This window comes from [Mycobacterium] fortunisiensis (genome assembly GCF_019050325.1).
Classification (GTDB): Bacteria; Actinomycetota; Actinomycetes; order Mycobacteriales; family Mycobacteriaceae; genus Mycobacterium; species Mycobacterium fortunisiensis.
The window spans coordinates 56,425-171,196 of sequence record NZ_VOMB01000023.1 but is presented as its reverse complement, the minus strand read 5'-3'; the positions used below and the strand labels follow the sequence as shown (position 1 = coordinate 171,196).

108 protein-coding genes and 1 pseudogene (2 of these 109 running past the window's edge) are annotated in these 114,772 nt (G+C 67.7%); 60 read left to right on the top strand and 49 right to left on the bottom strand.

Features of this window, described 5'->3' with window-relative positions:
• Positions 1–578, bottom strand: partial view of an alpha/beta fold hydrolase gene (locus FR943_RS21090; RefSeq protein WP_372448202.1) — the 5' portion only. It extends 295 nt beyond the left edge of the window; 578 of the gene's 873 nt are visible here — the first part of the coding sequence; its start codon is at positions 576–578; the stop codon falls past the left edge of the window.
• A 90-nt stretch (positions 579–668) separates the two neighbouring features.
• Between FR943_RS21090 and FR943_RS21085 the strand changes: the two genes are divergently transcribed.
• The 5 genes from FR943_RS21085 to FR943_RS21065 all read left to right on the top strand — a co-directional run bounded on the left by FR943_RS21085 (position 669) and on the right by FR943_RS21065 (position 4,986).
• Entirely contained in the window at positions 669–1,289 is a 621-nt protein-coding gene (locus FR943_RS21085; RefSeq protein WP_308170620.1) for a TetR/AcrR family transcriptional regulator, read from the top strand.
• Positions 1,290–1,370: 81 nt separating this feature from the next.
• On the top strand, positions 1,371–2,045 hold the full coding sequence (locus FR943_RS21080) for an Rv1363c family protein (RefSeq protein WP_217160211.1): 675 nt from the start codon (positions 1,371–1,373) through the stop codon (positions 2,043–2,045).
• On the top strand, positions 2,042–2,815 hold the full coding sequence (locus tag FR943_RS21075; RefSeq protein ID WP_217160210.1) for a hypothetical protein: 774 nt from the start codon (positions 2,042–2,044) through the stop codon (positions 2,813–2,815). The genes FR943_RS21080 and FR943_RS21075 overlap by 4 nt, the downstream gene beginning before the upstream one ends.
• Positions 2,812–3,723: an alpha/beta fold hydrolase gene (locus tag FR943_RS21070; protein ID WP_217160209.1), complete on the top strand. Its 912-nt coding sequence runs from the start codon at positions 2,812–2,814 to the stop codon at positions 3,721–3,723. Before FR943_RS21075 ends, FR943_RS21070 begins: the two co-directional genes overlap by 4 nt.
• A 3-nt stretch (positions 3,724–3,726) precedes the next feature.
• On the top strand, positions 3,727–4,986 hold the full coding sequence (locus tag FR943_RS21065; protein WP_217160208.1) for a WS/DGAT domain-containing protein: 1,260 nt from the start codon (positions 3,727–3,729) through the stop codon (positions 4,984–4,986).
• On the opposite strand, the gene FR943_RS21060 is transcribed toward FR943_RS21065, so the two are convergent.
• A complete protein-coding gene (locus FR943_RS21060; RefSeq protein ID WP_217160207.1) occupies positions 4,983–5,585 on the bottom strand; it encodes a TetR/AcrR family transcriptional regulator in 603 nt (200 codons plus the stop codon). The two genes, FR943_RS21065 and FR943_RS21060, sit on opposite strands and share 4 nt — an antisense overlap.
• A gap of 24 nt (positions 5,586–5,609) precedes the next feature.
• On the opposite strand from FR943_RS21060, the gene FR943_RS21055 reads away from it, so the two are divergent.
• The 3 genes from FR943_RS21055 to FR943_RS21045 all read left to right on the top strand — a co-directional run bounded on the left by FR943_RS21055 (position 5,610) and on the right by FR943_RS21045 (position 8,750).
• A complete protein-coding gene (locus FR943_RS21055) occupies positions 5,610–6,374 on the top strand; it encodes an SDR family NAD(P)-dependent oxidoreductase (protein ID WP_217160206.1) in 765 nt (254 codons plus the stop codon).
• A 22-nt stretch (positions 6,375–6,396) separates the two neighbouring features.
• Positions 6,397–6,912: a DoxX family protein gene (locus tag FR943_RS21050; RefSeq protein WP_308170619.1), complete on the top strand. Its 516-nt coding sequence runs from the start codon at positions 6,397–6,399 to the stop codon at positions 6,910–6,912.
• Positions 6,913–7,016: 104 nt separating this feature from the next.
• Positions 7,017–8,750, top strand: coding sequence for a DUF3556 domain-containing protein (locus FR943_RS21045; RefSeq protein ID WP_217160204.1), 1,734 nt, complete (start codon positions 7,017–7,019; stop codon positions 8,748–8,750).
• Here the strand turns inward: FR943_RS21045 and FR943_RS21040 are convergent.
• Positions 8,712–9,476 (bottom strand): DUF8817 family protein, encoded by a 765-nt coding sequence (locus FR943_RS21040; protein ID WP_217160203.1) that lies wholly within the window; start codon positions 9,474–9,476, stop codon positions 8,712–8,714. The genes FR943_RS21045 and FR943_RS21040 overlap by 39 nt on opposite strands.
• Positions 9,477–9,586: 110 nt before the next feature.
• Positions 9,587–10,378 (bottom strand): FadR/GntR family transcriptional regulator, encoded by a 792-nt coding sequence (locus FR943_RS21035; RefSeq protein ID WP_217160202.1) that lies wholly within the window; start codon positions 10,376–10,378, stop codon positions 9,587–9,589.
• 204 nt (positions 10,379–10,582) lie between these two features.
• Here FR943_RS21035 and FR943_RS21030 point away from each other — a divergent pair, with 204 nt between their 5' ends.
• The 3 genes from FR943_RS21030 to FR943_RS21020 are packed head-to-tail and all read left to right on the top strand — an operon-like array spanning position 10,583 to position 13,686.
• On the top strand, positions 10,583–11,743 hold the full coding sequence (locus tag FR943_RS21030; RefSeq protein ID WP_217160201.1) for a thiolase family protein: 1,161 nt from the start codon (positions 10,583–10,585) through the stop codon (positions 11,741–11,743).
• Entirely contained in the window at positions 11,740–12,540 is an 801-nt protein-coding gene (locus FR943_RS21025; RefSeq protein WP_217160200.1) for an enoyl-CoA hydratase-related protein, read from the top strand. Before FR943_RS21030 ends, FR943_RS21025 begins: the two co-directional genes overlap by 4 nt.
• Before the next feature lie 3 nt (positions 12,541–12,543).
• Positions 12,544–13,686, top strand: a complete 1,143-nt coding sequence (locus FR943_RS21020) for an acyl-CoA dehydrogenase family protein (protein WP_217160199.1) — start codon at positions 12,544–12,546, stop codon at positions 13,684–13,686.
• A 93-nt stretch (positions 13,687–13,779) separates the two neighbouring features.
• Here FR943_RS21020 and FR943_RS21015 read toward each other — a convergent pair whose 3' ends face one another.
• A complete protein-coding gene (locus FR943_RS21015) occupies positions 13,780–14,490 on the bottom strand; it encodes a fasciclin domain-containing protein (protein ID WP_217160198.1) in 711 nt (236 codons plus the stop codon).
• A gap of 279 nt (positions 14,491–14,769) precedes the next feature.
• On the opposite strand from FR943_RS21015, the gene FR943_RS21010 reads away from it, so the two are divergent.
• On the top strand, positions 14,770–15,291 hold the full coding sequence (locus FR943_RS21010; RefSeq protein WP_217160197.1) for a gamma carbonic anhydrase family protein: 522 nt from the start codon (positions 14,770–14,772) through the stop codon (positions 15,289–15,291).
• Between the two features lie 3 nt (positions 15,292–15,294).
• Here FR943_RS21010 and tet(V) read toward each other — a convergent pair whose 3' ends face one another.
• The gene (gene tet(V), locus FR943_RS21005; protein ID WP_217160425.1) at positions 15,295–16,560 is read right to left on the bottom strand and encodes a tetracycline efflux MFS transporter Tet(V); all 1,266 of its coding nucleotides are present in this window, start codon (positions 16,558–16,560) and stop codon (positions 15,295–15,297) included.
• Positions 16,561–16,666: 106 nt separating this feature from the next.
• Entirely contained in the window at positions 16,667–17,482 is an 816-nt protein-coding gene (locus tag FR943_RS21000) for an enoyl-CoA hydratase (protein WP_217160196.1), read from the bottom strand.
• A 134-nt stretch (positions 17,483–17,616) separates the two neighbouring features.
• On the opposite strand from FR943_RS21000, the gene FR943_RS20995 reads away from it, so the two are divergent.
• The 3 genes from FR943_RS20995 (at position 17,617) to FR943_RS20985 (ending at position 20,653) form a co-directional block, all read left to right on the top strand.
• Positions 17,617–18,708 (top strand): CaiB/BaiF CoA transferase family protein, encoded by a 1,092-nt coding sequence (locus tag FR943_RS20995; RefSeq protein ID WP_217160195.1) that lies wholly within the window; start codon positions 17,617–17,619, stop codon positions 18,706–18,708.
• A gap of 59 nt (positions 18,709–18,767) precedes the next feature.
• A complete protein-coding gene (locus FR943_RS20990) occupies positions 18,768–19,529 on the top strand; it encodes a 3-hydroxyacyl-CoA dehydrogenase (RefSeq protein WP_217160194.1) in 762 nt (253 codons plus the stop codon).
• Positions 19,530–19,639: 110 nt separating this feature from the next.
• The gene (locus tag FR943_RS20985; protein ID WP_217160193.1) at positions 19,640–20,653 is read left to right on the top strand and encodes an NAD(P)H-dependent flavin oxidoreductase; all 1,014 of its coding nucleotides are present in this window, start codon (positions 19,640–19,642) and stop codon (positions 20,651–20,653) included.
• A 68-nt stretch (positions 20,654–20,721) separates the two neighbouring features.
• On the opposite strand, the gene FR943_RS26700 is transcribed toward FR943_RS20985, so the two are convergent.
• Complete coding sequence (locus FR943_RS26700; protein WP_275957481.1) at positions 20,722–20,853, bottom strand: hypothetical protein; 132 nt, start codon at positions 20,851–20,853, stop codon at positions 20,722–20,724.
• Positions 20,854–21,204: 351 nt separating this feature from the next.
• Here FR943_RS26700 and FR943_RS20980 point away from each other — a divergent pair, with 351 nt between their 5' ends.
• Genes FR943_RS20980 through FR943_RS20970 form a run of 3 tightly spaced genes read left to right on the top strand, consistent with a single transcriptional unit; the run spans position 21,205 to position 24,864 of the window.
• Entirely contained in the window at positions 21,205–23,520 is a 2,316-nt protein-coding gene (locus FR943_RS20980) for an MMPL family transporter (RefSeq protein ID WP_217160192.1), read from the top strand.
• A gap of 1 nt (position 23,521) precedes the next feature.
• Positions 23,522–24,232 (top strand): TetR/AcrR family transcriptional regulator, encoded by a 711-nt coding sequence (locus FR943_RS20975; RefSeq protein WP_217160191.1) that lies wholly within the window; start codon positions 23,522–23,524, stop codon positions 24,230–24,232.
• Positions 24,229–24,864 (top strand): class I SAM-dependent methyltransferase, encoded by a 636-nt coding sequence (locus FR943_RS20970; RefSeq protein ID WP_217160190.1) that lies wholly within the window; start codon positions 24,229–24,231, stop codon positions 24,862–24,864. The genes FR943_RS20975 and FR943_RS20970 overlap by 4 nt, the downstream gene beginning before the upstream one ends.
• Here the strand turns inward: FR943_RS20970 and FR943_RS20965 are convergent.
• Positions 24,861–25,574 (bottom strand): NAD-dependent deacylase, encoded by a 714-nt coding sequence (locus FR943_RS20965; RefSeq protein ID WP_217160189.1) that lies wholly within the window; start codon positions 25,572–25,574, stop codon positions 24,861–24,863. The two genes, FR943_RS20970 and FR943_RS20965, sit on opposite strands and share 4 nt — an antisense overlap.
• 36 nt (positions 25,575–25,610) lie before the next feature.
• Between FR943_RS20965 and FR943_RS20960 the strand changes: the two genes are divergently transcribed.
• Positions 25,611–25,976 carry an Rv1152 family transcriptional regulator gene (locus FR943_RS20960; protein ID WP_217160424.1) on the top strand — a complete coding sequence of 122 codons (366 nt, stop codon included), beginning with the start codon at positions 25,611–25,613 and terminating at the stop codon, positions 25,974–25,976.
• On the opposite strand, the gene FR943_RS20955 is transcribed toward FR943_RS20960, so the two are convergent.
• On the bottom strand, positions 25,952–27,202 hold the full coding sequence (locus FR943_RS20955; RefSeq protein WP_217160188.1) for an Rv1453 family transcriptional regulator: 1,251 nt from the start codon (positions 27,200–27,202) through the stop codon (positions 25,952–25,954). The genes FR943_RS20960 and FR943_RS20955 overlap by 25 nt on opposite strands.
• 100 nt (positions 27,203–27,302) lie before the next feature.
• Between FR943_RS20955 and FR943_RS20950 the strand changes: the two genes are divergently transcribed.
• Positions 27,303–28,877 carry a flavin-containing monooxygenase gene (locus FR943_RS20950; protein WP_217160187.1) on the top strand — a complete coding sequence of 525 codons (1,575 nt, stop codon included), beginning with the start codon at positions 27,303–27,305 and terminating at the stop codon, positions 28,875–28,877.
• On the opposite strand, the gene FR943_RS20945 is transcribed toward FR943_RS20950, so the two are convergent.
• Genes FR943_RS20945 through FR943_RS20930 form a run of 4 tightly spaced genes read right to left on the bottom strand, consistent with a single transcriptional unit; the run spans position 28,798 to position 31,997 of the window.
• On the bottom strand, positions 28,798–29,625 hold the full coding sequence (locus tag FR943_RS20945; protein WP_217160186.1) for a class I SAM-dependent methyltransferase: 828 nt from the start codon (positions 29,623–29,625) through the stop codon (positions 28,798–28,800). The two genes, FR943_RS20950 and FR943_RS20945, sit on opposite strands and share 80 nt — an antisense overlap.
• 34 nt (positions 29,626–29,659) lie before the next feature.
• Complete coding sequence (locus FR943_RS20940) at positions 29,660–30,175, bottom strand: DUF1697 domain-containing protein (protein WP_217160185.1); 516 nt, start codon at positions 30,173–30,175, stop codon at positions 29,660–29,662.
• Positions 30,172–31,146 carry an alpha/beta hydrolase family protein gene (locus FR943_RS20935; protein ID WP_217160184.1) on the bottom strand — a complete coding sequence of 325 codons (975 nt, stop codon included), beginning with the start codon at positions 31,144–31,146 and terminating at the stop codon, positions 30,172–30,174. Before FR943_RS20935 ends, FR943_RS20940 begins: the two co-directional genes overlap by 4 nt.
• 20 nt (positions 31,147–31,166) lie before the next feature.
• Complete coding sequence (locus FR943_RS20930; protein ID WP_217160183.1) at positions 31,167–31,997, bottom strand: class I SAM-dependent methyltransferase; 831 nt, start codon at positions 31,995–31,997, stop codon at positions 31,167–31,169.
• A gap of 31 nt (positions 31,998–32,028) precedes the next feature.
• Between FR943_RS20930 and FR943_RS20925 the strand changes: the two genes are divergently transcribed.
• Positions 32,029–32,472, top strand: coding sequence for a PPOX class F420-dependent oxidoreductase (locus FR943_RS20925; protein ID WP_217160182.1), 444 nt, complete (start codon positions 32,029–32,031; stop codon positions 32,470–32,472).
• A gap of 41 nt (positions 32,473–32,513) precedes the next feature.
• A complete protein-coding gene (locus tag FR943_RS20920) occupies positions 32,514–32,684 on the top strand; it encodes a DUF5302 domain-containing protein (protein ID WP_217160181.1) in 171 nt (56 codons plus the stop codon).
• A 28-nt stretch (positions 32,685–32,712) separates the two neighbouring features.
• Here the strand turns inward: FR943_RS20920 and FR943_RS20915 are convergent, their stop codons facing one another.
• The 5 genes from FR943_RS20915 to FR943_RS20895 all read right to left on the bottom strand — a co-directional run bounded on the left by FR943_RS20915 (position 32,713) and on the right by FR943_RS20895 (position 37,771).
• A complete protein-coding gene (locus FR943_RS20915) occupies positions 32,713–34,038 on the bottom strand; it encodes an acyltransferase family protein (RefSeq protein ID WP_217160180.1) in 1,326 nt (441 codons plus the stop codon).
• Between the two features lie 35 nt (positions 34,039–34,073).
• Positions 34,074–35,237, bottom strand: a complete 1,164-nt coding sequence (locus tag FR943_RS20910) for an MFS transporter (protein ID WP_217160423.1) — start codon at positions 35,235–35,237, stop codon at positions 34,074–34,076.
• 119 nt (positions 35,238–35,356) lie between these two features.
• Complete coding sequence (locus FR943_RS20905) at positions 35,357–36,988, bottom strand: monocarboxylic acid transporter (RefSeq protein ID WP_217160179.1); 1,632 nt, start codon at positions 36,986–36,988, stop codon at positions 35,357–35,359.
• Positions 36,985–37,362 (bottom strand): DUF485 domain-containing protein, encoded by a 378-nt coding sequence (locus FR943_RS20900; protein WP_217160178.1) that lies wholly within the window; start codon positions 37,360–37,362, stop codon positions 36,985–36,987. The genes FR943_RS20905 and FR943_RS20900 overlap by 4 nt, the downstream gene beginning before the upstream one ends.
• A 112-nt stretch (positions 37,363–37,474) precedes the next feature.
• Complete coding sequence (locus FR943_RS20895; RefSeq protein ID WP_217160177.1) at positions 37,475–37,771, bottom strand: DUF732 domain-containing protein; 297 nt, start codon at positions 37,769–37,771, stop codon at positions 37,475–37,477.
• Between the two features lie 106 nt (positions 37,772–37,877).
• Here FR943_RS20895 and FR943_RS20890 point away from each other — a divergent pair, with 106 nt between their 5' ends.
• On the top strand, positions 37,878–38,456 hold the full coding sequence (locus tag FR943_RS20890; protein WP_217160176.1) for an HhH-GPD-type base excision DNA repair protein: 579 nt from the start codon (positions 37,878–37,880) through the stop codon (positions 38,454–38,456).
• A gap of 12 nt (positions 38,457–38,468) precedes the next feature.
• Here the strand turns inward: FR943_RS20890 and FR943_RS20885 are convergent, their stop codons facing one another.
• Entirely contained in the window at positions 38,469–39,122 is a 654-nt protein-coding gene (locus tag FR943_RS20885) for a nitroreductase family protein (protein ID WP_217160175.1), read from the bottom strand.
• Positions 39,123–39,167: 45 nt separating this feature from the next.
• Here FR943_RS20885 and FR943_RS20880 point away from each other — a divergent pair, with 45 nt between their 5' ends.
• The gene (locus FR943_RS20880; protein ID WP_003882209.1) at positions 39,168–39,317 is read left to right on the top strand and encodes a DUF1059 domain-containing protein; all 150 of its coding nucleotides are present in this window, start codon (positions 39,168–39,170) and stop codon (positions 39,315–39,317) included.
• 110 nt (positions 39,318–39,427) lie between these two features.
• On the opposite strand, the gene FR943_RS20875 is transcribed toward FR943_RS20880, so the two are convergent.
• The gene (locus tag FR943_RS20875) at positions 39,428–40,516 is read right to left on the bottom strand and encodes an Rv1157c family protein (protein WP_217160174.1); all 1,089 of its coding nucleotides are present in this window, start codon (positions 40,514–40,516) and stop codon (positions 39,428–39,430) included.
• A 41-nt stretch (positions 40,517–40,557) separates the two neighbouring features.
• Positions 40,558–41,235 (bottom strand): hypothetical protein, encoded by a 678-nt coding sequence (locus tag FR943_RS20870; RefSeq protein ID WP_217160173.1) that lies wholly within the window; start codon positions 41,233–41,235, stop codon positions 40,558–40,560.
• 586 nt (positions 41,236–41,821) lie between these two features.
• Here FR943_RS20870 and FR943_RS20865 point away from each other — a divergent pair.
• Positions 41,822–42,964 carry a mannosyltransferase gene (locus tag FR943_RS20865; RefSeq protein ID WP_246585166.1) on the top strand — a complete coding sequence of 381 codons (1,143 nt, stop codon included), beginning with the start codon at positions 41,822–41,824 and terminating at the stop codon, positions 42,962–42,964.
• Here FR943_RS20865 and FR943_RS20860 read toward each other — a convergent pair.
• The gene (locus tag FR943_RS20860) at positions 42,933–43,226 is read right to left on the bottom strand and encodes a 4a-hydroxytetrahydrobiopterin dehydratase (RefSeq protein ID WP_217160172.1); all 294 of its coding nucleotides are present in this window, start codon (positions 43,224–43,226) and stop codon (positions 42,933–42,935) included. The two genes, FR943_RS20865 and FR943_RS20860, sit on opposite strands and share 32 nt — an antisense overlap.
• 25 nt (positions 43,227–43,251) lie before the next feature.
• Between FR943_RS20860 and FR943_RS20855 the strand changes: the two genes are divergently transcribed.
• The 9 genes from FR943_RS20855 (at position 43,252) to FR943_RS20815 (ending at position 56,817) form a co-directional block, all read left to right on the top strand.
• The gene (locus FR943_RS20855; RefSeq protein ID WP_217160171.1) at positions 43,252–43,650 is read left to right on the top strand and encodes a (deoxy)nucleoside triphosphate pyrophosphohydrolase; all 399 of its coding nucleotides are present in this window, start codon (positions 43,252–43,254) and stop codon (positions 43,648–43,650) included.
• A gap of 187 nt (positions 43,651–43,837) precedes the next feature.
• On the top strand, positions 43,838–45,055 hold the full coding sequence (locus FR943_RS20850) for a nitrate/nitrite transporter (RefSeq protein WP_217160170.1): 1,218 nt from the start codon (positions 43,838–43,840) through the stop codon (positions 45,053–45,055).
• On the top strand, positions 45,052–48,738 hold the full coding sequence (locus FR943_RS20845) for a nitrate reductase subunit alpha (RefSeq protein ID WP_217160169.1): 3,687 nt from the start codon (positions 45,052–45,054) through the stop codon (positions 48,736–48,738). Before FR943_RS20850 ends, FR943_RS20845 begins: the two co-directional genes overlap by 4 nt.
• Positions 48,735–50,378, top strand: a complete 1,644-nt coding sequence (gene narH, locus FR943_RS20840) for a nitrate reductase subunit beta (RefSeq protein WP_217160168.1) — start codon at positions 48,735–48,737, stop codon at positions 50,376–50,378. The genes FR943_RS20845 and narH overlap by 4 nt, the downstream gene beginning before the upstream one ends.
• A 79-nt stretch (positions 50,379–50,457) precedes the next feature.
• Positions 50,458–51,039 carry a nitrate reductase molybdenum cofactor assembly chaperone gene (gene narJ / locus FR943_RS20835; protein WP_217160421.1) on the top strand — a complete coding sequence of 194 codons (582 nt, stop codon included), beginning with the start codon at positions 50,458–50,460 and terminating at the stop codon, positions 51,037–51,039.
• A complete protein-coding gene (narI, locus tag FR943_RS20830) occupies positions 51,039–51,767 on the top strand; it encodes a respiratory nitrate reductase subunit gamma (protein ID WP_217160167.1) in 729 nt (242 codons plus the stop codon). The genes narJ and narI overlap by 1 nt, the downstream gene beginning before the upstream one ends.
• Before the next feature lie 66 nt (positions 51,768–51,833).
• Positions 51,834–53,210 (top strand): WS/DGAT/MGAT family O-acyltransferase, encoded by a 1,377-nt coding sequence (locus FR943_RS20825; protein WP_217160166.1) that lies wholly within the window; start codon positions 51,834–51,836, stop codon positions 53,208–53,210.
• A gap of 5 nt (positions 53,211–53,215) precedes the next feature.
• On the top strand, positions 53,216–53,656 hold the full coding sequence (locus FR943_RS20820; RefSeq protein WP_217160420.1) for a pyridoxamine 5'-phosphate oxidase family protein: 441 nt from the start codon (positions 53,216–53,218) through the stop codon (positions 53,654–53,656).
• A gap of 275 nt (positions 53,657–53,931) precedes the next feature.
• Positions 53,932–56,817 carry a PQQ-dependent sugar dehydrogenase gene (locus FR943_RS20815; protein WP_275957474.1) on the top strand — a complete coding sequence of 962 codons (2,886 nt, stop codon included), beginning with the start codon at positions 53,932–53,934 and terminating at the stop codon, positions 56,815–56,817.
• A 6-nt stretch (positions 56,818–56,823) separates the two neighbouring features.
• On the opposite strand, the gene FR943_RS20810 is transcribed toward FR943_RS20815, so the two are convergent.
• Together FR943_RS20810 and FR943_RS20805 are read right to left on the bottom strand one after the other, a co-directional pair.
• Positions 56,824–57,090, bottom strand: coding sequence for a hypothetical protein (locus tag FR943_RS20810; protein ID WP_217160164.1), 267 nt, complete (start codon positions 57,088–57,090; stop codon positions 56,824–56,826).
• A gap of 62 nt (positions 57,091–57,152) precedes the next feature.
• Positions 57,153–57,320, bottom strand: coding sequence for a hypothetical protein (locus FR943_RS20805; protein WP_217160163.1), 168 nt, complete (start codon positions 57,318–57,320; stop codon positions 57,153–57,155).
• Between the two features lie 56 nt (positions 57,321–57,376).
• On the opposite strand from FR943_RS20805, the gene typA reads away from it, so the two are divergent.
• A complete protein-coding gene (gene typA, locus FR943_RS20800; RefSeq protein ID WP_217160162.1) occupies positions 57,377–59,278 on the top strand; it encodes a translational GTPase TypA in 1,902 nt (633 codons plus the stop codon).
• Positions 59,279–59,296: 18 nt separating this feature from the next.
• On the opposite strand, the gene FR943_RS20795 is transcribed toward typA, so the two are convergent.
• A complete protein-coding gene (locus FR943_RS20795) occupies positions 59,297–60,499 on the bottom strand; it encodes a hypothetical protein (protein WP_217160161.1) in 1,203 nt (400 codons plus the stop codon).
• A 572-nt stretch (positions 60,500–61,071) separates the two neighbouring features.
• Positions 61,072–62,322, bottom strand: a complete 1,251-nt coding sequence (locus tag FR943_RS20790; protein ID WP_217160160.1) for a hypothetical protein — start codon at positions 62,320–62,322, stop codon at positions 61,072–61,074.
• A 297-nt stretch (positions 62,323–62,619) separates the two neighbouring features.
• On the opposite strand from FR943_RS20790, the gene FR943_RS20785 reads away from it, so the two are divergent.
• Complete coding sequence (locus tag FR943_RS20785) at positions 62,620–64,488, top strand: ABC transporter family substrate-binding protein (protein ID WP_217160159.1); 1,869 nt, start codon at positions 62,620–62,622, stop codon at positions 64,486–64,488.
• 45 nt (positions 64,489–64,533) lie between these two features.
• On the opposite strand, the gene FR943_RS20780 is transcribed toward FR943_RS20785, so the two are convergent.
• Both FR943_RS20780 and FR943_RS20775 read right to left on the bottom strand, forming a co-directional pair.
• Positions 64,534–65,781 carry a hypothetical protein gene (locus tag FR943_RS20780; RefSeq protein ID WP_217160158.1) on the bottom strand — a complete coding sequence of 416 codons (1,248 nt, stop codon included), beginning with the start codon at positions 65,779–65,781 and terminating at the stop codon, positions 64,534–64,536.
• Positions 65,782–66,358: 577 nt separating this feature from the next.
• Positions 66,359–67,744, bottom strand: a complete 1,386-nt coding sequence (locus FR943_RS20775; RefSeq protein ID WP_217160157.1) for a hypothetical protein — start codon at positions 67,742–67,744, stop codon at positions 66,359–66,361.
• A gap of 607 nt (positions 67,745–68,351) precedes the next feature.
• On the opposite strand from FR943_RS20775, the gene mshB reads away from it, so the two are divergent.
• Together mshB and FR943_RS20765 are read left to right on the top strand one after the other, a co-directional pair.
• Complete coding sequence (mshB, locus tag FR943_RS20770; RefSeq protein ID WP_217160156.1) at positions 68,352–69,224, top strand: N-acetyl-1-D-myo-inositol-2-amino-2-deoxy-alpha-D-glucopyranoside deacetylase; 873 nt, start codon at positions 68,352–68,354, stop codon at positions 69,222–69,224.
• A gap of 112 nt (positions 69,225–69,336) precedes the next feature.
• Positions 69,337–69,771, top strand: coding sequence for a hypothetical protein (locus FR943_RS20765; protein WP_372448201.1), 435 nt, complete (start codon positions 69,337–69,339; stop codon positions 69,769–69,771).
• A 1-nt stretch (position 69,772) separates the two neighbouring features.
• On the opposite strand, the gene FR943_RS20760 is transcribed toward FR943_RS20765, so the two are convergent.
• Positions 69,773–71,242: a hypothetical protein gene (locus tag FR943_RS20760; RefSeq protein WP_217160154.1), complete on the bottom strand. Its 1,470-nt coding sequence runs from the start codon at positions 71,240–71,242 to the stop codon at positions 69,773–69,775.
• Between the two features lie 212 nt (positions 71,243–71,454).
• On the opposite strand from FR943_RS20760, the gene FR943_RS20755 reads away from it, so the two are divergent.
• Both FR943_RS20755 and FR943_RS20750 read left to right on the top strand, forming a co-directional pair.
• A complete protein-coding gene (locus tag FR943_RS20755; RefSeq protein WP_217160153.1) occupies positions 71,455–74,046 on the top strand; it encodes a bifunctional FO biosynthesis protein CofGH in 2,592 nt (863 codons plus the stop codon).
• A 203-nt stretch (positions 74,047–74,249) separates the two neighbouring features.
• The gene (locus FR943_RS20750; protein ID WP_217160152.1) at positions 74,250–74,798 is read left to right on the top strand and encodes a YceI family protein; all 549 of its coding nucleotides are present in this window, start codon (positions 74,250–74,252) and stop codon (positions 74,796–74,798) included.
• Positions 74,799–74,920: 122 nt separating this feature from the next.
• Here the strand turns inward: FR943_RS20750 and ctaD are convergent, their stop codons facing one another.
• Complete coding sequence (gene ctaD, locus FR943_RS20745; protein ID WP_217160151.1) at positions 74,921–76,624, bottom strand: aa3-type cytochrome oxidase subunit I; 1,704 nt, start codon at positions 76,622–76,624, stop codon at positions 74,921–74,923.
• Positions 76,625–76,711: 87 nt separating this feature from the next.
• On the opposite strand from ctaD, the gene fdxA (FR943_RS20740) reads away from it, so the two are divergent.
• Positions 76,712–77,056, top strand: coding sequence for a ferredoxin (fdxA, locus tag FR943_RS20740; RefSeq protein WP_217160150.1), 345 nt, complete (start codon positions 76,712–76,714; stop codon positions 77,054–77,056).
• Positions 77,053–77,715, top strand: a complete 663-nt coding sequence (locus tag FR943_RS20735; RefSeq protein WP_217160149.1) for a helix-turn-helix transcriptional regulator — start codon at positions 77,053–77,055, stop codon at positions 77,713–77,715. The genes fdxA (FR943_RS20740) and FR943_RS20735 overlap by 4 nt, the downstream gene beginning before the upstream one ends.
• Here the strand turns inward: FR943_RS20735 and FR943_RS20730 are convergent.
• The 4 genes from FR943_RS20730 to FR943_RS20715 form a co-directional block, all read right to left on the bottom strand.
• A complete protein-coding gene (locus tag FR943_RS20730; RefSeq protein ID WP_217160148.1) occupies positions 77,712–78,515 on the bottom strand; it encodes a slipin family protein in 804 nt (267 codons plus the stop codon). The two genes, FR943_RS20735 and FR943_RS20730, sit on opposite strands and share 4 nt — an antisense overlap.
• Complete coding sequence (locus tag FR943_RS20725) at positions 78,512–79,135, bottom strand: hypothetical protein (protein ID WP_217160147.1); 624 nt, start codon at positions 79,133–79,135, stop codon at positions 78,512–78,514. The genes FR943_RS20730 and FR943_RS20725 overlap by 4 nt, the downstream gene beginning before the upstream one ends.
• Positions 79,132–81,468 (bottom strand): nitric-oxide reductase large subunit, encoded by a 2,337-nt coding sequence (locus FR943_RS20720; RefSeq protein WP_217160146.1) that lies wholly within the window; start codon positions 81,466–81,468, stop codon positions 79,132–79,134. Before FR943_RS20720 ends, FR943_RS20725 begins: the two co-directional genes overlap by 4 nt.
• Before the next feature lie 135 nt (positions 81,469–81,603).
• Positions 81,604–83,619, bottom strand: a complete 2,016-nt coding sequence (locus FR943_RS20715; protein WP_217160145.1) for an NADPH-dependent 2,4-dienoyl-CoA reductase — start codon at positions 83,617–83,619, stop codon at positions 81,604–81,606.
• A gap of 276 nt (positions 83,620–83,895) precedes the next feature.
• On the opposite strand from FR943_RS20715, the gene fdxA (FR943_RS20710) reads away from it, so the two are divergent.
• Entirely contained in the window at positions 83,896–84,219 is a 324-nt protein-coding gene (gene fdxA, locus FR943_RS20710; protein WP_217160144.1) for a ferredoxin, read from the top strand.
• A 32-nt stretch (positions 84,220–84,251) separates the two neighbouring features.
• The gene (gene dapC / locus FR943_RS20705; RefSeq protein ID WP_217160143.1) at positions 84,252–85,355 is read left to right on the top strand and encodes a succinyldiaminopimelate transaminase; all 1,104 of its coding nucleotides are present in this window, start codon (positions 84,252–84,254) and stop codon (positions 85,353–85,355) included.
• On the opposite strand, the gene FR943_RS20700 is transcribed toward dapC, so the two are convergent.
• The 4 genes from FR943_RS20700 to FR943_RS20685 form a co-directional block, all read right to left on the bottom strand.
• Positions 85,352–85,975, bottom strand: coding sequence for a response regulator (locus FR943_RS20700; protein ID WP_217160142.1), 624 nt, complete (start codon positions 85,973–85,975; stop codon positions 85,352–85,354). The genes dapC and FR943_RS20700 overlap by 4 nt on opposite strands.
• The gene (locus FR943_RS20695; protein WP_246585165.1) at positions 85,972–87,192 is read right to left on the bottom strand and encodes a sensor histidine kinase; all 1,221 of its coding nucleotides are present in this window, start codon (positions 87,190–87,192) and stop codon (positions 85,972–85,974) included. Before FR943_RS20695 ends, FR943_RS20700 begins: the two co-directional genes overlap by 4 nt.
• A gap of 9 nt (positions 87,193–87,201) precedes the next feature.
• Positions 87,202–88,689, bottom strand: a complete 1,488-nt coding sequence (locus tag FR943_RS20690; protein ID WP_217160141.1) for a carotenoid oxygenase family protein — start codon at positions 88,687–88,689, stop codon at positions 87,202–87,204.
• A gap of 87 nt (positions 88,690–88,776) precedes the next feature.
• Positions 88,777–90,384 (bottom strand): PucR family transcriptional regulator, encoded by a 1,608-nt coding sequence (locus FR943_RS20685; RefSeq protein ID WP_217160140.1) that lies wholly within the window; start codon positions 90,382–90,384, stop codon positions 88,777–88,779.
• A gap of 84 nt (positions 90,385–90,468) precedes the next feature.
• Here FR943_RS20685 and pruA point away from each other — a divergent pair, with 84 nt between their 5' ends.
• Both pruA and FR943_RS20675 read left to right on the top strand, forming a co-directional pair.
• Positions 90,469–92,097, top strand: coding sequence for an L-glutamate gamma-semialdehyde dehydrogenase (pruA, locus tag FR943_RS20680; RefSeq protein ID WP_217160139.1), 1,629 nt, complete (start codon positions 90,469–90,471; stop codon positions 92,095–92,097).
• A gap of 2 nt (positions 92,098–92,099) precedes the next feature.
• On the top strand, positions 92,100–93,059 hold the full coding sequence (locus tag FR943_RS20675; protein ID WP_217160138.1) for a proline dehydrogenase family protein: 960 nt from the start codon (positions 92,100–92,102) through the stop codon (positions 93,057–93,059).
• Between the two features lie 3 nt (positions 93,060–93,062).
• Here FR943_RS20675 and FR943_RS26515 read toward each other — a convergent pair whose 3' ends face one another.
• Positions 93,063–93,608 carry an NUDIX domain-containing protein gene (locus FR943_RS26515; RefSeq protein WP_246585183.1) on the bottom strand — a complete coding sequence of 182 codons (546 nt, stop codon included), beginning with the start codon at positions 93,606–93,608 and terminating at the stop codon, positions 93,063–93,065.
• Positions 93,600–94,079: pseudogene (locus FR943_RS26510) on the bottom strand (DUF309 domain-containing protein); the annotation flags it as partial. The pseudogene FR943_RS26510 and the gene FR943_RS26515, both read right to left, overlap by 9 nt.
• A gap of 70 nt (positions 94,080–94,149) precedes the next feature.
• Between FR943_RS26510 and FR943_RS20665 the strand changes: the two are divergent.
• Together FR943_RS20665 and FR943_RS20660 are read left to right on the top strand one after the other, a co-directional pair.
• Positions 94,150–95,559 carry an acyl-CoA synthetase gene (locus FR943_RS20665; protein ID WP_217160136.1) on the top strand — a complete coding sequence of 470 codons (1,410 nt, stop codon included), beginning with the start codon at positions 94,150–94,152 and terminating at the stop codon, positions 95,557–95,559.
• Positions 95,560–95,764: 205 nt separating this feature from the next.
• Positions 95,765–96,022 (top strand): hypothetical protein, encoded by a 258-nt coding sequence (locus FR943_RS20660; protein WP_217160135.1) that lies wholly within the window; start codon positions 95,765–95,767, stop codon positions 96,020–96,022.
• A 69-nt stretch (positions 96,023–96,091) separates the two neighbouring features.
• Here the strand turns inward: FR943_RS20660 and dapD are convergent, their stop codons facing one another.
• On the bottom strand, positions 96,092–97,036 hold the full coding sequence (gene dapD, locus FR943_RS20655) for a 2,3,4,5-tetrahydropyridine-2,6-dicarboxylate N-succinyltransferase (RefSeq protein ID WP_308170618.1): 945 nt from the start codon (positions 97,034–97,036) through the stop codon (positions 96,092–96,094).
• 70 nt (positions 97,037–97,106) lie between these two features.
• Between dapD and dapE the strand changes: the two genes are divergently transcribed.
• The 3 genes from dapE (at position 97,107) to FR943_RS20640 (ending at position 100,318) form a co-directional block, all read left to right on the top strand.
• Positions 97,107–98,171 (top strand): succinyl-diaminopimelate desuccinylase, encoded by a 1,065-nt coding sequence (gene dapE, locus FR943_RS20650; RefSeq protein WP_217160133.1) that lies wholly within the window; start codon positions 97,107–97,109, stop codon positions 98,169–98,171.
• Positions 98,168–98,539: an Hsp15 family ribosome-associated heat shock protein gene (locus FR943_RS20645; RefSeq protein WP_217160132.1), complete on the top strand. Its 372-nt coding sequence runs from the start codon at positions 98,168–98,170 to the stop codon at positions 98,537–98,539. The genes dapE and FR943_RS20645 overlap by 4 nt, the downstream gene beginning before the upstream one ends.
• Before the next feature lie 159 nt (positions 98,540–98,698).
• Positions 98,699–100,318 carry an ABC-F family ATP-binding cassette domain-containing protein gene (locus FR943_RS20640; protein ID WP_217160131.1) on the top strand — a complete coding sequence of 540 codons (1,620 nt, stop codon included), beginning with the start codon at positions 98,699–98,701 and terminating at the stop codon, positions 100,316–100,318.
• On the opposite strand, the gene FR943_RS20635 is transcribed toward FR943_RS20640, so the two are convergent.
• The 4 genes from FR943_RS20635 to FR943_RS20620 all read right to left on the bottom strand — a co-directional run bounded on the left by FR943_RS20635 (position 100,302) and on the right by FR943_RS20620 (position 104,499).
• Positions 100,302–101,165, bottom strand: coding sequence for a type VII secretion target (locus FR943_RS20635; RefSeq protein WP_217160130.1), 864 nt, complete (start codon positions 101,163–101,165; stop codon positions 100,302–100,304). The genes FR943_RS20640 and FR943_RS20635 overlap by 17 nt on opposite strands.
• A 72-nt stretch (positions 101,166–101,237) precedes the next feature.
• Positions 101,238–103,322, bottom strand: a complete 2,085-nt coding sequence (locus FR943_RS20630; RefSeq protein ID WP_217160129.1) for an ATP-binding protein — start codon at positions 103,320–103,322, stop codon at positions 101,238–101,240.
• Between the two features lie 69 nt (positions 103,323–103,391).
• Positions 103,392–103,775, bottom strand: a complete 384-nt coding sequence (locus tag FR943_RS20625; RefSeq protein WP_217160128.1) for an STAS domain-containing protein — start codon at positions 103,773–103,775, stop codon at positions 103,392–103,394.
• A gap of 40 nt (positions 103,776–103,815) precedes the next feature.
• Entirely contained in the window at positions 103,816–104,499 is a 684-nt protein-coding gene (locus FR943_RS20620) for a TetR/AcrR family transcriptional regulator (RefSeq protein ID WP_217160418.1), read from the bottom strand.
• A gap of 118 nt (positions 104,500–104,617) precedes the next feature.
• On the opposite strand from FR943_RS20620, the gene log reads away from it, so the two are divergent.
• The 7 genes from log (at position 104,618) to FR943_RS20585 (ending at position 110,465) form a co-directional block, all read left to right on the top strand.
• Positions 104,618–105,175 (top strand): cytokinin riboside 5'-monophosphate phosphoribohydrolase, encoded by a 558-nt coding sequence (gene log / locus FR943_RS20615; protein ID WP_217160127.1) that lies wholly within the window; start codon positions 104,618–104,620, stop codon positions 105,173–105,175.
• Positions 105,176–105,274: 99 nt separating this feature from the next.
• Complete coding sequence (gene fadD6 / locus FR943_RS20610; protein WP_217160126.1) at positions 105,275–107,053, top strand: long-chain-acyl-CoA synthetase FadD6; 1,779 nt, start codon at positions 105,275–105,277, stop codon at positions 107,051–107,053.
• A gap of 123 nt (positions 107,054–107,176) precedes the next feature.
• Positions 107,177–108,073: a dihydropteroate synthase gene (gene folP / locus FR943_RS20605; protein ID WP_217160125.1), complete on the top strand. Its 897-nt coding sequence runs from the start codon at positions 107,177–107,179 to the stop codon at positions 108,071–108,073.
• A 35-nt stretch (positions 108,074–108,108) separates the two neighbouring features.
• A complete protein-coding gene (locus FR943_RS20600; protein ID WP_217160417.1) occupies positions 108,109–109,020 on the top strand; it encodes a glucosyl-3-phosphoglycerate synthase in 912 nt (303 codons plus the stop codon).
• Between the two features lie 116 nt (positions 109,021–109,136).
• Positions 109,137–109,514, top strand: coding sequence for a DivIVA domain-containing protein (locus FR943_RS20595; RefSeq protein ID WP_217160124.1), 378 nt, complete (start codon positions 109,137–109,139; stop codon positions 109,512–109,514).
• Complete coding sequence (locus tag FR943_RS20590; protein ID WP_372448199.1) at positions 109,511–110,134, top strand: DNA-3-methyladenine glycosylase I; 624 nt, start codon at positions 109,511–109,513, stop codon at positions 110,132–110,134. Before FR943_RS20595 ends, FR943_RS20590 begins: the two co-directional genes overlap by 4 nt.
• 163 nt (positions 110,135–110,297) lie before the next feature.
• On the top strand, positions 110,298–110,465 hold the full coding sequence (locus tag FR943_RS20585; RefSeq protein ID WP_003885506.1) for a DUF3117 domain-containing protein: 168 nt from the start codon (positions 110,298–110,300) through the stop codon (positions 110,463–110,465).
• An 18-nt stretch (positions 110,466–110,483) separates the two neighbouring features.
• Here the strand turns inward: FR943_RS20585 and glgA are convergent, their stop codons facing one another.
• A complete protein-coding gene (glgA, locus tag FR943_RS20580; RefSeq protein ID WP_217160123.1) occupies positions 110,484–111,647 on the bottom strand; it encodes a glycogen synthase in 1,164 nt (387 codons plus the stop codon).
• 88 nt (positions 111,648–111,735) lie between these two features.
• On the opposite strand from glgA, the gene glgC reads away from it, so the two are divergent.
• Positions 111,736–112,950 carry a glucose-1-phosphate adenylyltransferase gene (gene glgC / locus FR943_RS20575; RefSeq protein ID WP_217160122.1) on the top strand — a complete coding sequence of 405 codons (1,215 nt, stop codon included), beginning with the start codon at positions 111,736–111,738 and terminating at the stop codon, positions 112,948–112,950.
• A 14-nt stretch (positions 112,951–112,964) separates the two neighbouring features.
• Here glgC and FR943_RS20570 read toward each other — a convergent pair whose 3' ends face one another.
• Positions 112,965–113,609: a DUF4126 domain-containing protein gene (locus FR943_RS20570; RefSeq protein WP_217160121.1), complete on the bottom strand. Its 645-nt coding sequence runs from the start codon at positions 113,607–113,609 to the stop codon at positions 112,965–112,967.
• 46 nt (positions 113,610–113,655) lie between these two features.
• Positions 113,656–114,510 carry a lysophospholipid acyltransferase family protein gene (locus tag FR943_RS20565; RefSeq protein ID WP_217160120.1) on the bottom strand — a complete coding sequence of 285 codons (855 nt, stop codon included), beginning with the start codon at positions 114,508–114,510 and terminating at the stop codon, positions 113,656–113,658.
• A 47-nt stretch (positions 114,511–114,557) separates the two neighbouring features.
• On the opposite strand from FR943_RS20565, the gene FR943_RS20560 reads away from it, so the two are divergent.
• On the top strand, positions 114,558–114,772 hold the start of the coding sequence (locus tag FR943_RS20560; protein ID WP_217160119.1) for a TetR/AcrR family transcriptional regulator. 355 nt of this gene lie beyond the right edge of the window; 215 of the gene's 570 nt are visible here — the first part of the coding sequence; its start codon is at positions 114,558–114,560; its stop codon lies off the right edge, out of view.

Here is a 114,772-nt window from a genome sequence, read left to right as displayed (position 1 = left end):
AAGTTCTTCTTGAGTCCTTCGGGGCTGCGCGGTTTGGTGCGGTAGGGCAGGTAGGCGGCGACTGCCTCGGCCGCCTCATCCAGGGAATCGAAGCCGTTGACATTGGAGAACATGAAATCGCGGATTCGGGCGCTGCCGGTCTTCTCGAACCGCGGCACGACGTCGACCAGGATCAGTTTGGTGACCAGTTCCGGGCCGGCCTCGTGGGCGGCCAGGATGCCGGTGAGCCCACCCATGCTGGCGCCGATCAGTACCACCGGGCGGCCGATCTGATAGAGCACGTGCTGCACGTCCGAGCACAGCACTTCCACGGAGTAGTTCGCGCTGGGCGAGCGATCGCTGTCGCCGTGGCCGCGGGCGTCGAGCGCGATCACGTGCAGTCCGCGGTCGGCCAGGATCTGCCCGGTGTTCTTCCAGGAAAACCGGTTCTGGCCCCCGCCGTGCAGCAGCAGGACGGTGGGCCGATCGGCAGCCGAGGTGGCGTCGCGGTTCCATTCGTCACCGACCAGGTTGAGGTCGTCGACTCCGCGGAACGTGACGGTGCGCGATTCGCTGTGCTCGATCTTCCCGGTGCTCACGGACATTCCTCTCGGCAGGCCCCGAGAGGTCACGTTACCCAGCGGGGTTTTCGCCGCATCTGCGACCCGCGGTTCCTAGAATCGTCAACCGTGGAGCTTGGGCCAGGCAGCAAACCAGCGCAGGAGATACTCGACGATCGCGACGTGATCATCGAGGCCGCGTTCGGCTGTCTGTCGGAACCGCACACCGGGGCGGTTCCGGTGGCTGCGGTGCTGGCCAGGGCCGGTCTGTCGACCCGCGCGTTCTATCGGCATTTCGAGTCCAAGGACGCGCTGTTCCTGGCGATGATGCGTGGTGAGGGCGACTCGCTGGCGCGTCGGCTCGACCGGATCGCCGAGGAATACGACGGACCGCCCGCCGATCAGCTGCAGGTCTGGCTGGGCCAGATTTTCGGGCTGCTGGCCGACGAGCGCCTGCTGATGCACATGACAGTGCTCGATTCCGACGAGGTGCGCGCGGCCAGGGGCTATCGCGCGGCGCGCGAGCAGTGGCACGACGAGCGGGAGCGGTCGCTGGCGTCGATCCTGCGTCGGGGCCGGGAGGACGGGTCGTTTCCGCTGGCCGAACCCGAGAAGGACGCCGTCGCGATCGGCGCGGTGGTCAGCCATGTGATGTCCCGGTTGTGTTCGGACGGTGACAGCATCGTCGCGCAGGCTGACGTGGTCGACTTCGCCCTGCGGGCGGTCGGCGCGCACACCCGGTGCCGCTGATGACGGTGTGACCGGTGCCACGTACGTTGGATCGCACGCGTGCCATCGCACGCGACAGGCAGTGCCACGAGGAGCAGATGTATGGCAGACGACAGCGCCGACGCCGAGCCGGTCGAGCCGACCGGGACCGACGACGTAGCTGCTGAAGAAACCGGTACGGAGGCCGCCGATGAGGCTCGGGACGGCGACAGCGAAGAGACCGGGGACGAACAAGCCGACGACAGCGACGACGCCGCCGAACCCGCCGGCGACGCGGAGCCGACGCAGCGGCGTTTCCGGCGGTTGGCGTCGGCCGGTTTTCTCGGCACAGTGCTCGTCGTCGCGCTCGCGGCGTTGGTCGGCTGGTTGGGCTACGGGATCTATCAGGTCCACCAGGAACAGCAACGCCGCGCGATGTTCGTGGACACCGCGCGGCAGGGCGCGACAGACCTGACCACTATCGACTGGGAGCACGCCGAAGCCGATGTCCAACGGGTGCTCGACATTTCGACCGGCGGGTTCTACGACGACTTCGAGAAGCGCTCGAAGTCGTTCCTCGAGGTGGTCAAGCAGATCAAGTCGAAGTCGACCGGCACGGTGACCGCATCGGGCCTGGAGTCCTACACCGGTGACGAGGCGAACGTCCTCGTCTCGGTGACCGTCCGGTCCACCAATGCGGGCGTGCCCGAACAGGAACCACAGGTGTGGCGAATGGAGTTGACGGTGCAGGACGTTGCCGGCAAGGCGAAGGTCTCCGACGTGAGGTTCATCCAGTGAGCGGCCGTCACAAGATGCCACCGGCAGGGCGCCGCAGGAACGAGGCAGCGGCCACCCCGGAGGCTGCACCGGAAGACGTTGTGGCCGATTCGGATTCGTCGGTTTCCGACGTTCCGGACGAGGCCGTCGCCGGCGCCGCCGGGAGCGACGAGGCCGTCAGCGAAGAAACCGCTGCCGACGCTGTCGAGCCCGAGAGCGCGGTTCCGGCGGACGAATCCGCCGAGGAAGCGTCCGCCGAGGAAGCGTCCGTCGAGGAAGAGGACGCGGCCGGCGCGGAGCCGAAACGTCGGCGCGCGCGGATCAGTTGGCCCGTCGTGTTGTCGCTCGCCGCGTTGGTGCTGGCGGTGGCGGCGGGGGTGTTGCAGTGGCAGATCGTGGCGCACCGGGATAGCGACGTGGCGCGCGCCGAAGCCGTTCAGGCGGCCAAGGAGATCACCGCCGAAATGCTGTCGTATGAACCGGAAACCGTCGACCAGCAGCTCACTGCGGTTCGTGACCGGTTGACCGGGGAATTCCTCGGCACGTACACCGCAATGGTCAACGACATCATCCCGGCGGCTCAGGCCCAGCAGATCGGCGCCGTCGCCGACGTGCTCGGCACCGGCGTGGTGAGTGCAGAACCCGACCGCGTCGAGGTGGTGTTGTACGTCAACCAAGCGGTGTCGACCGCAGGTCAGATGCCGCAGAAGACCTTGTCGATTGCGCAGGCCACCATGGTCAAAGACGGTGACCGCTGGTTGATGTCCGAGTATGCGCCGGTGCAGCCGTGACCGAGCCACGTTGGATCGATGTCAGCGCACCCGCGGTGCAACTGCGGGCGCTTGTGTGGGGGCCCGACGACGGCCCGGTCGCGTTGTGTCTGCACGGCTTTCCCGATACCGCCTACGGCTGGCGAAAGGTGGCCCCGGCGCTGGCCGCGGCGGGATGGAAAGTGGTGGCGCCGTTCCTTCGGGGTTATGTGCCGTCCTCGCTCCCGTCCGACGGCAGTTACCACATCGGGGCACTGATGGACGACGCGCTGCGGGTGCTGGACGCGGCGGGGCCGACCGGGGCCGACGTGCTCATCGGCCACGATTGGGGCGCGATCGCGGCCTCGGGCCTGGCGGCCATGCCGGACAGTCCGTTCGCCAAGGCGGTGATCATGTCGGTGCCGCCGACGGCGTCGTTCCGGCCGTTCGGTCGGGTGCCCGAGCCGGGACGGCTGGCCGCCCAGTTGCCGCGGCAACTGCTGCGCAGTTGGTACATGATGTTCTTCCAATTGCCCTGGTTGCCTGAGCGTTCCGCGTCCTGGGTGGTCCCGCGGCTGTGGCGGCTATGGTCGCCGGGGTACGACGCGGCCGAGGACGTCCGCCACGTCGATGCCGCGATCGGTGCGCCCGACCGATGGCGCGCCGCGATCGGCTACTACCGCACCATGTTCCGTTTCGGTACCCCGCCGGCGCCGTACGCCGAGCTGCACAAGCACTGGATGTCGGCACCCGTGCTGCCCACGCTTTACCTGCACGGCACCGACGATGGCTGTGCCGCACCGGATTACGCGCGGTGGGTACGGGAGATCCTGCCGCCGGGCAGTGCGGTGGACATCGTCGAAGGCGCCGGCCACTTTCTGCAGCTGGACCGACCGGATGTGGTCGGCAAGCACATCGTGGACTTCGTCGGCAGCGCTGACGGGAGCTGATCGGTGCGCCGGATGGCCGCAATCGATGCCCAGACCTGGTGGCTGTCGGCCAAGGTCCCCAATGATCAGTTCCTGCTGTACGGATTCGCCGGTGTCCCGGAGGATCTGGGTGCCGCGCTGGCCGAGGTCCAGGACCGGGCCCGGCGCTGTCCGGACTTGCTGCTGCGGGCCGGCGACGACTGCCGGTTGACGTATCCGGCGTGGGAGCCGCGGGCGGTGGGCGAGGATCAGTTCGTCGTCCACGGCGACGAATTCTTCTGGAACGAGTGCCTCGACGTCGTCGCCGGGTTGGCCGATCGTCAGCTCGACGCCACCGTCGCGGCGTGGCGCGTCCATGTCTTCCCGCACGTCCGTGCGTTGCCCGGAGCCGACACCGGCGCGGTCGCGGTGCTGCAGATCTCGCACGCCCTGGCGGACGGGACCCGGGCCTCGGCCCTGGCCGCCTGGCTGTTCGGCCGGCCGGCCCCGGTTGCCCCGGTGGCCCAGCCGCGCCTGCTCGCCGCCCGGTTGCCCGGACGCGCGGTGGTGGCCGCCCGCACCCAGCGGGAGTTGGTGGGCGACACCGAATCCGGTGCGGTGCCGCCGCCGGCACCGTCGCGTCCGGTGCTGCACAGCAATGCCGCGCCGGCCGGACGGCGGTGGGTGCGCACCCTCGTTCGGCACCGCAGTCAGATTCCCGGGCCGACCGTCACCGTCGGCGTACTGGCCGCGATCTCGTCGGGATTGGGGGAGCAGCTTCGCGAGTCCGGCGAGTCCGGCGAGGACATCCGTGCGCTCGGCGCTGAGGTGCCGATGGCCAAAATGGGGATTCGCCTCGCGCACAACCACTTCGGCAACGTCGGCATCGGTCTGTATCCCGAGCTCGGTACAGCGGACCGGATCGCGCGTATCTCCGCGGACTTCGCCGACCGTCGCCGGCGCGCAGCGCATCCGGCCATGGCCGCGGCCGACCAGGCGTTCGCCGCCACGCCGGCTCCGCTGTTGCGCTGGGGCGTGGCGCAATTCGACCCGACGGTGCGTGCGCCGATGGTAACCGGCAACACCGTGGTGTCCAGCGTCAACCGCGGTGATGCCGACCTGTCGTTCGGCGGCCTGCCGGTGGTGGTGACGGCCGGCTACCCCTCGCTGTCGTTGATGATGGGCCTGACCCACGGGGTGCACGGCATCGGAGACACCGTGGCAATCAGCGTGCACGCCGCGCAGTCGGCCGTCGCGGACATCGACAGCTACCTCGCCCGGTTGGACGAGGCGCTGGGCGACTAACCCCGTCGCAGCATCGCGATGCCGACGTCCAGCGCGGATTCCAGGTAGCCGAGATCGCCGGAGGCGAGCATCACACTGACGCCACCCTGGATGCCGGCCAGCAGTGCGGACGCCACGCGGTCGGCGTCCAGATCGGCGGCGATTTTTCCCTGCGACTGCATGTGCCGGATACCCGCGGCGATCTCGTCATGCCATTGCCGAAGTAGGGCTTTCGTGACGGCCTGGGCTCCGGCGGTGGTCCGGCCGATCTCGGACATCAGCAGGCTCAGTGGGCAGCTCTGGCCTTGGCGGCGGTACCGCTCGACCACGGTGTCGCGCCAGCGTTGCCAGGCCGCCCACGAGGTCAGCTCACCGAGGTAGGGCTGTTGATCTTCCAGCACCATCTGGGCTTCGCGCTCGGCCACCGCCAGCAGCAGCTGATCCTTGCCGTCGGGGAAGTAGTGGAACAGCTGGCTTTTGGAGGTCTGGGTGTGGGCGCGGATGTCATCCAGCGTGGTCGCGGCGACGCCGTTGGCGCGAATCGTCTCCGCGGCACCCTCGATGATGCGGCGCCGGGTGGCCGCTCCCTTGGCCGTCAACTTCTGGACTTGCAGGTCCATTTTTACCGTCCTATACCTGGACTCATGAGTCCAAACACTACGCGGCTGCGCGGCCGCACCGCACTTGTCACAGGATCCACCGGCGGCCTCGGTGTCGCCATCGCCAAAGCCCTGGCAGACCAGGGCGCCTTTGTCGTCGTCAGTGGCCGCGACAAGGAACGCGGTGACGCCGTCGTCGCCGAGATCCGCGCTGCCGGCGGCCAGGCCGGATTCGTCGCCGCCGACCTCGGCGCCGGTGCTGACGAGGTGTTGCGTCTCGCGCAACAGGCCGCCGAGTCCGCCGGGGGACCGATCGACATCCTGGTCAACAACGCCGGGGTGTGGGGGCTGCCCGAACCCACGAGCGAGGTCTCCGAGCAGGCGCTGCTGGAGTCCTACCGCACCAACGTCGTCGCGCCGTTCCTGTTGACCGGTGCCCTGGTGCCGGCGATGGTCGAACGTGGCCGCGGCGCCATCGTCAACGTCGGGTCCATCACCGGGCTCATCGGGGGAGACCGATCGGCGCTGTACTCGTCGACCAAGGCCGCCGTGCATTCGCTCACCAAGTCCTGGGCGGTCGAATACGGCCCGCGCGGGGTGCGGGTCAACGCGGTGGCGCCCGGACCGATCGCCACCGAGCGCGCCGCCGAGGCCGCCGACCATCTGGCCCCGGTGCTGGCCCGCATCCCGTCCCGGCGGATGAGCACGCCCGATGAAGTGGCCGCGGCGGTGGTTTTTCTGGCCGGTGACGACGCTGCCAACATCCACGGCACGATCCTCAGTGTGGATGGGGGCTGGGCGGCGGCGTAACAGATGCCCTAGATTCTGTTACGTGGCTCCTGACTTTGCGATCCTTGTCCTGCGCGTGGTGCTCGGTCTGACCATGGCCGCCCACGGCTACAACAAGTTCTTCGGTGGCGGACGTATCCCCGGCACCGCGGGATGGTTCGACAGCATCGGCATGAAGCCGGGCATGTTCCATGCCCGGGTGGCGGCCAGCACCGAGATCGCCGCCGGTCTCGGCCTGGCACTGGGCCTGCTCACCCCGGTACCCGCCGCCGGTTTCGTGGCGCTGATGCTGGTCGCGGCCTGGACCGTGCACCGGGCCAACGGTTTCTTCATCGTCAAGGAAGGTTGGGAGTACAACCTGATCCTGGCGGTGGCCGCGATCGCAATCGCCGGTACCGGGGCGGGCCGCTACAGCCTCGATCACCTGCTGTTCTCCGACACCGGCATCTACCACCTGCTGAACGGCTGGTGCGGGCTGGCGATCGCGGTGGTGCTCGGCCTGGTCGGCGGCATCGGCCAACTGGCGATCTTCTACCGCCCGCCGGCCAAGACGTCCTAGTTCTCCGCCGAGCAGACACTCAGGTACCCCAAATCGCGCGACTCCGGGTACCTAAGTGTCTGTTCGCGTGAGGGCGGAATAGAACACGTTCTAATGTGACCGGCATGGGTTTTCTCAAACAGGAATCGCCCCAGGTCGACTTCGAACAATGGAGCAAGGGCACCCGCGCCGAGAAGATCCGGCCGATGGCGCGGCACTGGGCCGAGGTCGGTTTCGGCACGCCGGTGGCACTGCACCTGTTCTACGTGGTCAAGATCCTGCTCTACATCCTCGGCGCCTGGCTGATCGCGCTCACCACGGCCGGAGTGGACGGTTTCACCAACGTGACCTCCTGGTACGCCGAGCCGATCGTCTACCAGAAGGTCGTGTTCTACACGATGCTGTTCGAGGTCATCGGCCTGGGCTGCGGCTTCGGCCCGCTCAACAACCGGTTCTTCCCGCCGATGGGGTCGATCCTGTACTGGTTGCGGCCCAAGACGATTCGCCTGCCCCCGTGGCCGAACCGGGTGCCGCTGACCAAGGGCGATGATCGCACCCTCGTCGACGTCGCGCTGTACGCGGCGCTGCTGGTGATGCTGGTGGTGGCGTTGGCCTCGCAGGGCACCGGCCCCATCCCGGAGCTCGGCAGCCAGATCGGCGTGCTGCCGGCGTGGCAGACGGCCGCGATCGTCGGCCTGCTCGCGCTGGCCGGCCTGCGCGACAAGGTGATCTTCCTGGCCGCCCGCGGCGAGGTGTACGGCGCGCTGGCGGTCTGCTTCCTGTTCAGCGGCGCCGACATCGTCATCGCCGCCAAGCTGATCTGTCTGACGATCTGGATCGGTGCGGCGACCTCCAAGCTCACCAAGCACTTCCCCTTCGTCATCTCGACGATGATGAGCAACAACCCGGTGTTCCGGCCGCGCTGGATCAAGCGGAAGTTCTTCGAGAACTTCCCGGATGATCTCCGCCCCGGCCGCCCGTCCCGCTTCGTGGCGCACTTCTCCACGGCCATCGAGGGTTTGGTGCCACTGGTGCTGTTCTTCTCCCACGGCGGCTGGCCGACCGCGATCGCGGCGTTCGTCATGCTGGTGTTCCACTTCGGCATCCTGAGCTCCATCCCGATGGGCGTGCCCCTGGAATGGAATGTCTTCATGATGTTCAGCGTGCTGGCCCTTTTCGTCGGGCACGCCGGGACCGGTCTCGGCGACCTGGGCAGCCCGTGGCCGATCGTGTTGTTCGCGGTGTCGGCCGGCACCGTGGTGTTGGGAAACCTGTTCCCCCGCAAGATCTCCTTCCTGCCTGGCATGCGGTACTACGCCGGCAACTGGGACACCTCGCTGTGGTGCGTCAAGCCGTCGGCGGCGGAGAAGATCGAGAAGGACATCGTCGCGATCGCCAGCATGCCGGCCGCGCAGATGGAGCGGTACTACGGCAGCCCGGAGACCGCCCAGATGTACCTGTACATGGGATATGCATTCCGCGGCTTCAACTCTCATGGCCGCGCGCTGTTCAGCCTGGCGCACCGGGCCATGGCCGGGCAGAACGAGGACGACTACGTGCTGACCGACGGCGAGCGCATCGTCTCCACGGCGATCGGCTGGAACTTCGGCGACGGACACATGAGCAACGAACAGCTCGTCGCGGCGCTGCAGAAGCGGTGCCATTTCGAGCCGGGGGAGGTGCGCATCGTCATGCTCGACGCGCAGCCGATCCAGCATCAGACCCAGCAGTACCGGCTCGTCGACGCGGCCACCGGAGAGTTCGAGCGGGGCTACGTCAAGGTTTCCGACATGGTGACCCGACAGCCCTGGGACGACGAACTACCGGTCCATGTCCAGCGAGATGACGTCACCGCCTGACCCGGTCGCGGTATGGGGCGATGAGTCCGGCAGCCCGGCTTCGAGCTCGCTGGCCCGGCGAAGCGTGTCCGCCAGTTCCGGCCCGCCGGCCCCTACCGCCCGGGCGCGGGCCAGGAGTTTGCCGGCCAGCATCGGCTCGCCTTGGCGGACCGCCACGTCTGCCCGCAGTACCAGCAGCTTCACCAGCTGGATCGGCGTCGGCTCTTCGTCGGTCCGGACCAGCGCCCGGTCCAGGACCTTCACGGCCAAACCCAGGTCCTGTTTGGCATCGGCGTACAGCGAGCCCACGTGGATCGCCCGGTCGAACGGGCCTTTCGGCAACGGCCGGTGCCGCTGATCCTCGCTGATCGGTTGGGCGATCTGGATCGTGTTCCCACCGGGGTCGACCATCAGGAACTGTCGCACCCCATAACTCATGTCCGCCAACGCACCGATCCGCGGGATCCCCTGCACCGGCACCGAGCCGAACGCCTCCTGCAGCCCCCCGGTGAAGAGCACGTAGAGCCCGTCGACGTCATCGGTGTCGACCAGGCAGCCATGCATGGAGGTCCTCGGATCGAATGCCTTGTCCCCGTAGAAGTTCAGCTCGATGCCACCGCGCTTCACGCTCAGAAACTGGTACGGCGATGTCTGCTGGAACGTGATCTCGAAGCCGAGTGCGGTATAGAAATCCGCCACCGGCCGGATCGCCGGAGCCATCAGCCTCGGCGTCGTTTTCTCGGTCATGCGTTTCGAAGGTAGGGAAGGTCGTCGTGGCACGCACATGAATGTGAGAACCACGACTTCCCCTGGTCATTGGCCGGGTGGTGCTATCTGTGGGTCCGCCGCACGGCGGCTCAGCGCATGACGTCGCGCACTTTTACGCTCTCGATGTCCTGCAGCATCAGGATCCGCGCGGTGTCGAGGTGCTTGCGCCAGTGCGACTCGGCGGCGTCGCCGTCGCCGGAGCGGATGAGCTGAATCAGCTTGCGGTAGGACCGCATCAGCTTGTCGTAGTCGGTCTTGGAAACCGGCCGGCGCTCCTTGAACAGGAAGGCGTGGTGGCGCACGGTGATCTCGTGCAGCATGCCGGCGATGATTCCGAGGGTGGCATTGCCCGAAAGCTCCACCACCCGGCGGTGGAAGTCACCGGTGGTCGCGGCCAGTTGGTCTGACTGATGGTCGGTCGGGATGTGCTCGTCGAGCATCCGTTCCAGTTCGGCGAACGCCGCCTCGTCACCCTTTTCGGCGAGCAGGCGGGCGGCCATCGGCTCGATCGCTGCCCGCCCCACCAGCAGGTCGGCGATGTCGGCACCGGAAAGTTCGAGCAGCAGGCCGGCCGGGCGGGCGACGATCTCGGGGCCGGGCACCCGGACCCGGGCGCCGGTACGCGAGCCGCGCCGCACCTCGACCAGCCGTTCGGATTCCAGCACCCGCACGGCCTCGCGCAGCGTCGGCCGGCTGACCCCGAAATGCTCCATGAGCTCGGCTTCGTTGGGCAGGAAGTCGCCCTCTTTGAGCTGGCCGTCGACGACCATACGGCGTAGGGTGCCCGCGACGAGCTCGGCGGTCTTCGGGGAACGGACCGGTGCCTGCGGTGCGATCGCGTCGGGGCCGATCATCGGCGCCAGTGGTGTGGTTCGAGCCACCAGACACTCCCCTGTAGGACAAAGTCAACGCCGACCGGATGGCCAGCTATACAACTCAGTAAACCATCTGTTCACCGTCGGAACCGAAACCTCGGCCTCTACCAACCAGTAGGTTGACCTAGTAAACCTACTGGTCTATTTTCACCTCGAGCGACCCGTTGAGCTCCATTGGGGTCGTCGCCACAACCCTTCAAAGGAGAAGTCATGGCTGAAGCCGTCATCGTCGAGGCTGTCCGCTCACCCGTCGGGAAGCGCAACGGCGCCCTCTCGGGTGTGCACCCGTCGGAGCTGTCGGCTCAGGTGCTCAATGGGCTGGTGCAGCGCGCCGGGATCGACCCCGCCCTCGTCGACGACGTCATCTGGGGCTGCGTCATGCAGGCCGGCGAGCAGGCCCTCGACATCGCCCGCACCGCGGTGCTGACCGCCGGTTGGCCCGAGACCGTGCCCGGCGTCACCGTCGACCGCCAGTGCGGTTCCAGCCAGCAGTCCCTGCACTTCGCCGTCGCCGGTGTGATCGCCGGGCACTACGACGTCGTCGTCGCCGGCGGTGTCGAATCGATGTCGCGCACCCCGATGGGCTCCTCGCTGGCCAACGGTGGCCACCCCTACCCGGAGGCCTTCCAGGCCCGCTATGACCACAAGACCCCGAACCAGGGCGTCGGCGCCGAGATGATCGCCTCGCAGTGGGGACTGTCCCGCACCCAGCTCGACGAATTCTCCCTGCGGTCGCATGAAAAGGCCGCCGCCGCACAGGATGCCGGCGCCTTCAAGGATCAGATCGTGGGGATCAAGGTCACGGACGAGCACGGCAACGAAAGCGCAGTCCTGGAAGACGGTGGCATCCGTCGTGGCGGCACGGTCGAGTCCATGGCTGCCATCAAGCCGGCCTTCAAGGAGGACGGTGTGATCCACGCCGGCAACTCCAGCCAGATCTCCGACGGCTCGGCCGCGCTGCTCGTCATGTCTGCCGACAAGGCAAAAGACCTGGGGCTCAAGCCACTTGCCAAGGTGCACACCGCGGTGCTCGCCGGCGCCGACCCGGTCATCATGCTGACCGCGCCGATCCCGGCCACCCAGAAGGCGCTGGCCAAGTCCGGCCTGAGCGTCGACCAGATCGGGGTGTTCGAGGTCAACGAGGCGTTCGCCCCGGTTCCGATGGCCTGGCTCAAGGACATCGGCGCCGACGAGAACAAGCTCAACCCCAACGGCGGCGCCATCGCGCTGGGCCACCCGCTCGGCGGATCGGGTGCGCGCATCCTCACCACCCTGCTGTACCACATGCGCGACAACAACATTCAGTACGGCCTGCAGACCATGTGCGAGGGTGGCGGCCAGGCCAACGCAACCATCCTGGAGCTCCTGTGACCGACGCCGACACCCAGCCCGGCGCGATCGTCGAACAGCGCGGCAACGTCCTGCTGATCACGATCAACCGGCCCGAGGCCCGCAACGCGATCAACGCCTCGGTCAGCATCGCCGTCGGCGACGCGCTTGCGCAGGCCCAGAACGATCCCGAGATCCGGGCCGTGGTGCTCACCGGCTCGGGTGACAAGTCGTTCTGTGCCGGTGCCGACCTCAAGGCGATCTCCCGGGGCGAGAACCTCTTTCACCTCGAGCATCCGGAATACGGATTCGCCGGCTATGTCAGCCATTTCATCGACAAGCCGACCATCGCCGCGGTCAACGGCACCGCCCTCGGCGGTGGCACCGAACTGGCGCTGGCCAGCGATCTCATCGTCGCCGAGGAGAGCGCGAAATTCGGTCTGCCCGAGGTGAAGCGCGGCCTGATCGCTGGCGCCGGTGGCGTTTTCCGCATCGCCGAACAGCTGCCCCGCAAGGTGGCCAACGAGCTGCTGTTCACCGGTGAACCGATGACCTCCGCCGATGCGCTGCGCTGGGGCCTGATCAATGAGGTCGTACCCGACGGCACCGTGGTGGACGCCGCCCTCAAACTGGCCGAACGGATCACCGGCAACGCGCCACTGGCCGTGCAGGCCAGCAAGCGGGTGGCCTATGGCGTCGAGGACGGTGTGGTCGTCGGCGACAAAGACGGTTGGAAGCGCACCAACCGCGAGTTCAGCACCCTGCTGCAGACCGAGGATGCCAAGGAAGGGCCGCTGGCCTTCGCCCAGAAGCGTCAACCTGTTTGGAAGGCAAAGTAAGCCATGAAGCGACAGATCTACACCGCAGAACACGAAGCGTTCCGCGAGACCGTCAAGGAATACATCGAGCGCGAGCTCGTCCCGAACGCCGAGAAGTGGGAGAGCGAACGGATCGTCGACCGGTCGGCGTACACGGCGGCCGGCAAGTACGGCGTCATCGGGTTCAACATGCCCGAGGAGTTCGGCGGCGGCGGCTCGGACGACTTCCGGTTCAACGCGATCATCGACGAGGAGATCGCCAGGGCCGGCGTGCACGGCCCAGCGCTGAGCCTGCACAACGATGTTGTCGGCCCGTACTTCAAGGACCTCACCAACGACGAGCAGAAGCAGCGTTGGCTGCCCGGCATCGCCAGCGGTGAGACGATCATCGCGGTCGCGATGACCGAACCCGGCGCGGGCAGCGACCTCGCCGGCATCCGCACCTCGGCGGTGCGCGACGGTGACGACTGGATCATCAACGGCTCCAAGACCTTCATCTCCTCGGGCATCAACTGCGACCTGTGCGTCGTGGTGGCCCGCACCGACCCCGAGGCCGGTCACAAAGGCTTCACGCTGTTCGTGGTGGAGCGCGGCATGGAGGGCTTCACCCGTGGCCGCAAGCTCGACAAGATGGGCCTGCACTCACAGGACACCTCCGAGCTGAACTTCGAGAACGTGCGGGTGCCGAACGCCAACCTGCTCGGCAAGGAAGGTCGCGGGTTCTACCACCTGATGACCAACCTGCCCTCGGAGCGGCTGTCGATCGCGATCTCGGCGATCTACGGTGCCCGGGCGGTGTTCCAGGAGACCCTGCAGTACGCCAAGGACCGCAAGGCCTTCGGCCAGTCGATCGGCAGCTTCCAGCACAACCGGTTCCTGCTCGCCGAGATGGAGACCGAGCTGGATGTCACCGAGAACTATCTCGACCGGTGCCTGCAGGGCGTGGTCGACGGTGAGCTGACCGCGGTCGAGGCGGCCAAGGCCAAGTGGTGGGCCACCGAGGTGGCCAAGAAGGTCGTCGACAACTGTGTGCAGCTGCACGGCGGCTACGGCTACATGATGGAGTACCGGGTGGCCCGGGCCTACGTGGACGGCCGGATCCAGACGATCTTCGGTGGCACCACCGAGATCATGAAGGAGATCATCGGCCGGGACCTCGGCGTCTAGCCGGCTCGCCTCCCGCCGAGCAGACGTAAAACTGCCCATTTTCACGCGAAAATGGGCAGTTTTACGTCTGCTCGGCGGAGGAAAGCGGGGAAATCAGCCGATCGGCGCGTCGGCGGCCGGGAGCTCGGGCTCCGGCGCCGTGGTGGTGGTCGTGGTGCTGGTGGCCGTGATCGTCGCCTCCAGCGCCTCCGGCGGTGAGTTGGGATCCAACACCGTGTCGATCAGGTAGATGCGCGCGTTCTGCGACTGGATCGGGCCGCAGACCAGCTTGGCGGTGTCGTTGACCTTGATGTCGCCGCCCTTGCCGGTCACCTTGACCTCGGCGCCCTGCTGGGTGGGCCGCTGGCCTTTCACGTCGTCGGGGCCGAGCAGGCCGAGAAACGCGTGGTAGTAGTCAAAGCTGGTCAGCGCGGCCGGATCGGCCTTGAGGGCGTCGAGCTGCCCGGGCTCCATGGCCTCGAAGGCCGCGTTGGTCGGCGCGAAGATCACGTACGGCCCGTTGTCGAGCACCGGCACGATGTTGACGTCCGGGTTCAGCCCGCCGGACAGCGCGGCGTTGAACGTGCTGATGTCCGGGATGCTGGCCAGCACTTTGCCGGTGGGCAGATCGGCGAGGCTCTTCCAGTTCGGCATGGCCTTCTTGAAGTTGTCGCAGCCCGAGCCCTGCGGGTCCGGGATCTCCACGACCGGGGCAGTGGTCGTCGTCGGCGCCGGATCGGCGTAGGCGACGCCCGCCAGCGGCAGCGACGCCGTGATCGCGGCAACTGCCGCAGCGACGCCCAGTGTCTTGGTGCGAGTCTTCATCGGTGGGTGTTCCTCCCGCTCATGCCTAGCCTGTAATCGTCGGCTGCCGGTGACGTGTTACGCGGTTCTCCGCGCGACGATGGCCGGCGACCGCGCACATTGCAGCCTCAGCGATTCCGCCGCGCCGCCTCGGATGGTAGGCGTTACGCAGCGGTTACGGCAAAGCCGGAATGCCCGCTTTGACCGTGCTCAGGCGTCTGAACTGGGGTTTTGTCGTGTGGTGGCCAATGCTCCGGCCTGCTACATCCGCCCACCTGAGCGATGCCTACGATGGCCAGCATGCCTGAGCCGTTGATCGTCTCCGTCGCCGGACACACTCCGAAGATCGACCCGGACGCCTGGGTGGCCCCCAACGCCAGTGTGATCGGCCAGGTTTCGCTGGCCGCCGGCGCCAGCGTCTGGTACGGCGCCACGCTGCGTGCCGAATTCGAGCCGATCGAAGTCGGTGCGGGCAGCAATATTCAGGACGGCGTGACCGTGCACGTCGATCCCGGGTTCCCGTGCCGGCTCGCCGGCGGCGTGACGGTCGGGCACAACGTGGTGTTGCACGGCTGCACGGTGGAAGCGAACAGCCTGGTCGGAATGGGTGCGGTGGTGCTCAACGGCGCCGTGATCGGCGCCGGGTCCCTGGTGGCCGCCGGTGCGGTGGTGCCCCAGGGCATGGTGGTGCCGCCGGGGTCCCTGGTGGCGGGGGTGCCGGCCAAGGTGCGCCGGGAACTCAGTGATGACGAGCTCGGCCACAACGAGACCAACGCCGCGGCCTACACGCATCTCGCCGCGCTGCACAAAGACGCGGAGTAGTCCCTAGCGCAGCGGATGGGCGAGCTCGTCGCGCGGCATCCGCGCGGCGGCGACGGCGACCAGGGCCAGCAGGCCCGGCACCAGGCCGGCCACCAGGAAGATGGACTCCATCGAGATCACCTTGGACAACGGGCCGACGATCGCGAACGACACCGGCATGAACGCCAGTGACACGAAGAAGTCCAGGCTCGACACCCGGCCCAGCATCTCCGTCGGCACCCGCCGCTGCAGCAGCGTTCCCCAGATCACCATGCCGGCGCCGTCGGTGACGCCGATGGCGAAGGTGGCCAACGCCATCAACGGGAATGACGACGTGATGCCGACGATCACCATCGGCAGCGACCCCAGCCCCCACATCAACATCATTGTGCTCAGATAGCGTCTCGGCATCCGGCGTGAGGACACCGCCAATGCCCCCAGCGCACTGCCGAATCCGAAGAACGCCAGGATGAATCCGTAGCTGCGGGCTCCGTCGTCGAACCGGTCGGTGGCGATGAACGGCAGCAGCACCTCGATGGGGCCCACCACGACGAGCACGAACATGCTGGCGAACAGCAATGTCCACAGCAGCCACGGGGTACGCACCATGAACGCGAAACCGTCACGCAGATCCCGTAATACGTGTGAGGATTCGCCAACCGCCTGTGCCGCAGCCGAATCGGTGGCCGGCCGGGTGCTCGCCAGCAGGGCCAGGCCCAACCCGAACAGCACGGCCACCGCCACCGCGCCCAGTGCGGGGAAGGTCACGGCGATCACCATGCCCGCCACCGCTGGGCCGACCGAGCGCTGGAACACCGGGCGCACCACGCCCTCGACTCCGTTGGCCGCCAACAGGTGTTCGGGCGGCAGGATGCGGGGCAGCAGGGCGCTGTATGCCGGGAAGAAAAATGCCGCGGCGATGCCGAGAATGCCTGCGGCAACCGCCATATGCCAGACGGCGAGCATGTCGAGCAGGCCCAACGTCGCCACTGCCGAGACCGTCACCAGGTTGACTGTTTCGACCGCGATGATGATGGTGCGCTGGTTGATCCGGTCGGCGGCGATACCGCCGACGAGAACGAAGGCCACCAGGCCGACGCCGAGGCAGGTGGCCACCAAGGACAGCGCGGCCGGATCGTTGTCGATCGCGATGACCTGCAACGCCATCACCACCGACCACATGCCCTCGGCGAAGATCGATAATGTCACCGCGGCGATCAGCAGCCGGTATTCGCGGATGCGGAAGGGGGCGAGCACACGCCAGCCACCGGCCGCCGGGGCCGGAGAGATGTCGTTCTGGGTGCTCACAACATTCGATGGTGCCGAGCCGACAGGGTCCGCGTCCAACGATTTTCGAGCGCTCGCGGGGGGGTGGGTGACCCGGTCCCCACAGTGCCTAGGAGTCGGTGAACTCCGGGCGCCGGTTCTGCTGGAAGGCCTTGGCGCCCTCGTGGAAGTCGGCGGACACCAGCAGTTGCAGCTGGCCCTCGCGTTCGCGGGCGAACGCACCCTCGAGCTCGGTGAGGGTGGCGGCATTGACGGCCTGCTTGGTCTTGCGCAGCGCCACGGCCGGCCCGGAGCGCAACTTGGCCACCGCCTTGTCGACCGCGGCGTCGAATTCATCGGCCGGGTACAGGCCGCTGACCAGGCCCCAGTCGTAGGCCTCGGCGGCGGTGAGCCGCTCGGCCAGCAGGGCCAGCCGCATCGCCCGGATGCGCCCGATGTTCGCGGCCACCAGGGCTGACGCGCCGCCGTCGGGCATCAGCCCGATCTTGGTGAACGCCAGCATGAAGAAGGCCGCCTCCGAGGCCAGCACCACATCGCAGGCCAGCGCCAGGGACACCCCGACGCCGGCGGCGGGCCCGTGTACCGCGGCGACGACCGGCTTCGGCAGGGTCACGATGGCCGCCACAGCGCGGTTGGCTGCGTCGAGCACGCTCTCGGGGGTGCCGGCCTTGGCGTCCTGGTCTTCCTCGCTGAGGCCGGCGCCCGAGCTGAACCCGCGTCCGGCGCCGCCCAGTCGCACCACCCGTACGTTGGGGTCGGTGGCGGCCAGTTCGATGGCCTCGGAGACGGCGACGAGCATGCGCTGGGTCAGGGAGTTGAGGCTGTCGGGCCGGTTCAGCGTCACCGACAGCACGCCGTCCTCGAGCGATACGGTCACATCGTCGGTGTCGGGGTAGGCGTCGGGTTGTTCGCGGGTCGCGGTCATCTGTGCACCTTAGGTTTGGCGGGCCCGTCACCCGCTTCGGGCGAAGCCGGCTATGGCCATGCCGGTCGAGAAGGTTATACAAGTAAGCTATGTCACCGGTCAACCAAGGCCTAACACGCGAAGGGCGGAAGAGCATGGCAGGACCACTGCAAGGTTTGCGCGTTGTGGAGCTGGCCGGGATCGGCCCGGGACCGCACGCGGCGATGATCCTCGGCGACCTGGGCGCGGACGTGGTGCGCATCGAACGGCCAGGTAAGAGCGGGGGAGTGCCCGCCGGTGACCGGGACTCCATGCTGCGCAACCGCCGCTCGGTGGCCGCCGACCTCAAGAGCGACGAGGGTCGCGGCCTGGTGCTCGACCTGATCGCCAAGGCCGACGTGCTGATCGAGGGCTACCGGCCCGGGGTCACCGAGCGCCTGGGCCTGGGCCCCGACGACTGCGCGAAGGTCAACGACCGGCTGATCTACGCCCGGATGACGGGCTGGGGTCAGGACGGTCCGCGGGCCCTGCAGGCCGGCCACGACATCAACTACATCTCGCTCAACGGGCTGCTGCACGCGGTGGGCCGCAAGGGCGAACGTCCCGTCCCGCCGCTGAACCTGGCCGGCGATTTCGGTGGCGGCTCGATGTTCCTGCTCGTCGGCATTCTCTCGGCCCTGTTCGAGCGGCAGACCTCGGGCAGGGGCCAGGTGATCGACGCGGCCATGGTCGACGGCTCCTCGGTGCTGATGCAGATGATGTGGGGCTTCCGGGCCAACGGCCTGTGGTCCGACGAGCGCGGCACCAACATGCTCGACACCGGCGCGCCCTACTACGACACCTACGAGACCGCCGACGGCAAGTACATGGCGATCGGGGCGATCGAGCCGCAGTTCTACGCCGAACTCCTCAAGGGCCTGGGCCTGTCCGATGCGGATCTGCCGGGGCAGAACGACATGGCCCGCTGGCCCGAGCTGCGCGACGCCTTCACCAAGGCTTTCGCCGCGCACGACCGCGATCACTGGGCCAAGGTGTTCGCCGGTACGGATGCGTGTGCGACGCCGGTGCTGTCGTTCGCCGAGGTGCTCACCGAACCGCACATCGCCGAGCGCAACACGTTCTTCGACGACGAAGGCAACCTGCAGCCGATGCCGGCGCCGCGCTTCTCCCGCAGCACCACGTCGGTGCCCGCCCCGCCGCGCGAACGCGGTGCGGACACCGAAGCCGTTCTGCGCGACTGGGTTTAGTTCATTTCGTTCAACCGTCCATGGGTCGGCACGGTGCCGGCCGGAAAGGAATGCGGTACATGGAGATCAAAGACGCGGTAGCCGTCGTCACCGGCGGCGCATCCGGTCTGGGCCTGGCCACCACCAAGCGGCTGCTGGACGCCGGGGCGCAGGTTGTCGTCATCGACCTCAAGGGTGAAGAGGTGGTGGCCGAACTCGGAGATCGGGCCAAGTTCGTGGCCACCGACGTCACCGACGAGGCCGGTGTCTCGAAGGCGCTGGATGTCGCGGAATCGCTTGGACCGGTGCGGATCAACGTCAACTGCGCCGGTATCGGCAACGCCATCAAGACGCTGTCCAAGAACGGTGCGTTCCCGCTGGACGGCTTCCGGAAGGTGGTCGAGGTCAACCTGATCGGCACGTTCAACGTGATCCGGCTGGCCGCCGAGCGGATCGCCAAGACCGAGCCGATCGGCCCCAACGGCGAAGAGCGCGGCGTCATCGTCAACACCGCCTCGGTGGCGGCGTTCGACGGGCAGATCGGCCAGGCCGCCTACTCGGCGTCCAAGGGCGGTGTGGTCGGCATGACCCTGCCGATCGCGCGCGATCTGTCGCGGGAGTTGATCCGGGTGTGCACCATCGCGCCGGGGCTGTTCAAGACGCCGCTGCTGGGTTCGTTGCCCGAGGAGGCGCAGAAGTCGCTGGGCCAGCAGGTGCCGCACCCGGCCCGCCTCGGTGATCCCGACGAGTACGGCGCCCTGGCCGTGCACATCATCGAAAACCCGATGCTCAACGGCGAGGTGATCCGTCTTGACGGCGCCATCCGCATGGCGCCGCGATGAGCGCTTGCGCGAAGAGCAGACAAGCACCGATGAGCGCTTGCGCGAAGAGCAGACAAGCACCGATGAGCGCTTGCGCGAAGAGCAGACAAGCACAGTAGAGAGGTCCATATATGGCATTGAAGACGAAGTTCACCGAGACGTTCGGGATCGAACATCCCATCGTGCAGGGTGGCATGCAGTGGGTCGGTCGCGCCGAACTCGTTGCGGCCGTGGCGAATGCGGGTGCGTTGGGTTTCATCACCGCGCTCACCCAGCCGACGCCGGCGGATCTGGCGAATGAGATCGCCCGTGCCCGCGACCTGACGGACAAGCCGTTCGGGGTGAACCTGACGATCCTGCCGACGATCAACCCGCCGCCATACGACGAGTACCGCCAGGTGATCGTCGACTCCGGGGTGAAGATCGTGGAGACCGCGGGCTCCAACCCGGCGCCGCATCTGCCGATGTTCCACGACAACGGCATCAAGGTGCTGCACAAGTGCACCTCGGTGCGCCATGCGGTCAAGGCGCAGAGCCTGGGTGTGGACGGCATCAGCATCGACGGGTTCGAGTGCGCCGGTCACCCCGGTGAGGACGACATCCCGGGTTTGGTGTTGATCCCGGCGGCCTCGGAGAAGATCGAGATCCCGATGATCGCCTCGGGTGGTTTCGCCGATGCGCGTGGCCTGGTGGCCGCGTTGGCGCTGGGTGCCGACGGCATCAACATGGGCTCGCGGTTCATGTGCACCGTGGAATCGTCGATCCATCAGAAGGTCAAGGAAGCCATCGTGGCGGGCACTGAGCTCGACACCGAGCTGATCTTCCGTCCGCTGCGCAACACCGCCCGGGTGGCGAGCAACGCGGTCTCGCGTGAGGTGGTGCAGATTCTCAACGACGGCGGCCAGTTCGAGGACGTCAAGGATCTGGTGGCCGGCAAACGCGGCGTGAAGGTCTATGAAATCGGTGACCTTGATGCGGGGATCTGGTCGGTCGGTACCTCGATGGGCCTGATCAATGACATCCCCACTTGCGGCGAACTCGTCTCGCGGATGGTGGCCGAAGCCGAGCAGCTGATCGGCGGGCGCCTGGCGAACATGATCGGCGCGGGTGAGGCCGAGTCGGAGAAAGAAACAGTCCTCGCCTGAGCGAGGACTGGGGCCCGAAGCGGGCAAATATCTAGACGGGAAACGCGCGCCGCGAGGCGCGCGTTTTCTCATACTGCGGTGGGCAGTTCCTGGTAGTCGTCGAACTGCTCGGAGGTGTCACCCTCGACCAGGACATCGCCGTGGTAGAGAGCCTCGAAGTCAACTTTGATGACATCGGCACTGGTGTCGTCGATCCACATGCCACTGAGCGTATGGGTCACCATTAAGGAATCTTTGAGTCACGGTTCGGAAAATGGTGGCAATCCTACTTTTGGGTAGGTTTCTGGCGAGTAGGCGAGCGCGGTCGGGGCGGGCGGTCGCCGGTTTCCACCGCAGGGCTGCGCGTTCGCGCTGATCACCGCCCAGGCGTGGAAATCGGCGAGGCGGTCGCGGCCGAGTCCGATAAGACGCTGCCGGGACCAGCCGGCCGACAACGGTGAACGATGCGGGGCGCTGACCCGTCTTTATGGGGGGAGGCGGTGGGGGAGCCGTTGACGCACCAACTTACCGTTGTTAACTTAACGGCGATACTCATCCGGAAGGACACTCACGTGCTGCAGAGAATCGCCCGTCTGGCCATCGCCGCACCCCGGCGGGTCCTCGCCGTCGCCGCGCTGGTGATGGTCGCCGCGGGAATCTTCGGAGTCCCGGTGGCCAAGAGCCTGTCGGCCGGCGGATTCCAAGACCCCACCTCGGAATCGGCGCAGGCCACCGCCCTGCTGGCGGACAAGTTCTCCCGCGGCGACATGCAGCTGGTCATCAGTGTCACCGACGAGGCCGACGGCACCGGCAGTGCCGCGGCCAGGGCTGCGGGCACCGACATCGCCTCCCAGCTGAAGGCTTCGCCGTATGTCACCGAGGTCAGCTCGGCCTGGACCGTGCCCGCACCCGCGGCGACCGCCCTGATCAGCCGCGACGGCAAGACCGGGCTCATCCTGGCCGGCATCACCGGCGGCGAGAGCGGTGCGCAGAAGCACGCCAAGGAACTCGCCGGGCAGCTGGTCCACGACCGCGACGGGGTGACCGTGCGGGCCGGCGGCGAGGCGATGATCTATGTCCAGGTCAACGGGCAGAGCGAAAAAGACCTGCTGATGATGGAGTCCATCGCGATCCCGCTGAGTTTCGTGGTGCTGGTGTGGGTGTTCGGTGGACTGCTCGCGGCGGCATTGCCGCTCGCAGTGGGCGGCTTCGCGATCCTGGGATCGCTGGCCGTGCTGCGCGGGTTCACGATGGTCACCGACGTGTCGATCTTCGCGCTCAACCTCACCGTCGCGATGGGGCTGGCCCTGGCGATCGACTACACCCTGTTGATCGTCAGTCGCTACCGCGACGAACTCGCCGACGGCGCCGACCCCGACCGGGCCCTGATGCGCACCATGGCCACCGCCGGGCGCACCGTGTTGTTCTCGGCGATGACGGTGGCGCTGTCGATGGTGGCGATGGTGCTGTTCCCGATGTACTTCCTCAAGTCGTTCGCCTACGCCGGTATCGCGGTGGTGGCCCTGGCGGCGCTCGCGGCCATCGTGGTGGCCCCGGCCGCCATCGCGCTGCTGGGGGACCGGCTGGATTCCTATGACGTGCGGCGGTTCATCCGCCGGATCCTGGGCCGGCCCGAGCCCGTGCCCACGCCCGTCGAGCAGAGCTTCTGGTACCGGATGACCAAACGTGTCATGCGTCGTTCGATTCCGATCGGGCTCGCGATCGTGGCCCTGCTGCTGATGCTGGGCGCCCCCTTCCTCGGTATCAAGTGGGGCTTCCCGGACGACCGGGTGCTGCCGTCGTCGGCCTCGGCCCGCCAACTCGGGGACGAACTGCGTACCGATTTCGCCGTCGACTCCTCGACCGCGGTCACCGTCGTGCTCCCGGATGTGGCCGGACTGCGTCCCGCGGAGATCAACCGCTACGCGGCAGATCTGTCGCGCGCCGACAGCGAGGTCTCGGTGTCCGCGCCCGGGGGCACCTTCGTCGACGGGAACCGGGTGGGCCCGCCGACCTTGGGCACCGGGATCGCCGACGGCAGCGCGTATCTGACCGTCGGCAGCCACGTGCCGCTGTTCAGCGACGCCTCGGAGGCCCAACTCGACGCACTGCACGCGGTGGCCGCACCGGCCGAAGTGCAGTTCACTGGCGTCGCCCAGGTCAACCGGGACAGCTCACACGCGATCACCGCCCGACTGCCGATGGTGCTGGGCATCATCGCGGCCATCACGTTCGTGCTGCTGTTCCTGCTCACCGGCAGCGTGGTACTCCCGTTGAAAGCGTTGGTGCTCAACGTGTTGTCGCTGTCGGCGGCGTTCGGCGCGCTGGTGTGGATCTTCCAGGACGGCCACCTCGGCGCGCTGGGCACCACATCGACGGGCACGCTGGTGGCCAATCTGCCGGTGTTGTTGTTCTGCATCGCCTTCGGTCTGTCGATGGACTACGAGGTGTTCCTGGTGTCGCGGATCCGCGAGTACTGGTTGCAGTCCGGTGCCGACACCGAGATGTCGCCGCGGGAACGCTCCGGCCATCTTGCTCCTCGCGTCCGCAATGACGAGAGCGTGGCCCTCGGCCTGGCCCGCACCGGCCGCGTGGTGACCGCCGCCGCACTGCTGATGTCGATCTCGTTCGCCGCGCTGATCGCCGCGCAGGTGGCATTCATGCGGATGTTCGGCCTCGGGCTGACCGTGGCGGTGCTGGTCGACGCCACCCTGGTGCGCATGCTGCTGGTGCCGTCGTTCATGCATCTGATGGGGCAGTGGAACTGGTGGGCCCCGGCGCCGCTGGCCCGGCTGCACGAGCGGTTCGGGATCAGCGAATCAGCCGAGTTGCCCGCGCCGCCGGCCGGCCCGCAACGGGAGGTGGCATCGATGACGGACGCCCAGTAACGTGGCGATCCAACCACGCAAGCGGCGCCGGGCCCCGCGCGGGTCCGGTGAGCTGCTGCGTGACCAGATCCTGGATGCCACAACGGAATTGCTGCTGGAAACCGGACATGCCAAGGCGGTGTCGATCCGGTCGGTGGCCCAGCGGGTCGGGGTCACGCCGCCGTCGATCTATCTGCACTTCGCCGACAAGGACGCACTGCTGGACGCGGTGTGTTCGCGGTACTTCGAGAAGCTCGACGAGGAGATGCAGCGAGCCGGCCGGCAGCACGGCGCCCAGACCATCGAGGTGCTGCGCGCCCAGGGCCACGCCTACGTGAACTTCGCCAGGCGCACGCCCGAGTTGTACCGGCTGGCGACCATGGGTGAGGGCAGGCCCGGCAGCGACGTCGACACCACGCTCAACAGCTCGGCGTTCCAGCACATGCGCGCGGCCGTGGAGACCCTGATCGCCGAGGGGGTCTACCCGGCCGGAGACGCCACGATGATGGCGTTGGAGCTGTGGACCGCCGCGCACGGGGTGGCCGCCATCTTGATCTCCAAACCGTATCTGCCGTGGGGCGACGTCGAGAAGTTCACCGACCGTGTGCTGCGGGCGGTGTGCACCGGACAGATCGTCGCGGGAATCATCGGAACCGATCTGGAACCGCTGGAGGCCATCGCCCGGCTCAAAGGTCTCGCCGGCGAGAATGTGAGTGGAGGGCAGGACCAGTGACCGACAGAATCGTGGACAACCCGTTCTTCGCCCGAATCTGGAAGACCCTGTCGACCTCGGAACCGCCCGCGCTGCGCCGGTTGCGGGCCGAGAACCTCGCCGGGCTCAGTGGGCGGGTCCTGGAGATCGGTGCCGGCACCGGGACGAACTTCGCGTTCTACCCGTCGACGGTGACCCAGGTGACCGCCGTCGAACCGGAGCGTCACCTTGTCGAAGTGGCCCGCAGCGCCGCCACCCAGGCCCCGGTGCCGGTGACGGTCAGCAGCGACACCGCCGAGACGTTCAGCAGCGCCGACCCTTTCGACGCGGTGGTCTGCTCGCTGGTGCTGTGTTCCATCGAGGAGCCCGATACGGTTCTGCGCCAGCTGTTTTCGCTGTTGCGCCCGGGCGGGGAGCTGAGGTACCTGGAGCATGTCGCCGGAAACGGTTGGCGGGCCCGGATGCAACGCGTGGCCGATGCCACCGTCTGGCCGCGGTTGTTCGGCAACTGCCACACCCACCGGCACACCGAGCAGGCCATCGTCGACAGTGGATTCCAGGTTGCCGAGAACCGGCGTGAACTGGCCATGCCGGCCTGGGTGCCGCTGCCGGTGACGGAGTTCGCGATCGGGCGTGCGCTGCGGCCCGCTTAGCCGAGCAGCGCGGGCAACCGCTGCAGCAGGCCGGGCAGGGAACTGCCCGCGGTTTCGCGAAGCGACACCGTCGCGCTGTCGGACAGCGGGGTGCGTTCGGGATTGACCTCGATGACGACGGTGCCCGCGGCCAGCGCGGCCTCGGGGAGGCCGGCGGCGGGATACACGATCGAACTGGTGCCCACCACGATCACCACGTCCGCGGCCGCGACGGCCTGCACCGACCGTTGCCACGCGTCGTCGGGCAGCGATTCGCCGAACCAGACCACGCTCGGCCGGATCAGCCCGCCGCACGGGCACACCGGGGGTTCGATGGTCTCCACCGGTTCGGGCATCGCCGGCAGGTCCCCTTCGAACCTGGAACCGCAAGCATCGCAACGGAACTCGAACAGGTTGCCGTGCAGGTGGTAGACATTGGTGCTGCCGGCGCGCTCGTGCAGGTCATCGACGTTCTGGGTGATGACGTGCACGTCGGCGAAATCCTGCCAGGCCGCCACGGCCTGATGCCCGGCATTGGGTTCCACCCGGGCCATCATGTAATGCCGCCACAGATACCAGGCCCACACCTTCTCGGGGTGCCGATGCCAGCCGTCGACACTGGAGATCTCGTAGGGGTCCACCTTCGCCCACAGGCCGGTCTCGACGTCACGGAACGTGGGGACACCGCTTTCCGCCGAGATCCCGGCGCCGGACAGGACAGTCACTTGCACCTCACCAACCTAGTCGGTTTGGGTGATACTGAGCACGTGGCCGAGTTGGCGGATTGGGTGCTGGTTGATTCGAGCGCGGAGAAGCCGTTGTTCGACCAGCTCAGGATTCAGATCATCGATGGCATCCGGCAGGGGCGGTTGTCGCCGGGCACCCGGCTGCCCACGGTGCGGGAGCTCGCCGGAAAGGTCGGGCTGGCGGTGAACACCGTCGCCAGGGCCTACCGCGAGCTGGAATCGGCCGGAGTGCTGGAGACCCGGGGCCGCTACGGCACGTTCGTGGCGCGGGCAGATCCGGCCGATGCCGCGATGGCCGCGGCCGCGCATGCGTTCGCCGAGGCCGCCCGCGCGCTGGGCATCGGCAAGGCCGACGCGCTGCGCTATCTGGACGCCGCGTTCGACTGATCCGGCGCTGCGGGCCGGGTGCCGTGCCAGCGCAACACGTCCAGTGCGACGGCCACCGCCACACTGTTGTCGGCGAGCGGGCGCGGTAGGAGCTCGTCGGCGCGGGCCAGCCGGCGCAGCAGCGTGTTGCGATGCAGGTACAGCCGGGCCGCAGCGCGTGAGGCGTTGCACTGCTCGTTGACGAATACCCTTACCGTTTCCAGCAATTCGTCGTCGGCGAACTCTAGTGCGCCGAGTTGGCGGCTGACGAACTCGGCGGCGCGATCGGGTTCGGCGGTGATCAACGCGACCAGCTCGATGTCGGCGAACCTTCCGATCTGCTGTGCCGAGTGCAGCCGGGCCATCATCTGCTGGGTGGTGATGGCGTCGAAATGACTGCGCCGGAAACCATCGAGTCCGTCGGCGGCCGGCCCGACGGCGATCCGCACCCCGCGCCATTCCCGGGCGGGGGCGGCCAGGGCAGCGAGGGCGTCGGCAGCTCCCGCGGCCCACACCCAGCGCGTCCCGCTGCCGGCCACCACACTCAGCGGACGCGGGTCGTGGCAGGCCCGGCCGAACGCCTCGGCGGCCCGGTCCAGCCCGGACAGGTCGGCGTCGGGCTCCTCGCTCCAGATCACCGCCGCGGTGTGCAGCCCGGTGAGGGCGTAGCCCAACCGCGCTTCGGCGCGCTGCCGGGGAATCGGGGCACCGTCGAGCAGCAGCGCAACGGTCTCGCGCCGCTCGGCATGGGTGCCGCGGGTGAGCTCGTCGCGCTCCAGGTCGATCTGGGCGGCGATCCCGGCCAGGGTGGCGTCGACGAAAGCACTGATGGACCGCGAGCACACGTCCAGCAACTCGTGCAGCTCGGCCGGGTCTGAGCTCACTTCGAAGGCGATCTCCAACAGCCGCCGCCAGGCCACGCCCTCGCCCACCCGGTAGGCGTCGAGCGCGAAGGCGTCGATGCCGCGGCGCACCAACTCCCGCGCGATGGTCAACGGCTCCGGCCCGGTGTTCGGCGGGACCGGCGCGCCGGGATCGCGGATGTTGGCCGCGCCCCAGAAGAACAGGTTGGCCCGGTTGCTGCGGCTGACCGCGGCCGCGAGTTCGGGATCGGCGGCGATCGACGGGCTCGCGGCCAGCACCGCGTGATCGAGTTCGTCCAGCCATTCCGGCCGGGCATTGACCACCACCTGCGCGCACCGCCGGATCAGGTCTTTCACCCGCGGCGACGGAGCTGTCCCGGTCATCGGTCCACCGTAACGGCATGGTGCATAGTGCACCAGTTTCCAGAAAAATTGGTGTGTTTTGACCTTGGGCTCGATGGCCGGGCCGGGCGACCATCGTGGCATGAGTGATACCGAACACGTCGACGTCCTGATCGTCGGGGCCGGCATCTCCGGCATCGGCGCCGCGTACTACCTGCAGCGCGAACACCCCGGCCGCAGCTACGCGATCCTGGAGGCGCGCGGGGCCACCGGTGGCACCTGGGACCTGTTTCGCTATCCGGGGATCCGATCGGATTCCGACCTGCACACCTTCGGCTACGAGTTCAAGCCGTGGCGCGACGACCATGCCATCGCAACGGCCGACAAGATCCTGGCCTACCTGCGGGAGACCGTCGCCGAGAACCGCATCGACCGCCACATCCGGTTTCACCACAAAGTGCTGGGCGCGGCGTGGGACTCGGCCGCGGGGCGCTGGACCGTGGACATCGAGCGGACCGGTGCCGCGGGAACGGACCCTGAGCTGATCCAGATTTCGGCGAGTTGGCTGTTCTGTGGGGGCGGCTACTACCGCTACGACCAGGGCTACACCCCGCACTTCGACGGCGCCGACAAGTTCACCGGCCGCATTGTGCACCCCCAGCAGTGGCCCGAAGACCTGGACTACGCCGGTAAGCGAGTGGTCGTGATCGGCAGCGGGGCCACCGCCGTCACGCTGGTCCCGGCGATGGCGCCCACCGCCGCCCACGTCACCATGCTGCAACGCTCACCGACCTACGTGATGCCGGTGCCGGCCAAGGATTCCTTCGCCAACACCGCCAGGCGACTGCTCGGCGACGAGCGTGGCTACGCGCTGGCCCGCCGCAAGAACATCCTCAAACAACGCGGTGTCTACACGTTCTGCCAGAAATATCCGAAGGCCGCCCGGGCCCTGATCCGGTGGGTCAACGCCCGCAAGCTGCCCGCCGGGTACCCGGTGGACGAGCATTTCAGCCCGCGCTACAACCCGTGGGACCAGCGGCTGTGCGCGGTGCCCGACGGCGATCTTTTCGCCGTACTCGGCGACGGCAGTGCCTCGGTGGTCACCGACCGCATCGCGACGTTCACCGAGACCGGCATTCGGCTGGTCTCCGGAGCCCAGCTCGACGCCGACATCATCGTCACCGCAACCGGATTGAACATCCAGTTGTTCGGCGGCATGACGCTCACCGTGGACGGGGAACCGGTGAACCTGTCCGAGACGGTGGCCTACAAGGGGATGATGCTGTCCGGAGTGCCCAACTTCGTCTTCGCCTTCGGCTACACCAACTCGTCGTGGACACTCAAGGTCGGGCTGCTGTGCGAGCACTTCTGCCGGATGTTGAGCCACCTCGAGGCCCACGGCTACGACACGGTGCGGCCGGTCGCCGAACCCGGGCTGGAAACCCTTCCGCTGCTGGACTTCTCCGCCGGATATGTGCAGCGCTCTGCGGACGACCTGCCGCGCCAGGGCATGAGCGGGCCGTGGGCGATGTCGATGAACTACACCTACGACGCGGCGATGCTGCGCGGCGGCCCCGTCGTGGATCCCAACCTGAGGTTCGGCAACGCCGTCGGCGACACCGTCGACAAGGCCGTCGTCAGCCGAACTCCAGCAGTGCCATCACCGGACGGACCGGATCAAAGATCGGCAGGTGCTGCGCCCGTAGCAGGGCGTTGAGCACCACGCCGCGGGCCGGCGGCATCGGCAGATCGCGCACCGTACGCACCCCGGGGACGGTGTGCGCCAGATCGGCCAGCTGCCCGGGGGACAAAGTGAACGGCATCGGCGGCACCCGGTAGCGCGTCGAGGTCGGCATGCCGCGGCGGGTCAGGAAGGCGAAGAACGACGGCGGCAGGTCGAACATCAGCTGCCCGCCCGGGAAACGCTGCGCACAGGCGCGGATCAGGGACATCGCCTCGTCGGGCTGCAGGTACATCAGGAGGCCCTCGGCGGTGATGAAGACACCGTCCTCGGTCTGCACCTGATCCATCCAGCTGAAGTCCAGCGCCGACTGGGCGCACCGGGTGACCCGGTCCGGCTTCGGCAGCAGCTTGTTGCGGATCTCGATCATCGGCTCCAGATCAACTGTCAGCCAACGGAACTCATGGCCCACGCCGGCGGCGTCAAGCCGGTAGAAGCTGGTCTGCAAACCCTCGGCCAGCGCCACCACCGTGGCCTTCGGATGATCGCGCAGGTAGTTGGCGGTCATCCGGTCGAACAACAGGGCGCGCAGGGCCATGTCCTGGCGGCGGGTGTAGCCGAACTTGCCGAAATCGAAATCGATCGAGTCGACCAACTGCACCGCCATGGGATCGTCGATCAAACCGTCGGGGCGGCGCGCCTCGTGCGCACGGACCTGCAGGGTCAGCAGTGCGGTCTCGGAAACCCCGGTGAGAGCGACCTTGGTACGCGGTGTGGAGGACACCCGCACGAATGTACCGGGGTCGGCTGTGCCGGGATCAGCGCAGCACCTTCTCCAGCGTCCGCAGGTTCCTGGTGGTCATCGAGGATTTGTAGCGCTTCTTGCCCATGGTCTTGCCGATCGCACTGCTCAGCGTCGCGGCGCGGGGCACCTGCCAATAGAGCACGCCGTCGCCGCGTGCCACCAGGTCCGCGGGCCCCGGCGCCAGCGCGGCCAGTTCGTCGAGCACGTCGGCATCACCGACGAACGTGACGTAGGAGTGGTGGTCGGCGACCTCACGCTCGAACGGGTATCCGGCGGAGATCTTGTGCAGGGTGGGCAGGTCATAGACCAGCACCCAGGCTTCGTAGCCGAAGGTGTCCCGCAGGGCCCGCTCGGCTGTGGTGCGGACCTTTGCCGCATCGGAAGTGCTGTCCAGCAACACATTTCCACTTGCCAGGATGGTCCGGACGGCGGTGAACCCGGCTGCCTCCAGCGCTTTGGTCACCTCGGCCATCTTGAGATTGACGCCCCCGACGTTGACGCCACGCAAGAATGCGATGTAGCGGGTCACCGCTCCAGCCTAGTGATCAGTTCCGGCAGCTGGTCCATATCGGCGTTCGCGGTGACGGTGATGAGGCGCAGCACGCGGCGGAAGGCGGGGGAGCGCGTCGACACCATCGAGCCGTGGCCCTCGCCGGGCAGCAATTCGAGGCCGGCCCGGCCGCCGCGTTTCCTGAGCGCTGCCACATAGCGCTTCGAATTATCCGGTGCCACAACGGTATCGAGTGTTCCGTGCACCGCGATCACCGGCACCCTGGGGTCGAGGTTCTGGATCGGGTCCACCGAGGCGTACCGGCCCGGCACCTCTGCGGGACGGCCGCCGAGCACCGCGGCGATGTGCTTGTCACCGTGGTTGGCGGCGTAGACCATGTCGAGCGGCCCGGCCAGTGAGATGACCCGGGTCGGCCGGAACCGGGGCCGGGATCCGACTTCGTCGCCTCGCAGGTCGTGGCGGGTGCTGGCCCAGACCGCCAGTTGCGCCCCCGCACTGTGGCCCACGACAAGGGCATCGTCAACGGCCAGCTGTGGATACCGCAGACTCAGTTGGGCGACGTAGTCCATGGCGTGCGCCACGTCGTCGAAGGTGGTCGGCCACCCACCACCTGACCCGACCCTGCGGTATTCGACGTTGTAGACGGCCATGCCGTGGCCGGCGAGTTCGCGGGCCAATCCGTCGAACACGCCGGCGCCCATCGTGCTGTTCCACCCGCCACCGTGGATCAGCACCACCAGCGGGAGCGCGTTGAACGCGTGAGCTCCGGACGGCAGGTACAAATCGGCCCAGTTCTGGTCGGGATCCCGGCGGTCTGCGCTGCCTTCGGACAGGTAGTGGAACCTGGTGACACTCACACTGGACAGCGCGAGCACCTCGGGCACCACCGCGATTTCGGCAGGTCGCGACTCCGGCGTGCAGGCGGGGGCGAGCACGCCGATCAGGATCGTCGCGAGCACCGTCAGCAGGCGCCGGTTCAACAGTGCCATCTCGGTTCCGCCGGCGCCCGTCAGAAATCGAGCACGGTGACCGACGGCCGGTTGCGGTGCAGGGCGCCGATGCGGTCGAGCCAGGGCTGCGCGGCCAGCTTGAACAGGCCGCGCCCCGGTGGCATCGGCACATCCCGGGCCGAGCGCACCCCGGCGATGGCGCCGGGTCCGGTACCCGCCATGGCCAGCCCGTCGTCGGCGGTCATGGCGAACGGCATCGGCGGCGCGGTGTAGCGATCGGACAGCCGCCAGCCCTTGAGGGTGCGTCGGCTCACCCACGGCGGGATCGAGTCGAACATCATCCGGGCGCCGGGAAACCGTGCCGCACAGTCGGCGATCAGGCTGCGCACGTCCTCGGGGTCCAGGTACATCAACAACCCCTCGGCGGTGATGAACGCACCGTCGCGTGCGTCGACCCGATCCATCCAACTGCGGTCCAGTGCGGATTGGGCGAGCGGCACGATCCGGTCATCGGCCGGCAGCAGCTTCTCCCGGATCGCCACCACCGGCGGCAGATCGACTGAATACCAGGTCAATTCATCGGCCACCCCGGCCGACTCCAGGCGCCAGAAACTGGTCTGCAGCCCTTCGGCCAGGGCCACCACGGCGGCCTTGGGATGCGTGCTCAGATAGTCGCGGGTCTCAAGGTCGAAGGCGACCGCACGCAGCGCATGCGATTGATTGGGCCCGCCGAACTTGGCGTAGTCGAAATCGATCGCGTCGAGAAGGGCCACCGCCCAGGGGTCGCGGATCACGCCATCGGACCGCTTGGCCTCGGTGCCGCGATTGTTCAGCGTCCACAGCGTGGTGGTCGAGACGCCTTCGAGGCTGTTGCCGTCAATCACACTCATCGAACCGATAGTAAAGACGTACGCTCGTCACATGGGGCGTCAGGTTTTCGACGATAAGCTTTTGGCCTTGATCGGCGGCAACTCGCTGGGGGTGCTCGCCACGATCAAACAGGACGGCCGTCCGCAGCTGTCGAACGTGTCGTACCACTTCGACCCGCGCGCGGTGCAGATCCAGGTCTCGATCACCGAGCCGCGCGCCAAAACCCGCAACCTGCGACGCGATCCGCGGGCGTCGATACACGTCAGCTCCGACGACGGCTGGGCCTATGCGGTCGCCGAGGGGGATGCCATCCTGACCCCGCCGGCGGCCGCACCGGACGACGACACGGTCGAGGGGCTTATTGCCTTGTACCGCAACATCGCCGGGGAACACCCGGACTGGGACGATTACCGGCGCGCCATGGTCGACGACCGCCGGGTGTTGCTCACGTTGCCGATCACGCATGTGTACGGCATGCCGCCGGGCCGACGCTAAAGCGCATGACGACGGCGTCGTCGGCGGCTACGCTGCGGCGTATGGCTGACGACACACCGGAAGACGACAACAAGCGCAAATTCCGGGAGGCCCTGGAGCGCAAGAAGACGCAGTCGTCGGGAGGCGCCGCCCACAAGGACGGCGGCCGCAACCAACCACGAGCCCACGGCCCGGTGGAGAACCGGCGCGAGTTCCGGCGCAAGAGCGGGTAGTCCCTGGCCACTTGTCTATCTGTCTTGACTATTTGTCGGCCAGCGCGCGGGCCGCGACCAGCGCCACCACCATGACCGTCACGCAGTACACGCCCTGATCCTTCAGGCCCCAGGCCACCGAGGCCAGCGTCGCCGCCCCGGCGGTGCAGAGCAGCGCGCCCACCGTCGCGCTGCGGGCCCCGGTGCCGGACACCGCGCCGCCGTCCCACAGCGGCAGCGGGTTGTTCTCCAGCGGCCGCAGCGCCACGAACGCCGCCGCGACCAGGCCGGCCATCAGCACCAGCTGCAGGATCGACAGGGAGATGAAGCCGGGTGTGGACGGGTCGATGCGGTCCAGGCCCAGGTAGTCGAACACCAGGTGCAGGCCCAGCAGCAGCGGCATGTGCCACAGGTACAGCGTCATCGCACCGGAGTTGCCGATCGCGGTCAGCCACCACACCCGCGGCCGCCGAGCCCACCGGTTGATGGCGGGGGCGGCGGCAATCGCGAACGCGCACATCATGATTGCGTGCCCGGCCAGCAGCAGTGACGGCGGCGTCATGTTCTTGAGCTGCTGGGTCTCGATGCCGACCAGGCTCAGCTCGTAGGGGCCGAAGTAGAGCAGGGCCAGGTTGACACCCAGCATGCCGATCCCGATCTTGAGTGCGGCGCCGCTGGACAGCAGGTGGCGGCGGTAGGCCACACCGAACACTCCGGGGATCAACCACACCACGGTGTTGAGGTAGCCCAGCGTGGCGTAACCCTCGACGTTGATCCGGATGGCGTCGACCGCCGCGATGACCGCATAGGTGCCGATGACCGCGCCGGCCAGCTGCGCCGTCGTCGTGATGCGGGCCAGCAGCGGCACCGCCGCCAGCACCAGCACATAGGCGCCCAGGAACCACAGCAGCTGGATCGAGATCCCGGCGACCGGCTCGTAGACGTGCTCGGGCAGCACGAACCGCAGCACCGCCAGCGCCGCGGTCCAGAAGGCCAGGTAGTAGAACACCGGCCGGTACAGCCGGGTGCAGCGCTTCAGCAGCCACCCGCCCCACGATGAGCCGGGCCGCCAAGACTGCACCGAAGCGGCCACGCCGGCGAAGAAGAACAACGGCATGATCTGGAACACCCAGGTCAGCGCCTGGAACACGACGGACGCGGTGAGCAGGTTGCTCCAGATGAACACGTCGTCACGGATCGTGCTGGTCGCCATGATCGTGTGGCCGAACACCACACCGACCAGGGACACGATCCGGATGACGTCGATGGCGCGGTCCCGGTCGGGCGGGGTCTGCGCCTCGACCTCGGCGGGCGAGGGGAACAGCCTGGCTTTCGCGGGGGCCTTCTTGGCAGCTGTGTCAGCAGCAACGGTCATGGCTAGAACGCTATGGCCCCGCGGTTGCGTAGTCCCTAGGTAGAAGCACTCAACTTCTCCCGGCTCTCCTGCACCAGGATGGCCACCAGGCAGACCGCGGCCAGCGCCGCGACACCGATCGCGAAGGCCACGCCCGCCGTGCGCAGCCCCCACAGCCGCGCGGCCAGGCCCTCACCGATCACCGGTAGCGAGATGGCGACGTAGGCGACGACGAAATAGCTGGAACTGACTTCGGCGCGGCGCTGAGCCGGGGCCCGCTCGGCGACCGCGGCCAGCCCTCGACTGAAACTCATGCCCTGGCCGATGCCCGACACCACGGCCGCCGCGATCAGCGCGCCGAGCGACGAAAAATACAGCGCCGCAGTCAGAATCGTCATGCCTACGATGAGGATGGCGCAGCCGATCGCGACGGCACGCCCAGGTGGGATTCGGTTCGCTGCGACCTGAGTCAGTGCCGAGGCCGCGAAGATCGAGCAGGCGATCGCGCCGGCCACCGCATGATTGTCGATACCGATGACCGTGGACAGAAACGACGGGGCGACCGCGGTGTACATCCCCGTGACCGCGAACCCGGCGAACGCCGCCAGCGCTGCGATGACGAACACCGATCGGACCTCCGGTGGGACCGCAAGCCGCTGCAAGCCGATCCGGCCGGTGCGCGCCGAGGTCTCCGGAACGGCGAGCACCGCGATACCCGCCACCAGGGCCAGCACGATGTGGACCAGGAACGGCAGCTGCAGTGGGTGCGGTGCGTACTGCACCAGCAGCCCGGCCAGGAGCGGGCCCGCGCCCAGACCGCCGATGTTGGCCACCGTCGCCACCGCCGCGGCCCTGGTTTTCCAGGCCGACGGCGCCGCCTCGATGACGGCCGCGGTCGCGGTCCCGGTGAAGATGCCGGCCGACAGGCCCGAGAGCACCCGTCCGACCAGCAGCACCGGCACCGAATCGGCGAACAGGAACACCAGCGCGCTGGCCACGGCGAACGCCACGCCGGCCAGCAGCATGGGCCGCCGGCCGACGGCGTCCGACCAGCGGCCGAGGCCCAGCAGCGCGGCGAGCACGCCGCCGGCGTAGGTCGCGTAGATGACGGTGGTGGTCAGGACGGCGAAGTGCATGTGCTCGGCATAGAGCGCGTACATCGGGGTGGGCAGGGTGGTGCCGACCATGATCGCGGCGAAGGCATAGGCGAGCAGAGCCATCGAGTAGCGGCGCACGCTGAATGGTAGCCGCGTCGCTCAGTTATTCCGCCGAAATGGCATTCCGGCAGGTCACTACTCGCATTTTCACTGCCGGAATGCCATTTCGGCGGGTTGTGGTCCTAGTGCGCGACCGCTTTCTCGGCACCCACCCCGGTCAGCGAGCGCACCTCCATCTCGGCATTGAGCTGCGGGTGCCCGGTGTCGGTGGAGGTGAGCGTGCCGACGATACCGAGCGCGAACGCCAGCGGAATCGACACGATGCCCGGGTTGGCCAGCGGGAAGAAGTCGAAATCGGCGCCGGGGATCATCGCCGTTTTGGAACCGGACACCGCGGGGGAGAACACGATCAGCACGATGGTCGAGATCAGCCCGCCGTACATGCTCCACAGTGCGCCGCGGGTGTTGAACCGCTTCCAGTACAGCGAGTACACGATCGTCGGCAGGTTGGCCGCGGCCGCCACCGCGAACGCCAGCGCCACCAGGAACGCCACGTTCTGGCCATTGGCCAGCACGCCCAAGCCGATCGCGAACACCCCGAGCACCACCGCAGTGATCCGGGAAACCCGCACCTGCTCGTCCTCGGTGACGTGATGGCCCTTCATCACGCTGGCATAGATGTCGTGGGCGAACGACGCCGACGCTGTGATGGTCAGCCCGGCCACCACCGCCAGGATCGTCGCGAACGCCACCGCCGAGATGACCCCGAGCAGGATCACCCCGCCGAGTTCGAAGGCCAGCAGCGGGGCCGCGGAGTTCACCCCGCCGGCCGCGCCGAGGATGCGGTCCGGGCCGACCAGGGCGGCCGCCCCGTAGCCCAGCACCAGGGTGAACAGGTAGAAGGCGCCGATCAGCGCGATCGCCCAGACCACCGACCGCCGAGCCTCTTTCGCGGTCGGCACGGTGTAGAACCGCATCAGCACGTGCGGCAGGCCCGCGGTGCCGAGCACCAGTGCCAGCGCCAGCGAGATGAAGTTGATCTGCGAGGTCAGTGATCCGCCGTACTGTGCGCCCGGTGCCAGCACGTCACGGCTCGCGACACCCGTGGTGGTGGAGCCCGAGATCGCCGATTGCGCCGCGCCGAGGATCTCGGACAAATTCAGTCCGAATTTGCCCAGCACCATTACCGTCATCAGTCCGGCACCGGCGATCAGCAGTACGGCTTTGATGATCTGCACCCAGGTGGTGCCCTTCATACCGCCGACCAGAACGTAGACGATCATCAGGATGCCCACGACGCCGATCACGATCGACTGCCCGGCGCGGCTGTTGACGTCGAGCAACAGGGCGACCAGCCCACCGGCGCCGGCCATCTGGGCCAGCAGGTAGAACAGCGAGACCGTCAGCGTCGAGATCGCCGCGGCCAGCCGCACCGGGCGCTGCCTGAGCCGGAAGCTCAGCACATCGGCCATGGTGAATTTGCCGGTGTTGCGCAACAATTCGGCCACCAGCAGCAGTGCCACCAGCCAGGCCACCAGGAAGCCGATCGAGTAGAGGAAGCCGTCGTAGCCGTAGACCGCGATGGCCCCGGCGATGCCGAGGAAGCTGGCTGCCGACAGGTAATCGCCGGAGATGGCGATCCCGTTCTGCGGGCCGGAGAACCCGCGCCCGCCGGTGAAGAACTCATCGGCGGTGGCGTTGCGCTTGCTGGCCCTGATCACCACGACCATCGTGACGACGACGAAGAGGCTGAAGATGCCGATGTTGGCGACGGGGTTGCCGACGGTGTCGGCGGCCAGGGTCGTGATCGTCATCCGGCGCTGCCCTCCGGCGTTGCGCGCGCCGGCCCGGCGTCCTCCAACTCGTCGCGGATGGCGGCGGCGCGCGGGTCGAGTTCCCGGTTGGCGAAGCGCACGTACAGACCGGTGATCACGAACGTGGAGACGAACTGGCCCAGCCCGATCAGCAGGCCCACGTTGACATTGCCGAACACTGGGATCGCCATGAAATCGTGGGCAAATGCGCCCAGGGCGACGTAGAGCCCGTACCACACCAGAAAGAACGCGGTCATGGGAAAGACGAAGCGGCGCAAGCGGGTACGCAGTTCCTGAAACTCAGGGGAGGCCTGCGCGGCGAGGAACTGCTCCCCGGTAGGGGCAACCCGTTCGGGAAGGTCGGTGTCGGTCACCCGAGGACTCCTGACAGTTGGCTGTGAAGGACCTGGCGACTGAACCTATGTGAGATCTGGGCCGGATGGATGCGATATCGGCACAGCTGCGCCGAAAATCGCCGATGTTCGCCTATTGCACCGGGCAGGCGTACTTTCTGGCCACCTCGTACACCCGATCTTGGGATCCAGGGCCGATGACCCCTTGCGCCGCCAGTTCCAGGCCGATGTAACCGGGTATGCCGCCGACGCATGCCTGATGCGCGACGCGCCACGCGGTGTCGGGATTCAGGTGGAATCCGTTGCGGTCCAGGCCCTGCATGTACTCGTCGAACGCCGGCGTGCCCTGATCGGGTATCGCATTGGCGGTGCCGGCCAAGGCGATAGCGGTGATCACCGCGGCAACGACAGGTAGAACCACACGTCTCATGTCCTTCTCCTAAGGCCATATCCACTGGTGATGACGTATACGTTTGCACACGGCACCGACACGGGCGTCAAAAACCTACCGACAGGTGTAGTCCTACACTGGCGACGTGGGAAAACTGCAGCTGGTCCAAGATCCGGAGGCCGACGCCCTGCTGGAGGCCAACCCCTTCGCGCTGTTGGTGGGCATGATGCTCGATCAACAGATTCCCATGGAGGTCGCCTTCGCCGGGCCCAAGAAGATCGCCGACCGGCTCGGTGACGTCGATGCCCAGCAGATCGCCGACCACAACCCCGACGAATTCGTGGAACTGTGTTCGCAAACCCCTGCCATCCACCGGTTTCCGGGATCGATGGCCAAGCGGGTGCAGGACCTGGCCCGTGCCATCGTCGACGACTACGACGGCGATGTGACGTCACTGTGGACCGGCGGCGATCCCGACGGCAAAGAGGTGCTGCGCCGGCTCAAGCGGCTGCCCGGATTCGGTGACCAGAAGGCCCGGATCTTCCTGGCGCTGTTGGGCAAGCAGTACGGCGTGACCCCGGCGGGCTGGCGCGAGGCTGCGGGCGATTACGGCACCGCAGGCAGTTTCATGTCGGTGGCCGACGTGGTGGATGCCGGGTCGCTGCAGAAGGTGCGCACGTACAAGAAGGCCATGAAGGCCAAGGCGAAAGCCGCCAAGGCCTGAACCGTCGGCAGGTCAGAACGCCGGCCCGTCGAACCGCTCACGGCTGGCGATCTCGGCCACCGATTTGCGCCTGAGTTTTTTGAGTTGACGTACCGGCTTGCCCAGCGGCAGCACCGCCGCCACTGCGTACTGCTCGGGGATCGCCAGAAGTGTCTTGACCGCGGGCTCTTCGGCCACGGTCATGGTGGTGAGCACGCCGCCATAGCCCTCGTTGCGCGCGGCCAGCAAGATGTTCCACACGAACGGGTACACCGACGCGCCGGCGATCACACCGACGCGGTCCAGATCCTGGTCGAATGCCGCGACGACACCGAGGTCGACACACACCACGAGCACCACCGCGGCGTCGAGCAGCTGCGTGGCTCGCGGAACCTGCACGGCAGCAACGTCTTCGGCTGAGACACCCATCGGGTGCACCGGGTTCCACGGGTTCTCGCCGGCGCGCTGCTGGGCGATATAGCGGCGGGCGCCGGTGACGCTCAGATCCGCGAGTGACTCCCGGGTGGCCCGGTCGCGGATCACGATCACCCGGGTGCCCTGGCGATTGCCGCCACTGGGCGCGAACCGGGCGTTGTCGAGTATCCGTTCCAGCACGTCATCGGGCAGCGGGTCCTCGGTGAACTGGCGGGCGGCACTGGTGGTGCGCATGACGTCGTACAAGTCCATGACCAGATCCTTTTGTCGGCAGACGACCTATGCAATGGTGAATATATGGCGAAGACACACTTGAATTGCCCATGCGGCGAAGCGATCAGCGGTACCGACGAAGACGACCTGGTCGAGAAGGCCCAGGCGCATCTGGCCCAACAGCACCCCGGACGTGAGTACGACCGGGAGATGATTTTGTTCATGGCCTACTAGGTCCCGGCCGGACAGGCCCCACACGCACTGCACAGCCCCAAACAAAATTCCCGGTCGCCGGCCATGAGGCCGGCGACCGGGAATTTCATTTCCCCATTCATATGGTGTGGTCAGGGCACCACCGTGGATCCGATGGTGGGCATGAACTGGCACTGCTTCTCGGTCGTGGTGACCTGGCCGAAGATCGTCGTCATGATGCTGCCCGATCCGGTGTCGGCGATCGCGGTCAGCGTGGTCGGACCTTCGGGGTTGATGTCCGAGCGCGGCTGCAGTGTCACGCTGCCGGACTTGCCGGTGGTCAGGTTCACCCAGGTGGCGTTGAGCGGAAGCTTTTGTTCGGCCGCCGGGCCCGGGGTCCCGATCGCGGTGAACACATAGGCGGTCTGGCCGGGGCCGGGGCCGGGCAGCGGGATCGTGGCCGGGCCGGCCACCGAGATCGCTGTCGCCAGAACGTTTCCGCCGTCCTTGAGGCAGCCGTTGCTGATCGACGGGTACATGAAGTCCTGCGTCGTCGGCGCGTCAGGGCCGAAACCCGGTGCCCCTGCCGCGGCTTCCGGTGCCGGGGCGGGAGCCGGTGCGGGAGCAGCCTCAGGGGCCGGCGCGGGTGCCGGCGCTGCCTCGGGGGCCGGGACGGTGACGGCCGCCGGAACGGCGGTGGGAGCCGGCGGGGCGGCTTCCGGTGCGGGCGCGGGCGCCTCAGGGGCAGGCGCGGGTGCGGCCGCTGGTGCTGCCTCGGGTGCGGCAGCCGGAGCGGGTGCTGCCTCGGGCGCAGGTGCCGGTGCCTCGGGGACCGGAGCCGGTGCCGCCGCGGGGGCCGGCCCGGCCGCATGGGCCGGGTCGACACCCGTCGGCAGGTGCGCGTCACGGCCCGCACCCAGCGCCGGAACGTGCTCAGGTGCGGCAACAGGCTGTGACACGAAGTGGTTGACCGCCGTCGCGACGTTGCGGGAGTCCGCCGATTCCGACTTGTTGGCAGCGAACGCCTGGGCGGCCGCCATCAACAGCTGTACGGCGCCCCCCGGGTCGGCCGCGGCCTGTTGGATGATCGGGCTCAGGCCTTCCACCGCTGACAAGCCCGGCGCCTGCGTGCTGTCGATCGGCAACGGCGCCGGGTCGGCATTGGCTACCCCGGAGCCGAAGAACAGCGCAACTGACGAGCCGACGGCGACGGCGCTCGCGAACAACTTTCTCGGTGACATGGCTTTCCCAATCGTTTCTGGCGGTCAGACCGGTTCGGGGATCAGGGCAGGCCGGCGGTCAGCAGGGGAGCCAGGGCCGCGACCTCGGGGTTGAGCGCTGCCGGAGCCGCCGCGGCGGGGGCGGCAACTGCCGGAGCGGCCGCTGCCGGAGCCGCTGTCGCGGGCAACCCGGCCGGCAGAACCGTCTGAGCCGCGACCGGGGCCAGCGAGGCGAGATCACCGGGGATGTTCACCTGCTGGGGCAGCGGGAACGGCATGCCGGGCACCTGCGGGATCGTCACCTCGGCCGAGGGGATCAGCGACGCCGGGCCGGTGGCCGGAGCGGTCGCAGCCGGGGGCGTCGCCGCCGGGATGGACGGGGTGGCGGCCGGTGCGGTGGGCAAGCCCGGCATCAGTGATCCGAGCGGAGCGTTGGCCGCTGCCGGTGTCACGGCGGTGGGCGACTGCGGCAGCGTCACCGACGCGGTGGCCGACGGAACCGGCGCGGGTGCCGCGGCGGGGGTACCGCTCAACGCCGAGCTCACACCCTGCAGCAGCTGCGGCGCGGCGGCCGGCACGCCGGCGAGTTGGTTGACGATCGGCAGGCCCGGCGCACCGGGGACTGCCGGCGCCGGGGCGACGGGCTCGGCATGCGCTGCGGCGCTCAGCGCCAACGCGACCGGGACTGCGCCGGCGGCCGCGATCATGCTGGTGGAAAGTGCTTTCCAGGTGAAGATCATGGTTCTCCCAATCGGTTGCTTGGAACGTCTGAGCCCGAAACTATCGAGTTACTGGTGTGACTCAAGGGACACGTGTGGCGGTTATTCAACCGTTACTGCACCGGTCGAATTCGTTATCGCGCAGTGGCTGGGGCGTGATGCGATGGCCGCGTTTCGCGTCGGGCCACTCCAGCGTCACGCGTCCGGCTCACGCGTCAGGGGCCGCTGTTGCCACGCCCGACTGGCACTCCCGGCACTCCCTGCACTCCCCACTGTCACGCCAGCGCGACGCCCGACCCCGAGCGTCACGCTGGCGTGACAGACCGTGGGCCGCCGATTGTGCCGTGCTGCGCTGGCGTGACGCTCGACGGCGAGTGCTGCGCTGGCGTGACAGACCGGCACGCCGGACAGACCGTGGGCCGCCGATTGTGCCCTGCTGCGCTGGCATGACGCTCGACGGCGAGAGCTGCGCTGGCGTGACAGACCGGCACGCCTGGACAAACGCCGGGCGACGGTCGGCCGCGGGCGGGTCGCTAAAGTCGTGACCGTTAACACCGAACCGGCACCCCACGTCTCAGCAACCGCGCGGCTCTACCGTCTGGCGCCGATGTTGCTGGTCCTCAGCATTGCGGCGCGCCTGGCCTGGACCTATCTGGTGCCCAACGGCGCGAACTTCGTCGACCTGCACGTCTATGTCGGCGGCGCCGCCACGCTGGACGGTCCCGGCGCGCTGTATGACTACGTCTACGCCGACCAGACGCCGGATTTCCCACTGCCTTTCACGTATCCACCGTTTGCCGCGGTTGTGTTCTATCCGCTGCACCTGCTGCCCTTCGGGCTGGTGGCGTTTTGCTGGCAGCTCGGGATCATCGCCGCGCTCTACGGCGTGGTGCGTATCAGTCAGCGATTGCTGGGTCAGCAAGCCAACCGGCGGGCCGCGATGCTGTGGACCGCCGTCGGCATCTGGACCGAACCGTTGCGCAGCACCTTCGATTACGGCCAGGTGAACGTGGTCCTGGCGTTGGCGGTGCTCTATGCCGTCTACTGCAATCGGTGGTGGTTGTCGGGGTTATTGGTCGGGTTGGCCGCCGGCATCAAACTCACCCCGGCGGTGTCGGGGCTCTACTTCGTCGGTGCGCGCCGATGGGCCACCGCGGTGTTCTCGGCGGTGGTGTTCTTCGGGACGGTCGCGGTGTCGGCGCTGGTGATCGGCGATCAGGCCCGCCGGTACTTCACCGAGCTGCTCGGTGACGCCGACCGGATCGGGCCGATCGGCACGTCGTTCAACCAATCCTGGCGCGGCGGGATCTCCCGAATCCTGGGCCATGACGCCGGATACGGCCCGGCCGTGCTGCTCGGTATCGCCGTCACCGCGGTGCTGGCCGTGCTGGCTTGGCGGGCTGTCGGCGGCGCGGAAGACCGGCTGGGTGCGATCGTGATCGTGAGCCTGTTCGGGTTGCTGCTTTCACCGATTTCGTGGACGCACCACTGGGTCTGGCTGATTCCCTTGATGATCTGGTTGCTGCACGGCCCGCTGGCCGACCGGCTGGGGGCGCGGGTTCTGGGCTGGGGCTGGCTGGCGCTGACGTTGATCGGGGTGCCGTGGCTGCTCAGTTTCGCCCAGCCGACGATCTGGGTGATCGAGCGCCCGTGGTACCTGGCCTGGGCCGGTTTGGTCTACATCGTGGCGACGTTGGCCACGCTGGCCTGGATCGCCACTACTCGGGCTGGTCGGACAGAATCCGGTTGATCTCCTTGGCCATCTGGATGTCCTTGTCGGTGATTCCGCCGGCCGAGTGCGTCACCAAGACGAATGTGACGGTACGCCAACGGATGTCGATGTCGGGGTGATGGTCCTTCTGTTCGGCGAACTCGGCGACGCGGCGCACCGCCTCGATGCCGTCGAGGAACGTCGGGAATTTGGTGGATCTGCGCAGGGCGCCCGCCGCGCGTTCCCAGCCCGGCAGATCGGGCAGTGCGGCGTCGACCTGATCGTTCGATAACACGGCCATACCCGACCGTATACCGTCGGGCGCGATGGATGAGCAGATCGTTGTGGCCGGTGCGCTGTTTTCCGCAGACCGGCTGTTGGTCGCCCAACGGCAGCGGCCGCCCGAGCTGGCCGGGTTGTGGGAGCTGCCCGGGGGCAAGGTGGCGACGGGCGAGAGCGAGGCCGGCGCACTGGCCCGCGAGTTGCGTGAGGAACTGGGCATCGAGGTGAGTGTCGGGGCGCGGTTGGGTGTGGACGTGGCGTTGAGCTCCGGTATGACGCTGCGCGCCTACCGGGCGACGCTGACCGGGGGCAGTCCGCACCCGCACGATCACCGGGCGTTGCGATGGGTCACCGTCGACGAACTCGACGGCCTGCCATGGGTACCCGCCGACCGGGCCTGGCTCCCGGACTTGGCCGAGGCACTTTCCTGCGAGCGGACGTGAAAGTACCTGAAACGACGCTGTTTCAGATACTTCCGGGTCTGCTCGCGAAAAGCTGAGCGTGGGCAACGGGATTGACCTCGGCCCATTTTCGACATATCGATGTTGCGGATTACGGTTGTATGAAACTACCTGCAACGTTTCGACCGAAACTGACGCAACTGCCCGGACATGGTGATTTGCTGTTGGGGTGAGCACGTCTAGCGCGCCACTACAGGGCCAGAGCGTGAATCTCGTGCTGGCCACCTGGGTCTCGGCCATCAATTTCTGGGCCTGGAACATGATCGGCCCACTGTCCACCACCTACGCCGGCGACATGAACCTGAGCAGCACGCAGGCCTCGATGCTCGTCGCCACCCCGATCCTGGTCGGATCCATCGGCCGGGTGGCGGTCGGCTCGCTGACCGACCGATTCGGCGGCCGCGCGATGTTCCTGGCGGTGACGCTGGCCTCGATCCTGCCGGTGCTGGCCGTCGGTGCCGCAGGCGAGGCCAGGTCGTACCCGATGCTGTTGGTCTGCGGCTTCTTCCTGGGCATCGCCGGCACGATCTTCGCCGTCGGCATTCCCTTCGCGAACAACTGGTACGCCCCGGCCCGGCGCGGCTATGCGACCGGTGTGTTCGGCATGGGCATGGTGGGCACCGCGCTGTCGGCGTTCTTCACCCCGCGGCTCGTGCACGCGTTCGGCTTGTTCACCACCCACGTCATCATCGCGGTGGCGCTTGCCCTGACGGCAGTGCTGTGCCTGGTGTCGATGCGCAATTCACCGGCGTTCCAGCCGAATACCGATCCGGTGCTGCCCAAGCTCCGCTCGGCGCTCAAACTGCCCGTCACGTGGGAGATGTCGTTCCTGTACGCCGTCGTGTTCGGCGGCTTCGTCGCGTTCAGCAACTACCTGCCCACCTATATCAAGACGATCTACGGGTTCTCCGCGGTCGACGCGGGCGCCCGCACCGCGGGATTCGCGCTGGCCGCGGTGCTGGCTCGCCCGGTGGGCGGGGCGCTGTCGGACCGGATCGCTCCCAAATATGTGGTGCTGACCTCGTTCGCCGGTACCGCGGTGCTGGCCTTCATCGCGGTGTTCCAGCCGCCGCCGGATGTGTGGTCGGCGACGACGTTCATCGCCCTGGCGGTGTTCCTGGGCATCGGCACCGGCGGCGTGTTCGCCTGGGTGGCGCGTCGTGCACCGGCCAAGGAAGTGGGCTCGGTGACCGGGATCGTCGCTGCAGCAGGCGGTTTGGGCGGTTACTTCCCGCCGCTGGTGATGGGTGCGACGTACGATTCGGTCGACAACGACTACACCGTCGGGCTCTTGCTGCTCGTGGTGACGGCTCTGGTGGCCCTCGGCTACACCGCGCTGCGACTGCACGCCCATGAACCTCAGCAGGCCAAGGAGGCGCGTTTATGACAAAGCCCCACATCGGTGGAACGATCGAAGAACTGCTCGAACGCAGTGGGAGGTTCTTCACCGCCGGTGAGTTCTCGGGTGACCTGCGTACGGTCACCCGTCAAGGGGGGCGTCAGGGCGACATCTTCTACCGCGATCGGTGGAGCCACGACAAGGTGGTGCGCTCCACCCACGGGGTCAACTGCACCGGATCGTGCTCCTGGAAGATCTATGTCAAGGACGGGATCATCACCTGGGAGACCCAGGAGACCGACTACCCGTCGGTGGGTCCCGACCGGCCCGAGTACGAGCCGCGCGGGTGCCCACGTGGTGCCGCGTTCTCCTGGTACACCTATTCGCCGACGCGGGTGCGGTATCCGTATGCGCGCGGCGTGCTGGTCGAGATGTACCGGGAAGCCAAGGCGCGCCTGAAGGATCCGGTGCTGGCCTGGGCTGACATTCAGGGTGATCCGGTGCGCCGCAAGCGTTACCACCAGGCCCGCGGCAAGGGTGGTCTGGTGCGGGTGAGCTGGGCCGAGGCCACCGAGATGATCGCCGCCGCGCACGTGCACACGATCAAGACCTATGGGCCGGACCGGGTCGCCGGGTTCTCGCCGATTCCGGCGATGTCGATGGTGTCGTTCGCGGCCGGCTCCCGCTTCATCGAGCTCATCGGTGGCGTGATGACGTCGTTCTACGACTGGTACGCCGATCTCCCGGTCGCCTCCCCACAGGTTTTCGGCGACCAAACCGACGTTCCCGAGTCGGGGGACTGGTGGGACGCCTCGTATCTGATGATGTGGGGATCCAACGTCCCGGTCACCCGCACCCCCGACGCCCACTGGATGGCCGAGGTCCGCTACCGCGGCACCAAGGTGGTGACCGTCAGCCCGGATTACGCCGACAACACCAAGTTCGCCGATGAGTGGATGCCGTGCGCGGCAGGGACCGACGGCGCGTTGGCGATGGCCATGGGGCACGTCATTCTCGACGAATGCTTTGTGCAGAAACGCGTTCCGTACTTTGTGGACTATGTGCGCCGCTTCACCGATCTGCCGTTCCTGGTCAAGCTGGAAGAACGGGATGGCGCACTGGTGCCCGGGAAGAACCTCACCGCAGCCGATCTCGGCGGGGCAGTGGCCGAGCAGGAGAACGCCGCGTTCAAACCGGTGCTTCTCGACGGTGCCAGTGACAGTGTCGCGGTGCCGCAGGGCTCCCTCGGATTCCGGTTCGGCAACGACGGTCTGGGTAAGTGGAACCTCGACCTGGAAGATCTCTCGCCCGCGCTGACGGTGTGGGGCGACGCGTTCGAGACCGCCGAGATCACCCTGCCGCGCTTCGACACCGTCGACGGCAGCGGCGCGACGCTGCAGCGGGGGGTGCCGGTGCGGCGGGTCGGAGAACACCTGGTGTGCACGGTGTTCGATCTGATGCTGGCCCAGTACGGGGTGCACCGGCCCGGCCTGCCGGGGGACTGGCCCACCGGTTACGACGACGCCACCCAGCCCTACACACCGGCCTGGCAGGAGCAGATCACCGGGGTGTCGGCAGGGCAGGCGATCCGGGTGGCACGTGAATTCGCCCGCAACGCCGAGGAATCCGGCGGCCGGTCGATGATCATCATGGGTGCGGGCATCTGCCAGTGGTTCCACGGCGACGCCACCTATCGGGCGGTGCTCTCGCTGCTGCTGCTCACCGGCTCGATGGGCCGCAACGGCGGCGGCTGGGCGCATTACGTGGGGCAGGAGAAGTGCCGGCCGGTCACCGGGTGGGCCGCCATGGCGATGGGCACCGACTGGTCGCGCCCGCCGCGGCAGATGGCCGGGACGTCGTACTGGTATGTGCACACCGACCAGTGGCGCTACGACGGGTACCGCGCCGACGCCCTGTCGAGTCCGGTGGGGCGGGGGCGGTTCCGCGACAAGCACACCATGGACGTGCTGAGTTCGGCGGTGGCCATGGGGTGGACCCCGTTCTACCCGCAGTTCGACCGGTCCAGTCTGGATGTGGTCGACGAAGCCAAGGCGGCCGGTCAGGAGGTTCCCGAGTACGTCGCGGCCCAATTGGCCGGTGGCGGACTCAAACTCGCCGTCACCGATCCGGACAATCCGGCCAACTGGCCGCGGGTGCTCAACGTGTGGCGGGCCAACCTGTTGGGTTCGTCCAGCAAGGGCAACGAGTACTTCCTGCGGCATCTGCTGGGCACGACGTCGAACGTGCAGGGCGAACCGACCGGTGAAGAGCTGCGACCCAACGACGTGGCCTGGACCAAGGATGTGCCCGAGGGCAAGCTCGACCTGTTGATGTCGATCGACTTCCGGATGACCTCGACGACACTGCTCTCCGATGTGGTGCTGCCCGCGGCGACCTGGTACGAGAAGGCCGACCTGTCCAGCACGGACATGCACCCCTACATACACGCCTTCAGCCCGGCAGTGGACCCGCCGTGGGAAACCCGTTCGGATTTCGAGGCTTTCGGTGCGATCGCGCGGACCTTCAGTGCGTTGGCGAAGCGGCACCTGGGCACCCGCACCGATGTGGTGATGGGTACGTTGCAGCATGACACCCCCGGGGCGATGGCATATCCCGGTGGCACCGAACATGACTGGCGGACCACGGGCGAGACGCCGGTACCGGGCCGGACCATGGGGCCGCTGCAGGTGGTCGAGCGCGATTACACCGCAATTGCCCAAAAGTGGTCGGCGCTGGGCCCGCTGGTCGAGAAGCTGGGGCTGACCACCAAGGGCGTCACCACGTTTCCCGAGCGCGAGGTCGGTGAACTCGCCGCCAAGTTCGGTGTGATGGATTCCGGTGCCGGGCAAGGCCGCCCGGCGATCACCACCGCCGAACGGATGGCCGACGTCATCCTGGCGCTGTCGGGTACCTCCAACGGCCGGCTGGCGGTCGAGGGGTTCCGCGAGCTGGAGCGGCGCACCGGCCGAAAGCTGATCCACCTGGCCGAGGGCAACGAGGAACGCCGGATCACCTACGCCGACACCCAGGCCAGACCGGTGCCGGTGATCACCAGCCCGGAGTGGTCGGGCAGCGAGACCGGCGGCCGGCGCTATGCCCCGTTCACGGTGAACATCGAGGAGCTCAAACCGTTCCACACGCTCACCGGCCGGATGCACTTCTATGTCGACCACGACTGGCTGGAGGAGCTCGGCGAACAGCTGCCGATCTACCGGCCGCCGCTGGACATGGCCCGGTTGTTCGGCGAATCCCGGTTGGGGCGTGACGGTATCGGCCTGACCGTGCGCTACCTCACCCCGCACTCCAAGTGGTCGATCCACTCGGAGTACCAGGACAACCTGTTCATGTTGTCGCTCTCGCGTGGCGGTCCGACGATGTGGATGAGCCCGGCCGACGCGGCGAAGATCGACGTGGCGGACAACGATTGGATCGAGGCAGTGAACCGCAACGGTGTGCTGGTGTGCCGGGCGGTGGTGAGTCACCGGATGCCGGAAGGAGTGGTCTACGTCTACCACGCGCAGGAGCGAACCATCGATGTGCCGCTGAGCGAGACCACCGGGACGCGCGGTGGTATCCACAATTCGCTGACCCGGCTGCTGGTCAAGCCGAGCCACCTGGCCGGCGGGTACGCCCAGCACTCGTTCGCCTGGAACTATCTGGGCCCCACCGGAAATCAGCGTGACGAGGTGACGGTGGTCCGGCGCCGGTCGCAGGAGGTGAAGTACCAATGAAAGTCATGGCCCAGATGGCGATGGTGATGAACCTCGACAAGTGCATCGGGTGCCAGACCTGTTCGGTGACCTGCAAACAGGCCTGGACGAACCGGGCCGGCACCGAATATGTGTGGTTCAACAACGTCGAAACCCGGCCGGGGCAAGGCTATCCGCGCACCTACCAGGACCAGGAGAAGTGGCGCGGGGGCTGGAAGCTGGACCGCCGCGGCCGGTTACGGTTGCGCGACGGCGGCCGGCTGGCCAAGTTGGCCAAGATCTTCGCGAACCCGAAGCTGCCGTCCATCGACGATTACTACGAACCGTGGACGTACGACTACGAGAACCTGACCTCGGCGCCCCTGGGCGAACACATCCCCACCGCACCGCCGCGCAGCCTGATCACCGGCAAGCCGATGAAGGTGTCGTGGTCGGCGAACTGGGACGACGATCTGGCCGGCTCCCCGGAGATCGTTCCGGGCGACCCGGTACTCAAACAGGTTTCCGAACAGATCAAGCTCGAACTCGAGCAGACCTTCATGTTCTACCTGCCCCGGATCTGCGAGCACTGCCTGAACCCGGCATGCGTGGCGTCCTGCCCGTCGGGCGCGATGTACAAGCGCTCCGAGGACGGCATCGTGCTGGTCGACCAGGACCGCTGCCGCGGCTGGCGGATGTGTGTGTCCGGATGCCCGTACAAGAAGGTCTATTTCAACCACAAGACGGGCAAGGCCGAGAAGTGCACAATGTGCTATCCGCGCATCGAGGTCGGGTTGCCGACGGTGTGCTCGGAGACCTGCGTGGGCCGGTTGCGTTATCTCGGACTGGTGCTCTACGACGTCGACCGGGTGCTGGAGGCCGCGTCGGTACCGGATGACAAGGATCTCTACGAGGCGCAACGGCAGATCCTGCTGGATCCGACCGACCCGGAAGTGATCGCCGGGGCCCGGGCCGAGGGGATCTCCGACGAGTGGATCGAGGCCGCGCAGCGCTCGCCGATCTACAAGCTGATCCACACCTACGGCGTTGCGCTGCCGCTGCATCCGGAGTTCCGGACCGTGCCGATGGTGTGGTACATCCCGCCGCTGTCGCCGGTGGTCGACGCGGTCAGCCGCGACGGTCACGACGGTGAGGATGTCGGCAACCTGTTCGGCGCGCTGGAGGCACTACGCATCCCGATCGAGTACCTGGCCGGCTTGTTCACCGCGGGTGACACCACCGTGGTCGAGGGCGTGTTGCGCCGTCTGGCGGCGATGCGCGCCTACATGCGCGACATCAATCTCGGGCGTGAGACCCAGCCGCACATCCCGGCCGCGGTCGGGATGACCGAAGAACAGATCTACGAGATGTACCGGCTGCTGGCCTTGGCGAAATATGAGGACCGCTACGTCATCCCGACGGCCTACAGCTCCGAGGCCATCCCCGGGGCGGAGGAGCCCGGGTGCTCGCTGTCGTTCGAGGGCGGTCCGGGGATGTACGAATCAGGCCCGTTCGGTGAGGCCAGCGGCGGGCCGGTGCCGGTGGCGGTGGAGACGTTCCACGCGCTGCAGCACCGGCAGACCACCGGCGCGATGGCCGCCAACGCCGAACGCCCGTCGCGGGTGAATCTGCTCAATTGGGACGGCCGGGGCGTGCCGTCGGGGATGTTCCCCTCGGACTGATGGAGGACCAGTGCTGAAGCGTCGGACGAGAACAGACCGCGGACTACAGGATCGTCTGGTGTGGCAGGCGGCGTCGCTGATGCTGGGCTACCCGGACGAGGGTCACGCCGAGCGGCTGGAGAATGCGGCCCGCCTGCTGGATCACGTCACCGGTGAGCCGCGCCGCCTGCTCGGGGAAACCGTTGTGGGGCTGAGTATCCGGTCCGGAATGGAGCTGGCCAGAGAGTACGTCGACACCTTCGATCTGCAGAAGCGGTCCACGATGCTGTTGACGTACTGGACATCGGGGGACACCCGCAACCGAGGCGCAGACATGGTGGAGTTCGCCCAGGCCTTCCGTGCCGCGGGCGTGCAGGTGCCGAAAGGTGAGGCACCCGACCACCTTCCGGTGGTGCTGGAGTTCGCGGCCACGGTGGATCCGGAGGTCGGGCGCCGGCTGCTGGCCAAGTACCGGGTGCCGATCGATGTGATCGCCCGGTCGCTGGCCGAGGCAGACTCGCCGTATGCGCCTGCGCTGGCCGCGGTGTGTGCCACCCTGCCCGTCCTGGCCCCGGCCGACGACGTGGTGCGGCTGATGCGGTCCGGCCCGCCCGCGGAAACCGTGGGACTGCAGCCGTTCCAGTTGACCGTGCCGCCGCGTCGAGTTCAGGGCGGCGTCTGATGTCGGGCTGGGTGATCTTCTGGGATGTGGTGCCGTACGTCACGCTGGCGGCGGTGGTGGTGGGCACCTGGTGGCGCTACCGCTACGACAAGTTCGGCTGGACCACCCGCTCGTCGCAGCTGTACGAGTCGCGGCTACTGCGCATCGCCAGCCCGATGTTCCACTTCGGCATCCTGGTGGTGTTCATCGGGCACGTCATCGGGCTGCTGATCCCCGAGTCCTGGATGGACCTGGTGATGAGCGAACACGTGTACCACCTGCAGGCGGTGATCCTGGGCGGCCTCGCCGGCGTCGCCGCGCTGACCGGCATCGTGCTGCTGATCTACCGGCGCCGCACGACCGGACCGGTGTTCATGGCGACCACGGTCAACGACAAGGTGATGTACGCCGTGTTGCTGGCCGCGATGGTGGCCGGGTTCGCCTGTACGGCGATGGGTGTCACTCCCGAGGGCGCCGAGCACGACTACCGCGAAACCGTGTCGCCGTGGTTCCGCTCGATCTGGATCCTGCAGCCCCGCGGTGATCTCATGGTGCAGGCGCCGCTGTACTTCCACATCCACGTGATGATCGCGCTCGTGCTGTTCTGCCTGTGGCCGTTCACCCGGCTGGTGCACGTGTTCAGCGCTCCGATCGGCTATCTGTTCCGGCCGTATGTCGTGTACCGCAGCCGCGACGTCGCCGGCCGGGGCGAACTGGTCGGCTCGCAGCCGCACCGGCGTGGTTGGTGATCCGTCGGTGCGATTGGTGACTTTCGGCTCTGCCGGGGCAGCCCGTCGGTCCGGCACAGTGGATTCATGGAACAGCTGACCGTCCTGGACGCGGCGTTCGTGGAAGCCGAGGACTCCGATCCGCATGCCAGCCTGGCCATCGGTGCGGTTGCCGTGCTGGCCGGCCCGATGCCCGACGCCGAGGCCGTCGTCGCCGCGCTGACCGAACGCGTGATGTCGGTGCCGAGGCTGCGTCAGCTGCTGCACACCCAGCCGCTGGACCTGGCTGCCCCGCACTGGGTCGATGACTCCAATTTCGATGTAGCCCACCATATTCGGTTTACGGCGTTACCCCGGCCCGGCGATGAGGCGGCGTTGAACCGGTTGGTTGCCGAGGTGATGGAACGCCGGCTGGACCGGGATCGGCCGCTGTGGGAGTGCTGGATCGTCGACGGCCTGCAGCACAACCGATGGGCCCTGCTGATGAAGGTGCACCACTGCGTGGCCGACGGGGTGGCCGCCACCAGGCTGCTCGGCCAGCTCTGCGACGATCCCGTCGTCGGGGACGATCCGGCCGGTCCCGCGGCCCGGCCGGGGTCGAACCCCGTCGAGTGGATCAGCGGCGCGTGGCGCACCACCCGGGCCCTGCCCGGTGCGGCGGTGCAGGCCGTGCGCGGCGCGTTCGACATCGCCGAGGGGCTGCTGCGGCCCGCGGCCGTGTCGTCGTTGAGCGGGCCGATCTCAAGCATGCGTCGCTACGCGGCGGTCGAAGTGCCGCTGGACGAGATCGAGAAGGTGCGCAGCCGGTTCGGCGTCACGGTCAACGATGTCGCGCTCGCCGCGATCACCGACAGCTTCCGGACCATGCTCATCCGGCGCGGGGAGCGGCCGCGGCGAACCTCGTTGCGCACCCTGGTCCCGGTGTCGGTGCGGCCGACCGGCGCCCGCGACGCCCTCGACAACCGGGTCTCGGTGATGCTGCCGTACCTGCCGGTGGAGAAAGAAGACCCGGTGGCCCAGCTGCGCAGCGTGCACGAGCGGATGGACCGGGCCAAGGGCAGCGGTCAGAGCCAGGCCGGAAACCTCGTGGTGGCCGCGGCGAAGGCGATTCCGTTTCCGTTGACGGCGTGGACGGTGCGGGCGCTGACCCGGTTGCCGCAACGCGGGGTGGTCACGTTGGCGACCAGTGTCGCCGGTCCGCGCGCTACCCTGCGGTTGATGGGACGCGACGTGGTGCGCTTGCTGCCGATTCCACCGTTGGCCCTGCATCTGCGCACCGGGATTGCGATCATGAGCTACACCGACCGGTTGGTGTTCGGCGTCATCGGCGACTACGACGCCACGCCCGATGTCGACGAACTCGCCACCGGCATCGAGCGGGCAGTCGAGCGGCTGACCGCGATCAGTACCGGCCACTGGCGCTCCACCCCGGTGGGGACCCTGCTGCTCGTCGAAGGAGGTTGATCATGGTGTCCAAGGGATCCGAGCTCGACGTGCTCACCCGCAGGCAGTGCTTGGATCTGCTGGACCGGGTGCGTGTCGGCCGCCTCGTCTTCACCGAGGACGCCCTGCCCGCGGTGCAGCCGGTCAACTTCCGGATGTGGCATGACGACGTGGTGATCCGGGTCGCCGGGGGACCCAAGCTGACCGCCGCGACCGACCATCAGGTGGTGGCCTTCCAGGCCGACGAACTCGACGCCGATCTGCACACCGGCTGGAGCGTGACCATCGTCGGGCATGCCGAGCCGTTGACCGATGTGGACGAACAGGTCGAGGTCGCCGGGACGTTCGTGCAGCCGTGGGTCGACGGCCGGCGCGACCATTTCGTCCGCATCCGGACCGAGAAGGTCACCGGGCGCCGGTTCCGCGACCGCGGCGTACCGCACTATCAGGCCGACAGCGAGGACTGAGACCGGGCACCACCCGTGGCCTTGCTGAGGAGAACCTGAGTAAATCCTGACGTTTTCCTGCGTGGAATTGACGCAACCGCAATACTGATGGCGCGCCGGGCGGCGCTGCGATCACGATGTGCGTTCAGGGGTGGGCCATGGCGTCAGGGAAGCGTGCACAGACCGAGCTGTCGCCGGCCGGTCCACCTGAGTGCAGATCCGCGACACTCAGTCCCCGCACCAAACACGTTGCCCGGGTTGGTGCTTTGGCCGTCGCCCTCGGGTTCGGTGCCGCCATGGCGTCGACTCCCGGGCTGGCGCTGGCCGAGGAGACCAACTCGGCGGCGACGTCGGAGTCTGCGTCGACGGCCACCGGCGGCGGCGCATCGGCGTCGTCGGGAGCGAAGACGCGACCCGGCGCGGCGTCGGCCAAATCCCCGAAGTCCGCCAAGGTGAACTCTGCCGACGCGGCCACCCGGCCCGGTAGGGCCAGGCTGGTCCCGAAGTCCAAGGAATCTGCTGTCACCCTCCCCAAGGGCGTGATCATCCGAAGTTCCGGCGGGGCGCGCACGAAGGATGCCGAGGAAGGCGCCCCGGACGAGGTCGCCGTCGAGGAGGACGTCGCCCTCGGCGAGGTCGAAACACCCGAATTGCCGGCCGAACTCGAGCCGACCCCCGAGGCTGTCGAGGTCGTCGAGGCTGTCGAGGTCGTGCCACCGCCGGAAAGCCCGATCGCCGAGCTCGTCGCCGGCGACGCCGCGTCGACGAACCCGCTGCGCCGTACCAGCGGCCGCCCCAGCTCGTGGTCCAAGAGCAAACTCGAGGCCCGCTCCAAGCCCGCCGATGTCGCCGAGGTCGCGGATGCCGGCGAGGCCGCGGCGCCGCTGGGCGCGGTGCGATCGGGTGCCGAGGAGCTCGGCCCGGTGCAGGCACAGGTGCAGGAACAGGCGGCGATCACGATCCCGCCCTTGCCCCTGCCGGGGCCGGACTCGCCCGAGCCGGTCAAGAAGGTGTGGAACTGCTTCTGCAACGTCTTCAGCACCGTGGCCCCCATCGCCCAGAAGATCGGCGGCCTGATCAACGAATACGTCATGCCCCTGCTGGCGGGTCCCGCCCCGGGGGAGACGCCGGATTCACCAGGGCTGTGGGCGGTGCTCGGCTGGGTGCGCCGGCAGGCAGAGCAGATCTTCTCCGCGCCACCGATTTCCGATTTCAGCGAGGCCGTCACGGCCTGGGGTGCCCTGACGCTGCAGCAGATAACCCAATCGTGCGGGGAGCCCACGGCGGGGCTGCCGCCGGAACTCGAACGCACCGTCATCGTGTCGGGACTCTCGGAGCCGGTGGATTTCCGGTTCCTGCCCGACGATCCGGCGAACACCGAAGACGGTGGCATCCTGATCGCCGAAAAGGGCGGGGCGATCAAGCTTTACAAGGAAGGGCAAGGCACCACCACGCTCGTGGTACTTCCGACGGAGACCGACTTCGAGAGTGGAATCGGCGGCATCGAGGTCGACCCGAACTTCGCCGAGAACCACTACCTCTACGTGTCCTACACCAACGGTGACGATGTCGACGTGCTGTCGCGTTTCACGCTCTCCGGTGACTCCACCACCATCCTGGCCTCCGAGCAGGTACTGATGGCCTCGGACCAGACGGCCGGACCGATCCACCACGGCGGCGAGATCTACTACGAGGACAACCCCGGGGACGCCCCGGATTACATCTACTGGGCCAAGGGCGACAACTCGGTCGGCACCAATGCCCAGGACCTGACCAACATCCACGGCAAGATCCTGCGGATCCACCCCGACGGAACGATCCCGACCGACAACCCGTTCTACAGCACACCGGGCGCCCGCCAAGAGATCTGGGCATACGGCCTGCGCAACCCGTTCCGGTTCGACGTGGCGCCCAACGGCCAGCTTCTCGTGGCCGATGTCGGCGACACCGCCTGGGAAGAACTCAACGTCGTGACCAAGGGCGCCAACTACGGTTGGCCCGGCGCCGAAGGGGTCTGTGTCGGTTGCGGTTACGTCAACCCGATCTACTCCTACGACCACGACACCCCGGCCGGGACCGCCTCGATCACCTCGGTCCTGGTCTACACCGGCGACACCCTCGGCGAGGAGTACCAGGGCAAGGTGTTCATCGCCGATTACACCCTCGGCTGGATCAAGGTGCTGACACTCGACCAGAACTACGCCAGTTACGTCAGCGAGCAGCCGTTCGACGGCCAGGCCGGCACCCCGGTACGGCTCGTGCAAGGGCCGGACGGCAACATCTACCAGCTGAACATCTACCCCGGCGAGCTGTCGATGATCGCTCCGTCCGGCGGCAACCGGGCGCCGACAGCCGTAGTGACGGCCACACCGTCCAACGGGTATTCGCCGCTGGAAGTGAACTTCTCGTCGGAGGGTTCCGGCGATCCCGACCCGGACACCACCCTGACGTACCACTGGGATTTCGGTGACGGCACGACCTCGACACAGGCCAACCCCACCAAGACCTACGACACCAACGGCACCTACACCGTGACGTTGACCGTGAGCGACGGCGAGAAGACGGGCCAGGACACCCAGTCGGTCACCGTCGGCAGCACCGCCCCGCACGACCTGACGATCACCACACCGCTGGGCGCACCGCTGGACAACACGAAATACAATGCCGGCGACACCATTTCGTTCACCGGATCGGCGTTGGACCAGGACGAAACCCTGCCGGACAGTGCCTACAACTGGACCGTGGTGTTCCATCACGCCGACCACATCCATCCGGTCACCAGCAACGTCGTCGGCAAGACGGGCAGCATCACCGTTCCGACCGACCCGCACAACTCGGCCGACACCTGGTACGAGATCAGGCTGACCGTCACCGACAGCAGCGGCCTGTCGACGACATCGTCGGCCAATGTCTACCCCAACACCGTCACACAGACGTTCACCGCGAGCGACCCCGAGGCGATCTTCACCATCGACGGCAAGCCGTACACCGGCTCCTACACCGAAACGTCCGTGGTGGGCGTCGAGCGTGTGCTCGGAGTCTCCTCACCGCAGTTCGTCGAGGACGGTCAGCTGGTGTTCGTCAGCTGGTCCGACGGTGGGGCCCCGACCCACACGATCGTCACACCCGACACCGACACCACCTACACGGTGGCCTTCGACAAGGTGCCGTCGGTGCTGTGAGGACCTTCAGTACCGCAACCGATCGTCGACCACTCGCACCGCGTGGTCCGGATGCTGCGTCGCATACAGCGGATGCAGCAGCATCGGGTGGCGGCAGTGCGCGCAGGAAGCCTGCGGGCGGTTCGCCGAGGCGAAGGTGAGGTGGTGGCATTCACTGCACCGGACCATGTAGCAGGCACCGATCCAGTTGGCCATCCCCACGTAGATCGCCACCGTGGTCCCTGCGGCGAGCACCATGATCAAGGCGACTGTGAGCGCTTCGTAAACCGTCATATTGGCACCTCCAAGCACGCCCATCACAACGTGACGGATACCTGAAACGGTACTCGCGATCGCTAGGCTTTCCGCGCCCGTTTGAACACCTTGGCCAGTTCCTTGCCGCGCAATCCGTTGAGTTCGGCCTTGCGGACCTTGTGCAAAACCAGCGGGCAGCGCTTGCACCGCGGCTTGCTGCGACAGCACTTCTTCTTGGGCTTCAGGCCGGCGATCTTTGCAGGCTTCAACGTGACGGGGCTCTCTCGTTTTCGTGATCGACCGACGTGCCTGCGAGAATAGCCGGGTGGATTCACGCCCGAGCTTTCGCAACGTCGCCATCGTCGCCCACGTCGACCACGGCAAGACGACCCTAGTCGATGCGATGCTGCGACAGTCCGGTGCCTTGACGCACCGCGGCGACGACGCGGTCGAACGCCTGATGGACTCCGGTGACCTGGAGAAGGAAAAAGGCATCACCATCCTGGCAAAAAACACCGCGGTGCACCGGCATCACCCGGACGGCACCATGACGGTGATCAACGTCATCGACACTCCCGGGCACGCCGATTTCGGTGGTGAGGTGGAGCGTGGCCTGTCCATGGTCGACGGCGTGGTGCTGCTGGTCGACGCCTCCGAAGGCCCGCTGCCGCAGACCCGGTTCGTGCTGCGCAAGGCGCTGGCCGCGCACCTTCCGGTGATCCTGGTGGTCAACAAGACCGACCGGCCCGACGCGCGGATCGCCGAGGTGGTCGAGGAAAGCCACGACCTGCTGCTCGACGTCGCCTCCGACCTCGACGACGAGGCCCAGGCCGCCGCCGAGAAGGCGCTGGACCTGCCGACGCTGTACGCATCGGGTCGGGCCGGCATCGCCTCCACCACCCAGCCCGCCAATGGCGAGAACCCCGACGGCGAGAACCTCGACCCGCTGTTCGACGTGTTGATGGAGCACATCCCGCCGCCCACGGGTGATCCGGAGGCGCCGCTGCAGGCGCTCGTCACCAACCTCGACGCCTCGGCCTTCCTGGGCCGCCTCGCGCTGATCCGCATCTACAACGGCCGGCTGCGCAAGGGCCAGCAGGTCGCCTGGATGCGTGAGGTCGACGGCGCGCCGGTGATCACCAACGCCAAGATCACCGAGCTGCTGGCCACCGAGGGTGTGGACCGCAACCCGACCGAGGAGGCCGTCGCCGGCGATATCGTCGCCGTCGCGGGCATCCCCGAGATCATGATCGGTGACACCCTCGCCGACCCCGACCACGCACACGCGCTGCCGCGCATCACCGTCGACGAGCCCGCCATCTCGGTCACCATCGGCACCAACACCTCGCCGCTGGCCGGCAAGGTGTCCGGGCACAAGCTGACCGCCCGCATGGTGAAGAACCGCCTCGACGCCGAACTCGTCGGCAACGTGTCGGTGCGGATCGTCGACATCGGCCGGCCCGACGCCTGGGAGGTCCAGGGCCGTGGTGAGCTGGCGCTGGCCGTGCTGGTCGAGCAGATGCGGCGGGAAGGTTTCGAGCTGACCGTCGGCAAGCCGCAGGTGGTCACCAAGAACATCGACGGCAAGCTGCACGAGCCGTTCGAGGCGCTGACCATCGACTGCCCCGAAGAGTTCGTCGGCGCCATCACCCAGCTGATGGCCGCGCGCAAGGGCCGCATGGAGGAGATGACCAACCACGCCGCCGGGTGGGTGCGGATGGACTTCATCGTGCCCAGCCGCGGGCTGATCGGCTTCCGCACCGACTTCCTCACCCTGACCCGCGGCACCGGTATCGCCAACGCGGTGTTCGACGGCTACCGGCCCTGGGCCGGGGAGATCCGGGCCCGCCACACCGGCTCGCTGGTGAGTGACCGGTCCGGCTCGATCACCCCGTTCGCGATGATCCAGCTGGCCGACCGCGGGCAGTTCTTCGTCGAGCCGGGCGAGGACACCTACGAGGGCCAGGTCGTCGGGATCAACCCGCGCGCCGAGGATCTCGACATCAACATCACCCGCGAGAAGAAGCTGACGAACATGCGGTCGTCCACCGCCGACGTCATGGAAACCCTGGCGCGGCCGCTGGACCTCGGCCTGGAGCAGGCCATGGAGTTCTGCGCGGAGGACGAGTGCGTGGAGGTGACCCCCGAGGTGGTCCGGGTGCGCAAGGTGGAGCTGACCGCCAGCCTGCGGGCCCGGGCGAAGGCTCGGGCCAAGGCCCGCGGCTAGCTTTCAGCGCCCTGGCCGTTACCGCCCGTGCCGCGCGCGGTGGCTGCGGGTCTTGTCGGGTCCGCTCTTCTTGACGCCGTCGGCGCTCTTCGCGGTGGCTCGGATCTTGGTGCTGACTTGTGTGGTGGCCTTGGGCTTTTCGGCCTTGGCGAGGTCTCCGGTCTCACCGGGGGTGGCCACCAGGCTCTTGGTGACGACGTTGGACTTCACCTGCTTCCCGGCATCGGCGTCGTCGTCGGCATTAGCGACAGCGTCGGGGTCGGTCGCTTCCTGAGCCACCGCACCCGCATCGTCCGCGGTGTCCGTGGAAGCTGTTGTGGTGTCCGGTGTTTCGGCAGGTGCGACGTTCAGCGTCACGGTCCTGGCCGACGGGGCCGAGGAGGTCACCGTCGCGGTGACGGCTTCCGGATCCGGTGTCGTCGTTGGGGTGAGTGCGGTGGCGATCGCCTCGCGGGCCATGCGCAACGTGGAGAACAGGCCGAGGCTGGGACCGAAGACGCCGCCCGTGCTCCCGTCGCCGTTGAGGAAGGTATCGGTGATGACGGCGGGCGCGGTGACGAGAGCGTTGACGAAACGGGCCGTGTCGCCGGCCTGTAGGGAATCGAAAAGTTCTTGGCCGACGTGTCCGGCGGCGGTCACCGTCGTGTAGCCGACGTTGATGATCCCGAGGGCCGGGGTCAGCAGCACCAAGGGGTCGTTCAGCAGGGTGAGCATGTTCTGCATGGGCTGCTTGATGACGTTGATCGCCGGGAGGATCAGCGGGAACGCCGAGAGCACCGGGGTGAGCAGCGCGGACCAGGCGGTGGCGACCGCACCGTCGATGTTGCCTTCGGCCAGTTGGGCGAGCGCCGCCTGCAGTTGCGCCGGAGTTCCGTCGGGGTTGCCCGGGTTGAACTGGTTGACCAATGACGTCGCCGCCTCGCCCAGCCCGTTGGCGAGGCCCTGCGCGGTGTTGAGCTGGTTGGTGATGATCGCCCGCAGGATGGGCGCGGGGTCGGCGAGTTCGTCGCCGATGAGCGTCCCGACGTTGTTCAAGGTGTTGGTGACGATCTGGAGATAGGCATCGATGGGGTTGACGCTCGCGGTCAGCTCCGTGACATAGGAGTGGACGGCGGGCACGGTCACATCCGGCATCGGTGGGGCGACGGGATTCATGGCGATGGCACCGGCCCCGATGAGCGCGACACTTCCGGTGAAATATGGACGGGCTGCGATTTTCATGGCATCTCCTTCAGTGTCAACCGAAATCCCCCGGCGGGTCAGAAGCTACCTGAGGGTAAGTTAATAATTCCGGTAATTCGGAGAAGCTGAATTCATTACTGGCCCGCCCGCTAAGCAGGCGGTTATCGGTGGAAACTAGCTGGTAGGGCAATTTTCTGACGTTTTTGCCGGCCCGGGATGGATGGGCTCGGAGTGTTGGCTGGTTTCGGTTGCATTGAATGGTCAGGTCTTGCCAGAAATGGACGCTCGGGTGTTCGAGTTCGCTGATGCTGAGCCCTTCGACGGGAAACGAAGGTCAATATCGACATACGTACCAGCCTTTACAATTGCTGGCTTAATGCCCAATGTGCTGACGACGCACAGATGATTGTCCGACGGGGGGTCATGGCGGCCCGGCGTCCACGGACTCCGGGACCGCGCCGGCGTGGCGTCCCGATCTTTGCGTCACGGGTCGATGGGCAATGAAATGTCAGGGTCCGCCACCTTCTTCCGTGTCGCCAGTTCGCCTCTGGTAGGTGGTTTCGGCCGCCGCTCCTGAGCATTGCCTGAGAGCGGCGGCCTGACCACACGGTTCAGTCGCTGGAGTGTGCTGACGCCCTCTTGTCGTGCCGGCCGCGGGTACCGGGCTTGTGGGTCCCGTTGGATGCTTTCTCGGCGTCCGCCCCGGGGGTGCCGGTCGCCGAGGAGCCCGTGCTGAGCGACGACGGCACCGGCGTTTGGCCGGCGGGCTCGGTGGACAGGCCGGTCTTGCCGGGCACCGCTTTCGCGCTGTTTCGGACCAGTGGGGCTGTCCGCGGTCCTGCATCCGATTCGGAGTTCGTGGTGGTCTCCGGTTCGGCCGGCAGGGCTGCCTCGTCGGCGGTGGTGTCAGATGATGTCCCCGCCGGTGTCGTCTCGGCAGACGCGGTGTCCGTTGCGGCGTCATCGGCATCGCCGGCGACCTCGCCCGTCGCCGCGGCCGTTGTGGGCCGGGCCGCCGCGGCCTCTGAGGTTTCTCGGGGCGGCGCTCCGAGCGCTTCGGCGATCGTCTCGCGGGCCTGCACGAAGCTCGTGAGCAGCCCGTTGATCAAGCCAACGGTTTCGCCTCCATCTGCGATGTCACCGACGAGAAGGGCGGTCGCAATGTGGGCGGGTGCCGAGACGATCGCGTCGGCTGCTGCCAGCGGATCGCCGGCGGCTGCCGCCTCGATGACGTCCTGGACGGCCGTCGCCGTGGTCCGCATCGTGTTGCTGATCGTTTCAAACGCGTTGAGGCCCAAGTCGAGAGCCATCATCGGGAGTGCGGTGACGACATTGGCGATGTTCTGGGCGATCATGCCGGGGATCGTCAGCGACTGCATGAATGGGCTGACAACCTGCAGTGCGGTGTGTTCGACGAAGGTCCACAGCGTCTGGATCGCGGCCTCGGCATCGCCGGTGCCCATCTGCGCGGCTGCATTTATCAGGACGCCGGGCAGTTCTCCCAGGGCCAGCACGCCGTTGCCTGCCCCATACGCAACGCCCACTGCAAGGTAGTTCAGATATTCGAACTGGTTGGCCAGTAACTGACTCAGAATCGGTGCCGGGTTTTCGACCACGGGTACCAGGGCGGCGGAGAGGAATGCGCCCGTCAGGACGATCAATTGCTGATAGGCCTCGGCGGCGGTTTGGCTGTCGTCGAGAGGTTGCAGTGCCCCGGGAAGTTCGGCGGCGGCGAGGTGCACCGACGAGAACTCGACCGAGTGTGTGCCGGTGTCTGGTATGGAGATCGGGCCCACGGCGATGATGCCGGCGCCCGCGATCGCGAGGCCGGCGGTGACGTAGGGCCGTAGTGCTTGTCGCAACGGAGTCTCCCTTTGAGTGAGGTGTGGTGTCGGTCACTCCGGCCGACGGCGCAGAGGTTATCTGAGAACACCCTGAGATGTATGCAAAGAACGACAATATTCGCTACGACGTCGCCTAGTGGAGTAGGGGAGCTAGTCATAGCAGCAGGTCAGTTAGGTTATATGAGGAGCTCGCGAAGTATTTGCGACTTGAAATATTTGGATCTATTATGTCACCGTTGATACTCGTCGACACGCCTTCCGTGCAGTGCAGGTGCGCGGCGGCAGCGCGGGAGGCCGGTCGATACCCTGAGTAGCGTGCCGACACCCCTCCGCCGCGCCCACCTGACGATCGGGGCGCTCATCTCGGTGCCGGCGCTCTTGTTCAGTGGCTGTACGGTCAGCCCGCCGCCGGCGCCGCAGAGCACCGAAACGACGGAAACCACACCGCCGCCGCCGATGAAGGCGACCCAGATCATCATGGCGATCGATTCGATCGGTCCGGGGTTCAACCCGCATCTGCTGTCGGACCAGTCGCCGGTGAACGCGGCCATCGCCGCCCTGGTACTGCCGAGTTCGTTCCGGCCGGTGCCCGATCCGAAATCGGCGACCGGCTCGCGCTGGGAGCTGGACCCCACTCTGCTCGAATCGGCCGAGGTAACCAGCCAGAACCCGTTCACGGTCACCTACAAGATCCGCCCGGAGGCGCAGTGGACTGACAACGCACCCATCGCCGCCGACGACTACTGGTATCTGTGGCGCCAAATGGTCAGTCAGCCAGGCGTTGTCGATCCGGCCGGCTATGACCTGATCACCGGTGTGCAGTCGGTGGAAGGGGGCAAGCAGGCTGTCGTCACCTTCTCGCAGCCCTACCCGGCCTGGCGGGAGCTGTTCAACGACATCGTGCCGGCCCACATCGTCAAGGACATTCCCGGGGGTTTCGCGGCCGGGCTGGCCCGGGCGATGCCGGTGACCGGCGGCCAATTCCGGGTGGAAAGCATTGACCCGCAACGTGATGAGATCCTGCTGGCCCGCAACGACCGGTACTGGAGCCAGCCGGCAAAGCCCGATCAGGTGTTGTTCAGACGGGGCGGGGCGCCGGCCGCGCTCGCCGACTCCATCCGCAACGGCGACACCCAGGTGGCCCAGGTGCACGGGGGCGCGGCAACGTTCGCGCAACTGAGCGCGATCCCCGATGTCCGCACCGCCCGCATCGTCACGCCGCGGGTGATGCAATTGACCCTGCGCGGTCAGCGGCCGCACTTGGCCGAAGCCCAAGTGCGCAAGGCGATCCTGGGCTTGATCGATGTCGACCTGCTGGCCTCGGTGGGCGCCGGCGACGACAACACGGTGACGCTGGCACAGGCTCAGGTGCGCTCCCCGTCCGATCCCGGCTACGTGCCGACCGCACCGCCGGCGATGTCACGGGAGGCCGCCCTGGATCTGTTGCGCGCCTCGGGCTATGAGGTCGAGGCTGCCCAGGTGTCACCGGCCCCAGGCGGTGCGCCCGCACCCGACAACGGCCGCCCACGCATCACCAAGGACGGCGTGACGTTGTCGTTGGTGTTGGGCGTGGCCTCCAACGACCCCACCTCGGTGGCGGTGGCCAACACCGCGGCCGATCAACTGCGCAACGTCGGCATCGACGCCTCGGTGCTGGCGCTGGATCCCGTTGTGCTGTACGGCGATGCGCTGACCAACAACCGCGTCGACGCCGTCGTCGGCTGGCACCAGGCCGGGGGAGACCTGGCCACCAGCCTCGCGTCCCGTTACGGTTGCCGGGCGCTGGAGGCGACGGCGGTCTCCACGACGGTTCCGGGCGTGACACCGTCGTCGTCACCGAAGCCCAGCACCACGATCGCCCCGGCGCCGGCCACCACGCCCACGTCTACACAGCCGGCCCCCGCGCCGGATTCCGACGCCTTGGTGCAGGCGCCGAGCAACATCACCGGCATCTGCGACCGCGGTATCCAGCCGAAAATCGATGCGGCGCTGGATGGTTCGGCGAACATCGCCGAGGTGATCCAGGCTGTGGAACCGCGACTGTGGAACATGTCGACCGTGCTGCCGATCCTGCAGGACACCACCATCGTGGCGGCCGGGCCGAGCGTGCAGAACGTGAGCCTGACGGGCGCCGTGCCGGTCGGCATCGTCGGCGACGCGGGCGGGTGGACGAAAACCCGGTAGCACCACGCAGTGGGCCCCCTCAGACGAGGAGGCCCACCGGGCGGATCAGGATGCGTGACGTGAACTTGCGCGCGAGGACGACGACTTGTCCGGGTGCGCAGCCCGGTGCGAACGGGTGCTCGTGCCGCTGAGCCCGTGAGCGGCCTTCGTCAGACCGTCGCTGACTCCGGCGACCGATCCCTGGATGCCGTCGCGGAGTTGGGCGACGGCGCCGGCCCGCTTCGAACCGGACAGGTTCCCGATCTTTCCGGGCTCGGCCTTGAGGCTCTTCTTGACCACGGGAGTGCCGACGCCCGGCGACGATTCGCCGACTGTGGAATCAGCTGTCGCAGAGGTGGTTTCGTCGGGAGCCGGTGCCGCCTCAGCTGCGGGAGCGGCCGGCGCAGCCTTGGCTGAAGCCGGCGTCGGCGCTTGCGGGCTGACATCCAGCGTCACCATGGCGGCCGTTGCCTTCGGCGCCGCCTCGACCACCGCATTGGTCGACGCAGCCGCCGGCGGAGTGATGTCCTTGGTGATGGTCTCGCGGGTCTGGCGAATCAGATCCACCAGACCGCTGCCCGCCCCGAAGATCCCGCTGGTGTTCTCCGGGCCGTTGAGCACGGAGTTGGCGAGCACCGCGGGCGCGGCGACCATCTCGTTCAGGACAGCGAGGGCGTCGCCCGCCTTCACCGCGTCGACGATGTTCTGCCCGATGTTGCCGGCGGCGGTGAGGGAGCCGTAGACGATGCCGAGCACGCCGACCGCCGGGAGCAGGACGATGCTCGGGTCCTTGAGCACGGCGTCGAGGTTGCCCACCGGCTGTTCGATCGCGTTGGTGATTGCCGTCACCACCGGGAAGAGGCCCAGCGCCGTGATGAGAAAGCTGCCCCAGGCGGTGGACACTGCCTTGTTGACGTCGCCTTGCAGGAGTTGGTCGAACGCCTGCTGGAGTCGCGCGGTGAGGCCCGTCGAGTTCGACGGGTCGAGTGCGTGGCCGATGCTTTGGGCAGCTTCTGTCAGCGCGGTTCCGACGCCGACGGCGCTGTCAACCTGATTGGTCACGATCTGGCGCAGGATGGGAGCCGGATCGGCAATCTCGTCGCCGATCCGCTCGGTCACGTTGGTGAAGGTGTTGGTGATCAAGCCCAGGTACGCCTCGACCGGATCCGTTGCTGCGGAGAGGTTCACCTGGGCCGAGGAGATCGCCGGCACGGCAATGTCCGGCATCGGCGGTGCCACCGGACTCATGGCGATCGCGCCGGCTCCGAGGAACGCGACGCCGGTGGTGAAACAGGGATGGGCTGCGAGCTGCATTGCTTCTCCTCAAGATGAATCCGATTCCCCGACGAGGCTGAAGCTACCTGAGAGTAACTTTACAAATTGACGTTTTTGAAAAGCTGTTTGTGAGCCCGAATTCGCGGCTAACGAGGCCATGAGCAAGGTGAACTAGCTGGCAGCAGTGTTATCAACAGCCGGACGGGGTCCTTTTCCGCTGGGGTCGCCGCTGGGCAGGTATGTCACTGCACTTCAATGCAAGATGTTAGCCATTTCCACGGCGTCGCCGCAGAAGTCGAGTCGCAACATCGATGTCCGACCTCCCTGATGGATTTGCGCCCGAACACCCGGGACGGCCCCGTCGACGCCTCCTCGATGAACTCGCCGCGACGTGCCGAACGTGTCCACGACAGCGCGCCGGGCCATCGGTTCTGGTGTTTGCTCGTTGTTTGCCAAGGCAATCAGATGTCGGGCACCGCCACTTTGGCGGCCGGAGGCGTCCGGCGGCGCCGTGGCCGCCATGCCTGAACACAGGCTGAGAACGGCCGAAGAGCCCCCTCCGCGCGCTGGGGGGAGGACGCGTGCGGAGGGGGCCGGTCGGGAACGGCGCAGCGGGCTACTTGCTGTGGGAGCCCTTGCCGGAATGCTTCGACGAGCGTGTCTTCTTTCCGGCGCCGGCGGCCTTCTTCGGACCGCTGGTCGCCTTCTTGACCGCAGACTTCACGTGCTCGCCGGCGGCCTTCAACGGGTTGGTGCGCTTGACGTGCACTTTGGGGGAGGCCTTGGCGGGGGCGCTGGACGACTCCGTGGCCGACGTCCCGGTCACCGGGCCTGCGGCGGTCTCCGAATCCGTTGCAGCGTTGGCAGCGGCATCGGTGGTGGTCGATTCCGGCGCCTCCGACTTGAGCGTGTCGGTTGCCTCGGTGCCGGTGTCACCAGCTGCCGTGCCGGCTTCCGTGCCGTCCGCCTCAGTGTCAGAACCGTTGTCGGCGTTGCTGACTGGTACCGAGATGGTCTTCGCGGCCGGCTTGACCATCGAGTCGATCGCCGGTGCAGCGGCAGCGGTCGCCGTGATGGCCGCCGGGGCCGCAGCGCTCAACGACGGGGTGGGCGTGACGGGCTTGGGCGTCAGCTCCTTGAGTGCTGAGACATACACGTCGGCGAGGCTGTTGGCCATGCCGATCGTCTGATCCACCTGGGCGATGGTGGTGGCGACGAAGTCGGCGGTGCTGTGTTGCATCGCGTTCAGCACATTGATCGGATCACCCGACGCCGCCGCGGCCGACACCTGCTGAACGCCGGTGATGAACTGCTGAACCAGCGGCTGCGGATCGGGGAGATGAACGCCGATCCCGAGCGTCGAGGTGGCGATGGCCACGCCAACGCCGATGAGGGCGTTACCCGTCGCATCGAGCAGTGGCTGCGGGATGTTGAGCACTGCGCCGACCGCGTTGATCTCGGATGTCGTCGCCAACAGGATGTTGATCAGGGGCTGCAGCGTCGACTGCATGACGGTGTCGATGCCGCCGTTGATGTCTCCGGCGTCGATCTGTGCCTGGGCGGCCTCGAGCGCGATCGGCAGTGCCTGACCGAGGGCGTTGAATGCGTCGTTGAATGCGGTTCCGGTGGCCGTCGTGGTCTCCCCGAGCGCGGTGAGGTTGGGCCCGATCCGGTCGATCGCGGCCTGCGCATCGGCGATGGCCTGCAGGCTGACGTTGATCGGATCGGCAGCGAAGACCTGGCCGCCGGCGACGGCGTTGGCGATCAGTTGCCGCAGGATCGGGGCAGGATTGGTGGTCTGCCGCTCGATGATGTTGCTGATCAACGTCTGGGTCGCGGTGGCCACCGGCTCGAACACGACCAGTGGGTTGTCGATCGCGGCGGTCAGGGCAACAGGCATGTGTACCTGGGGCATGGACGGCGCCATGGGGCTGACTGCGATGGCGCTGGCACCGACGAGTGCCACCCCTGCGGCCAAGAACGGCCGAGCAGCGACTTGCATTGGATCTCCTTACGGGAGCGTAACTAGGGCGGCGCAGAAGTTACCCGAAAGTAAGTTCGGTTGTCTGCAAATTTTTGGAACTTTCTTCCGACCTACCGGGACGGTCGTACTGGTCCGCAAAGGCCTCTGGTCACGTCTCAATATTGCTGGTAGAGCGGTTTTATGGCGCCCATATCACATGATTGCGAAACTGCAAGTAGCGATATGATGGGGTCATCGAAGTGGCAGGCAGCAAATATTTGGCAGGAACCGTCAGATGGTTGCTGGCGAAAGCGCCGAGCATAACCAGAGTTAGGTTACCCAGCGGTAATGCGGTGTCGAGGGCGCTCTGCGAGTTAGCGCACGCCACATTTACAAACTGGTGTGATGTGTATAACTAGTTCACAGAATTAGGGCGTATGCCACTTTGGGGTACCACTGGTCCCGGTATTCGCCGGTGTCGTTGCGTTAGCAACCAACTGGCAGGTTCGGTCACTTCCAAAAACTACGGATTTCGTTGCGTGTTTGCTCGTCGACTTGAGCCCCGATCGTCGTCGGGTTTCGCTGCGGCCGGCCGGCATGCGTGTCTGTCTGCGCGGCCACCGGCGCAGAGCTATCGTCACTGACGATGCCCAACGAAGCCCCTCGCCTCCTCTTCGTCCACGCCCACCCAGACGACGAAACCCTCACCACCGGCGGCACTATCGCGCATTACGCCGCGCGCGGCGCCGACGTGCACGTGGTGACGTGCACCCTCGGGGAAGAGGGTGAGGTGATCGGTGACCGGTACGCCCAACTGGTCGCCGACCAGGCCGACCAGCTCGGCGGATACCGGATCAGTGAGCTGACCAAAGCTCTGAGCGCCTTGGGTATCGGTGCGCCACGGTTCCTCGGCGGGCCCGGGCACTGGCGTGACTCGGGCATGGAGGGCACGCCGGGTCGCGGGCACCGCCGTTTCGTCGATGCCGACATGGCCGAAGCAGTCGGAGAACTGGTGGCGATCATCAACGAGCTGCGACCACACGTCGTCGTCACCTATGACCCCGACGGTGGCTACGGCCACCCCGACCACAAACAGGCCCACACGGTGACCACCGCCGCCGTCAGCGCCGCCGCCACCGACGGCTGGGCCGTTCCGAAGTTCTATTGGACCGTAATGGGCAGCACCGCGATGCGGGCCGGGCTCAGCAGCCTGCAGACCCTGATCGATCTGCCCGAGGAGTGGATCCGCATCGACGTCGGGGACGGTGAATTCGGCTACCCCGACGACCGGATCGACGCCGTCGTGGACGCCACGGCGCAGCTGCCGGCCAAGGTCGCCGCCATGCGCGCACATGCCACTCAGGTCAGCGTTGCGGCCAACGGAAGCGCGTTCGCGCTGTCGAACAACCTCGCCCTGCCGGTGGTCGGTGAGGAGCACTACGTACTCGCGGCAGGTAATGCCGGGGAACGCGACGAGCGTGGCTGGGAAACCGACCTGCTGGCCGGGCTCGACCTGTAATCAACAGAACCGGACGCGGTAAGCTCCGCAACAGAGTCGTCGAAGGGACATTCATGGACCCCGATCTGGATCCGAACCTGCAGCACTGGCAGGACCGTGGAGACAACTACCAGTGGGTGGTGGGCTCGCTGGTGGGGTTGCTCGACAGCATTCCCACCTGAGCCCCGACACCACGACGCCGCCCGAACCCGTGCTGGGGCGAATCGTCCTGGCACTGCTTGCGGTTGACGGCGTCATTTCAGCTGTCGTCGGCGCGTTACTGCTGCCGTCCTATGTCGGCTCGATCCCGTTCCCGGTCAGCGCGCTGGCCGCCGGTGCCGTCAACACCGCCCTCGTCTGGGCGGCCATGTTCTGGACGGATTCCATCCGGTGGGCGGCGCTGCCGCTGTGGACCTGGCTGGCCACCGTGGTGTTGATGACGTTCGGCGGACCGGGCTCGGACATCATCTTCGCCGGGCGTGGACTGCTGGCCTACGGGTCGCTGATCTTCATCGCCGTCGGTGCATTACCGCCGGTGGCGCTGCTGCGGTTGCAGCAGCGCCGCTGACTCACTTCTTGTCGTTCTTCTGCTGCCGCTTGTGGCCGGACTTCCGGTTGTCCGTGGCGTGCTTCGACGACGTCGACTTCTGCTTGGCGGCCTTCGGCGTTCCGGATCTGACGCCTGTCCGGGTCGCGTTGGGCGAGTCGTCGTCCTTCGCGTTGCCGATCGCGTCCTTGAACCGGGACTGCTGCCGCGACCGGCCATTCGTCGCAGGGTCGTCCGCCGACGAATCGGACTTGGCGAGGCCGCTCGAGGTCTGCGCGTCCGTCGCGGTGACGGCGGCCCGCTCGTCCTGCAGCGTGTCCTTCGGCTTTTGCGCCGGTGCCTGGAGCGATGCCCGCACCGACGCCGGGACGTCGGCCACCTCTTGGGTCTTCTCGGTTGTCGTGGTGAGCCCGGGGGTGAAGTAGTCGACCTGATCGTCGATGTAGTTGCCGACTGCGTTGAGCGCGTGGGTGCCGCGGTCGGTGACGCTGTCGGCGATGTATCGGGCCTCGGTACCGGCGGCCTGGAAAAGCCCTTGGCCGTCCCTCAGCACATCGTTGAGATAGTTGTCCGGAACCCTGAGCAGATCGGTGGTCAGGCCGACGCCCTGTTCGGTGAGCGCGCTGAGCAATGTGTAGTTGATGTCGAGCTGTCGGCTGAGGAAGTGCAGATGCAGCGCGTCGAGCACATCGTCGGCGCCGTTCACCACAAAGCCGGTCGCGTTCTGAACCACGCCGTACGCGCCGTCGACGGTGTTGACAGCGAGGTCGGTCAAGAAGTCCGACGGCGGCAGTACGACATCGCCGATGACGTCACGCAACGTGGGCGCGGCCAGGGAAGCGGCGAGTGTCTGCGTCGTCGCGAGGCCAGGCAGCGGCGGGAGCGGGGGAATGAGCCAGCCGAAGAAGTAATTCAGCTCGGCGACACCGAAGTCGATCGCGGTGCCGATCGATGAGCCGATCGCGTCGCCGATACCGTTGACCCATACCCCGAGGTTCAGCGGGGCGTCCACCACGGGCACGATCAAGTCGTAGAAGATGCTGTTTGCGATCGGTTCGATCAGGTCGTAGTAGAAGAGGCCGATCTGATCGCCGACAAGCCCGGAGAACGGCACGAACCAGAGCAGATCCCAAGCCACCCACTGTGCGAGCTCGACCCCGTAATCCACCCAGTACTGGATGAACTGGTACGCCGACGTCAGCCAGTCGCTTGCCGCGTTCTGCACCCCGACCTCGCCGGTGACGGCTGCCGCGGGCGCCACGCCGAATGCGGCGCCGGTCTCGCCGGGTTGCTTGGGGTTGACCGCGGCGGTCATCCGGCTGGCCGCGGCCAACAGGTCGATCATGGCTTGTGTCAGCTGCGGCTGGCTGCTCGTCGGGTGCGCGGGTACGGCCACATCGGCCGGTGTCGCCTGTACGGGGGTGAGGACGATCGCAGTGGCGGTGGCCGCAGCGGCCCCGGCAACCAGATACGAACGAACTGACGCCGACATCATGACTCCCGGTCTCCCCTTCCCGACCCACTGAACTTACGCGGTCGACAGCCAGTTCGTCGCGACTTTCGCGTCGTGTCCGCCGCAGGGCCCCGCACCCCGTCGACATGCTGGGTCTATCGTGACCGGTATGTCGAGGCCAAGGCGGGCGCGCGGGGTTTCAGAATGTGAGACGCGTGGATGATTGTGCACAACGACGGGGTTACAGGGGAGTGGCTCTGAACCCCCAGCGCGGCGCCGATCTGCCCACTCCGGCCGTACCACCGAAGTCCACGGTGCCCAGCGCTCCGACCACTTCGGCGGCCCTGCGTCGAGTGCTGCGCCGGGCTCGCGACGGTGTCGCCCTCAACGTTGACGAGGCCGCGATCGCGATGACCGCCCGCGGCGACGATCTTGCCGATCTGTGTGTCAGCGCCGCCCGGGTCCGCGACGCCGGGCTGGAGTCGGCGGGCCGGCACGGGGCGAACGGTCGTCTGCCGGTCAGTTACTCGCGCAAGGTGTTCATCCCGGTGACGCACCTGTGCCGCGACACCTGCCACTACTGCACCTTCGTCACCGTGCCCGGCAAGCTGCGGGCCCAGGGCGCCGGCATGTTCATGGAGCCCGACGAGATCCTCGAGGTGGCCCGCCGCGGCGCCGAGGTCGGCTGCAAGGAAGCGCTTTTCACCCTCGGTGACCGGCCCGAAGCCCGCTGGGACGAGGCGCGGCAGTGGCTCGACGAGCGCGGCTACGACTCCACGCTGGACTACGTGCGGGCCATGGCCATCCGGGTGCTGGAGGAGACCGGCCTGCTGCCGCACCTGAACCCCGGCGTGATGAGCTGGTCGGAGCTGTCGCGGCTCAAGCCCGTCGCACCGTCGATGGGGATGATGCTGGAGACGACGTCGCGGCGGTTGTTCGAGGTCAAGGGCGAAGCGCACTACGGCAGCCCCGACAAGGACCCGGCGGTGCGGTTGCGTGCCCTGGATGACGCCGGGCGGCTGTCGATCCCGTTCACCACCGGTCTGCTGGTCGGCATCGGTGAGACGTTGACCGAGCGGGCCGAGACCATGCACGCGATCCGCAAGTCCCACAAGGAGTTCGGGCACGTTCAGGAAGTGATCGTGCAGAATTTCCGGGCCAAGGACCACACCGCGATGGCGTCCACACCCGATGCCGGCATCGACGACTTCATCGCGACCATCGCGGTGACCCGCCTGGTGCTCGGACCCAAGATGCGGATCCAGGCGCCGCCGAACCTGGTGTCGCGCGACGAATGCCTGGCGCTGATCGGCGCCGGTGTCGACGACTGGGGCGGTGTCTCGCCGCTGACCCCCGACCACGTCAACCCCGAACGGCCGTGGCCGGCGCTGGACGATCTGGCCGACGTGACGGCCGAGGCGGGCTACGACCTGGTGCAGCGGCTGACCGTGCAGCCGCAGTACGTACAGGCGGGTGCGGCCTGGATCGACCCGCGGGTGCGCGCGCACGTCGATGCACTGGCCGACCCCGACACCGGCTTCGCGCTCGACGTCAACCCGGTGGGGCGGCCGTGGCAGGAGCCGGACGAGGCGTCGGAATCGTTGGGCCGCACCGATTTGCACTCCGCGATCGACTCCGAGGGCAGGCTCACCGAGACCCGCAGTGACCTCGACAGCGCATTCGGCGACTGGGAGTCGATCCGCGCCAAGGTGCACGAGCTCGCCGCCCGCGCTCCCGAACGCATCGACACCGATGTGCTGGCCGCGCTGCGCTCCGCAGAACGCGATCCCGGCGGCTGCAGCGACGACGAGTACCTCGCGCTGGCTACCGCCGATGGTCCGGCCTTGGAAGCCGTCACCGCACTGGCGGATTCGTTGCGACGTGACGTCGTCGGCGATGACGTCACATTCGTCGTCAACCGCAACATCAACTTCACCAACATCTGTTACACCGGCTGCCGGTTCTGCGCCTTCGCGCAGCGCAAGGGCGACGCCGACGCCTACTCACTGTCCACCGACGAGGTCGCCGACCGGGCCTGGGAGGCGCATGTCGCCGGCGCCACCGAGGTCTGCATGCAGGGTGGCATCGATCCCGAACTTCCCGTCACCGGGTATGCCGATCTGGTGCGGGCGGTCAAGAAGCGGGTGCCCTCGATGCACGTGCACGCGTTCTCGCCGATGGAGATCGCCAACGGCGTCACCCGCAGCGGGCTGTCGGTGCGGGAGTGGCTGACCTCGCTGCGCGAGGCGGGCTTGGACACCATCCCCGGCACGGCCGCCGAGATTCTCGACGACGAAGTGCGCTGGGTGCTGACCAAGGGCAAGTTGCCGACGTCAGAGTGGATCAACGTGGTCAGCACCGCCCACGAGGTCGGGCTGCGCTCGTCCTCGACGATGATGTACGGCCACGTGGATACCCCGAAACACTGGGTGGGGCACCTCAACGTGCTGCGCTCGATCCAGGATCGGACCGGGGGATTCACCGAGTTCGTCCCGCTGCCGTTCGTGCACCAGTCCTCGCCGCTGTACCTGGCCGGCGGGGCGCGCCCGGGTCCGACCCACCGGGACAACCGGGCCGTGCACGCGCTGGCCCGGATCATGTTGCACGGCAGGATCCCGTCGATTCAGACCAGCTGGGTCAAGCTCGGTGTCGAGCGCACTCAGGTGATGCTCCGCGGCGGCGCCAATGACCTGGGCGGCACGCTGATGGAGGAGACCATCTCCCGGATGGCCGGCTCGGAGAACGGTTCGGCCAAGACGGTGGCCGAACTCGTCGCGATCGCCGAGGGTATCGGCCGCCCGGCCCGCCAACGCACCACCGATTACTCGCCGCTCGCCGCATAACTTGCCCCGCGAGCGTGCGGGTCTGCCGGTGGACACACCGCTGAACGTCAACAGTTTGCGCACCCTCGCGGCGCTACGAGAGTGCGCTCGCACGCATTCAAGATCGCGATGAAATTCCGAAAACCGGGAATGAAACTGGACCACGGTCCGGTTGTTTCCGGGGAAGGCGCCGGACCCACCGGCTCACCGACCAAGGAGACACCATGACCGCAGCAGTAGCCACCGACCTGACCGCAGGCACCTGGGCCATCGACCCGGTGCACTCTTCGATCAACTTTTCGGTCCGCCATCTCATGGTGAGCAAGGTGCGCGGCAGCTTCGAGACGTTCAGCGGCGCGATCACCGTCGCCGAGGATGGCACTCCGTCGGTCAGCGCCACCATCGACGTCAGCTCGATCAACACCCGCAACGAGCAGCGCGACGCCCACGTGCGCTCCGCAGACTACTTCGACGCCGAGACCTACCCGACGGCCACCTTCGTCTCGACCGGCGTACGCCCCAACGGCGACGACTACATCGTCGACGGAAACTTCACCCTCAAGGGCGTCACCAAGCCGGTGTCGCTCCAGCTCGAGTACAACGGCGTGAACCCCGGCATGGGGCAGGGCCCGGTTGCCGGTTTCGAAGCCTCGGTGGTGTTGAACCGCAAGGACTTCGGCATCGACATCGACATGCCGCTGGAGACCGGTGGCACCGTCGTCGGCGACAAGGTGACCATCACTCTCGAGATCGAGGCGCTCAAGCAGGCCTGATCGCGCCAATTCGTCACGCTGGAGTGGCGCTCGACCTCCAGCGCCACTCCAGCGTGACAATCGCGGAGCCATACGCCATAGCCGGCCAGGAGCCGACATCCCACCTCGGGCCCGCACCGCGCTCAGTGGCGCCCGACGTGTGACTCGGCGCGCATCCGCTCGACCATGTGCGGGTAGTGCAGCTCGAAAGCCGGCCGCTCCGAGCGGATCCGGGGCAGCTCGGTGAAGTTGTGTCGCGGCGGCGGGCATGAGGTGGCCCATTCCAGCGAGTTGCCGTAGCCCCACGGGTCATCGACGGTCACCGGCTCGCCGTAACGCCAGCTCTTGAACACGTTCCACACGAACGGCAACATCGAAACGCCGAGGATGAACGCCCCGATGCTGGACACCACGTTCAGCGTGGTGAACCCGTCCGACGGCAGGTAATCGGCATAACGCCGGGGCATGCCTTCGTTTCCCAGCCAGTGCTGTACCAGGAAGGTGGTGTGAAACCCGATGAACGTCAACCAGAAATGCACCTTGCCCAGACGTTCGTCGAGCAACCGGCCGGTGATCTTCGGGAACCAGAAGTACACCCCGCCGAAGGACGCGAACACGATGGTGCCGAACAGCACGTAGTGGAAGTGGGCGATGAGGAAGTACGTGTCGGTGACGTGGAAGTCGATCGGCGGACTGGCCAGCATGACACCCGAGAGCCCACCGAGCAGGAAGGTGACCATGAACCCTACCGAGAACAGCATCGGGGTTTCGAACGTCAACTGACCTTTCCACATGGTGCCGATCCAGTTGAAGAACTTGATCCCGGTCGGAACCGCGATGAAGTAGGACATCAGCGAAAAGAACGGCAGCAGAACGGCTCCCGTGGCGAACATATGGTGGGCCCACACCGCCATCGACAACGCGGCGATGCTGATGGTCGCATACACCAAGGTGGTGTAGCCGAACAGCGGCTTGCGGGAGAAGACCGGGATGATCTCGGTGACGATGCCGAAGAACGGTAGTGCCACGACGTAGACCTCGGGGTGTCCGAAGAACCAGAACAGGTGCTGCCAGAGGATGGCTCCGCCGTTGGCGGGGTCGTAGATGTGGGCGCCGAGGTGCCGGTCGGCGGCCAGGCCGAACAAGGCGGCGGTCAGCAAGGGGAACACCATCAACACCAGCACGCTGGTGACCAGGATGTTCCAGGTGAAGATCGGCATCCGGAACATCACCATGCCGGGCGCGCGCATGCACACCACGGTGGTGATCATGTTGACCGCCCCGAGGATGGTGCCGAGGCCGGAGACGGCCAGGCCCATGATCCACAGATCGCCTCCGGCCCCGGGGGAGTGGATGGCCTCGCTGAGCGGGGCGTAGCCGGTCCAGCCGAAATCGGCGGCGCCGCTGGGGGTGATGAAGCCGGAGAGGGCGATGAGTGCACCGAAGACGAACAGCCAGAACGACAGCGCGTTCAGCCGTGGGAACGCCACGTCGGGGGCGCCGATTTGCAGTGGCAACACCAGGTTGGCGAACCCGAACACGATCGGGGTGGCGTAGAACAGCAGCATCACCGTGCCGTGCATGGTGAACAACTGGTTGTACTGCTCGTTGGACAGGAACTGCAGCCCGGGTTCGGCGAGTTCGGAACGCATGAACAGCGCCATCAGCCCGCCGGTGAAGAAGAACACGTAGCAGGCGACCATGTACATGACGCCGATCTGTTTGTGATCGGTGGTGGTGATCAGCTTGTAGACCAGTTTGCCCGGCGGGCCCATCCGTTCGGGAAAGGGCCGGGTGGCGACCAGGGTGCCGTCTGCGGTCGTCGGGCGAGCGTCGGCTCTGGTCATCGGGCTCACCGCCGCCGGGAAGGTTCGGGACGTGTCATCATCGCCTCCACCAGTTTTTACAAACTTTTCTTGTATAAACTATGGGCCATGACATACGTAATCGGCAAGCCATGTGTGGACGTGATGGACCGCGCCTGTGTCGAGGAGTGTCCGGTCGATTGCATCTACGAGGGTGCGCGCGCGCTCTACATCCACCCCGACGAATGCGTGGACTGCGGGGCCTGCGAACCGGTCTGCCCCGTTGAGGCCATCTACTACGAGGACGATCTGCCCGACGAGTTCGTCCCCTACCAGGACGACAACGCCGCGTTCTTCGCCGAGACGTTGCCGGGCCGCGACGAGCCGCTGGGATCGCCCGGCGGGGCGGCGAAGCTGGGGCCGGTGGCTGCTGATGCGCCACTGGTCGCCGGCCTGCCGCCGCAACAGACATGACCGCGGTCGGTGGGCGGCGCCGTGACGTGCTGGCGGTGTTGCGCGAGGCCGACGCGCCGATGAGCATCGCGGCCATCGCCGAACAGCTCGACGTCCACGCCAATACGGTGCGTTTCCACCTCGACGCCCTGTTGGAGAGCGAACAGGTGCGCCGGGTGACGGGAACCCAGACCCGGCCGGGGCGCCCGGCGCAACTCTTCGCTGCGGTGGCCGGCATGGATCCCGGCGGCCCACGCGACTACCGGCTGCTGGCCGAGGCGCTGGCCGAATCGGTGGCGTCGGGATCGGCACCCGGATCGCAGACCAGTGCGGCCGGCCGGGCCATGGGGGCGCGGCTGGCGTCGGCCCGGCCCGTCGACCCCGACCGCAGCCCGGTGGGCAAGCTGGTGGACCTGCTCGACGAGCTCGGCTTCGCCCCGGAGTCCAATGCCGCAGGCACCGAAATCGCCCTGCGTCACTGCCCGTTTCTGGAACTGGCGCAGTCACGCCCGGAGGTGATCTGCCCGGTACACCTGGGCCTCATGCAAGGTGCCATGGAGGTGTGGGGCGGCGCGGTGTCCGTCGACGGGCTGCGTCCATTCGTGCAGCCGGACCGCTGCGTGGCGCAACTGCGCCCGGCACCGCGCGAGCGTGCGGGTGCGTCGGCTGACGCGCGCTAATCCCGGTGTCTGGCCAGCCCGTTGGCCAACGCATCACCGAGGCCGGCGGGATTCTTCAAAAACGGCGTGATGATGTCGACCGGCAATGGGAACACCACGGTCGAGTTCTGGTCCGCGCCAAGCTCAAGCAGGGTCTGCAGGTAGCGCAGCTGAAGTGAGGCCGGGTTCTTCGACAGGGTTTCGGCGGCCTGCCGGAGCTCGTCGGAGGCCTGCAGTTCACCGCGGGCGTTGATCACCTTGGCTCGGCGTTCGCGTTCGGCCTCTGCTTCGCGAGCCATCGCGCGCTGCATCGACTCGGGGATCTCCACGTCTTTGATCTCAACCACGCGAACCTCGACACCCCAGTTCGCGCTTTGCTTTTCGATGACTCCGCGCAGGTCGACGTTGAGGTCCTCGCGATGGGCCAGCAGGGTGTCCAGATCCGCCCGCCCGAGCAGGGAGCGCAGCGTGGTCTGGGCGATCTGCGAGGTGGCCACCGCGTAGTTCTCCACGCCCAGAACGGCTTTGAGTGGGTCGGTGACCTGGAACATCACCACGGCGTTGACCCGGGCGGGCACGTTGTCGCGGGTGATCACTTCCTGCGGGGGGATGGTCAACGTCACCACGCGTTCGTCGATCCGCACCATCCGGTCGACGAACGGGATCAAGAACAGCAGGCCCGGCCCGTACAGCGGGCGGGCCCGGCCCATCCGGAACACCACCCCGCGCTCGTACTCGCGCAAAACCTTCAATGACAGGACGAGAAGGGCGATCAGCAGGATCACGCCCACCGCGCCGAGAAACAGCCACAGGGCAGTCACCGGTCCTCCTTGCGTTCGGTAAAGCCGCCCCACTTGGTGGCAAAACGATCCACGGTCATCGCGGTGAGTTCCTGTTCGGAGGACCGGTGGGGCAGATGGTCAGGGGCGTTGGCCGGGTTGGCCCACAGGTGCCGGGCCAGCGGGACCCCGGCGGCGATGACGATCAGCGCGGTCACGCCCAGCACCACCAGATCACCGGTCCCATGTTGGCCGATGATCATGGCCAGCACCATCACCAGCGCCAATCCGGCCACTGTGCAGGCGATTCCGCGATGGAACTGGCCGGCCTCCGAATACGGCCACGGGTCGACCTCGCGGGTGATCTCGCGGCCGTGATCGGAGGTGGTGCAGGTGGCCTTGACCGGGCAGGCGTTGCAGACCGCGGGTTTCGCCCGGTACCGCATGACCCGGTTGGCAGGGTCGAACGACGTCGGCCACAGCCAGTGGTCTTCGGGGCACAACCACGCGTCGTGGTCGGCGTGATAGGAGAAATTGCCGGTGCGCCACTGCGCGGCGCGCATCGAGGTGCGTCGCGCCATCAGATCGAACCCCCACGCCACGGCGACCAGGGCCAGCGCGTAACCGGCCATCAGCCACGCCGAGGTAGCGGGTGGGGTCATGGCTTTTCCGCGGCGGGTTCGGGGGACAGCTCGGTGTAGAGCGGCTGGTCGGGCAGTTCGAGCGCAGTCGGGCCAGAGCGGAAGTGCCGCAACGCCTGCCAGGCGATCCACACGAAGGGCAGGATGCCGCCGACGATGAAGATGACGTCACCGGGCATGCGCAGCCACTCCATCACCGCGTTGCCGGGCTGGGTGAGGTAGCCGAGCGAGCGCGCCTCGAAGTAGCCGTCGTTGACCGAGTGGTAGAGCTGCATGATGCCCAGCGGGAGCAAGCTGGCGAACACCATCCAGGCCAGACCGATGTTGAGGCACCAGAACGACACCCGCGCCCACTTCTCGGGCCACTTGTCGGCCGGTATCACGTAGCGGAACGCGAACATGGCCAACCCGACAGCCAGCATGCCGTAGACGCCCATCATCGCGGCGTGCCCGTGGTTGGCGGTCAGCGCGGTCCCGATCTGGTAGTACGACACGATCGGCAGGTTGATCAGGAAGCCGAAGATGCCGGCGCCGACGAAGTTCCAGAAGCCCACCGACACCAGGAACATGACCGCCCATCGATGCGGGAAGGGTTTGGAATCCCCCGCCGATTGTCGTGAACCCAACTGCAGGAACGCCCACGCCTCCACCGTGAGGAATGTCAACGGGATCACCTCGGCCGCCGAGAAGAACGCGCCGAGGGCCATGTGTTCCACCGGGGTTCCGGAGAAGTACAGGTGGTGCATCGTGCCGATGACGCCGCCGGCCGAGTACAAGATGATGTCGAGGAAGATGACGCCGAGTGCGATCCGTTGGCTGACCACCCCCAGCATCACGAAGATGTAGGCCACCATCACCGTGGTGAACAGCTCGAGGAAGTCCTCGACCCACAGATGCACCACCCAGAACCGCCAGAAGTCCGCCACCGTCAGGTGGGTGTCGCTGCCCGCGAGCAGGCCGACGGCATAGAACATCGGGATCGCCAGGCCGGAGAAGAAGAACACCCACGGCATGTTCATCTTCGACTCGCCTTTGAGGCGGGCCCGCATGGCACGCCAGATGATGATGATCCACAGGAACATGCCGACGGTGAGCAGGATCTGCCACAGCCGGGGCAGGTCCAGGTACTCCCACTGCTGCGAGAACCACGAGCCCGACGGCATGATCCCGTAAATCGACAGTGCTTCGGAGATCAGTGATCCCACCACCACCACGACTACCGCGCCGAGCAGACCGTAGGAGAGCCAGTGTTGGCGCCGCGGCTCGCGCCGGGAGATGAAGGGCGCCAGGAAGATTCCGCCGGCCAAGAAAGCCGCCGCCGGCCACAGCAGCGCCAGCTGCAGATGCCAGGTGCGGGCCAGGTTGTAGGGCAGGATGGCAGCCAGGTCCAAGCCGAAGAAGTCGGACAGTTCAGCCCGGTAGTGCTGGACGGCGCCGCCCAACGTGGCCTGCGCCAGGAACAGCACCGAGACGATGGCGAAGAACCAGATCGCCGAACGCTGGGCCGGGGTCAGCGCCACCTCACCCGGCTGCCGGAAGGACAGTGCCGGCGCCTCGGCGCTGTGCCATCCGATCTTCTGGCTCCAGCGGCCGTAGACCGCGAACATGATGCCGGTGCCGCCGAGCAACATGATCAGCGACAGCGTCGACCACACGATGAGCTGAGCGGTGGGGCCGTTGTCGACCCGCGGCTCGGCCGGCCAGTTGTTGGTGTAGCTGTAGTTGTGGCCGGGCCGCTCGGCCGCCGACGCCCAGGCCGTCCAGGCGAAGAACGCTGTGAGGTCGTGGATCTCGGCCGGGTCGGTGATCAGCTTGGGCAGCAGGCCGTTCTTCGTGGAATCCTCGCCGAAGAACTCGGCGTAATGCTGGTTGATCCGGTCGAATGCCTTGGCCTGACGGTCGGTGAACACCAGGGTGCCGTTGGCCGGGTCATAGCGGTTGGTGCGGAACTCCTCGACCACGGCGTCGTGGGTGTCACCCATGCCCTCGGCCCGGAACTGGGCGGCGACATCATCGGTGGCCCGGCGCAGATAGTCGGCGGTGTAGTCGGGTCCGAGATAGGCGCCGTGGCCGACGATCGAGCCGTACTCCTGCAGTCCGCGGGCCTGGAAGATCTCCTGCCCGCGGGTGATGTCCTCGCCGGTGAACACCACGTCACCGGTTTGCGTGACGACCCTCTGCGGCATCGGCATCGACGCGGTGTAGGTGCGATAAGCCAGGAGCCCCATCACGAAGAAGCCGAAGATCATCACCAGGGCGACACCCTGGAACCACCCGCGTCCGATCAGCGGCTGGGACGAAGCCTGGTCGGGATGGTGGGCCGACGGAACAACCTGACCCGGATCGATCGCCATGCGTGGACTCCCCCCACAGCTGTGTGCGGGCGAGCTGGACCCGCACATGCGGAATAGCCGACTCCGTCAAAGTACAGATATCCGATGTCAGGTTTCGGTATTTCACGAAAACACGCCGTGAAACCGCCTGTCCCGCTATAGCTTGGCGGCCAGTTCCGTGCCGTCCCGGATGGCCCGTTTGGCGTCGAGCTCGGCGGCCACCGCGGCCCCGCCGATCACATGGGGCTCGATCCCGTTGCGTCTCAGCGCGACTTCGAGTTCGCGCACCGATTCCTGACCGGCACAGATCACCACGTTGTCGACCGGCAGCACCCGCCGGTCGCGTCGGTCGGATCCAAAACTGATGTGCAGGCCGTCGTCGTCGATGAGCTCATAGTTCACGCCGGAAAGCTGATGCACCCCTTTCGCTTTGAGTGACGCGCGGTGCACCCAGCCGCTGGTCTTGCCGAGGGTGCGGCCCTGCGGGCCCTTGGTGCGCTGCAGTAGGTACACCTCACGGGCGGCCGGGGCGGGCAGCGCAGTGGTGAGCGCTCCGCGCGCCTCCTGGGGGTCGGCGGCCCCCCATTCGGCCTTCCATTCCTTGAGGTTCAGCGTCGGTGAGTTGGTGGTGGTCAGAAACTCGCTGACATCGAAGCCGATTCCGCCGGCGCCGATCACCGCCACCGTCTTCCCGATCGGCGCGCCGGTGAGGGCCTGGGCGTAGGTGAGAACCTTGGGATGGTCGATCCCGGGGATGGCGGGCAGTCGCGGGGTGACGCCGCTGGCCAGTACCACGTCGTCGAATTCGGCGAGGTCCGCCACGTCGGCCCGGACGCCCAGCCGCACGTCGACATCGAGGGTGTCCAGCATCGTGGTGTAGTAGCGGATGGTCTGGTCGAACTCTTCCTTGCCGGGAATCCTTCTGGCCAGGTCGAATTGACCGCCGATCGTCGCCGCGGCCTCGAACAGAGTCACCCGGTGGCCGCGCTGGGCGGCACTGACCGCAGCGGACAAGCCGGCCGGCCCGGCCCCCACCACGGCCACCGACCGGGCCCGGCGGGTGGGGCTGAGCACCAGGGTGGTCTCCCGCCCGGCCCGCGGGTTGAGCAGACACGACACCTTCTTGTGGACGAAGGCGTGGTCGAGACAGGCCTGGTTGCAGGCGATGCAGGTGTTGATCCCGTCGGCGCGTTGCTCGGCGGCCTTGCGCACCCAGTCCGGATCGCTCAGCAGCGGCCGGGCCATCGAGATCAGCTGCACGTGCGTCTCGGCCAGGATCTGTTCGGCGGTCTGCGGCATGTTGATCCGGTTGGATGCCACCACCGGAATGTCGACGTGCTCGGCCAGCGCGCTGCTGATATCGGCGAATGCGGCATTGGGCACCGAGGTGACGATGGTGGGCACCCGCGCCTCGTGCCAGCCGAAGCCCGAGTTGATGATCGTCGCTCCGGCAATCTCGACTTCCGTTGCCAGCGCGACGATTTCCGCCCAACTTTGGCCGTCTTCGACGTAATCGGCCATCGACATCCGGTAGCAGATGATGAAGTCGCTACCTACCGCTGCGCGGACCCGGCGCACGATCTCGACGGGGAAGCGGCGCCGTTTCTCCGGCGTGCCGCCCCAGGCGTCGGTGCGCTTGTTGGTGCGCGGCGCCAGGAACTGGTTGAGCAGATAGCCTTCGCTGCCCATGATCTCGACGCCGTCGTAGCCGGCCTCACGGGCCAGCAGCGCGCACCGGACGAAGTCGTCGATGGTGCCCTCCACATCGCGCAGGGCGCGGGGCCGGAAGGGGTTGATCGGGGCCTTGATCGACGAGGCACTCACCGAAAACGGGTGGTAGGCATAGCGTCCGGCGTGCAGGATCTGCAGCAGGATCTTGCCGTCGGCGTCGTGCACGGCGGTGGTGATCCGGCGGTGCCGGCGGGCTTCGGTCGAGGACACCAGCTGGGCGGCGAACGGCAACAGCCAGCCGGTCCGGTTCGGTGCGTAACCGCCGGTGATGATCAGGCCGACGCCGCCGCGGGCGCGCTCGGCGAAGTATTCGGCGAGCTTCCCGGTGTCGGAGGCCCGGTCCTCCAAGCCTGTGTGCATGGATCCCATCACCACCCGGTTGCCCAAGGTGGTGAAGCCGAGGTCCAGCGGCGAGAGCAGGTTCGGGTAGGTCGGCCCCATGTCCGCAGAGTAGGTGGGACCGGCGGTCCTAGGCAACTAGTTGTCGGAGCGGTGTACCGGCCTGCGCAACCGGGAACGATTCGGTCGTGGCGACTAGGCGAGGTATATCTGCGACGTTTAGTATCAGTAACTACGCGGCACCCTTGAATGGGTGGCGCGTGAAGTTAGGACACACTGAGACGATCGTCCAAGTATGGGCAACGCATACTGTGACGTCGAGCTCATCAGAGTCCCGACCCACCGAGCCCAGCAGCCCACTGGACAGGAGAGACATCAGTGACGTACGTCATTGCCGAACCCTGCGTCGACGTCAAAGACAAGGCATGTATCGAGGAGTGCCCCGTCGATTGCATCTACGAGGGCGGACGCATGTTGTACATCCACCCCGACGAGTGTGTGGACTGCGGCGCATGTGAACCGGTCTGCCCTGTCGAGGCCATCTACTACGAGGACGACGTCCCCGATCAGTGGAGTGGCTACGCGCAGGCCAACGCCGATTTCTTCGCCGAGCTCGGCTCGCCGGGCGGTGCCTCCAAGGTCGGCCAGACCGACAACGACCCGCAGATGGTCAAGGATCTGCCGGCCAAGGCCGAGGACTGACCACGGTCGACACCGGCTTCGAGACTGACGTGGTGCGAGCGCGACAGCGTCGTTCAGCGGCACTGCCAGAGTTCCCGTGGGACACCCTGGCCGATGTCACGGCACTGGCCCGGTCGCACCCGGACGGCATCGTCGACCTTTCGGTAGGCACTCCCGTCGACGACGTGGCCCCGGTGATCCGCGAGGCGCTGGCCGCCGCCAGTTCCGCCCCCGGCTATCCGACGACGGCCGGCACCCCGGCGTTGCGTGCCTCCGCCGAGGCGGCGCTGCGCCGCCGGTACGGCATCACCGATCTGGCGCCGGACGCCGTGCTGCCGGTGATCGGCACCAAGGAGCTGATCGCCTGGCTGCCGACACTGCTGGCGATCGGCCCGGGCGATGCCGTCGTCGTCCCCGAACTGGCGTACCCGACGTATGAGGTGGGTGCGCTGTTGGCCGGGGCGCAGGTGCTGCGTGCCGATTCGCTGACCCAGCTGGGGCCGCAGGTGCCGGCCCTGATCTACCTGAACTCGCCCAGCAACCCCACCGGGAAGGTGCTGCCCCTCGACCACCTGCGCAAGGTGGTGTCCTGGGCCCGTGACCGCGGCGTGCTCGTCGCCTCCGACGAGTGCTACCTGGGGCTGAGCTGGGAGGGCGAACCGCTCAGCGTGTTGCACCCGTCGGTGTGCGACGGCGACCACACCGGCCTGCTGGCCGTGCACTCGCTGTCCAAGACCTCGTCGCTGGCCGGCTACCGCGCCGGATTCGTCGCCGGCGATCCCGCCGTGGTCGCCGAACTGCTCGCGGTGCGCAAGCACGCCGGGATGATGGTGCCCACGCCGGTGCAGGCCGCGATGGTGGCCGCCCTGGACGACGACGAGCACGAAGCCGTCCAGCGGGAGCGCTACGCGCGCCGCCGTGGGGTGCTGTTGCCTGCGATGCAGGCGGCCGGGTTCACCATCGAGCATTCCGAGGCCGGCCTGTATCTGTGGGCCACCCGTGGCGAGCCGTGCCGGGACACCGTCAGGTGGCTGGCCGAACGCGGGATCCTGGTGGCGCCGGGTGAGTTCTACGGCCCGGCCGGAGGGCAGCACGTGCGGGTGGCGCTGACGGCCACCGACGAACGCATCGACGCCGCCGTCGCGCGCCTTACCTAGCCGCGTGCCAACAGGCCCAGCGACATCGCCCTGGTGACCGCCGCGGTGCGATCCGACACCCCGAGCTTGTGGAACGCCCGCAGCAGATGGGTCTTCACCGTGGCCTCGCTGATGTGCAGGGCATGGCCCACCTCGGCATTGGTGGCGCCGGTGGCCACCAACGACAACACCTGCACCTCACGCTCCGACAAGGCCACCGCCGGAGTGCGGACGGCGTTCAGCAGCCGGTCGGCCACCGCCGGGGCGAGCACGGTCTTGCCGCGGGCGGCGTCGCGCACCGCCGTCGCCAACTCGGCGCGGGAGGCGTCCTTGAGCAGATACCCGGTGGCGCCCGCCTCGACCGCCCGCAGGATGTCGGCGTCGCTCTCGTAGGTCGTGACCACCACGATGCGGATGGACGGATCCGCGGCCAGGATCCGCGCGGTGGCCGCGACACCGTCCAACCCGGGCATCCGCAGATCCATCAGGATGACGTCGGGCCGCAGCTCGCCGGCCAGAACGACCGCCTCGGTACCGGACCCGGCCTCACCCACCACGGTCAGATCCGCCTCGGCGTCGATCATGCCGCGCAGCCCTTCGCGGACCACCGGATGGTCGTCGACCAACAGCACCCTCGTCATGGCGTCGGCCCGGCCGGTACTGCCACCACGATGCGCACCCCGCCACCCTCGGGCGTCGAGACCGACAGGGTGCCGCCGATCTGGGCCAACCGGGCCCGCATGCCGCGCAGGCCGAAACCGTCGACATGGTCGGGGTGCAGACCAATCCCGTTGTCGGCCACACAGAGTTGCACGCTGCCGGCGACGGGCCGCAACTGCACCGCGAGCGCACTGGCACCCGAATGCCTGCGCACGTTCGTCATCGCCTCCTGCGCGCTGCGCAGCAGCACCACGTCGGTGGCCATGCCCAGCTGCGGCAGATCGTCGCCGATGCCGACCTCGACGGCGATACCGGTCTCGGCGGCCAGGGTGTCGCACTGGCGGCGCAGCGCCGCAGCCAACGAGCCCTCCTGTAGCGCCGCCGGGGTCAACTGGGTCACCATCGTGCGGGCCTCCGCCAGATTGTCGCGCGCGGTGGTGCGGATCAGCTCGACGTGCCGGGCGGCCGCCGCCGGATCGGTGTCACTCTCGGCCTGCACCGCCTGCGCCAGCGCCACGATGCTGGTGAACCCCTGGGCCAGGGTGTCGTGGATCTCCCGGGCCAGCCGCTCCCGCTCGGCAGCCACCCCGGCCCGCCGCGACAGCCGGGCCGCCTCGGCCCGGCTGTCGGCCAGCTCGGCGACCGTCTGGGTCAGCTGCTGACGCTGGCGCAGCGTGCTCATGATCGTGGTGCCGATGATCGGGGCCGCGACCGCCCCGACGAGCGTGGCCGCCACCACCGCGGGCAGGCTCGGCCAGGCCGGCCCGTGGGTGAGGATGGCAAGCGCCAACGGCGCCAGCGTGATGAGGAAGGTCAGGGTCAGGGCCGCGGTCAGGGGGAGGGTGGCGAAGATCAGCGGGTACAGCGCCGGGATCGCGGCGACGGCCGGCGCCGCGGCGACGATGGCGACCAGCCACAGCCCGATCACCACCGCGACGAAAGCCGCCGTAGCGGTGTGCACCGGCCCGGTGACCGGGTCAGCCTCCCGAATCACCTTGCGGCCGAACAGCAGAACGACCAGCACCATGGCGGCCAGCGCGGCGCAGGCCACCGGAACGTTGCCGCCGAACGTCTGCCGGAGCAGCACCACCGCCACGATCGCGGCGACACACAAACCGCAGACGTAGGTTTCCCACATCCAATGCCAGTCCGACGGCTCGTGCAGCGTCGCCCGTGGCACCGGACCGTTTTCGGTCATCTGCCGATGCTAGCGGTCCGACGGCACCCAATTGCCGTGGAAGCCGTGCGGAACCCGGACCGGAATATGCACGGTGGCAACGGGTGCCAGCGTGCTCGCGTCGAGCAGCACCAGATCGCTGCGGTCCTCGGCGCGGTCGTAGACGAAACCCATCACCACACCGTCGTTCTCGTCGGCGTTGGGGCCCGACGGGACGAAGACGAACTCGCCGGGTTCCCGGCCCGGCCCGAACTCGACCCGTTGGGTGCTGCCGTGGTGCAGGTCGTGGCGCAGGATGGCGGTCGGCGGGCCACCGGGCCCCGGGGCGAAGCCGACGGTGTAACCGTAGCGGTGCGGGCGGCTCAGGACACGGTCGTCGAGCCGGGGAAACTCCTGGGACGTGTCGTCGAGCCGTTGCTCACGCACCCGCCCGGTGCCCAGGTCGATGGTCCAGCGGTCCAACGTGATCGAGTCGGTGAACAGCTGATCGCCGGTGGTGAAGACGGCCGGGTGACGGACCACGTCGAGCACGATCTGCGCACCGTCGGGGCCGGTGTGGTCATAACCGTTGAGGGCGTGAAACACATAGCAGGGCGGCACGTCGAACCAGCGGATGTCGCGCGCCGAACCGTCGCGCGGCAGCACGCCCACCCGGGCGCCACGTTCCGGGGACCACCGGTAGGGCATCCCCGAGGTCGGCACCGTGGCGGTGCGTTCGGAGCCGCGCATCGCGGCTCGCAACACGAAATCCGGTGCCGCGTGCCGGGTGACGAATCCGGTGAGCAGCTTCGCCACGGCCCGCGCCGGAGCGCTTTTCACCATCGTCGACAGATCCAGCAGCACCGGCAGGTCGTAGAGCACCACGTAGTTCTCGGTCAGGGTGAAATCGTGCATCATCGTCTGCGCGGGCAGCGGGATGTCGACCCGGTGCCGCACCTTGCCGTCCACCCCGGTGACCGTGTAGGTCACCCGGCTGCCACGCAGCGGGTTGTACGAGACGGCATGCAGTTCACCGGTTTTCGGGTCGTGCTTGGGGTGCGCACTGAACCCGCCGTACAGGGTGCCGCAGAAATCCGACGGACCGACGGTGTCGAGCTCGTCGGTGAGCTCATAGGGCCGCACCCCGGCCTCGGTGAGCACCAGCGTCTTACCGGCGTGCCCGATGATGTTGGTGTTGGAGGCGAAGTCGAAGCCGGCCGTGTGGGCACCGCCGGCCCACGGCTCACCGAGTTGGCGGGCCACCGAGGACGACCGGACCCAGCGGTTGCGGTACCAGGTGGCCTTGCCGTCGCGCAGTCGGATCCCGTGCGCCATACCGTCGCCGAGGAACCAGTGATAGTGCCGGGGGTCCGGCGGCTTCACCGGATTGGGCCCGACGCGCAGGTAGCGCCCGTCGAGATGATCCGGGAGGCTGCCGGTGACCGGGAGATCGGTGACGGTGACCTCGTCGTGTACCGGGGCGAAGTTTCCGGTCAGATACGGATGTTCGGATGCGTGCGGGATGGCTTCGGTGGTCATGTCTTCACGGTGCCGCTGTGGGAGCGAGCGCGCGACGACTTCCCGGCTGATTTGTCTGTCAACCGAACGGTGGACAGACCGCGTCCGTCACGACGTGGCGCGCAGACTCAGCGCGAACAGCAGCCGCACATCGGCGTCGTTGAGCGAGACGGCCAGTCGCTGCTCGACCCGGCGGATCCGGTACCGCACGGTGTTGGGGTGCACGTGCAGATGCTGTGCGGCCGCGGCGACGTCACCGAAACAGTCCAGGTACACCGCGAGGGTTTCGGCCAGCACCGGCTCGGCGTCCCGCAGCGTCCGTACCCGCGGATCGATCAGCCGCTCGTCGGCGGCGATGGCGGTGACGATCTCGTCGAGCAGCACCGCGGTGCGGGCCTCGGCCAGTGAGGTGACCGCGGACAGCGTCCCAGGGTGCCGTTCGGCGGTGTCGAGCACCCGATCCACATCGGCGCGGGCCGCCGCGGCGCCGGCCAATCCGGCCACCGGGCCGGCGATCACCGCGTGCAGGTCCGGACCCGACTCGGCGCGCAGCGCCGCCACCGTGGCGCGCACCCACGACGCCACCGCCTTGCCGGTGTCGGGAAACAACACATAGACCCGCGACCCGGCCGAGGTTATCTGCGCATCATGGCGAAAAGCGCTGGCGCTCAGGGCCAGCACGTCGGCCAGCCGGGTGGTCGCGCCGCCCGTGGCATCTCGCGCGCCTCCGGCACGGCCGTCGAATCCGATCACCGCGGCCCGGCCGTCGGCGGTGATTCCCAGTTCCCGGGCGATCGGCCCGATCTCGGCGGGAGCGGCCGCCTCGCCCGAGTCCGGCAAACCCAGCAGCTCCCGCACCCGCACGGCGTGCGTGGACGGGGCCGCCGCCAGCCGGGCGATGATGCGGGCGGCCAGCACCGCAGCGCCTCGCAACACCTCCTCGGCGTCCTCGGCCAGGTCGCGGCTGCCCTGTTGCACCCAGACGGTGCCGGCGAATACCGGCGCGCGACGTTCGTCGGCCGACGGCTGAAAGACCCCGATCGCCAGGCGTGGCCGCAGACCCAACTCGGGACGTTCGGCCACCCGCACCACGTCGGGCTGGGCCCGCAACGCGTCGAAGATGCCCCACTGGGCGATCCAGGCCAGGTGTTCCGGCGGCCCGGCCCGGCCCAGGATCGACAGCCGGCGCAGCTCGTCGGCCTCATCGTTGGAGGCCGAGTAGGCCAGCACGTGCGACTGGGCGTCCTCGATGCTCACCATGCCGCGGGTGCGTTCGGCCACCGACTGGGCCAGGCTGAACAGATCGGTGCCGGAATCGTGCAGACCGCCGTCGCCGTGGTGCTCGAAGACGTGGTTGACCAATCGGTACAGCCGCTCCCAGCGGGCCCGCGGATCGACCGCCACCACGGCGGTACCCGCGTCCGCGGCACGGCTGATCACCGTCGCCGACGGTTCCTTCGTGAAGATCGCCGCGGGCGGCCGACGCAGGTTCTGCTGTTCGACCCAGACCAGCGCGTCGTGCTCGGACAAACCGAGCAGGAAGAACACGTCGGCCGCGCCGGCGGACGGGGCGAGCCCCAGCCGCACGTCGTCGGAATCGATCAGGGCGGCCGTTGCAACCGGGACATCCAAGCCGCGGGGCGCCTGCACGAGCGTGACCAGCGTGGCGTCCAAAGCCAACAGCAGTTGGCCCAGGCTGACACCGGGTATCGGCATGTTGTCTGATTCTACTGATCCGTCCGGTAAGTCTTGGCGGATCGAACAAGTGTTACGTGGGTCACGGCGGGGATTCTGGACGCTATGGATGCCATCACCGACGTGCCGATGCCGGCCAACGAGCCAGTTCACGACTACGCACCGGGCTCAGCGCAACGCACCCGGCTCACCACCGCCCTCGGCGATCTGGCCGAGGCGCCGATCGACCTGCCGCACGTCATCGGCGGACGCCACCGCATGGGCCGCGGCGCCCGCATCGACGTCGTGCAACCGCACCGCCACCACGCGCGACTGGGCACCCTGACCAACGCCGACCACGCCGACGCCACCGCGGCCATCGAGGCGGCGCTGGCCGCCCACCACGACTGGGCCGCGCTGCCGTTCGACGAGCGCGCCGCAGTGTTCCTGCGGGCGGCCGACCTGCTGGCCGGCCCATGGCGGGAGAAGATCGCCGCGGCCACCATGCTCGGCCAGTCCAAGAGCGCCTACCAGGCCGAGATCGACGCGCCCTGCGAGCTGATCGACTTCTGGCGCTTCAACGTCGCCTTCGCGCGCGGCATCCTGGCCCGGCAGCCCATCAGCAGTCCCGGGGTGTGGAACCGCACCGACCACCGGCCGCTCGAAGGCTTCGTCTACGCCATCACCCCGTTCAACTTCAGCGCGATCGCAGGCAACCTGCCGACCGCCCCGGCATTGATGGGCAACACCGTGGTGTGGAAGCCCTCGCCCACACAGACTTTCGCGGCCTATCTGACCATGCAACTGCTAGCGGCCGCCGGGCTGCCGCCCGGGGTGATCAACCTGGTGACCGGCGACGGAATTGCGGTTTCCGATGTGGCCCTGGCCGATCCGCGGCTGGCCGGCATCCACTTCACCGGATCCACCGCCACATTCCAGCACCTGTGGCGCGAAGTGGGCGCGAACATCGACCGTTACCACACCTATCCGCGGCTGGTCGGCGAGACCGGCGGCAAAGACTTCGTCGTCGCGCACAGTTCGGCCCGCCCGGATGTGCTGCGCACCGCCTTGATTCGCGGTGCCTTCGACTACCAGGGGCAGAAATGCTCGGCCGCCTCCCGGGCCTTCATCCCGCGGTCGGTATGGCAGCAGATGGGTGACGACTTCCTCTCGGCCACCGCCGAGCTCAGCTATGGCGACATAACCGACCTGACCAACTACGGCGGCGCGGTGATCGACAACCGCGCCTTCGCCAAGAACGTCGCCGCGATCGAGCGGGCCAAGGGCGCCGCCGGTGTGACGATCGCCGCCGGTGGCGAATACGACGACAGCGAAGGCTATTTCGTCCGACCCACCGTGTTGTTGTCCGACGACCCCACCGACGAGGCGTTCTCCACCGAGTACTTCGGGCCGATCCTGGCCGTGCACGTCTACCCCGACGCGGAGTACGAGCGGATCCTCGACGTCGTGGACACCGGCGCCCGCTATGCCCTGACCGGCGCGGTGATCGCCGACGACCGGACCGCCGTGCTGCTGGCCCAAGACCGGTTGCGCAACGCGGCAGGCAACTTCTACGTCAACGACAAGCCGACCGGCGCGGTCGTCGGACAGCAACCGTTCGGCGGCTCCCGCGCCTCGGGCACCAACGACAAGGCCGGCTCGGCACTGAACCTGTTGCGCTGGACCTCGGCCCGCTCGATCAAAGAGACCTTCGTGCCGCCCACCACCCACACCTACCCGCACATGGAGGTCTGACCGTGAGCGTGTTCCAGCGGGTGGCCCGCCCCGCGATCCTGGCCGCGTCGCGTTCCCCACGACTGCGCCGCACCGCCGAACGGCTGCCGATCACCCGCCGGGTGGTGGACCGCTTCGTCGCGGGGCAGACCATTCCCGATGCGCTCTACACCGTTGGCGCCCTGCGTGATTCAGGACGCATGGTCAGCGTCGACTACCTCGGGGAGGACACCACCAGCGTCGACGACGCCGACCGGACCGTCGCCGCCTACCTGGCCCTGCTCGACGGGCTGGCGCAGCGCGGCGACACCGCGACGGCGGTGCGACCGTTGGAAGTCTCGCTCAAGCTCTCGGCGCTGGGGCAGGCGCTGCCGCGCGACGGGGCCAAGATCGCCTACGAGAACGCGCACACCATCTGCGCGAAGGCCCGCGAGGTGGGTGCCTGGGTGACCGTGGATGCCGAGGACCACACCACCACCGACTCCACTCTGTCGATCGTGCGTGATCTGCGCACCGAATTCGCTTGGCTCGGCACGGTTTTGCAGGCCTACCTGCACCGCACCGAGGCCGACTGCGGTGAATTTGCCGCCTCGGGCGCCCGGATCCGGTTGTGCAAGGGCGCCTATGACGAACCGTCCTCGGTGGCCTACCGCGACGCCGAGGCCGTCACCGATTCCTACCTGCGCTGCCTGCGGATACTCATGGCCGGCTCGGGCTATCCGATGGTGGCCTCTCACGACCCGACCATCATCGAGGCGGTCCCTGCCGTGGCCGACGAATTCGGCTGCAACGCCGAGGGTTTCGAATATCAGATGCTCTACAACATCCGTGATGGTGAGCAGCGCCGGCTGGCCGAGGCCGGAAACCATGTCCGGGTGTACGTTCCGTTCGGCGACGAGTGGTACGGCTACTTCGTGCGCCGACTCGCCGAGCGTCCGGCCAACCTGATGTTCTTCCTGCGGGCGCTGGCCGAACGGCGCTGAGCCCTACCGCGCACCTAGCGACAGCAACGTGAACGCCGCGAGGCTCTGGGCATCTGTGACCTCACCATCGCGGATCATCTGGTCCACCTCGGCACGGGAGAACCACGCGCTGTGCATGTCCTGCTCCTCATGCTCGCGTTCGTGTTCACCCTCGGTGAGGCCGGTCGCCAGGAACACCCAACCGCGCTGGCTGCTCATCCCGGCGGCCACGTCGAGCTGACCGAGTCGTTCCATGCGCTCGGCGCGCAGCCCGGTCTCTTCGCGAAGCTCGCGGTGCGCCAGCGCAATCGGGTCGAGATGCTGCTGTTCGGGTGCGGTGCCCTGAGGGAACTCCCAGCGGCGCAGTCCCAGCGGATAGCGGAACTGCTCAACGAGGTGGAACCGATCCTGAGCGGGGTCGTACGGGATCACCAGGGCATAGGTCGGTTTGTCCACCACGGCGTAGACGCCGGTGCTGCCGTCGGGCCGGACGATCGCGTCCTCGCGCAGCGTCAACCAGTCGTTCCGGTACACCTCGCGCGTCGCGGTGCGGCGGATCGCCGCCGTCAGGCGGGGACGCAACCGCAGCGGTTCGACGTCGGCAGCGGCCTCGACGTCGTCGGCCAGGGCGAGTGCATCGTCGGCCAACCGCACCGCGTCCACGCCATAGGGCGCCGGTGGCTCGACGAGGGCAAGCCCCGCCGACGCGCGCCGCAACAGCGCGGCAGCACCCACCCGGTTCCCACGCCCTACGTGGGTGATGCCCACGGCCAGCTGTGCCAACCCCTGCCACAGTGCCCGTTCGTGTTCGGGCCCGTTCTTCCAGGCGGCTTCCAGCACCTCGTGCGCGCTGAATGCCTGGCCAGCGTCGAGCAACTCCTGGGCGTAGGCGAGCGTTTCGGCCGGGGCGAGCTCAAGGTCGTCGGGGATCCGGTCGACTCCGTCACTGCCGTAGGGCAGCGGTCGGCCGAGCGCGTCGCGGGGACGGGTGCTGCGCGGCCGCCCGGACTCGTCGCGGTCGCGCCCAGCTGCGGTAGACATGGCCACCAGCCTGTCGGCTGGGCCGCAGGCTGTCGAGTCCGGGTACCGGCGCGGCGGTAGCCTCACAGGCGTGTTGCTGGCCTCCTTGAACCCCGCGGCGGTCGCCGCCGGAGCCGATATCGATGACGCGGTCCGCATCGACGGCACCGTGTTGAGCCGCAGCGACCTCGTCGGCGCCGCCACGTCGGTGGCCGAGCGGGTGGCGTCTGCGCAGCGGGTGGCCGTCCTGGCCACACCCACCCCGACGACCGTGCTGGCCATCATCGGCTGCCTGATCGCCGGGGTCCCGGTGGTGCCGGTGCCCGCCGATGTCGGCGCCACCGAGCGCCGGCACATCCTCGCCGACTCGGGCGCCCAGGCCTGGCTGGGGGAGCAGCCGGAGGACGACGATGATCCTGCGGGGCTGCCGCACATCCCGGTGCGGCTGCATGCCCGGTCCTGGCACCGCTATCCCGAACCGCCGGCCGATGCGACAGCGATCATCATGTACACCTCCGGCACCACCGGCATGCCCAAGGGCGTGCCGATCAGCCGGCAGGCCATCGCCGCCGACATCGACGCCTTGGCGCAGGCCTGGCAGTGGACCGCCGAGGACGTCCTGGTGCACGGGCTGCCGCTGTTCCACGTACACGGGCTGGTGCTGGGCCTGCTGGGGTCCCTGCGGATCGGAAACCGCTTCGTCCACACCGGGAAACCGACACCGGCCGCCTACGCCGAGGCCCAGGGAACCCTATACTTCGGGGTGCCGACGGTGTGGTCACGCGTCGTCAAAGACCTCGACTCGGCCCTGGCCCTGTCATCGGCGCGGCTGCTGGTGTCGGGCAGCGCGCCGCTGCCGGTGCCGGTGTTCGATGAGCTGGTGCGGTTGACCGGGCACGCCCCGGTGGAGCGCTACGGCAGCACCGAATCGTTGATCACGCTGAGCACCCGGGTCGACGGGGAACGCCGGCCCGGGTGGGTGGGCTTGCCGCTGGCCGGGGTGCAGACCCGGCTGGTCGATGACGACGGAGACCCGGTGCCGCATGACGGTGAGACCATCGGACGGCTCCAGATCAAGGGCCCCATGGTGTTCGGCGGTTACCTGAACCGGCCCGAAGCCACCGCCGAGGCGTTCGACCCCGACGGCTGGTACCGCACCGGCGATGTCGCGGTGATCGACGCCGACGGTATGCACCGCATCGTCGGGCGTGAGTCGGTGGACCTGATCAAGACCGGGGGATACCGCGTCGGCGCCGGGGAGATCGAGACCGTGCTACTGGGCCACGACGGGGTCGACGAGGTCGCTGTCGTCGGGCTGGCGGACGAGGACCTGGGGCAGCGCATCGTGGCGTTCGTGGTGGGCGACGCCGAGCCCGACACCTTGGTCGAGTTTGTCGCCCAACAGCTGTCAGTCCACAAACGACCACGTGAAGTGCGGTTGGTGGACAGCCTTCCCCGCAACGCCATGGGCAAGGTGATGAAAAAGCTCCTGGCGCAGTAGCTCTTCTTTGCCCCGCGAGCGCGCGTGTCTGCCCCCCACCACGCCGCCGAGGGGCAGCATTTTCGTCACGCTCGGAGCCGTGGAATGTGCCGAGGTTGCAGATCGGTCCCTGCGCGAAGATTCGGCGATGGCCGAACGGGCTACCCACAGGGCGTAGCTTGGGTATCGACGGTCTGTAACCCGAGCCTCAGTTTGGAGGCCACCTATGACACTCAAGAAAATCGCCGGAGCGGCAGTGATCGCCGGCGCGCTGAGCGTTGGTTCGCTGGGTTTGGCTGCTGGTGCAGCTCAGGCTGATCCGGGCTGGGGGCCGAACATTCCCTGGATCCCGGGGCCGGGCTGGGTGGACTGGCATCCGGGAGGCCATTGGAACCCGCCGCCCGGCCAGGTCAAGAAATGGTGTCCGGGCAACTCGCCGCCGGGTCATTGGATCGGCGGTCCGCACGGGATTCCGTGCACCTGATCCGAACGGGGGCTCGTGTGTCAAAAAGTCGCGAATCATGACACACAAGCCGACGCTCGGCGGCAGACGCTAGTTGGCGTGCAGTGCCTCGTTGAGCGTGATGCCGGTGCCGTCACGTTTGACGACCTCGACCGCGCCGGACAGCGAGTTACGCCGGAACAACAGGTTGTCGGCCCCGGACAGTTCGACCGCCTTGGTGGTCTGCCCGTCGGCCGTGGTGACCTTGGTACCGCCGGTGACATACAGCCCGGCCTCGACCACACAGTCATCACCCAGTGAGATCCCCAGGCCGGAGTTGGCGCCCAGCAGGCAGCGCTTGCCCACCGAGATCACCTCTTTGCCGCCGCCGGACAGCGTGCCCATGATCGACGCACCGCCACCGACATCGGAACCGTCATCGACGACGACGCCGGCCGAGATCCGGCCCTCCACCATCGAGGTGCCCAGCGTGCCGGCGTTGAAGTTCACGAAGCCCTCGTGCATGACCGTCGTACCCGCGGCCAGGTGCGCACCGAGACGGACCCGGTCGGCGTCGGCGATCCGCACGCCCGACGGCAGCACGTAGTCGACCATGCGCGGGAACTTGTCCACCCCGTAGACCGCGACGGCCCCGCGACGGCGCAGCTTGGCGCGCACCGTCTCGAAGCCTTCGACCGCGCACGGACCGAAGTTCGTCCACACCACGTTGGACAGCAGGCCGAAGACGCCGTCCAGGTTGGCGCCGTGCGGTGCCACCAGACGGTGCGAGAGCAAGTGCAACCGCAGGTAGGCGTCATGCGCGTCGGCCGGCTTGTCGTCCAATGAGGCGACGGTGGTGCGCACCGCCACCACCTCGACACCGCGATCGGCATCGGGGCCGGTCAGGCCGGCGAATTCAGCCGGTAGGTCGTCCCCGGTCAGCTTCACGGTGCCGGCGTCGCCGGTGGCGCTCAGTTCGGGGGCGGGAAACCAGGTGTCCAGGACGGTCCCGTCGGCGGTGATGGTGGCCAGGCCGACGCCAGATGCTGCAGTCACGTTGGCCAAGGTTACTGGACCGATTCCCCCGGTCGCTTCGCTCCTGCCGGCCGGACTAGCCTCGGTGACCATGGGGCTAGACCTGCGTGCCGATCCGATCGCACTGACCGCCGCGTTGGTGGACATCCCCAGCGAATCCCGTCACGAGCAGCGCATCGCCGAGGAGATCGAGGCCGCGCTGCGTGCCCAGGCACCGCACTTCGAGGTCATCCGCAACGGCGACGCGGTGCTGGCCCGCACTCATCTGGGCCGCCCGTCGCGGGTGCTGCTGGCCGGGCACATCGACACCGTGCCCGCCGCCGACAACCTGCCCAGCCACATCAAGAACGGCGAGATGTGGGGCTGCGGCACCTCGGACATGAAATCCGGCGACGCCGTCTTCCTGCACCTGGCCGCCACCATCGCCGAGCCGAGCCACGACCTCACCCTGGTGATGTACGACTGCGAGGAAATCGAGTCCAGCGCCAACGGGCTGGGCCGCATCGAGCGCGAACTGCCGGACTGGCTGCAGGCCGACGTCGCGATCCTCGGCGAACCCTCCGGCGGCTACATCGAGGCCGGCTGCCAGGGCACCATTCGCGTCATCGTCAGCGCCACCGGCACCCGGGCGCATTCGGCTCGATCGTGGCTGGGCGACAACGCCATTCACAAACTCGGTGCCGTGCTGGACCGGCTCACCGCCTATCAGCCCCGCAGTGTCGACATCGACGGATGTGTGTACCGGGAAGGGTTGTCGGCGGTACGGATCGACGGCGGCATCGCCGGCAATGTCATCCCCGACGCCGCATCGGTGACCGTGAACTTCCGATTTGCCCCCGACCGCAGTGTCGAGCAGGCCGTCGCCCATGTGCATGAAGTGCTCGATGGTCTCGACGTCACCATCGAATTGACCGACGCCGCCGCCGGCGCCCTGCCCGGGCTGGCCAAACCGGCGGCCGCCGCACTGGTGGCCGCGGCCGGCGGGCAGGTGCGGGCCAAGTACGGCTGGACCGACGTGTCCCGCTTCGCCGCGCTCGGGATTCCGGCCGTCAACTACGGGCCGGGTGATCCCAACCTCGCGCACAAGGTCGACGAACGGGTCGACGTCGCCCAGATCACCGCGGTGACCGAGATGCTGCACCGCTATTTGACATGAGCAGCGTGCGGGTCGACAGCTGGATCTGGGCCGTGCGCATCACCAAGACGCGGTCCGCGGCGGCGGCCGCTTGTCGCGGTGGCCACGTGCGGGTCAACAACGTCCCGGCCAAACCTGCCCAGCACGTCAGCCCCGGCGACGAGGTGCGGGTCCGACTGGACGGGCGGGAACGGATCGTGGAGGTGATCCGGCCGATCGCCAAACGGGTGGCCGCATCGGTGGCGTCGGAATGCCTGATCGACCGCAGTCCGCCGCCACCGCCCAAGGAGATGCTCGCGGCGGTGCCGGTGCGCGACCGGGGTGCCGGCCGGCCCACGAAACGTGAACGGCGCCAACTGGATCGGCTACGCGGGACGTTCGGAACGTAATTGGCTTGCAGGCGTGCGTACTATGGGTAACGCATCTGCTGTCAACCGAGGTGGGTCGAGAACATGCTGGGAGACGACATCTCCGGGTGATCCCCGGAGTCGATTCGTTTCTGTCCCTCTGTGCGGTGCCCGCTGCCCGCATCACCTTGGAGTCCCAGCATGTCTATTGTCTGTTCCCATTTGTCGTTCGCCTGGCCCGATGACGTCGAACTGTTCTCCGACCTGTCGTTTTCCCTGGGGTCGGGACGCACCGGCCTGGTCGCCCCCAACGGTGCCGGCAAGAGCACGCTGCTCAAGCTGATCGCCGCGGAGTACCGGCCCACCGCGGGCACGATCACGGTCGACGGCACCGTCGGCTATCTACCCCAAACCCTGCCGTTCACCGGCGATCTCACCGTGGCCGCCGTGCTGGGCGTGACCCCGGTTCTCGATGCGTTGGCGGCGCTGGCCGCGGGCGACGCCAGCGAGGAGGTGTTCACCACCATCGGCGACGACTGGGATGTCGAAGAACGCTCCCGCGCCCAGTTGGACCGCCTCGGTCTGCGTGACATGGCCCTCGATCGCCGGTTGGGCACGCTGTCCGGTGGGGAAGTGGTGTCGTTGGGCCTGGCCGCCCAACTGCTGAATCGCCCCGATGTGCTCCTGCTCGACGAACCCACCAACAACCTCGACCGCGACGCCCGCCACCACCTGTACGACGCGCTGGACAGCTACACCGGCTGTCTGCTGGTGGTCAGCCACGACCGGGTGCTGCTGGACCGGATGGACCAGATCGCCGAGCTGTATCGTGGTGAAATCCTCTTCTACGGTGGTAATTTCACCGCTTACGAGGAAACGGTGGCGGCTGCGCAGGAGGTGGCCGAAGGCAACATCCGCAACGCCGAACAACAACTCAAGCGGGAGAAGCGGCAAATGCAGGAGGCCCGCGAGCGGGCCGCGCGCCGCTCGTCGAACGCGGCGCGCAACCTCAAAGACGCGGGCCTGCCGAAGATCGTGGCGGGCAAGCTCAAACGGGACGCGCAGGAATCGGCGGCCCGCGCCGACGGAGTGCACGCCCGCCGGGTCGACGATGCGCGGTCGCGGCTCGACGACGCCGAGCGAGCGTTGCGTGATGACTCGGTGATTGCGCTGGACCTGCCCGACACCGTGGTGCCGGCTGGTCGGACGGTCTTCGCCGGTGAAGGCCTGCAGGTCAGCCGAGGTGGGCGGAAATTGTTCGACGACAAGGGAATTGAGCTGTCCATCCGGGGCCCGGAGCGGATCGCGCTGACCGGCCCCAACGGAGCAGGCAAGACGACCCTGTTGCGGATCATCGAGGGCGCGCTGGAACCCGACTCCGGGACGGTGCAGCGCGCCGACGGGCGCATCGCAACCTTGTCGCAGCGACTGGACCTGTTGGACGAAAGCCGTACGGTCGCGGAAAGTCTGGCCGCTGCCGCGCCCAGCCTGTCGCACACCCGGCGCATGCATCTGTTGGCGCAGTTCCTGTTTCGCGGCGACCGGATCAACCTGCCGGTCGCGGCGCTGTCGGGTGGGGAGCGGCTGCGCGCGACGCTGGCGTGCGTGCTCTACGCCGAGCCCGCCCCGCACCTGCTGCTGCTCGACGAGCCGACCAACAACTTGGATCTGGTCAGCGTGGGCCAGCTGGAATCCGCGCTGAACGCCTACCAGGGCGCGTTTATGGTGGTCAGCCACGACGAAAGGTTTCTGCAGGCCATCGGGATCGACCGCTGGATCCGGTTGGACGGAGGCGTGTTGAGCGCTACTGGGGCCGAGTGACGTTGCGGAATTGCGTGGGCACCGTCCCGACGCCGAAGCCGTCCTCCGGCGCCACGCCGGCGGCGGCCCGGTTGCCCAGTTGATCGAACTGCCGATCTGCGGCGGTGCCGGTCTCGGCCCGGTCCCGGTCTTCGTCCTGCCCGCGGTGCTCGGCGTCGTCCTTCTTGTCATCCTCGCCGGGGTTGGCGTCGTGCGCATCGGCGGAAGCGTTGTCGTCTCCTGGGCCCTGATGGTCGGTGGCGCTCGCCTTGACCGCCTCCTCGGCGCCCGCGCCGCCGACGTCGGCGGCCATCGAGGCCGTTTCGGCGCCACCGCCGGCCGCGCCGGTGGCGGCCTCGACGATGCCCTGGATGCCCTGCATGGCCTGCTGCGGCACCTGGGACATGGCTTGGGTGAGGCCCTGCAGGGGTTGAGTGATCGACTGCGCCATCTGGCCGGCCATCTGACCGAGCTGGCCCAACATCTGGCCGGCGCCACCACCGGTGGCGCTTGCCGGGTTGGCACCGCCACCGGCCGATGCCGCAGAGCTCGCGCCGTCGATCTGATCGGCTTGCGCCTTGAGCCGGCTGGCGGCATCCATGTCACCGCGCTCATAGGCCTGCGACGCCTGACCGAGCAATTCGGCCATCCGCGAGGCGGCAGCTCCGGTGGCGCCCAGGGCGCCCTCGCGGGCGGAGTGGGCGCCGCCCAGCGCGCTGTACGCCGGAAATCCGATGGTGCCGTGGCTGGATTCAACGTCTGAGGTTCCGGTGGAGGCGTTCTTGAAGCTGCTGACGTCTTGACCGACTCCGTGGACTGCCTCTTGCCATGTGCCCATGGCGGCGGTGTCGGCAATGAACTGGTTCATCAGGTCCCCTCGCGATCCTGCGGTCTAACTGCGCATTCTACTGTTGGGATGGGTGGCTGCTGCGCGGGAAGTTCAGGTGCGCGCTTGCCGCGTCGCATCCTCGGCAGCCGCGACCATCCCGACCTCGCGATAGCGGCCCGCCACCGCCTCCAGCCTCGCGCCGTCCCCGGCGGCCAGCGCTACGGCGTGATCGTGCGTCAACCGCCCGAACGTGCAATCCAGATCGGCCCTGGCCAGAGCGTCGACGGCGCGGGTGTCACCCAGCCGCACACTGTCGTGCAACGCGCGTAGCATCACCGCGGTCTGGCCGCTACGCTCGGCGGCCTTGACGGCGTCGCGTGCCGCGGCCAGTGCACTCACGGCATCGCCACGCGCCCAACAGGTCCACGCTCGGGCCAGGGCCAGCTCGGGGGCGAACAGCATGGACTTGAGCCCGTGCCGGGATTCCGCTCGGGACAAGGCTTTTCCGGCCTCCACCGGCATGCCCCGCTGGCCGAGCGCCTGTGCCAGCAGCATCCAGGCCAGCGGTCCCCAGGAGTAGCCGGTCGGCGCCAAAGCGGCAGTTGCCTTGCGTAACAAGGTGATCGCTTCGTCGAAACGCCCGCGGATCAGCAGGACATCGGCCGTGAGGACATCACCGATGGCCCGCCCCGGCTGCAGAAGCTGGGTGAAATCGGTGATGTGCCGGACCAGATCCTGCGCCTGCTCCAGCCTGCCGGTCATCACCAGCGCCGTCGTCTGGCCGAAGCCACTGGTGAACCGCAGCAGGCCGGGATGTCCGGCGCCGATGGCACGCGCGGCCATCGTGTCCACCCGCTCGAAGCAGCCGAGCCGCGCGCAACTGAGCGCGGCCGTCGACGCTGCCCAGCCGACCGCGGTATCGTCGGCGTTCGGGGAGTCCAGCACCTCCTGGGCCAGCCCCAGCGCACGTTGCGGCGCACCGGCATTCATCGCGAACGTCGCCGCCAGCGCGTCGAGGGTGATCTGTGCGGCCGGGCTGGACAGCCGATTCCGGGTGGCGCGCAGGAAGGCGGTGGCCCGCTCGGGTTCGGACAGCATCCAGAACTGATTCGCCGCCTGCGGCAACGCCCAGGCCATCAACTGGTCTTCGGCCAGATCGGCTGAATCGATCTGCCCCAGTACGGTATCGGCCTCACGCCCACGGCCCTGCCAGGCCAGCGCGTAGGCCAGCGTCAGCAGCGCCGCGAAACGGGTACCGGAATCGGCGCTCGACGCCACCGCGGCCCGCGCCAACCGTTCACTCAGTTCCAGATCGCCCAACCGCAAGGCGTCCCGCGCCGCGCCGAGAACCTCTCCCGTCGGCAGCGAAACATCGCTGTCCAGAGCCAGAACCGCCGTTCGCAGCCGGTCCACGACGCCGGCACGTGGTGCCGAGGCCAACCGCTCGACCAACGTGTTGCGCATCCGGCGCAAACCCGGACCGCCGATCGCGTCCCGGATCGTGCTCAGGAACAGCGGATGTGTGCAGTGCGCCAGCGCGCCGTCGATGTCCACCACACCGCATTGCCGGGCCGTGGCCACGGCATCGATGTCCGTCAGCGCCACCAGGTCATCCAGCAGCAGCGGATCGTGCACGGCCAGATACCGCAATACCGCCTGTGCGTTGTCGGGCTGGCCGGCCAGATAGGTGCTCACCTGATCGGCCAGGCGGGCGTCGTCGTGGCCCGGCGGTGCCATCTCGACACGGTTGACCAGCCCGTCGTCCCACAGTGCCGCAATGTCATCGGGCGCCGGTGTGGAGGCGGTGAGAATGAGGGTGGCCGCGCCGCTCACCGCGAGTTGGTGCACCAGGGCCGCCGACAACCGGTCCAACAGGTGTGCGTCGTCGACAATCAGCAACAGGTCGGACCCGAGCGCGTCGCGGGCGGCCCGCAACACGTCCGCGGTGCGGCCCGCAGCCGGGATGTCGATCAGGTGCGATACCGCCGCAAACGGAACGGCCGCAGTCGATTCGGTGCCGGTGATCCACACGACCCGGCGGAAATCCGATGCGAGATGCTCGGCCGCGGTGCGGGCTACCGACGTCTTGCCGACCCCGGCGGGGCCGAGTAGCGCTGCGCCACACTGGTCTTGCAGGCCGGCCTCCAGGCCGTCGAGCACACGGTCACGCGGTGCGATCACCCAATCGACAGCCATCCACCGAATCCTATGGCGGGCCGTGCGCCTTCAACCCCGAATTTCAACCCCGAATTTCAACCCCGAATTTCAGCGCTGAATCGTCAGCGCCGATTCGAGGTCGGCGTGCGCCGAGATGACGTCGTCCAATCCGCATGCGGTGATGACCCGCCGGATGCCCGACTGGCGGACGACCAGGCGCACGGTGACGCCGCGCTGGCGGCTGTCGACGGTCTGCTTGGCCAAAGCCACCAGTGCGCCACAGTTCATGAAGTCCAGGGCTCTGCAGTCGATGACCAGCAGCGCCGAGGCCGGCGTGGCATCGGAAGACTCGACGAGCATGCGCTGCCAGTCGGCCTCATTGTGCGCGTCGACTTCTCCGAACGCCTGTGTGATCAGGCCTTCGGGAGCTTTTCGAGCCATCCAGCGCAGCTCGCGATCCGGCAGGTTGGGTTCCACGGTGAAATCGAGCATAACCGTGTCGGTTTACGTTGTAAACAATCCTGCTCAGTGATTAATCGAGCCAGGTTTCGACACGGTCCAGGAGAGCCTCCAGCGCATCCTCGAACTCGTCGGTGGTGTGGTCCTCGGCAAGCATGGGCTGCAGCCGGCGCAGGTTCGGATACTCGGCCAGCGACGTGTCGGGCCGCGGTGCATCGTCGAGAACGGCTTCGTCGGCACTGAGCGCCACCCCGCGCGCGGACACCTCCAGCAGCAACTGCCCGACCAGGAACGTGGTGTAGGTGCGATAGGCAGCCACTGCTGCCACGTCGCCGAAACCGTAGGAGATCAGGGTCTCCAGAAACGTTTCCATCCACCGCAGGCTGCGCAGCGGCGGCCGCACCCACGGAGCCTCCGGCGCCTCGGTCGCCACCAGCGGGAACACCTCGGGATGGTCGAGGGCGATCTGGCGGACGCCGTGGGCCAGCCGCAGCAGGAAGTCCTGCCAGCCGTCCTCCTGCCGCCGGGCCGCCAGTTGATCGGTGTACAGCCGGTCCACGATGTGGTTGACGACCCCGGTCAGCAGATCGCCTCGGCTGTGCACGTAGCGGTACAGCGCCATCGCCTCGACGCCGCAGGCGGTGCCCAGCCGGCGCATGGTCAATTTGGCCAGACCGTCACGGTCGATCAGCTCGATGGCGGTGTCCAGGATGAACTCGCGGCTCAGCCGCGCCGGTTGCTCGTCGTTGCCGGTCATCGAGCCGTCAGTCACCAGGATCGCCCCTTACGAGTTCCGTTCAGTCTCCCCGCCGCACCCGGCCGCGTCCACGACCACCGGACATCGACTGTTCACCTGCACCCTCTACGTTGTGTACGTGTTCGGTGAAACTGGCCGCCAGTTGGCGGTGTGTGTCTATTGCGCTTCCGGCCCCACCCACCCTGAACTGCTGGCATTGGCCAGCGAGGTGGGAGTGGCGATCGCCAAGCGCGGTTGGACGCTGGTTTCCGGCGGCGGCAACGTCTCGGCGATGGGCGCCGTGGCCCGCGCGGCGCGCTCGGCCAACGGCCACACCGTGGGCGTGATCCCCAAGGCCCTGGTACACCGCGAACTCGCCGACGTCGACGCGGCCGAGCTCGTCGTCACCGACACCATGCGCGAGCGCAAGCAGGTGATGGAGGGCCGATCCGACGCGTTCGTCGCGCTGCCCGGCGGCATCGGCACCCTCGAAGAGTTCTTCGAGGCGTGGACGGCGGGCTATCTGGGGATGCACGACAAGCCGCTGATACTGCTCGACCCGTTCGGCCACTACGACGGCCTGTTGAACTGGCTGCGCGGGCTCGTCCACACGGGTTACGTGAGCGCCGAGGCGCTGGACCGGTTGGTGGTCGTCGACGAGGTCGCCGCCGCGCTCGACGCCTGCGTGGCGGATTAGGCGGAACCGGCGGTAACGGTGGCCACCTGCGCGGTTTAAGGTGTTGGCCACACGAGCGCCTATTCGCCAGGCCCACCACAACGCGCAGGGGGACACCGCATGACCGACCAGAACTCGGGCACCAGGAGCAGCGTCGGCCTCCTCGACCTCGCCAGCCAGGTGCCCGGCCTGCTGATGGACGCACCGGTCATCGTGCGGGGCGTGCTCACCGGAGTGCTGGCCCGGCCCACCGCGAAGACCTCGATCGGCAAGGTGTTCCAGGAGCGCGCCGCCCAGTACGCCGACCGGGTGTTCCTCAAATTCGGCGACGAGCGCATCAGCTACCGGGAAGCCAACGAGACCGTCAACCGGTACGCGGCCGTGCTGGCGGCCAAAGGCGTCGGCCACGGCGACGTCGTCGGGGTGATGCTGCGCAACTCGCCGGACGCCGTGCTGCTGATGCTGGCAATCGTCAAATGCGGCGCCGTCGCCGGCATGCTCAACTACCACCAGCGCGGCAAGGTGCTCGCCCACAGCATCGGGTTGCTCAACGCCACGGCGGTGGTCGCCGAGTCCGATCTGATCGACCCGATCACCGAGTGCGACGCCGAGGTCAACGGACTGATCACCGTCGAGGAGCTGCGGCGGCTGGCAGCCACCGCGCCGACCACCAACCCGGCCAGCGCGTCGGCCGTGCTGGCCAAGGACAAGGCCTTCTACATCTTCACCTCGGGCACCACCGGCATGCCCAAGGCCAGCGTCATGACCCACTACCGCTGGCTGCGGGCCCTGGCCGGATTCGGGGGCCTGGGGCTGCGGCTGCACAGCGACGACACGCTCTACTGCTGCCTGCCGCTCTACCACAACAACGCGTTGACGGTCTCGGTCGGCTCGGCGCTGAACTCGGGTGCCGCGCTGGCGCTCGGCAAGTCGTTCTCGGCCTCCCGGTTCTGGGACGAGGTCATCTCCTACGACGCGACGGCATTCGTCTACATCGGCGAGATCTGCGGCTACCTGCTCAACCAGCCGCCCAAGCCGACCGACCGGGCACACAAGGTCCGCGTCATCGTCGGCAACGGGCTGCGCCCGGCCATCTGGGACGAGTTCACCCAGCGGTTCGGCATCGGCCGGGTATGCGAGTTCTACGCCGCCAGCGAGGGCAACACCGCGTTCGTCAACGTCTTCAACGTCTCCAAGTCCACCGGTATCTGCCCGAGCCCGGTGGCCTTCGTCGAATACGACGCCGACAGCGGCGAACCCGCCCGCGGCGCCGACGGCCGGCTGCGCAAGGTCAAGCGCGGCGAGCCCGGGCTGATGCTTTCCAAGATCAACGCCCTGCAGCCGTTCGACGGCTACACCGACGCATCGGCCAGCGAGAAGAAGCTGGTCCGCAACGCCTTCAAGGACGGCGACGTCTGGTTCAACACCGGTGACCTGATGCGTTCCCAGGGGCTGGGGCACGCCGCATTCGCCGACCGGCTCGGCGACACCTTCCGGTGGAAGGGCGAAAACGTGGCCACCACCGAGGTCGAAGCGGCCCTGGCCGGACACCCGGCCATCGACGAGTGCACGGTGTTCGGGGTCGAGGTGCCCGGCGCCGGCGGGCGTGCCGGCATGGCCGCCGTGCAGCTCAAGGGAGGCCACGAGTTCGACGGCAAGGAGATCGCCGACGCGTTCTACGAGCACCTGCCGGCCTACGCGGTGCCGCTGTTCGTCCGGGTGGTCGCCGAGTTGGCCCACACCTCGACGTTCAAGAGCCAGAAGGGCGATCTGCGCAAGCAGGGCTACGGTGCCGACGTCAGCGATCCGCTCTACGTGCTGGCCGGCCGGGACGAGGGCTACGTGCCGTTCTACCCCGAGTACCCCGACGAAGTGACGGCCGGTAAGCGACCCAAGTAGGCACGCGGGTAACTCCACGCCGATTTCTACACCTGGGTTGCCCGCACCGTGTCGCCACAACCCCCATGTGGAAAACGGCGGGGATGCGGCGCAAATGTTGTCGCAGATGAGCCACCAGGCACTATGGAGGGCGTGTTGTCGACGTTCAACGGCCAGTTCTGCGGCCGCCCGGTGGCGGGTGATCGCGCGCTGATCATGGCGATCGTCAACCGGACGCCTGATTCCTTCTACGACCGCGGAGCCACGTTCACCGACGACGCCGCCAAAGCCGCGGCAGCCCGGGTGATCGACGAGGGCGCCGACGTGATCGACGTGGGCGGGGTCAAAGCAGGTCCAGGCGGGCCGGTCGATTCGCAGGAGGAGATCGCCCGCGTCGTGCCGTTCATCGAATGGCTCCGCTGCACCTATCCCGACCAGCTGATCAGCGTCGACACCTGGCGCGCCGCAGTCGCCAAACAAGCCTGTGCGGCCGGGGCCGACCTGATCAACGACACCTGGGCCGGAGCCGATCCGGGCCTGCCCGAGGTGGCCGCCGAGTTCGGCGCCGGGCTGGTGTGTTCGCACACCGGCGGTGCGGTCCCGCGCACCCGGCCGTTCCGGGTCAACTACGGGATCACCGAACGCGGCGTCGTCGACGACGTCCTCGCCGAGGTCACCGCCGCCGCCGAGCACGCCGTGGCAACCGGTGTCCCGCGAGACCGGATTCTGATCGACCCGACCCACGATTTCGGCAAAAACACTCATCACGGTCTTAGTTTGTTGCGCCACGTAAAAGATCTCGTTAAGACCGGATGGCCTGTCCTGATGGCACTGAGCAACAAGGATTTTGTCGGGGAGACTCTGGGTGTGGATCTCAACGAACGCCTGGAGGGCACGCTGGCCGCGACGGCTTTGGCCGCCGCGGATGGCGCCGCCATGTTCCGGGTACACGAGGTTGGACCCACTCGGCGCGTACTGGAGATGGTCGCGTCGATCCAGGGAGTGCGGGCACCCGCACGAACGGTGAGGGGGTTGGCGTGACTGCACTACCCGAAATGCCGGTTTCCGACGGCGTCATCGGCCACCGCTGGCTGACCGACCACAGCTGGAACCGGCCGAGCTGGACCATCGCCGAACTCGAGGCGGCCAAGGCCGGGCGCACGGTCTCGGTGGTGCTGCCGGCGCTGAACGAGGAAGAAACCGTCGCCTCGGTCGTCGAGACCATCACCCCGTTGCTCGGCGGGCTGGTCGACGAGCTGATCGTGCTCGATTCGGGCTCCACCGACGACACCGAGATCCGCGCCGTCGCCGCCGGGGCCCGGGTGATCAGCCGCGAGACCGCGCTGCCCGAACTCGCGCCGCAGCCGGGCAAGGGCGAGGTGCTGTGGCGGTCGCTGGCGGCCACCACCGGTGATCTGATCGCGTTCGTCGACTCCGACCTGATCGACCCTGACCCGATGTTCGTCCCAAAGCTGCTGGGCCCACTGCTCACCGCCGACGGGGTGCACCTCGTCAAGGGGTTCTACCGGCGGCCACTGAAGGTCAGCGGGGCCGAGGACGCCAACGGCGGAGGCCGGGTCACCGAGCTGGTGGCGCGTCCGCTGCTGGCGTCGCTGCGGCCCGAGCTCAACTGTGTGCTGCAGCCACTGGGCGGCGAATACGCGGGTACCCGCGAGCTGCTGACCTCGGTACCGTTCGCGCCCGGCTACGGCGTGGAGATCGGGCTGCTGGTCGACACCTACGACCGGCTCGGCCTGGACGCCATCGCCCAGGTCAACCTCGGGGTCCGGGCACACCGCAACCGACCGTTGACCGAGCTGGCCTCGATGAGCCGGCAGGTCATCGCCACCCTGCTGTCACGCTGCGGCATCGTCGACTCCGGGGTGGGGCTGACGCAGTTCTACGCCGACGGGGACGACTTCACCCCGCGGGTGTCCTCGGTGTCCCTGGCCGACCGGCCGCCCATGGTGACCTTGCGTCCTCATTGACCGTCCCGCCGAAACGGCATTCCAGCAGGAGAAGTTCGAGAAGGTGCCTGCCGGAATGCCGTTTCGGCGCCAGAGGGCGAGGCGATCCGTCACATGAGTGAGGCAGTATCGAGGGCGTGACACTGATACTGCTGTACCTGGTGGTGCTGGTTCTGGTGGCCACGGTGCTGTTCGGGTTGGGCAGCGTCATCTTCGGCCGGGGTGAGACGCTGCCGCCGCTGCCGCGGGGGACCACGGCCACGGTGCTACCCGCGTCCGGCGTGACGGGTGCCGACGTCGATGAGCTCAAGTTCGCCCAGGCGCTGCGCGGCTACAAGACCAGCGAGGTGGACTGGGTGCTCGACCGGCTGGGTCGTGAGCTCGACGCGGTGCGCGGCGAGTTGGCCGCGGTGCGGGCGGCCTACGGCGTGACCGAGGACGAGCAGAACACCGACGAAGACGACGAGGAAGTGTCGGCCACGGCCGGGGAATTGCGCACGACGGAGGAGCCGTGACCGACGGGAGCCGCATTGTCGGCCCCGCCGACGGGAGCCGCATTGTCGGCACCGCCGACGAGACCCGGATCCGCTGCGGCTGGGCAGTGCAATCCGGCGACACCCTCTACCGCGACTATCACGACACCGAGTGGGGCCGGCCGCTGCGGGATTCGGCGGCGCTGTTCGAGCGGATCAGCCTGGAGGCCTTCCAGAGCGGGCTCAGCTGGCTGATCATCCTGCGCAAACGGGAGAATTTCCGGGCCGCGTTCGACGGGTTCGACGCGGCCACCGTCGCCCGCTACACCGACGCCGACGTCGAACGACTGATGGCCGATACCGGCATCGTGCGCAACCGGGCCAAGATCCTCGCCACGATCGCCAACGCCAGGGCGGTCACCGAGCTCGACGTGGACTTGGCCGAGCTGTTGTGGTCGTTCGCCCCGCCGGCCCGGCCGCGGCCCGCTGACCTGGCCCAAGTGCCCGCGGTGACCCCGGAATCGACCGCGATGGCCAAGGAACTCAAGCGTCGGGGGTTCAAATTCGTCGGTCCGACCACGGCATATGCGTTGATGCAGGCCACCGGGATGGTTGACGATCACGTCGTGTCCTGCTGGGTTCCGGCAGCGGGCGAAAAGTGACATCGGCCGGTATCCGAAGGGTCTTTGCACAACCATTGCCGCGGATAGGGAAGAATAGGGGGAGTTCAGTAGCAGTTCAGCGCCGGGTGCCGTCAACGAGTGGACGGCTTCGGCCCCAACCTGGCCCGCCGACGCGGGTCGGCTCAGTTGGAGGGAGCACTCGATGGCGGCGATGAAGCCCCGGACCGGTGACGGTCCACTGGAAGCAACCAAAGAGGGGCGAGGAATCGTAATGCGAGTACCGCTGGAAGGCGGTGGCCGCCTCGTTGTCGAACTGACTCCTGACGAGGCCGCTGCGCTCGGCGACGAACTCAAGGCTGTCACCAGCTGATTGACGCGCGGTGTCGGCTCAGGCGGACACCGCGCGATATATCTCCAGGGTCTGTGCAGCGATGTGCGCCCAGGAGAACTCCGCGATGCAGCGTTCGCGTCCGGCCTCGCCGTACTTTCGGGCAGTCTCCGGTTCGGCCACGAGTGAGTTGACGGCGTCGGCCAGGCGCATCTCGAAGAAGCGTGGGTCGGTGGCGTCGTAGTGCACGAGCAGTCCGGTGTGGTGGTCGGCCACGACCTCAGGGATGCCGCCCACGTCCGATGCCACCACCGGCGTCGCGCAGGCCATCGCCTCCAGGTTCACGATGCCCAACGGTTCGTAGACCGAGGGGCACACGAAAACGGTTGCTGCGGAAAGTATTTCGCGGATCTTGTTGATCGGCAGCATTTCACGTACCCAGAACACCCCGGTGCGGGCCCGGGCCAGCTCGGCCACCGCGGCCGACACCTCCGCGGCGATCTCGGGGGTGTCGGGGGCGCCCGCGCACAACACCAGCTGCACCTCGGGGCTGAATCGGTGTGCCGCGGCCACCAGGTGCGCGACGCCCTTCTGTCGGGTGATGCGCCCGACGAACGCCACGATCGGGCGGCTGCGGTCGACTCCGAGCTCGGCGAGCACCGAATCACCCTCGGCGGGCTTGGCCGGGTACCAGACCTCGGTGTCGATCCCGTTGCGCACCACGTGGACCCGGTTGGGGTCGAGTGCGGGATACGTGCGCAGCACGTCGTCGCGCATCCCGGCGCTCACGGCGATCACCGCGTCGGCAGCCTCGATCGCCGTGCGCTCCACCCAGGAGGACACCCGGTAGCCGCCGCCGAGCTGCTCGGCCTTCCACGGTCGCAGCGGTTCCAGCGAATGGGCGGTCAGCACGTGCGGGATGCCGTAGAGCAGCCCGGTCAGGTGCCCGGCCATCCCGGCATACCAGGTGTGCGAGTGCACCACCGTGGCCTCGGCCGCAGAGTTGACCATCACCAGGTCCGACGACAGCGTCGACAGCGCCGGGTTGGCGCCGCGCAGCGCCGGGTCGGGTTGCGCCACGAATGCCCCGTCGCGCGGGGCCCCCATGCAGTGCACGTCGACCTCGCACAGGTGGCGCAGCTGGGCGACGAGTTCGGTGACGTGCACCCCGGCTCCGCCGTATACCTCGGGTGGATACTCCCGAGTCATCATGGCCACCCGCATATCTGGCACGGTAGCGGTCGTCCCGACCCGCCGCACACTTGTGTGCCATTGGCTGGCCGCAGTGCTGGTTGGCGGATAGGTTTGACCCATGAGGGAGTTGCCACATGTGCTGGGCATCGTTCTGGCCGGGGGAGAGGGCAAACGGCTGTACCCGTTGACGGCCGACCGGGCCAAGCCGGCGGTTCCCTTCGGAGGTGCCTACCGGCTGATCGACTTCGTGTTGTCGAACCTGGTGAATGCCAGGTACCTGCGGATCTGCGTTCTGACGCAATACAAGTCGCACTCGCTGGATCGACACATCAGCCAGAACTGGCGGTTGTCGGGCCTGGCCGGTGAGTACATCACGCCGGTCCCGGCGCAGCAGCGGCTCGGCCCGCGCTGGTACACCGGCTCGGCGGACGCGATCTACCAGTCCCTCAACCTGATCTACGACGAGGATCCGGACTACATCATCATCTTCGGTGCCGACCACGTGTATCGGATGGATCCCGAGCAGATGCTGCGGTTCCACATCGACAGTGGGGCCGGGGCGACGGTGGCCGGGATCCGGGTGCCGCGCGCGGAGGCCAGTGCGTTCGGTTGCATCGACGCCGACGATTCCGGGCGCATCCGGGCGTTCGTCGAGAAGCCCGCGGATCCGCCCGGCACGCCCGACGACCCCGAGCAGACGTTCGTCTCGATGGGCAACTACATCTTCACCACCAAGGTGCTGATCGACGCGATCCGTGCCGATGCCGACGACGACCATTCCGACCATGACATGGGTGGCGACATCATTCCGCGGCTGGTGTCCGACGGCATGGCGGCGGTCTACGACTTCAACAACAACGAAGTACCTGGGGCCACCGAACGCGACCACGGCTATTGGCGTGACGTCGGGACCCTGGATGCGTTCTACGACGCGCACATGGATCTGGTGTCGGTGCACCCGGTGTTCAACCTCTACAACAAGCGCTGGCCGATCCGCGGTGAGATGGAGATGCTGGCACCGGCCAAGTTCGTCAACGGCGGTTCGGCGCAGGAGTCGGTGGTCGGTGCCGGCAGCATCATTTCGGCTGCCTCCGTGCGCAATTCGGTGCTGTCCTCGAACGTGGTGATCGACGACGGTGCCATCGTGGAGGGCAGTGTGCTGATGCCGGGGGTGCGAATCGGGCGCGGCGCGGTGGTGCGGCACGCGATCCTCGACAAGAACGTGGTGGTTGGTCCGGGCGAGATGGTCGGGGTGGACCTCGACAAGGACCGCGAGCGGTTCGCGATCAGTGCCGGCGGGGTGGTCGCAGTCGGCAAAGGGGTGTGGATCTGAGCGTCGGCGCGACGTCACTCCCAGGGGTCGACGGCAGCACGTTGCGGGGCGGCGTTGGTGCGGGCCCGGGCGCCGACTTTGGCCTCGGTGCGGCGTTTGCGCCAGCGCCACAGCCGGAAGATGCCCCAGGCCAATGCCAACAGTGCGACGAGCACCAGGATCGGTAGCAGGATCGCCACGAACACCAGCCCGACGCTGGTGACGTCCTCGACGGTGGACAGCACCGGTGCGGCGACGCCGGCCGTGGCGACGTTGGCGGCCGGGCGCACCGTCGATTTCGTCAACGACACCACCAGCGCTGTGACCACCCCGATGGCCACCGGAATCCACTGCCCGGACTGGGCGAATGCCCCCGGATCGGCAACTGCGGCGGTCTGGGCCGCCGTGCCCGAGCCGAAGACGATGCCGCCCGCGGTCGGCCGGACGAAAGTCTGGATGGTGTCGTTGACCGAATCGAGCGCGGGGATCTTGTCGGCGATCACCTCGACGACCAACAGCACCGCGACGATGGCGATCACCCAGCCGTTCTCCAGCCAGGCCCAGCCCGGCGGCAACGCCACCAGCGAGGTGAAGCGTGACAGCAGACCCAGGGCCAGCAACGGGATGTAGGCGTTGAGCCCCGCCGCGGTGGCCAGGCCGAAGCCGGTCAACAGTTCCATAACTGCAGTATGCGGCGAACTCGGCCCGGGGCCCGGTAGTTCGCGGTTATCCGCTTCGGGTGGCGTTGCGCCAGGCCAGCGGGTTCAGCTCGCGGTAGGGGTCGTCCTGCCGGATCTTCAGCAGTTCGCCGAGGCCGGCCTCCAGCGATTCCTGGGTCCGCTCCTTGACGGTGTGCACCCAGGTGTCGGGTGCCGTCCGTGCCGGTTTCGTCGTCTCGATCGGCGCGGCGAAGCGCAGGTACATCCGCTGCGGTCGCGGGATCAGCGTCGGTCCGATGCCACGGACCAGCGGCATCGCCATGTCGCTTCGGCCGGACAGCTTTTCGGAGACTTTCTCGCTGAGCCGGCCGACCCAGTGGTCACGGCTGGTCAGGCCGACGTAGACGTCGTCACCGCCGACGAGGGCGACCGGGACGATGGGGTAGCCGTGGTCGATGGCCACGCGCGCGAAGCCGGCGCGGCCCTCCCAGCGGAGCTGGTATTGCTCACCTTTGAACTTGCCGATCTCGCGGCCGCCGCCGGGGAACACCATCACCGGCTCGTCGTGCTCCATCAATTCGGCTGCGCCCTCGGGTGATCCGACGACAGCTCCGCAGGCCGCCATCACATCGGAGATGGGCCGGGGCATGTCACCGAATCTGCGGTCGGTCAGGGGGCGTACCCGCATCCCGATCTCGCGCCGCACCACGTACGGGATCAACACGGTCTCGCTGCCGAACTGGGTGTGGTTGCCGACCAGCAGAAAACGTCCGTCACGGGGCAGGTTCTCCAGGCCGTCCACGTAGGGCCGGTAGAGCTCGACCAGCGGATCGATGCCGTCGGCGATGGTTTCCACCACCTTGCGCACGGTGTGGATGTGGGCGGGAGGGTTCATGATTTCGTCGATCTTGGTGACGGACATCTGCACATCATAACGAACGAACTGGTTCGTCTGGTTATGATTCTGCTGTGAGAAGCACGACGGAACTGCGTGATGAGATCCTGGCGGCGGCGCGAGCCGAGTTCGCCCAGTACGGACTGGCCGGGGCTCGGGTCGACCGGATCGCGCGCGCAGCCCGGGCCAGCAAGGAGCGTCTCTACGCGCACTTCGGCGACAAGGAGACCCTGTTCCGCGAGGTGTTCGCCGCGGACGGGGCGGAATTCTTCCGGTCGGTGACCCTGCG

Bases quoted from the DNA above. Each gene is read 5' to 3' on its own strand.
- FR943_RS20915 (WP_217160180.1), bottom strand. From the start codon at position 34,038: ATGACCGTTGCTGCTGACACAGCTGCCAAGAAGGCCCCCGCGAAAGCC.
- FR943_RS20685 (WP_217160140.1), bottom strand. From the start codon at position 90,384: ATGCCGATACCCGGTGTCAGCCTGGGCCAACTGCTGTTGGCTTTGGAC.
- FR943_RS20905 (WP_217160179.1), bottom strand. From the start codon at position 36,988: ATGACGATCACGACCCTGGCCGCCGACACCGTCGGCAACCCCGTCGCC.
- FR943_RS20625 (WP_217160128.1), bottom strand. From the start codon at position 103,775: ATGCTCGATTTCACCGTGGAACCCAACCTGCCGGATCGCGAGCTGCGC.
- FR943_RS20910 (WP_217160423.1), bottom strand. From the start codon at position 35,237: ATGGCTCTGCTCGCCTATGCCTTCGCCGCGATCATGGTCGGCACCACC.
- FR943_RS20875 (WP_217160174.1), bottom strand. From the start codon at position 40,516: ATGTCACCGAGAAAGTTGTTCGCGAGCGCCGTCGCCGTCGGCTCGTCA.
- FR943_RS21045 (WP_217160204.1), top strand. From the start codon at position 7,017: ATGGGTTTTCTCAAACAGGAATCGCCCCAGGTCGACTTCGAACAATGG.
- fdxA (WP_217160150.1), top strand. From the start codon at position 76,712: ATGACATACGTAATCGGCAAGCCATGTGTGGACGTGATGGACCGCGCC.
- FR943_RS21080 (WP_217160211.1), top strand. From the start codon at position 1,371: ATGGCAGACGACAGCGCCGACGCCGAGCCGGTCGAGCCGACCGGGACC.
- FR943_RS20885 (WP_217160175.1), bottom strand. From the start codon at position 39,122: ATGGACTTGTACGACGTCATGCGCACCACCAGTGCCGCCCGCCAGTTC.
- glgA (WP_217160123.1), bottom strand. From the start codon at position 111,647: ATGCGGGTGGCCATGATGACTCGGGAGTATCCACCCGAGGTATACGGC.
- FR943_RS21020 (WP_217160199.1), top strand. From the start codon at position 12,544: ATGAAGCGACAGATCTACACCGCAGAACACGAAGCGTTCCGCGAGACC.
- FR943_RS20855 (WP_217160171.1), top strand. From the start codon at position 43,252: ATGGATGAGCAGATCGTTGTGGCCGGTGCGCTGTTTTCCGCAGACCGG.
- FR943_RS20950 (WP_217160187.1), top strand. From the start codon at position 27,303: ATGAGTGATACCGAACACGTCGACGTCCTGATCGTCGGGGCCGGCATC.
- FR943_RS20795 (WP_217160161.1), bottom strand. From the start codon at position 60,499: ATGAAAATCGCAGCCCGTCCATATTTCACCGGAAGTGTCGCGCTCATC.
- FR943_RS20990 (WP_217160194.1), top strand. From the start codon at position 18,768: ATGGAGATCAAAGACGCGGTAGCCGTCGTCACCGGCGGCGCATCCGGT.
- FR943_RS21015 (WP_217160198.1), bottom strand. From the start codon at position 14,490: ATGAAGACTCGCACCAAGACACTGGGCGTCGCTGCGGCAGTTGCCGCG.
- fadD6 (WP_217160126.1), top strand. From the start codon at position 105,275: ATGACCGACCAGAACTCGGGCACCAGGAGCAGCGTCGGCCTCCTCGAC.
- FR943_RS20620 (WP_217160418.1), bottom strand. From the start codon at position 104,499: ATGACCGGCAACGACGAGCAACCGGCGCGGCTGAGCCGCGAGTTCATC.
- FR943_RS20775 (WP_217160157.1), bottom strand. From the start codon at position 67,744: ATGCAAGTCGCTGCTCGGCCGTTCTTGGCCGCAGGGGTGGCACTCGTC.
- FR943_RS20720 (WP_217160146.1), bottom strand. From the start codon at position 81,468: ATGGCGATCGATCCGGGTCAGGTTGTTCCGTCGGCCCACCATCCCGAC.
- FR943_RS20920 (WP_217160181.1), top strand. From the start codon at position 32,514: ATGGCTGACGACACACCGGAAGACGACAACAAGCGCAAATTCCGGGAG.
- narJ (WP_217160421.1), top strand. From the start codon at position 50,458: ATGCTGGGCTACCCGGACGAGGGTCACGCCGAGCGGCTGGAGAATGCG.
- FR943_RS20895 (WP_217160177.1), bottom strand. From the start codon at position 37,771: ATGAGACGTGTGGTTCTACCTGTCGTTGCCGCGGTGATCACCGCTATC.
- folP (WP_217160125.1), top strand. From the start codon at position 107,177: ATGGAGGGCGTGTTGTCGACGTTCAACGGCCAGTTCTGCGGCCGCCCG.
- FR943_RS21040 (WP_217160203.1), bottom strand. From the start codon at position 9,476: ATGACCGAGAAAACGACGCCGAGGCTGATGGCTCCGGCGATCCGGCCG.
- FR943_RS20565 (WP_217160120.1), bottom strand. From the start codon at position 114,510: ATGTCCGTCACCAAGATCGACGAAATCATGAACCCTCCCGCCCACATC.
- FR943_RS21000 (WP_217160196.1), bottom strand. From the start codon at position 17,482: ATGACCGCGACCCGCGAACAACCCGACGCCTACCCCGACACCGACGAT.
- FR943_RS20725 (WP_217160147.1), bottom strand. From the start codon at position 79,135: ATGACCCCACCCGCTACCTCGGCGTGGCTGATGGCCGGTTACGCGCTG.
- FR943_RS20695 (WP_246585165.1), bottom strand. From the start codon at position 87,192: ATGACCGAAAACGGTCCGGTGCCACGGGCGACGCTGCACGAGCCGTCG.
- FR943_RS20750 (WP_217160152.1), top strand. From the start codon at position 74,250: ATGACCGCAGCAGTAGCCACCGACCTGACCGCAGGCACCTGGGCCATC.
- FR943_RS20880 (WP_003882209.1), top strand. From the start codon at position 39,168: ATGGCGAAGACACACTTGAATTGCCCATGCGGCGAAGCGATCAGCGGT.
- FR943_RS20780 (WP_217160158.1), bottom strand. From the start codon at position 65,781: ATGCAGCTCGCAGCCCATCCCTGTTTCACCACCGGCGTCGCGTTCCTC.
- FR943_RS20845 (WP_217160169.1), top strand. From the start codon at position 45,052: ATGACAAAGCCCCACATCGGTGGAACGATCGAAGAACTGCTCGAACGC.
- FR943_RS20815 (WP_275957474.1), top strand. From the start codon at position 53,932: ATGGCGTCGACTCCCGGGCTGGCGCTGGCCGAGGAGACCAACTCGGCG.
- FR943_RS20810 (WP_217160164.1), bottom strand. From the start codon at position 57,090: ATGACGGTTTACGAAGCGCTCACAGTCGCCTTGATCATGGTGCTCGCC.
- pruA (WP_217160139.1), top strand. From the start codon at position 90,469: ATGGATGCCATCACCGACGTGCCGATGCCGGCCAACGAGCCAGTTCAC.
- FR943_RS20585 (WP_003885506.1), top strand. From the start codon at position 110,298: ATGGCGGCGATGAAGCCCCGGACCGGTGACGGTCCACTGGAAGCAACC.
- dapE (WP_217160133.1), top strand. From the start codon at position 97,107: ATGGGGCTAGACCTGCGTGCCGATCCGATCGCACTGACCGCCGCGTTG.
- FR943_RS21060 (WP_217160207.1), bottom strand. From the start codon at position 5,585: ATGGACCTGCAAGTCCAGAAGTTGACGGCCAAGGGAGCGGCCACCCGG.
- FR943_RS20985 (WP_217160193.1), top strand. From the start codon at position 19,640: ATGGCATTGAAGACGAAGTTCACCGAGACGTTCGGGATCGAACATCCC.
- narI (WP_217160167.1), top strand. From the start codon at position 51,039: ATGTCGGGCTGGGTGATCTTCTGGGATGTGGTGCCGTACGTCACGCTG.
- FR943_RS20870 (WP_217160173.1), bottom strand. From the start codon at position 41,235: ATGATCTTCACCTGGAAAGCACTTTCCACCAGCATGATCGCGGCCGCC.
- FR943_RS21010 (WP_217160197.1), top strand. From the start codon at position 14,770: ATGCCTGAGCCGTTGATCGTCTCCGTCGCCGGACACACTCCGAAGATC.
- FR943_RS20825 (WP_217160166.1), top strand. From the start codon at position 51,834: ATGGAACAGCTGACCGTCCTGGACGCGGCGTTCGTGGAAGCCGAGGAC.
- mshB (WP_217160156.1), top strand. From the start codon at position 68,352: ATGCCCAACGAAGCCCCTCGCCTCCTCTTCGTCCACGCCCACCCAGAC.
- FR943_RS20735 (WP_217160149.1), top strand. From the start codon at position 77,053: ATGACCGCGGTCGGTGGGCGGCGCCGTGACGTGCTGGCGGTGTTGCGC.
- narH (WP_217160168.1), top strand. From the start codon at position 48,735: ATGAAAGTCATGGCCCAGATGGCGATGGTGATGAACCTCGACAAGTGC.
- FR943_RS20700 (WP_217160142.1), bottom strand. From the start codon at position 85,975: ATGACGAGGGTGCTGTTGGTCGACGACCATCCGGTGGTCCGCGAAGGG.
- FR943_RS20635 (WP_217160130.1), bottom strand. From the start codon at position 101,165: ATGAACCAGTTCATTGCCGACACCGCCGCCATGGGCACATGGCAAGAG.
- FR943_RS21030 (WP_217160201.1), top strand. From the start codon at position 10,583: ATGGCTGAAGCCGTCATCGTCGAGGCTGTCCGCTCACCCGTCGGGAAG.
- FR943_RS20935 (WP_217160184.1), bottom strand. From the start codon at position 31,146: ATGGCACTGTTGAACCGGCGCCTGCTGACGGTGCTCGCGACGATCCTG.
- FR943_RS26700 (WP_275957481.1), bottom strand. From the start codon at position 20,853: ATGTGGATCGACGACACCAGTGCCGATGTCATCAAAGTTGACTTCGAG.
- FR943_RS20640 (WP_217160131.1), top strand. From the start codon at position 98,699: ATGTCTATTGTCTGTTCCCATTTGTCGTTCGCCTGGCCCGATGACGTC.
- FR943_RS20860 (WP_217160172.1), bottom strand. From the start codon at position 43,226: ATGGCCGTGTTATCGAACGATCAGGTCGACGCCGCACTGCCCGATCTG.
- FR943_RS20995 (WP_217160195.1), top strand. From the start codon at position 17,617: ATGGCAGGACCACTGCAAGGTTTGCGCGTTGTGGAGCTGGCCGGGATC.
- FR943_RS20690 (WP_217160141.1), bottom strand. From the start codon at position 88,689: ATGACCACCGAAGCCATCCCGCACGCATCCGAACATCCGTATCTGACC.
- FR943_RS20865 (WP_246585166.1), top strand. From the start codon at position 41,822: ATGTTGCTGGTCCTCAGCATTGCGGCGCGCCTGGCCTGGACCTATCTG.
- FR943_RS20660 (WP_217160135.1), top strand. From the start codon at position 95,765: ATGACACTCAAGAAAATCGCCGGAGCGGCAGTGATCGCCGGCGCGCTG.
- FR943_RS20715 (WP_217160145.1), bottom strand. From the start codon at position 83,619: ATGGGGCCGACCTACCCGAACCTGCTCTCGCCGCTGGACCTCGGCTTC.
- ctaD (WP_217160151.1), bottom strand. From the start codon at position 76,624: ATGACCAGAGCCGACGCTCGCCCGACGACCGCAGACGGCACCCTGGTC.
- FR943_RS20955 (WP_217160188.1), bottom strand. From the start codon at position 27,202: ATGACCGGGACAGCTCCGTCGCCGCGGGTGAAAGACCTGATCCGGCGG.
- FR943_RS20570 (WP_217160121.1), bottom strand. From the start codon at position 113,609: ATGGAACTGTTGACCGGCTTCGGCCTGGCCACCGCGGCGGGGCTCAAC.
- FR943_RS20930 (WP_217160183.1), bottom strand. From the start codon at position 31,997: ATGAGTGTGATTGACGGCAACAGCCTCGAAGGCGTCTCGACCACCACG.
- FR943_RS21055 (WP_217160206.1), top strand. From the start codon at position 5,610: ATGAGTCCAAACACTACGCGGCTGCGCGGCCGCACCGCACTTGTCACA.
- FR943_RS20645 (WP_217160132.1), top strand. From the start codon at position 98,168: ATGAGCAGCGTGCGGGTCGACAGCTGGATCTGGGCCGTGCGCATCACC.
- FR943_RS20925 (WP_217160182.1), top strand. From the start codon at position 32,029: ATGGGGCGTCAGGTTTTCGACGATAAGCTTTTGGCCTTGATCGGCGGC.
- glgC (WP_217160122.1), top strand. From the start codon at position 111,736: ATGAGGGAGTTGCCACATGTGCTGGGCATCGTTCTGGCCGGGGGAGAG.
- FR943_RS20760 (WP_217160154.1), bottom strand. From the start codon at position 71,242: ATGTCGGCGTCAGTTCGTTCGTATCTGGTTGCCGGGGCCGCTGCGGCC.
- FR943_RS20630 (WP_217160129.1), bottom strand. From the start codon at position 103,322: ATGGCTGTCGATTGGGTGATCGCACCGCGTGACCGTGTGCTCGACGGC.